The following is a 113,784-nucleotide window of genomic DNA, read 5'->3' as shown; positions in this document are numbered from 1 at the left end:
TCCGCGAGGCCTTCGGCGCCGGGGCGCACGGCGCCTTCGCGGGCGAAGCGGGCGAGGGCCTTGAGGCCGGGCAGCGGGGCGGTGAGCCGGTCGTGGAAGGTGCGTGGCCACACGCGGTGTTCGCCGAGGGGGCGGGGCTCGGCCAGCGGGGGGAAAGGGGGCGCCAGGGGGGTCGGGGTGCCGGCGGAGCGAGTCGGTGCGGTGGGTACGGTCGGGGCGGTCGTCGTGGCCGTCGTGGCCGATCCGGGCTCGTGCGTCTCGGGCTCATGCGTCTGCTGCGTCATCGAGGAGGCTCCCATCGCTGAGCGTCGTCGCGGAGATCGTCGAGGACCGACGTCAAGAAGATCAACGCGCGTTGCACATGTGGCAGTTCCAACGGCACGGGTGAGGTGAGGCATTCCGCGCGTTCCTCGTCGGTGCCGCCCAGCAGGGGGCCCGTGGCGAGTCGTACGCGCAGCGCCCCGAGGTCGTCGCCGAAACGGTGGCCGCCGGGCGCGGGCATGCCGAGCCGGGCGGTGAGGAGGTCCTCCAACTCCTGTGCGTCGCCGACGCCTCGTTCGGCGAGGGGTTCGCGCAGCGGGCCGAGGTCGGCGTACAGGTGACGGCCGGCCTGCGGGGGGCGGGCGAGCGCGCCGCCGGCGACGACCGCGGCGTGCGCGGCGGCGGCCACGCGCGCGTGCAGCCGTACGGCGGCCTCGCGGCGCTCGGTGACGGGCGCGGGTTCGTCGAGGGCGTAGCCGGCCGCGGCGGCGACCGGTGTGGCGATGCGGGCGCCGAGCCCGGTGAGGATGTCGAGCACGCGCGCGTGGAGCTCACGGCCGGATTCGGTGGCCGGGAAGCGGGCGACGGCGGCGGGCCAGCCGGCCGGCAGCAGGGATCCGGCGAGGTCGGTGACTACGGTGACCCGGTCGGGCTGCATCTCGGCGGGGCTGAGCAGCACGGTGTCGTGGGGGTGGTGCAGGGTGTCGCGCCAGGTCTCGTCGCTGACCAGGTGCAGTCCTTCGGCGGTGGCGGCCTCGACGGTCTCGTGCAGCAGTTCCGGCGGGGCGACGGTGGCGGTGGGGTCGTCGGCGACGGACAGCACGAGCAGCCGTGGGTCACCGCCCTCGGCGCGGACCCGGCGGACGGTCTCCAGCAGGGCGTAGGGGTCGGGGACGCCGCCGCTCTCGGCAGGAGTGGGCACGTGGTAGGCGGGCCTGCCGAGCACCCGGGCGTACGGCGCCCACCAGGCGGCGCAGGGGCGCGGGACGAGGACGTCGGCGCCGTCGCCGGCCAGTGCGGCGGTCAGGGCGAGCAGCAGCGCCGGGGCGCCGGGGCCGGCGGCGACCTGGTCGGGCAGGGTGGGCAGTCCGCGCCGGGTCCAGTAGCCGCAGGCCGCTTCGAGAAGGGCGGGGGCGCCGCCGACGGGCTGGGCGTCGGCACGGCTCGCCGCCGCGGCGAGCACGGCGGTGAGTTCGGGGAGCACGGGAAGGCCGTCGCCGGGCAGGGGCGGGCCGTAGCGGACGGGGCCGTGGCCCCCTGGGTCCGTCCGCCGCATGTCCACCTCCGCGCGGTCGTGGTGCCGTGTGCCGCCGGTCCGGGCCGTGGGCCGGACCGGGCGGACTGTGTCTTTCGTCGGGCTGCTGAGCCGGGGGGAGTGGGTGGGGGTGTGTGTCCGTGGCCTGTGGTGTCCGTTGGTGTGGGGCCGCCCGCCGGTGCCCTCGGGAGGGTGTGTACCCGCCGGGCGGCACTCCATGGGGGTGAGGGGCGTCGCCCCGATCACACGTCCGTGGACCGGCCTCCCGCCGCGCGCCGGGCGCCGTACAGCCGGTAGCCGGCTCCGCCGCAGGCCGCGGCGATGAGGGCGGCGCCGGTGGCGAGGGCCGGGACCGAGTCGGTGAAGCTGCCTCCCGTCCCGGCCTCGACTCCGTACTGCACGGTGGGCGGGTCACAGCCGTCGGTGCCGTGGGCCTGCCGGCCGCCGGGGTCGCCGCAGAGGCGACCGGCAAGGCAGGGCTCGTCATGGCCCTGCGCGCACCGGTGGCCGTCATCGGGGCACGCCTCCCCCGGCCTGCACCCCGAATCCGCACCACTCGGGCACGCCTCCCCCGGCCTGCACCCCGAACCCGGACCGCTTGGACACGCCTCCCCCGGCTTGCACCCCGAACCCGCACCACTCGGGCACGCCTCGCCCGGCTTGCACCCGGCACCGTCCTGGCAGGGCTCGCCGGGCCGGCAGGTGGCGGCGGGGCCGACGCGGGAGTCGCCGCACTGCTGTGGTGCGGCGCACGGGTCGGGGACGCTCATCGGAGCGGTGGCCAGGGGCGGGGACGGGGTGCCGGGGCCCACGTCGGCGGAGGCGGCGGGCCCGGCCAGGGCGAGCACGGCCCCGGCGGCGAAGGCGACGGACAGGGCACGGGCGGTGCGGCGCATGGGACGGGCTCCTCGGCGGACGCGGCGGATCGGTCGGCGGTGGCGATACACCGGACGCCGGTACGGCAGGCAGTGCGTCGAGCACCGGTACAGCGGTGCAGGATCGCTGCCCCTACGGCGTCACGGGTACGGGGCACGGGCGTGCCCCCGCTGCCATGACAGCCCGCGCGGCGCCGCGACGCGCGCGGCCGGACCCCATTCGCGGGACGGGCGCGCCCGGCCGGGTGACAAAACCGCCCGCCGGTTTCGGCACCGCCGGCCGCGGCGGCCACCCCGGCGGGTATGCGTCCGCACCACCAGGGAGGTTTTCCGTCCCCGGTGCAGGTGACTCGGCAGGTGCTGACCGGATCGTCCGCTTCGCACCCCACCGGGGAGGTCCCTCCATGAGCACCAAGGTCTCCGACCACATCCTCGAGCGCCTGCGCGCCTGGGGCGTGGAACAGGTCTTCGGTTATCCGGGCGACGGCATCAACGGGCTGCTCGCCGCATGGGGCCGGGCCGAGGACCGGCCGAGGTTCATCCAGTCCCGGCACGAGGAGATGTCCGCGTTCGAGGCGGTCGGATACGCGAAGTTCAGCGGCCGTATCGGGGTGTGCGCGGCGACGTCGGGACCGGGCGCCATCCATCTGCTCAACGGCCTGTACGACGCCAAGCTCGACCATGTGCCGGTACTGGCGGTCGTCGGCCAGACCGACCGCTCCGCGATGGGCGGCTCCTACCAGCAGGAAGTCGATCTGCACACGCTGTTCAAGGACGTCGCCTCGGACTTCCTGGAGACGGTGACGGTCCCCGAACAACTGCCGAACGTGCTGGACCGGGCCATGCGCACCGCCTACGCCCGGCGCTGCCCGACCGCTCTGATCATCCCTGGTGACGTGCAGGAACTGGACTACTCACCGCCGACGCACGAGTTCAAGATGGTGCCCTCCAGCATGGGCATGAGCGACTACACGGCGACCCCGACGGACGAGGCGCTGCGCCGGGCGGCGGACGTGCTGAACGCGGGCGACAAGGTGGCGATCCTGGTGGGCCAGGGCGCGGCCGGTGCGGTCGCGGAGGTGCAGGAGATCGCCGGGCTGCTCGGCGCGGGCGTGGCGAAGGCGCTGCTCGGCAAGGACGTCCTCAGCGACGAACTGCCGTACGTCACCGGGCCGATCGGGCTGCTGGGCAGCCGGCCGTCGTACGAGCTGATGCGGGACTGCGACACCCTGCTGACGATCGGGTCGTCGTTCCCGTACACGCAGTTCATGCCGGACTTCGGCAAGGCGCGGGGGGTGCAGATCGACATCGACCCGCACATGATCGGGATGCGCTTCCCCTACGAGGTGAATCTCGTCGGTGACGCTAGGGCGACGCTGCGCCGGCTGATCCCGCTGCTGAGCAGCGACCGGGGCGGGCGCGAGTGGTACGACACGGTGTGCGCGAACGTACAGCGCTGGCACGAGACGATGGAGCGGCGGGCCGGTCTGTCGGCCGATCCCATCAATCCCGAGTACGTGGCCCGGGCGCTGGATCCGCTGCTGCCGGAGAACGCGATCCTGACCTCCGACTCCGGCTCGGTGGCCAACTGGTACGCGCGGCACATCACGATGCGGCCGGGCATGCGCGGTTCGCTGTCCGGGACGCTGGCCACGATGGGACCGGGCGTGCCGTATGCGATCGGCGCGAAGTTCGCGCATCCGGACCGGCCGGTGTTCGCGCTGGTCGGCGATGGCGCGATGCAGATGAACGGCCTGACGGAGATGATCACGGCGGCGAAGTACCGGGACCGCTGGTCGGATCCGCGGCTGGTGGTGGGCGTGTGGAACAACCAGGACCTGAATCAGGTGACCTGGGAGATGCGCGCCATGGAGGGCGCCCCGTCGTTCCTGCCCTCGCAGGCGATCCCGGACGTGCAGTACGCGGCGTTCGCCCGCTCGCTGGGTCTGACCGGCGTCCGGGTGGAGAAGCCGGAGGACGTGGAGGCGGGCTGGCGGGCGGCTCTGCAGGCCGACGGGCCGTGCGTGATCGAGTTCCTCACCGATCCCGCCGTACCGCCGATCCCGCCGCACGCGACCTGGGAGCAGATGGAGGCGACAGCGGCGTCGATCCTGAAGGGGGACACCGACCGCAGGTCGGTGGTCAAGCAGGGCTTCAAGGCCAAGGTGCAGGAGTTCCTGCCCGGCAAGGACAAGGGCTAGGCCCGGCAAGGACAAGGGCTAGCCCCCTGTGGAGGTTGACATGCAGCGAGGCAGTGACCGGCTGAACGTCCACCGGGACGATGAGATGAAACACGAGCTGAAGGGTCTGCTGCGGTCCGGCCACCCGACACGGGTGGAGGAGTGGCACGACCCGGAGCCGGCCGCGGACGACGACCCTGAGGTGTGGAGCGGACCCGTGGGCGGCCTGGGCTCACCGGCGTCGCTGGAGCGGGTGCGGTCGGAGCTGGCCCGCACCCTGAGCCGTGGCTCGTTCCCGGCGACCGCCCGTGACCTGGCCCGGATGCTGCGCCGGCACAACGCACCGACCGCACTGGTCGACGCGGTGGCCGGGCTGCCCCACTCGGCACGCTACGAGAACGTGCAGCAGCTGGCCGAGGCGCTGGCGAGCGGCGCATGAGCCGGTGAGCCGGGGCCGGGCGACCGATGTCGCGAGGGATGCCGGCGAGAAGAACACGGAAGGAGAGTGAGGAGTCATGCGCATCGCGTTTCTCGCGGCGCCCCAGGGTGTGGAGCAGGTCGAGCTGACCGAGCCGTGGAAGGCGGCCTCCGACGCCGGGCACGAGCCGGTGCTGGTGTCCACGAAACCGGGGAAGATCCAGGCGTTCGACCATCTCGACAAGGGCGACACGTTCGACGTGGACGAGGTGGTGGGCGAGTCGTCGGCGGGGTCGTTCGGCGGTCTCGTGCTGCCCGGCGGGGTGGCCAATCCCGACTTTCTGCGGATGGACGACAAGGCCGTGGCGTTCGTGAAGGACTTCTTCGAGCAGGGCCGCCCGGTCGCCGCGATCTGCCACGCGCCGTGGACGCTGGTGGAGGCGGACGTCGTACGGGGCCGGGTGCTGACGTCCTGGCCGAGTCTGCGGACGGACATCCGCAACGCGGGCGGCACCTGGGTGGACGAGCAGGTGAAGATCTGCGACCACGGGTCCAACCAGTTGGTCACCAGCCGCAAGCCGGATGATCTGAAGGCGTTCTGCGACGCGTTCCTGCACGTGTTCGCCGGTGAGGCCGGCTGAGCTGCCGCTTCCCGTGAGGGGCCGGCCCGTGCGGGGCCGGTCCTTCCCTGTGCCCGCCCGGCCGCTCAGGTGCCGGAGGCCTCCGGAGTCGCCGCCTCGCCGCACCGCCGTTCCCGGGCGCCCTCACGGGTGCGGCCCGCGCTGATCAGACGGCGCGGGTTGCGGCGCAGATACTCGCCCTCCAGCTGCGCCATGCGCTCGTTGTGGGTCCGCAGCGCGTCGTTCGAGCCGTACAGGAGGGTGTCGTGGCGCGTGCGGTGGATCGTCTCCAGCTCCTTCATGAGCTGCTGGTCGTCCAGTCGGCTGGGGTCGACTCCGGTCATGTGGTGCCCCGCTCGTCGTGTCCGTGTCCTTGTGTCCCGGCCCGGGTACCCGCCCGGCAGGCACTGCCCCCGAGGAGTTTCCGGGAGGAATCCATGGAGCTCGCGTTCCTGAATCCACTGTACGAACATCCGGGGTCCTGGGCCTCCGCATACATCGACACCTCTTTGCACACGGAGGACCAGCAGCAACGGCGTCATCTGATCGCGGAAGCGGTCACCCGGGAACTGGCCCGGCTGGGGGCGGACGAGCCCACCTGCCGGGCGGTGCACGACGCCCTGGAGGCTCTGCGGCACGCGCCGGAGCCGTACGGCCGGGCCGTGTTCGCCCGGGACGGCGAGGTGGTCCTGGAGGTGCCGCTGACGCGGGGTCCCCAGGACGGCGAGGCCTACTGGGGTGCGCTGCCCCGGGTGACACCGCTGCTCGACCTCGCCGGTGAGGACCCGCTGTCGCTGGTGGCCTACATCGACCGGACCGGAGCCCGCATCGAACTGCGCAGCGCGCTGCTGCACGAGGAGGCCGGGCAGGTGACGGGCAGCCGGCAGTGGCCGATGCACCGGTCGAAGGCCTCCGACTGGTCCGAGCGGCACTTCCAGCTGAAGGTGGAGGACACCTGGGAACACAACGCGCGTGAAGTCGCCGAGGCGCTGGCCGCGTGCCAGGAGGAGACCGGCGCCGATCTGCTGATCCTGTGCGGGGACGACCGGGAGCGCAGGTCGGTGCACGAGCAGCTGCCGAAGGCACTGCAGGGCCGTGCGGTGGAGACGTCGCGCGGCAAGGACAGCGAGCTGCTGCCGCAGGAGGTGGAGGAGATACGCGCCGAGCACGTACGGCAGCGCATCCTGGCGGAGGTGGACCGGTTCCGTGCGGCGCGGGCGCCGGACGAGGAGCGGCGGTCGGCGGCCGTCGAGGGGGTGCCGCAGCTGATCGAGGCGGCGCGCGAGCACCGGCTCGCCGAGCTGCTGATCCGCCCGGACGCGCCCGACACCCAGCGCGAGGTGTGGATCGGCGAGGACCCGGACCAGCTGGCCGCCCGCCGCGACGAGCTGCGGACCGTCGGCCAGCAGCAGGCATGGCCGGCCCGGGCCGACGACGCGCTGGTGCGGGCGGCCGTGGTGACCGACGCACCAGTGGTGTCGCTGACCCCGGTACTCCAGGAGACCGGCGAGGAGGTCGCCCCGGGCGGCCTGGGCGCACTGCTGCGCTGGAAGTGACAAGACGACAGGGCCTAGCGGACGCGCTCCACGCGGCGCTCGTCCCACACCGGCGCCGGCGTCTCGCGGACGCGTCCGTCGGCGCCGAAGACCAGGTAGCGGTCGAAGGAGCGGGCGAACCAGCGGTCGTGGGTGACCGCGAGGACCGTGCCCTCGAAGGCCTCCAGGCCCTCCTGCAGGGCCTCGGCCGACTCCAGGTCGAGGTTGTCGGTCGGCTCGTCCAGCAGCAGCGCGGTCGCGCCCGCCAGCTCCAGCAGCAGGATCTGGAAGCGGGCCTGCTGGCCGCCGGAGAGCCGGTCGAAGGCCTGTTCGGCCTGCTGGGTCAGCTCGTAGCGGCGCAGCCGGGACATGGCGGCGCCACGGTCCTGGGAGTGCTCCTTCCACAGGATGTCGAGGAGGGTACGGCCGTCGAGCTCGGGGTGCGCATGGGTCTGTGCGAAGTGGCCGGGGACGACGCGTGCGCCGAGCTTCCACTCCCCGGTGTGCGCGACGTCCTCGCCGGCCAGCAGGCGCAGGAAGTGCGACTTGCCTGAGCCGTTGGAGCCGAGGACGGCGACCCGTTCGCCGTAGAACACCTCCAGGTCGAAGGGGCGCATGAGGCCGGTCAGTTCGAGTCCCTTGCAGGTGACGGCTCTCACCCCGGTACGACCGCCCTTCAGACGCATGGTGATGTCCTGCTCGCGCGGCGGCTCCGGGGGTGGGCCGGCCTCCTCGAACTTGCGCAGCCGGGTCTGGGCGGCTGCGTACCGGGAGGCCATCTCATGGCTGACGGCGGCTGCCTGGCGGAGGTTCAGGACCAGCTTCTTCAGCTGCGCGTGCTTCTCGTCCCAGCGGCGGCGCAGCTCCTCGAAGCGGGCGAAGCGTTCCCGGCGGGCCTCGTGGTAGGTGGCGAAGCCGCCGCCGTGCACCCAGGCGTCGGCGCCGGCCGGGCCCGGTTCCACGGAGACGATCTTCTCGGCGGCGCGGGCGAGGAGTTCACGGTCGTGGGAAACGAACAGGACCGTCTTGCGGGTCTCCTTGAGCTGCTCCTCCAGCCAGCGTTTGCCGGGCACGTCGAGGTAGTTGTCCGGCTCGTCCAGCAGCAGCACCTCGTCGGTGCCGCGCAGCAGCGCCTCCAGCACGAGGCGTTTCTGCTCGCCGCCGGAGAGGGTGCGCACCTGGCGCCACTGGGCGCGCTCGTAGGGCGTGCCGAGGGCCGCGGTGGTGCACATGTCCCAGAGGGTCTCGGCCTCATAGCCGCGCGCCTCGGCCCAGTCGGCGAGCGCCTGCGCGTAGGCCAGCTGGGCGGCCTCGTCGTCGACGGTCATGATGGCGTGCTCGGCCTCGTCGACCGCCCTGGCCGCCTCGCGGATGCGGGGCGGAGCGACGGACACGAGCAGGTCCCGTACGGTCGTCTCGTCCCGTACGGAGCCCACGAACTGGCGCATCACACCGAGGCCGCCGCTGACGGTGACGGTGCCGGCGTGCGGCTTCAGCTCGCCGGAGATCAGCCGGAGGAGCGTGGTCTTGCCGGCGCCGTTCGGGCCGACCAGGGCGACGGCGGCGCCTTCGCCGACGCGGAAGGACACGTCCCCGAGCAGGGTCCTCCCGTCGGGGAGGTGGTACTCGAGGTGCGCGGCTTCCAGATGTCCCATGGGGAGGCATTCTCCGGGCCGCCCTCGGCCACGGGCAACCGGTTATCGAACGGCGACGGCACTGCGCCGGTCCGGACCACCGGCCTCCTGACCTGCGGCCCCCTCCACATCGCGCTGGGGGCCCCCTTCGCATACGCCACTCGCCGGCGCTCGGCTCATCCCCGCACGGGGCGCTCCCCGGGATTCAGCCACCGGATCGGCCGCGCGCCGCCTACCCGGCCCCCTACCCCGCCGTATCCACCGGCTCCCCGGCCGGGCCCGCCTCTCCCGCCGGCTCCACCGTGGCGCCCTCCCAGGACAGGGCCTTCCAGCCGTCGGACGGGGAGCCCTCCAGGACGACCACGCCGGTGTTGCCCAGGGGGCGGGCGGCGGCGAAGGGGACGTCGACGTTGTCGGCGCGGGCGGAGGTCCACAGGCGGATCGCGGCGCCGTGGCTGACCATGGCGACCGTACCGGCACCGCTCGCGGCGGCCTCCGCCACCACGGCGTCGTACCGGGCCAGGGCCTCCTCGCCGCTCTCCCCGCCGGGGATGCGCGGCGCGGTGTCGCCGACCGCCCAGGCGAAGATCGTGCGCATGTACGCGCGGCCCTCGGCGGACTCGCCGGGCAGCAGCTCCAGGTCGCCCGCGGACACCTCGCGGATGCCGTCGCGGACGATCACCCGAAGGCCCCGGGCGGCGGCCAGCGGGGCCGCGGTGAGCCGGGTGCGCAGCAGTGTGGAGGCGTAGACGGCCTCGATGTCCTCGTCGGCGAGCGCCCGGGGCAGTGCGGCGGCCTGCGCCTCGCCGAGCGGGGTCAGTCCCGGTCCGGGCACGGCGGTGTCCAGCAGGTGGTCCACGTTGGACGGGGTCTCACCGTGACGGACGAGGAGCAGGCGCATACGGGAGAACTCCTTACGCGCCGGCCGATGCCCGGCGCGGACAGGCACAAGAAACGGGCACTTCAGGGTAACCGGACCCCATGAGCCCAGACCTGGACCTGACCGACCTGGACCCGACCGCCCGCTCGGCCGCCCGGCGCGCACTGTGCCGGCTGCTGGATCTGGACGGCCGGCTGTTCGAGGCGGCCGCCGCCTGGCACTGGCCCGGCGCCGAGCGGGTGCTGCCCCGCCTCAGCCACAGCGCGAACCACGGGGTGCTGTGGTTCACGACGGCCGCCGCGATGGCCGCGAGCCGCACCCCGAGGGCCCGCCGGGCGGCCGGGCGGGGCCTGGCCTCCCTCAGCGTGGCCTCACTGGCCATCAACACGATCGGCAAACGCTCGGTGCGCCGGACCCGCCCGGTACTGGACCCGGTGCCGCTGGTGCGGCAGCTCAAGCGGCAGCCGATCACCACGTCGTTCCCGTCCGGGCACTCCGCATCGGCGGCCGCGTTCGCGACCGGGGTCGCGCTGGAGTCCCCGGCGTGGGGCGTGGCGCTGGCGCCGGTGGCGTTCTCGGTGGCGGCCTCCCGGGTGTACACGGGCGTGCACTTCCCGAGCGATGTGCTGGCCGGGGCGGCCCTCGGCGCGGGCGCGGCCTTCCTGGTACGCCGGCTGGTGCCGACCCGCGCGCAGATGCGGCGGCGGTCCCGGCCGCGCGCGCAGGCGCCGGCGCTGCCGGAGGGCGACGGTCTGGTGGTGGTCGCCAACCGCGGCTCGGGGACGGCCGACCGGATCCGTGCGCTGCAGGGCGCGCTGCCGCAGGCGGAGATCGTCGAGTGCGCGCCGGAGGAGGTCGGCGACGAGCTGACGAAGGCTGCGGCCCGGGCCCGGGCGCTGGGGGTGTGCGGCGGTGACGGCACCGTGAACGCGGCCGCGAGGATCGCCCTCGAACACGGGCTGCCGCTCGCGGTGCTGCCGGGAGGCACCCTCAATCACTTCGCCCTCGACCTGGGCGTGGAGGACGAGCGCGATCTGGCCCGTGCGGTCCGGCACGGCGAGGCGGTGCGGGTGGACGCGGTCCGCTATGTCGCCGGCGAGCGCGAGGGCCTGTTCCTGAACACGCTGAGCCTGGGTGTCTACCCCGAGCTGGTGCGCGTGCGGGACCGCTGGGCGCCCCGGATCGGCGGGTGGCCGGCCGGGCTGCTGGGCGCGCTGCGGGTGTTGCGCGCGGACCGGCATCCGCTGGAGGTGGAGCTGGGCGGTGAACGGCGGCCGCTGTGGCTGCTGTTCGTCGGCAACGGCGTCTACCACCGCATGGGGCTCGCGCCGGGCCGCCGTACCGATCTCGCGGACGGGCTGCTGGACGTGCGGGTGGTGCACGGCAGCCGGCGGCCCGCCCTGCGGCTGCTGGCCGCTGCCGCCGCGGGCCCGCTCACCCGCTCTCCTGCCCATTCGGCGGTGCAGGTGAAGCGGCTCCGGCTGACCGGTGTCACGCCGGGCACTCCCATGGCGTACGACGGCGAGGTGAGAGCCGTGTCGGGCGAGGTGACCGTGGAGAAGCTGCCGGAGGCCCTGACGGTCTACTGCCCGCTGACCGCGGCTCCTTGACGGTCGGTCAGGCGAAGTACCTGAACGCCCTACGTCCAGTATATGAAACAACGGTCTCATTATTCGGCACGCGCGCGTACCGTGATGCGTACCAGCGGTGACGAGGGTGAAGGGGAACAGCCATGCCGAAAGCGCAGGAGACCGCCGTCTACACGCACGGGCACCACGAGTCGGTGCTGCGGTCGCACATCTGGCGGACCGCCGAGAACTCCGCGGCCTATCTGCTGGGTTCGCTGAAGCCCCACATGAAGATCCTGGACATCGGCTGCGGGCCGGGCACCATCACGGCCGACCTGGCGGAACGGGTCCCGGACGGCCAGGTCACCGGCGTCGACCACGCGCCGGGCATCCTGGAGCAGGCCAGGGCCACCGCCGCCGCGCGCGGCCTGGCCAACGTCGACTTCGCGGTCGCCGACGTGCACGCCCTGGACTACCCGGACGACACCTTCTGCGTGGTCCACGCCCACCAGGTGCTGCAGCACGTCGGCGACCCGGTACAGGCGCTGCGCGAGATGCGGCGGGTGACGAAGCCGGGCGGGTTCATCGCCGTACGCGACGCGGACTACGCGGCGATGACCTGGTACCCGGCGGTGCCCGGCCTGGAGGACTGGCTGGACCTGTACGAGCGGGTGGCCCGGGCCAACGGTGGCGAGCCCGACGCCGGGCGCCGGCTGACGGCGTGGGCGCTGGCCGCAGGGCTGACCGACATCACCGCCACGTCCAGCACCTGGACCTTCGCCACACCCGAGGAGCGGGCCTGGTGGAGCGGCTTGTGGGCGGACCGCACTCTGACCTCCGCCTACGCGGAACGGGCCACGCAGGGCGGTCACGCGACGCAGGACCAGCTGCGGGCCGTGTCCGAGGCGTGGCGGGAATGGGGACGGCGGGAGGACGGCTGGTTCGCGGTCCTGCACGGGGAGATTCTGTGCCGCAAAGAAGCCTGATCCGCGTATTTCGGGAAACCTGGAATGCAGGAGGTTCAATTATGGTCCCCATCCTGCTGGTACTGCTTCTGGCGCTCCTTCTTTTCGGCGTCGGATTCGCGGTGAAGATGCTCTGGTGGATTGCCCTGGCAGTGCTGGTCGTCTGGCTGCTGGGTTTCCTGGTGCGCAGCACGACCGCCGCCGGCGGCAGGGGCCGCTGGTACCGGTGGTGACGTGAGCCAGTCCCGGGGAGGCAGCGGTCCGAGCGGCCCGAGGTCCGGATTCAGGTCCTCGGGCCGCGGTCCGTAGCGCCCTCGCACCGTTGCACGACGGTCACGGTGCCGCCTCCCCGACGAACGAATAGCAGGCCCAGGGGCCGGTGAGTTCCACCCGGATTCCGGGTGCCTCGTCCTTCGTACGGTCCACCACTTCCACGAATTCCTCGCAATGTGTACGGGGCACCAGATAGGCCGCGTTGAGGAGGTTCCCGCCGGGCTCGGCGGAAAGCGCGGAATTCTGCGGGGCATGCAGCCGGGAATCCTCGGCGTACTCGGAAAGCCGCTCGTGCAGCGACCGGGCGAACGCCTCGGCCTGCTGCCATCGCTCCTCATGGGCATGGGTGCTCTCACGGCGCCGGCGCAGATAGTCCCGGCCGCTCGCGGGACCTTCGGCGGGGGCGGCTTCGGCGGGCGCGGGCGCCAGGTACAGCTTCACTCCCCACTCCACCCGGCCCTCCAGCCGGTCGAGGGTGCGCAGGAAGTCCTCCTCGCGGGCCTCGATCATGGTGCGGACCCCGCTGTCGTCCCGGAAGACGGTCGCGAGCCGGAGCGGCAGCGGGGTGGTGACCGTGGTGAGCGCGTCGATCACGCCCTGGTGCGCACGGGCGGTCGCGGCCAGCCAGTCCAGATCCTCCAGGTGCGCCTTCAGGGCCTCCTCGCAGAAGTCGGCCGCGGGGACCTGACTGACCACCGCGATCAGCTCGTGGTGGCGCAGCAGCGCCGGCGGGACACCCGCGACGCCCGTGAGCTGGGACTGCAGGGGTTTCTCGAAGGGGCGGCAGACGGCGTAGACGTAGCGCAGTCCGGTCATGGTGCCTCCTTCGGTGCGCCGGTGTGGCCGTACGGCCCGGGGAACCGGCCGGGCACCGTCGTCGACGGCTCCCGCGCCCGGCCGGAACAGACGGTTTTCTTCAGGTCCAGCCTGGCCCGCCGACCCCGGGCGCGCCACAGCTCGCCGGTCTGCTCCAGGGCATGGAAGGTCATGGCACCGTCCGTAGTCTCCCTGTCACCCGTCAGGAGCCGAGGTCCGCGAGCCGCTGCCGGGCCGGCCCCAGGGCGCGGCCCCGGCCCGGCAGTCCGGACCAGGGGTCGGTGCCGGCCTGGTCGACGGCGTCGGCGATCGTCCAGCGGCGGGCGTCGAGCCCGGGGTCGTCCAACTGCTCCCAGGCGAGGGGTACCGCGACGGGGGCGCCGGGGCGGGCGCGGACGGTGTAGGGGGCGACGGCGGTCTGCGCGTACGCGTTGCGCTGCACATCGAGGTAGAGACGGTCGCCGCGGTCCTCCTTGCGGGCGGCCGTGGTGAGCCGGTCCGGATGCCGGGAGGCCAGCAACTCGGCCACATCGCGGGCGAATTCACGGACCTCGTCGAAGTTCTGGCGGCCGTCGAGATGGACGACGAGATGGACTCCGCGCGAGCCGGTGGTCATCGGGGCGGTGGGCAGTTCCAGTTCGTCCAGCAGCTCCCGCAACCAGCCGGCCGCCTCGCGCACGGGGGCGAAGTCGTCGCCGGGTGGATCGAGGTCGAAGACGAGCTGGTCGGGGTGGTCGGGGCCGCCGGCCCGGTCGGTGCGGGAGAGCCAGCGGTGCAGGGTGAGGCAGGCCTGGTCGGCGAGGTAGAGGAGGGTGGCGGTGTCGTCGCAGACGGCATGCGTGACCGTGCCGCCCTCCTTGGGAACCTCGGCGCGGGTGATCCAGTCCGGGTAGTGCTCCGGGATGTTCTTCTGCATGAAGCGCTGCCCGTCCAGGCCGTCCGGATACCGCTCCAGCATCAGCGGACGCCCCCGCAGGTGCGGCAGCATGTACGGCGCGACGGACCGGTAGTAGTCGGCGAGATCGCCCTTGGTGTACTCCTCGGCGCCGGCGCCGCCCGGGAAGAGCACCTTCCCGGGCCGCTGGATCTCCACCGTGCGGCGGCCCGCCCGTACGGCCCGGGCGTCCGTGTCGTTCATCGCACGACCGCCTCCTCCACCAGCAGCTTGGCCGCCGCCGCGATGCCCACCGCGTCGATGCCGGCCGCGTTCAGCTGCTCGTCGGGCGCGGCCGAGCCGGGCATGGTGCGCACCGCCAGCCGGACCAGCCGGGGCACGGGCCGGCCGTCGGCGAACGCCTCCGCGACGGCGTCGCCGAGACCGCCCTCGGCGTGGTGGTCCTCCACGGTGAGCAGACAGCCGGTCTCCTCGGCGGCCCGGTGCAGCGTCTCGGCGTCGACGGGCTTGACGGAGTACAGGTCGATCACCCGTACCCGGATGCCGTCCGCGGCGAGCCGGTCGGCCGCGGCGAGCGCCTCGGGCACGGTGACCCCGGCCGCGACGACCGTCAGCCGGTCCTCCTCACTGGAGACGAGCGTCTTGCTGCCGCCCACCGGGAACTCCTCGTCGGGGCCGTAGATCACCGGTGTCTTGCCGCGCGAGGTGCGCAGATAGCGGATCCCGTCGAGGCCGGCCATGGCCGCGACCAGCCGGGCGGTCTGGTTGCCGTCGCACGGGTACAGCACGGTCGAGCCGTGCAGGGCGCGGAACATCGCCAGGTCCTCCAGGCCCATCTGGGAGGGCCCGTCCTGGCCGATCGCGACACCGGCGTGCGAGCCGACCAGGTTGATGCCGGAGCCGCTGATGGACGCCATCCGCACGAAATCGTGGGCGCGGGTGAGAAACGCGGCGAACGTCGAGGCGTACGGCAACCAGCCCCGCGCGGCCATGCCGACGGCCGCGGCGACCATCTGCTGCTCGGCGATGTAGCACTCGAAGAACCGGTCGGGGTGCGCCTTGGCGAACTCCTCGGTGCGGGTGGAGTCGCCGACCTCGCCGTCCAGGGCGACCACATCGCCCCGCGCGCTGCCGAGTGCGGCGAGGGCCGCACCGAAGGCGTCCCGGGTCGCGACCTCGTCGCCCTCGTCGTAGCGCGGCAGCTGGAGCGCCTCGGTCGTCAGGTCGCGCAGCGCGGCGGCGGCCGGCGGTTCGTGGACGCACACATGCAGCTCGCGCGGCCCGCCGAGTTCGGCGACGGCCTCCTCGGCGTCCGGCACCGGCTTTCCGTGATGGCCCTCCAGGTCCTCGACGGCGGCGACGCCCTTGCCCTTGAGGGTGCGGGCGAGGATCGCCACGGGCTGCCCGGCCGTGGACAGCGCCTCGCCGTAGGCCCGGTCGATCTTGTCGACGTCGTGGCCGTCGATCTCGACGGTGTGCCAGCCGAAGGCCTGGAAGCGGCGGGCGTAGGCGTCCAGGTCGTGGCCGTGCCGGGTCGGGCCGCGCTGGCCGAGCCGGTTGACGTCCACGATCGCGATCAGATTGTCCAGGTGCTCGTGCCCGGCGTGTTCGGCGGCCTCCCACACCGAGCCCTCCGCCAGCTCACTGTCGCCGCACAGCACCCACACCCGGTATCCGGTGCGCTCCAGCCGCTTGCCGGCGAGGGCGATGCCGACCCCGACCGGCAGTCCCTGGCCGAGGGATCCGGTGGCCGTCTCCACCCAGGGCAGCCGCCGGGGCGTCGGATGTCCTTCGAGCCGGCTGCCGAGCTTGCGGAAGGTGAGCAGCTCGCCGTCCTCGATGGCACCGGCCGCCTTGTACACGGCGTACAGCAGGGGCGAGGCGTGTCCCTTGGACAGCACGAAGCGGTCGTTGGCGGGGTGCTCGGGGCGTTCGAAGTCGTAGCGCAGATGGTTGGCGAGCAGCACGGCCATCAGATCGGCGGCGGACATCGAGGACGTGGGGTGCCCGGATCCCGCGGCGGCGGACGCCCGCACGCTGTCCACGCGCAACTGCTGTCCCAGTTCGGCGAGTTCGGCGGTGTTCATGAGTCTCCTTGCAGTGAGTCGAGGGGTACGGCCCGCGGGGGGTCACTCGCCGGCGGGGTCCGGGGGGTCGGCGCGCTTGACCGGGCCGGGAGCCGGGTGATCCGGGGCGTCGGCCCGCCTGACCGGGCCGGATGCCGGGTGATCCGGGGCGTCGGCCCGCCTGACCGGGCCGGGAGCCGGGTGATCCGGGGCATCGGCCCGCCTGACCGGGCCGGATGCCGGGTGATCCGGGGCATCGGCCCGCCTGACCGGGCCGGGAGCCGGGTGGTCCCCGCGCGCGGCGGCCGGCGATCCGCCGCCGGGTTCCCCTGCTCCGGCCCGTTCCGCTGCTCCGGCTCGCTCCGGTCCGTCCCCCTGTTCAGATCCGTCCGGCCGTTTCGGTTCACCCGCCCGCTCCGGCCCGCCCGGTACGCGGGCCAGCTCCGGAGAGGCCGTGTCCAGGGGGACCGACCAGGACCGCACGAGGCCCAACTGGACGCCCTGGCGTGGCAGGACGGCGTCCAGCAGCCAGTCGGCGGCCACCCGCACCCGGTTGCCGGGCAGCGCCGCCAGGTGGTACCCGCGGGTGACCACACCGGCCGCCGGGCCGGACAGCGGGATGCCGAACGGGTTGGCGGCGGCCCGGGTCCCGCCGAGGTCGACGGCGAAACCCAGGTCGCGGTGGCGGTAGGGCCGCCGGCGCCGGCCGAGGCCGAGCGAGGCGGCCACGTTCTCCCCGGCCACCCGGCCCTGCCGCCACGCGTGCTGGGCCGTCATCGGCGTGAACTTCCCCGGGTGCTCCAGGTCCGGTACGGCGGCCGCGTCCCCGCAGCCGAACACCTCCGGCCGGCCCGGCACCTGCAGATACGGGTCGACGATCAGCCGGCCCTTCTCCAGCGGCTGCCCGACCGCCTCCACCAGCGGATCGGGCCGTACCCCGACACACCACACCAGCGTCCGGGACGCGACGAACTCGCCGTCGGTGAGCAGCACCCCGTCATGGGTGGCCTCCTTCACCGACGTGCCCATGCGCACGTCGACACCGCGCGCCCGCAGCACCCGGTCGGCCGTGCGGGACAGCCGCTCGTCCATCTCCGGCAGCACGCGCGGCGCCACGTCCAGCAGGATCCAGCGCGGCCGGGATCCGGCGGGCAGCGGATGCCGGCGGACCAGCTGATCGGTGAGCAACTGCATCTGCGCGGCCACCTCGGTGCCGGTGTAGCCGGCGCCGACCACGACGAAGGTGCAGCGGGCCGCGCAGACCTTCGGGTCGTCCTCCGTGCCGGCCAGCTCCACCTGCCGGGTCACGTGGTCGCGCAGGTACAGCGCCTCGGGCAGCCCGCGGAAACCGTGCGCGTGCTCGGCGACCCCGGGGATGGGCAGCAGCTTGTTGACGCTGCCGACACACAGCACCAGCCGGTCGTAGGTGAGGGTGCCGATGCCGCCCTCGGCGTCGGAGTAGTGGACCGTACGGCCGTCGAGGTCGACATGGTCCGCCTCGCCGAGCACCATCCGCACCCCGTGCAGGGTGCCCGGCAGCGACACGGTGACCCTGCGGGCCTCCAGGATGCCGGCGGCGACCTGGGGCAGCAGCGGTAGATACAGGAAGTAGTCGGTCGGGTTCAGCAAGGTGACGTCGGCCCGGTTCCGGGTCAGCCGGGCCACTGTGCGGGCAGCCCGGTACCCGGCGAAACCGGCGCCGACGATCACGACATGAGGTCGGCTCACGGTGCGCCTCCGGCGGTGTGGCTCGTCCGAGGTTTTCCGCGTAACCGGCGCCGGGGCACCCAAACGCCGGGCGGGTCACCCGTACGCCGGTCGGAGCACCCGAACGCCGCGCCACGCCCACGGCGTTTCGCGCGCCAGGCGCCGGTTACCCGGCCCCGGACCGAATCACACTGCGTCAACGCCGCCCGCGCGGAGGTTTTCCCATGCCCGAGTACGGCTATTTCCTGGCCAGCGAGGAGCACAGCCCCGCCGACCTCGTCGAACAGGCCCGGATGGCCGAGCAGGCCGGCTTCCGGGCGCTGTGGATCTCCGACCACTTCCACCCGTGGAACGACGCGCAGGGGGAGAGTTCGTTCGTGTGGTCGGTGATCGGCGCACTGTCGGAGGCGGTGTCGCTGCCCATCGAGACGGCGGTGACCTGCCCGACCGTGCGGATGCACCCGGCGGTGACGGCCCAGGCCGCGGCGACCAGCGCGGTGCTGACCGAGGGCCGTTTCCGGCTGGGCCTCGGCACCGGTGAGGCGCTCAACGAGCACATCCTCGGCGACCGCTGGCCGCCGGTGCATGTCCGCCTGGAGATGCTGGAGGAGGCCGTCCAGGTGATGCGCCGGCTGTTCACCGGCGAGGAGGTCAACCACCAGGGCACGCACTACACCGTGGAGAACGCCCGCCTCTACACCGTCCCCGAGAAACCCGTCCCGATCGACATCTCCGGCTTCGGGCCGAAGGCGACGTCGCTCGCCGCCCGGGTGGGCGACGGGTACATCACGATGATGCCGGAGGAGGAGATGGTCACGCAGTTCCGCAAGGGCGGGGGCGGAACGAAGCCGGTGAGCGGCGGTACGAAGGTCTGCTACGGCGCCGATCGCGAGGAGTGCGTCCGTACGGTGCACCGGCTCTGGTACAACGAGCTGCTGCCCGGGGAGATGGGGCAGGTGCTGCCGTCGCCGCGGCACTTCGAGCAGCTGCGGGAGCTGGTCACCGAGGACATGGTGCGGGCGAAGGTCGTGTGCGGGGACGATGTCGACCAGCATGTGTCCACGCTGACGGCGTTCGCCGACGCCGGGTTCGACCGGGTGTACGTGAACCAGATCGGGGCCGATCAGAGGGGGTTCTTCGACTTCTACCGGACCAAGGTGCTGCCGCGGCTCGGCGGGTGAGGTCAGGGTCGGTCGGGTGCGGTGCCGGGTGGCGGCTCCTTCGGTATCGGGGGGTACGGCACGCCCAGGCCGCTCGGTGGGCCCGCCGGCGGGGTGCCGCCGACGACGTGGGACGGGGGCGCGGGGTGCCTCTGCCTCGGGTGGGCGGCGCTGCGCAGTGCGTAGGCCACCACGCCCATGATCGCCGCCGTGATCAGGGCGGCGCCCCAGCCGGGCAGGCCGGTGGCCAGAGCCAGGCCCACCGCGAGGGCCAGCGCGGCGCCCGCGTACAGGGCGGCGGCGCCGGATGCGGCGTAGAGCACGGCGGTGCGGCGCCGCTTGCGGGTCTGCTCGCGCAGCTCGTCGCGTACCGTCTCGCGTGCCACCTGTGCCAGCTCGTCCACCAGCTGTTTGTCCAGATGTTCCAGGTGATCCAACGGTTCCATGCACTCCGGGTACCCGTCCGACACGGCGGGTAACGCGGGCGCGCTGCACGCCCCGGTCCGCCCCAACTAGGCTCGGGCGCATGGAGATTCTGGGCGCCTCGCTGCGCATCTGCGTCGACGACCTCGAGACCGCGATCCCCTTCTACGAGCGGCTGGCCGGCGGCAGAGCCCTGCGCTTCGAGCGCGGCGGGGTCCAGGTCGCCGCGATCGGCTCCTTTCTGCTGATGAGCGGCCCGCAGGCGGAGCTGGAGATCCTGCGCAAAGTGGCGGCGACCATCGCCGTCGAGGACGTGGACGAGGCGCACCGGCTGCTGACCGACCTCGGCGCCCGGATCATCGCGGGTCCGGTGCCGACCCCGGTGGGCCGGAACCTGCTCGCGATGCATCCGGACGGGTCGGTGTTCGAGTACGTCGACCAGCGAGGCTGAGCCGGTCAGACCGCGTCGGGCCGCATCCGGAAGTCGTAGCGGGCGGGGAGGGGCTCGTCGGTGAGCCGGGCCCAGAGGCGGCCCAGCGCCTCCTCTCCCTCCCGCAGGTCGGCGACCTCGAACCCCGCGTCGAAGACGGCCCGCGCCTCGGCGGTCCGTCCCTCGGCGAGCAGCAGCTCGGCCTCCAGCAGCCGGAACCGGCCGCGCGCGCGGACGGCGGGCAGCAGCCGGTCCCAGACCGCCCGGGCGTCCGCCGTCCGCCGCACCGTCAGCAGTGCCCGCAGCGTCTCCCGGCCGAGCGCGGCCACGGCGGCGGTCCAGGTCTCGCCGTCGTCGCGCCGCTCGCGGCACAGGTCGTCGAAGGCGTCCGCGTACCGTTCGGCGGCCCGCTCGTGATGGCCGGACTCCTGGTCGGCGACGGCGAGGCAGCGCAGCAACGGCCAGAGCGACGGGGCGAGTTCGAGGCCGCGTTCCCAGCTGCGGACGGCCTGGGCGCGGTCGCCGGCGTGCCACTGGGCGACACCGAGGTGGTACTCGGTGTGCGGGGTGGCGGGCGCGGTCTCCAGCATGTCCCGCCAGTGCGGGGCGACGAGGGTCTCGCCGGGCGGCCGTACCCGGCGCGGCTCGGGCAGGGAGCCGGTGCGCAGCAGTTCCCGCCAGGGCGCCTGCTCCGCGCCGAGGGTGGACTCGGGGAACGGGGTGCCGGGCAGTTTCCAGTCGGCGCGCAGCACTTCGAGCGCGCCCCAGCCGGATCCGGTGGCCAGGGTCTCGCCGGGGTCGGTGTCGGCGCAGGGCCGCCAGGCCGCGTACGCCTCCTCGACGCGGGCGCGGGGCAGGGCGGACTCCAGCCGCTCCTCGGCGCCCTGCACGGCCCGGGTCCACTCCCCCTCGGGCGGTGCGTCGAGCGGGCCGTACGCCTCCAGCCAGGACACCTCGCTCTCGGCCTCCAGCCGGACGTGTTCCAGCTGGGTGCGGGCGAGTCCGGCCTGGATCTCGCAGTAGCCGCCGGTGCCGGGTTCGGTCAGCCACTCCTGCCAGCGCCGGCCACCGGGCAGGTGGCCCCACACGAAGAGCTTGCGGCCGCGCAGGGCGTCGGTGGAGGTCTGCACCAGGCCGTGCCCGTCGGCGTCCAGCGCGGCGATCCAGCGGCGGCGGCCGTCCGGCACCTCGTAGAAGTAGTCGGCGGCGTAGGGTCTGTTGAGGGGGTGGGTGCGGTCGATGCCGTCGTACGACGGGACGGGGACGCGGTGCAGGCGGCGCTCGTAGCCGAACTGCCAGGCCTCCTCGGCGGGGGCGAGGACCCGGCACTCCTCCGGCACCGCGATGTTGGACCACCAGTAGGTCGGTACGGGCCGCTCGTGCGGGTTGCGGACGCGGACGCCGACGTAGAGGAAGTCGGAGCCGTCGGGCAGCCACAGGTCGACCTGGAAGGGCAGGTCGCGCAGCCGTTCCCACTCCCACAGGCGCAGCATCTCGCCACCGTCCGGGGCGGGGACGCGGGCGGCGTGCAGGGGGGCGCAGGAGAGGGTGGTGTGGCCGGTGGCGCCGATGTTCCACTCGATGCCGCCGGAGTACCAGGCGCCGTTGAGGGCGAAGTTGGCCGGCTGGAACACCGGGTTGCGGTAGAGGAGTTCGCGTCCGGTGGGCAGGTGGAGCAGGGAGGCGATGCGGCCGCCGAGGCCGGGCAGGACGGTGGCGCGCAGCCGGTCGCTCTCGATCACCAGGGCGTCGAGGGCGCGGGGCTCGCGGGTTCTGTCGTAGCCGTCGCGGATGCGGACCGGGAGCAGGCTGCGCAGCGGCTCGTACCCGAGCTGGCGGGCCATGTCACGGGGCATGCCGTCCCGGTGGCGGTCGTCGATGCGGTGGACCTCGTCGAGCGGGCGCAGCGGGGGCAGGGGGTTGTCGGGGCCCAACTGCGCGGCGGGCAGCGTCAGTACCTCACGTCGGATCCTCGTCACGATCACCATGGAACCCGGCACGCATCGAGTCGGCCAGGGGATGTGCCGGTCAGGATTGCGCAAAGGGTGTGTTCAGGCGGTGGGGTCGCGCATCTCGGCGGTGAGGGCCCAGCGTTCGTGGTCGCGCCAGGCGCCGTCGATGTAGAGCATGGCCGGGGAGAACCCCTCCAGCCGGAAGCCGGCGCCGCGGGCCAGCGCGATGGACGCGGTGTTCTCGGGCTGCACGTTGATCTCCAGCCGGTGCAGCCCGAGCGGGCCGAAGGCGTACCCGATGACCAGGTCGAGGCCCTCGCGCATCAGGCCGCGCCCGGCGGCGTGCGCGAAGGCCCCGTAGCCGAGGGCACCGCACTGGAAGCCGCCGCGCACGATGTTGTTGATGTTGATGTACCCGGCGATGTCCCCGCTGTCCTTCTCGCACACCAGGAAGCCGGCCTTCGTCGGGTCCTCGATCAGCGGGCGCGCGTAGGCGGCGTAGGCCTCGTCGTTGTCCGGCGGGAACAGCCAGGGCCGGTGCAGGTCCTTGCTCTCCCGGGTCCGCGCGGTGAACTCGGGTCCGTCTTCGAGGGTGAAGTGACGGATGGCGACGCGTGGGCCCTCGGCGAGGTAGTGGGGTGCGGTGTGCGGCATCCGGCCAGGTTACGGCGTCCCCGCCCGCGCCGTCACCGGAAGTCCACCCGCGCCGGCTCCAGGGACGCACCGGCGCCACGTCCGGCAATTGGCCGGCGCCACCTTCAGCGATTCGCCGGCGCCGGCACATAGCATTCGCCGGTCCCACTCCTGGCATCCGCCCGGCCCGGCTCCAGCCGATCCGCCTGGGCCGCCTACTCGAGCCCGCCCGGACCGTCACCCGGAATCCGCCCTACCCGCCTCCCCCGAAACCACCCCCACCCACCCCCACAAACCACCCCGACCCGCCACCCCCGAAACCACCCCCACCCACCCCCACAAACCACCCCGACCCGCCACCCCCGAAACCACCCCGACGGGCACCCAGAAACCACCCAGCCCGCCACCTCCAAGCCGCTCCCACCGGCCCCCCGGGCCGGGCTCCCTCCTGGATCCGCCCAGCCGGGGTGAGTCCCCACGGTCGGCAGCCGCAGCACCCCGGTGTCCTCGGGGGCGCTGACCACGGTCAGCGGCTTGATCCCGCGGTTGCCGAAGAGATTCGGTTGGTGCGCTCAGCGCAGCGCGGGCTCGTCCAGGGTCAAGGTGCCCGCATCCGCGTCGAGTTCGGCCGCCACCCCGAACGGGACGGTCAGCGCGCCCGCGCAGTGCCCGAACCCGAACTCCTCCACCACCGGTACGCCGAGCGCGCCGAGCCGGTCGGCCAGCAGCGGCCGTACCTCGGCGTAGTCCGGGCAGCGCTCCCAGGAGCCGAGCAGCACCCCGTGCACCCCGTCCAGCCAGCCCGCGCGCAGGAGTTGGGTGAGGTACCGGTCCAGCCGGTAGGTCGCCTCGCCCACGTCCTCCAGGCACAGCAGCCCGCCGGCCGCCGAGGCACGCGCGTGCGGGGTGCCGAGCTCCGCGGCGAGCAGGCTCAGACAGCCGCCGAGGGTGACCCCGCGGGCCCGGCCGGGCGCCAGGGCCCGGCCGCCGGAGGCGATGGTGCGGACCGTCTCCGGGGCGAACAGCGTGGCCCGCAGATGCTCCTGTGCCCGGGCGTTCTTGATGAAGTCGATGCCGGCCGCCACCGGCCCGTGCAGCGTGGCGAGCCCGAGGCGGGTGGCGAAGGCCTCGTGCAGGACGGTGATGTCGCTGAAGCCGACGAGGACCTTCGGCCCGGCCGCCCGCATGGCGTCCCAGTCCAGCAGGTCGATCATGCGCTGGGCGCCGTACCCGCCGCGGGCGCACAGCACCGCGGCGACGGACGGGTCGCACCAGGCGTTCTGGAGATCGGCCGCGCGGTCGGCGTCCCGGCCGGCCAGATAGCCGAACTCCCCGTGCCGGTCGAGCACATGGGGTGCCACGACCGGATCCAGGTCCCAGCCGCGCAGCACGTCGAGCCCCGCCTGGAGCCGTTCCTCGGGCACCGGCCCGCTGGGGGCGACGACGGCCACCCGGGCGCCCGGGGCCAGCCGCTCCGGGCGCGTCAGTTCCTTCACGTGTGCAGCTCCAGTCTCGGCACATCGGGCACGTCCAGCTTGAACACCTGGGCGTACAGGGAGAGTTCGGCCTCCAGGGCGCGCACCATGGTCTCCGCCCGCCGGAATCCGTGCCCTTCTCCCGCGAAGGTGAGGTAGGCGTGCGGCACGTCCCGGCCGGCGATCCGGGCGAGGAAGCGTTCGCACTGGGCGGGCGGGCAGATCACGTCGTCCAGGCCCTGGAGGAGCAGGAACGGTGCGGTGAGCCGGTCGGCGTGGGTGCTCGGCGAGCGCTCGGCGTACCGGGCGGGCACCTCGGCGAGCGGGCCGATCAGCGACTCCAGGTAGCGGGACTCGAAGTCGTGGGTCTCCCCCGGTCCCCAGGTGGCCAGGTCCAGGACGGGGTAGAGGATGGTGCCGCAGGCGTAGACGTCGGTGGTGGTCAGGGAGGCGGCGGCGGTCCAGCCGCCCGCGCTGCCGCCCCGGATCGCGAGCCGGGCTGGATCGGCGGTGCCCTCGTCGGCGAGGGCGCGGGCGACGGCCGCGCAGTCCTCGACGTCGACCACGCCCCACTGCTCGCGCAGCCGCTCGCGGTAGGCCCGGCCGTAGCCGGTGGAGCCGCCGTAGTTCACCTCGGCGACGCCGATGCCGCGCGAGGTGAAGTAGGCGATCTCCAGGTCCAGCACGAGCGGCACCCGGCTGGTCGGGCCGCCGTGCGCCCAGATGACGTAGGGCGGCAACTCGCCGTCGGGAGCGGTGTGTCCGGGGTGGTGGGGCGGGTAGATGTGGGCGTGCACCTCGCGGCCGTCCGGGCCGGTGAAGACGCGGATCTGCGGCTCCGGGCAGTACGCGGGGTCGACGGCGTCGCGGTGCCGGGCGCCGATCGCGCGGGCCCGGCCGGTGCCGGTGTCCAGCTCGACCACCTCGAAGGCGGTGCGCGGGCTGGCGCCGACCGCGAGCACCCGCGGGCCGTGGGTGGCGAGATGGGCCGGGAACTCGGTCCACGGCCCGGCGGCGTCGACGATCTCACCGGATTCCGGATCCAGGATGCCGAGTACGGTCGGCCCCTTGCCGTGCACGACCGCGATCAGCCCGTTGTCGAGCGGCGCGAACCAGCGCAGGCCGAGCTGCCACAGGGGCCCGCCGAACTCCTCGTCGCGCGGGCACAGCGGGGTGCCGTCGCGGTAGAGGTTCCACCAGCCGCTGCGGTCACTGCTGTAGAGCAGCCTGCCGTCCGCCGCCCACTCCACCTGCGCGACGGCCTCGTCCGGTCCGCCGGCGACGGTACGCGCGTCCCGCAGCGTGCCGTCGTCGGCGACGTCGGCCACGAGCAGCTCGGTGCCGTCCCACGGCATGCGCGGATGGTCCCAGGCGAGCCAGGCGGCGCGGCGGCCGTCGGGGGCGAGGCACGCCCCGGTGACGAACCGGTGCCGGCCGTCGCCGAGTTCCCGGACGGCGCTCCGGTCCTCGGCGGCCGAGCCGTCCAGCGGTACGGCGGCGAGGACGCGCCGCACGTCACCGGGGCCGTCCCCGGTGAACTCCTCGAGCACGCACCACACTTCGCCGCGCTCCAGGTCCACGCGCGGTTCGGCCCACCGCAGCCCGCCGCCCACGGGCGACACCGGGGTCAGCGGGCGCGGCTCGCCGCCGGGTTCGTACCGGTAGAGCCGCTGGTCGGTGAAGTGCACGAAGACGGCGAGGGGTTGCCCGTCGTGCACCACCCCGGCCCAGGGCCGGCCGCCGTACTCGATGACCCGGCTGCGCACGTTCCACGGCGCGGGCAGCACCGACTCCTCGGTGCCGTCGGGGCGGCGTCGTACCAGGGCCCGGCGGCCGCCCTCGGTCGGGCGGGGTTCGGTCCACCAGGTCTCGTCCCCGACGAAGCCCGGCCACTCCGGGCGGCCGTCGTGCGCGGCGGCCAGGGCCGCGTCGACGGGCGACGGCCAGGATCCGTACGGCGTCTTCAGCATCTCGTCCCCCATCGCCTAGGCCGTCCGCAGGAAACGGTCGAGTACCCGGACGCCGAAGTGCAGCGCCTCGACCGGCACGCGCTCGTCCACGCCGTGGAACAGCGCCTGGTAGTCGAGGCCCTCGGGCAACTTCAACGGGGCGAAACCATATCCGGTGATGCCGAGCCGGGAGAACTGCTTGGCGTCCGTGCCGCCGGACATGCAGTACGGCACCACGTGCCCTTCGGGCGCGAACTCCTCGACGGCGGCCCGCATCCTCGCGAACGTCGACGAGTCCACCGGAGCCTGAAGGGCCACCTCCCGGTGCGCGAACTCCCAGCTCACGTCGGGTCCGGTCAGGTGGTCGAGGGTGGCGGCGAACTCCTCCTCGCCGCCCGGCAGATAGCGTCCGTCCACGTAGGCGACGGCCTCGCCGGGGATCACGTTGAGCTTGTAACCGGCGCTCAGCATGGTCGGGTTGGCGCTGTTGCGCAGGGTCGACTCGACCAGCTTGGCCGCCGGGCCGAGCTTCTCCAGCAGCAGGTCCACGTCCGTGAAGTCGGGCTCGACGCCGTACAGGGCGGCGAGTTCGGTGAGCGCGGCCCGTACGGTCGGGGTGAGTCTCAGGCGCCACTCGTGTTCGCCGATGCGGGTGACGGCGGCGGCCAGCCTTGTCACCGCGTTCTCCTTGTTCACCTTGGAGCCGTGCCCGGCCCGGCCGCGCGCGGTGAGCTTGAGCCAGCCGGTGCCCCGCTCCCCCGCCGCGATCGGGTAGAGCTGCCGGCCGGCGCCGTCGTGGAAGGTGAACGCGCCGGACTCGCTGATGCCCTCGGTGCAGCCCTCGAACAGCTCGGGATGCCGGTCGGCGAGGAACCCGGAGCCGTCCTCGGCGCTGGCCTCCTCGTCGGCGGTGAACGCGACGACGATGTCCCGGCGCGGCCGTACGCCCTGCCGGGGCCAGGAGCGGACGACCGCGAGGATCATCGCGTCCATGTTCTTCATGTCGACGGCGCCCCGCCCCCACACCACGCCGTCGCGGATCTCGCCGGAGAAGGGGTCGACGCTCCAGTCGGCGGGCTCCGCGGGTACGACGTCGAGGTGACCGTGGACCAGCAGGGCGTCGGCGGAGGGGTCGGTGCCCTCGATCCGGGCGACGACGTTGGTGCGGCCCGGCGTCCGCTCCAGCAGCAGGGGTTCGAGTCCGGCGCCGGCCAGCCGCTCCGCCGCGTACTCCGCGGCGGGCCGTTCCCGGCAGTCCCCGCCGCCCCGGTTGGTGGTGTCGATGCGGATCAGCTCCGAGGTGAACTCCACGACCTCGGCCAGGGCCGGTTCGTCGGCCCGCTGGTCAGCCATACTGCTCCTCCACGGCAGCGGAGACGATCGTCGTGACCGCCTTGAACGTCCGGATTGCCTCGTACATCGTGGCGCAGGTGTACGCCACCTTCCGCTCCCCGATCCGCGCGACCCCGGGGACGACGGTCGCGGCCATCGCCAGGTGCTCGGCGTCGAACTTGACGGCGACCGTGAACGGCCCCGCGTCGACGGGCTCGTACCGCACCGCGAGCCGGGCGGCCTCCCTGGCGGCGGCGCGGATGTCGGCGGCCGTACGCGCGGGCGTCCGGCACACCGCCGCATACCGGGACACATGGTCTTTCACCGCGACCTTCAGCGCCTCCGGCGCGTACCCGAGCGCGTCCTCGCAGGCCACGTCGTCCCCGGTGACCAGGACGACGGGGACGCCGTACTCGGCGACGACATGCGCGTTGAGCAGGCCCTCACTGGCGCGGACGTCGTTCAGCCACACACCGGTGATCTGGTTGGCGAGGTAGGTGTGGGCGAGGACGCCCTCCATGCCGGCGCCCGCGTGGTAGCCGACGAACGCGATGCCGTCCACGTCTCCGTGCTGCACCCCCTCCACCATCGACAGCGCCTTGTGCCGCCCGGTGAGCATCTCGACCCGCTCGTCGAGCCGCTCCAGCAGCAGGTTGCGCATGCTCCAGTGGGCCTCGTTGACGAGCACCTGGTCGGCACCACCGTCGAAGAAGCCCTCCACGGCGGCGTTCACGTCCGAGGTGAACATGGACCGGCACCGCTCCCACTGCGGCGTCCCCGGCAGCACGTCGGCCGGCCAGGTGACGCCCGTGGCCCCCTCCATGTCGGCACTGATGAGGATCTTCATGGTGCTTCACGTTACGCGCCGACGGGGGAACTTCCTATGAGGCGGAAAGAAGGTGGAGCCCACGCACGGCCGCACTGGGTGCCCTGGGTGGGTGGCAGCACATCGTAGGACCGGGCGCTGAACGCCCAGCACGGGCGGAGACTGGCAGATGCTCCCACCCGCCTGCCGAACACCCAGGTCAGGGAGGTATTCGACGGGGCATCAGGTGGCGCAACACTCCGGCAACAATGCTATTCCGATCGGATAGGTATGGTTTCGAGCCATGCCGCCCACCGACCGCATCCGAGATCACGCCGGCCAAGGCGCAGCGACCACGGTCGCCGCCCACCGCAGCCGGCGCAGGCTGCGCGCCGATCGAGCCAGGCAACTCGCCGACCTGCTTCGCCGCCAACTCCTCACCGGTGCCTTCCCCGACGGCGCGCTCCCCCACGAGTCGACCCTCGCCACCGACTACCGCGCCTCCCGCAACACCGTCCGTCAAGCCCTCGACCTGCTGCGCACCGAGGGCCTCGTCGAACGCCAGCCCGGTGTCGGCACCTTGGTCGTGGCCCGGAAGTACCCCCACGGCCTCGACCGGCTGATGGGCCTTGCGGAAACCCTCCGCGAACACGGCCGGGTCACCAACGAGGTCCGCACGATGGGCCCTGTCCCGGCGCCCGCCCCGGTCGCCGAACGACTCCACGTGCCCCCGGGCGCCGACGTCCTCTACATCGAGCGCCTGCGCCGTCTGAACGGCCTCCCCCTGTCCCTCGACCTCACCTACGTCCCGCTCGACATCGGCACCGCGCTCCTCGCCGCGGACCTGGAGAACACCGACGTCTTCCGCCTGCTGGAGGCGACCTGCGGCCTGCCTCTCGGCCACGCCGAGATCACCCTGGAGGCCGTCAACGCGGACGCCCACTCCGCCGCCGTGCTGCAGGCCCCGCAGGGCGCGGCCGTACTGATGCTGGAACGCCTCACGCATCTTGCCGACGGCCGGCCCGTCGACCTCGAGTTCATCCGCTTCCGTGGCGACCGCATCACGATGAGCGGGCTGCTGCACCGCTCCGTCTGACACCCCCGAAGAGCACCACCTTCCTGGAGACAGCCATGCCCTTGGCGCCCCAGCGGGCCGACGTGCCCGTGACCATCGACGAGTCGAAGTGCATCGACGGCTGCACGCTCTGCGTGGACATGTGCCCGCTGGACTCCCTCGCCATCGACGTCAACAGCGGCAAGGCGTACATGCACGTCGACGAGTGCTGGTACTGCGGCCCGTGCGCGGCCCGCTGTCCCACCGGAGCCGTCACGGTCAACATGCCCTATCTGCTCCGTTGAGAGGCCACAACCACCATGAAACGCACGGCAGTCGCAGTATCGGCAGTGGCCCTGCTGCTCCCGCTCAGCGCCTGCGGCGGTGACGCCGAGGCCGGCAGCCGCTCCACGGTCACCGTCACCGTCGGCTACCAGTCCAAGACCATCAACACGGTCACCGCCGGGACCCTGCTGCGCTCCCTCGGCTACTTCGAGCGGGCGCTCAACTCCCTCCACGACGGTCACACCTACAAGGTCGCCTGGCAGGACTACGCGACGGGTGCCCCCATCACCGCCCAGATGACCGCCGGGAAGATCGACATCGGCTCGATGGGCGATTTCCCGCTCCTGATCAACGCGGCCCGGGGCAAGCAGCTCGGCCGTCCCACCCACCTCGTCTCCGTCACCGGATACAACCTGCGCGGCGGCCTCAACACGATCGTCACCGCGCCGGATGCCAAGCTCGACTCCCTGCGGGACCTGGCGGGAAAGAAGGTCTCGACCAGCGTCGGTTCCGCCGCCGATGGCACGCTCGTGCGGGCCCTGCAGCGCGCCGGGATCGCCCCGGACAAGGGCATCGAGAAGCTCAACCAGCAGCCCGCGGTGGGTGCTTCGGCCCTGACGGCGGGCAGTGCGGACGCGCTGTCGCAGTTCGTGGCCTGGCCGGGCCTGCTCGCCTTCCAGGGCCGGGCGAAGGCGCTGTACGACGGCGCGCAGCTGAACCTGCCCACGTTCCACGGCGTCACCGCCCGCGAGGACTTCGCGAAGAGGCGCCCGGCCGTGCTGGAGGCGTTCCTGAAGGCCCAGGAGCAGGCCACCGACTACCTCGACGAACATCCCGTCACCGCCGCCGAGAAGGTCGCGCAGGCCACCGGCCTGCCCGCCGAGGTCGTCTACCTCTACAACGGCGCCCACGGCATCTCCACCTTCGACCCGGCTCTCAAGCCCCAGCTCGTCTCCGCCCTGAAGCAGGACGTGTCGATCCTGAGGTCCGCCAAGCTGACCGGCGACGTGGACGTGGACGGCTTCGTCGACGACCAGTACGCGAAGAAGGCACTCGGCGAGGCCGCGTACGCCAAGCGGCTCGCCGCGGCGCCGCCGCCCGCCGCGAGCGAGGTGTGGCCGAAGGGCGCCACACAGACCCGCACCTTCACCTCGCCCGCCGAACTGCTGGCTTACGTGGCGAAGCACGCCGACGGCATCCGCGCCGCCTACGTGCCCGACACCACCACCGGCACCCTGTGGTTCGCCGACAAGGCGGTGTGGGTGGCCGACGGGGAGAAGCTGCTGCCCTTCGTCGCACCGGCGACCGCCCATGCGTACGTCGACGGTCACGGCGGCGCAAGCGTCATCACCTATGCCGAGGCGCTGGGGCGGGCGTCGTGAGCCGGTACGCACTGCGCGGGCTGTCCCTGGCGATCGCCCTCGGCCTCTGGCAGCTGCTGACTACGCTGAACGTCGACCTCTGGCTGCGCTTCTCGCAGTTCCCGACGGTCACCGACGTGGTCCGCGCCTTCACCGACCGCTTGTCGGGACCCGACTACTGGACGGACCTCACCGACAGTGTCACCCGGATTCTCACCGGTTTCCTGCTCGCCGCCGTGCTGGGCGTGGCCGGGGGCGTGCTCGTGGCCCGCTCCCGGCTCGCCGAGGACCTGCTGAGCCCGCTGCTGGAGGTGGTCCGCCCGATCCCGGCGATCGCCCTGGTCCCTGTGGCGATCCTCCTCCTGCCCTCCAATGAACAGGGCATCGTCTTCATCACCTTCACCGCCGCCTTCTTCCCGGTGCTGGTCTCCACCCGGCACTCGGTGCGCGCACTGGCCCCCGTGTGGGAGGAGGCGGTGCGCACCATGGGCGGCGGCCGGTGGCGGATCCTCCGCTCGGTCGTCCTGCCCGGCGCGCTGCCCGGCATCTGCGGCGGCCTGTCGGTCGGCATCGGCGTGGCCTGGATCTGTGTGATCTCCGCCGAGATGATCTCCGGCCAGTACGGGGTCGGCTACCGCACCTGGCAGGACTACACGGTCCTCGACTACCCCGGCGTGTTCGTCGGCATGGTCACGATCGGCGTGCTCGGCTGGCTCACCTCCACGGCCGTCGAGCTGCTGGGCCGCCGCCTCACCCGCTGGCTGCCGCGCACCTCGTACGCCCCGGGCCCCCGGCTCCGGGTTCCCAGGACAACGGGTCCACGTCCGGCGTCCGCAGCCGTACGCACCGCATCCCCCGCATCCGAGGCCGAGGAGGCGCGCGATGAGCACCTCGCCTGACACGACGACCGCTCCTGTCGGTGCCGCCGGTGCGGCGAAGTCCGCGCCCGTGGGCGGCACCCGGCTCACCCTCCGCGCCGCCGATCTCGGCCGACCCGGCTCCCTCGCCCTGGCCGGCGTCGATCTGGACATCGCGCCCGGTGAGATCCTCACCGTCGTCGGCCCCTCCGGCTGTGGCAAGTCGACCCTCCTGCGCACCCTGGCCGGCCTCCTGCCCCCGCTCGCCGGACACCTCGTCGCGGACGAACACCCGCTGACCGGCCCGTCCGCCGAGCGAGCCCTGGTCTTCCAGGACGACGCCCTCCTGCCCTGGCGCACCCTGCGCGCCAACGTCGAACTCCCGCTGGCCATCCGCGGTCTGCCACGCGCCGAACGCCGCAGGCAGGCCGAGGCATGGCTGACCCGGGTCGGACTCGCCGAGCACGCCCACCAGTTGCCCCACCACGTCTCCGGCGGCCAGCGTCAGCGCGCGCAACTGGCCCGCGCCCTCGCCGGGCGCCCGCGCACCGTCCTGATGGACGAACCGTTCGGTGCTCTGGACGCCCAGACCCGGGCCGGAATGCAGGACCTGCTGGTGGAGGTGCTGCACGGCACGGGCGCGACCGTCGTCTTCGTCACCCACGACGTGGACGAGGCCCTGTTCCTCGGCGACCGCGTGGCCGTCCTCGGCGCGGGCCGCCTCATCGCCGTACGGGACGTACCGCGCCCGCGCGAGCGCGCCGCCCACGACGACACGGCGCGTATCGCCCTGCGGCGCGACATCCTCACGTCACTCGGTTCTTGAAAGGCATCCCGGTGAACACCCCCCTCAAGATCCCGGCCCTCACCGACGCCGCGGAGCTGACCTGCGACGTCCTCGTCATCGGCGGCGGCACGGCCGGCACCATGGCGGCGCTGACCGCCGCCGAGCACGGCGCGGACGTGCTGCTGCTGGAGAAGGCGCACGTCCGCCACTCCGGCGCGCTCGCCATGGGCATGGACGGCGTCAACAACGCGGTCATCCCGGGCCGTGCCGAGCCCGACGACTACGTCGCCGAGATCACCCGCGCCAACGACGGCATCGTCGACCAGACCACCGTCCGCCAGACCGCCACCCGAGGCTTCGCCATGGTCAAGCGGCTCGAGTCGTACGGGGTGAAGTTCGAGAAGGACGCCCACGGCGAGTACGCGGTCCGCCAGGTCCACCGCTCCGGCTCGTACGTGCTGCCGATGCCGGAGGGCAAGGACGTCAAGAAGGTCCTGTACCGGCAGCTGCGGCGACGCGAGATGCGGGAGCGGATCCGGATCGAGAACCGGGTGATGCCGGTGCGCGTGCTGACGGCTCCCGACGACGGGCGGGCCGTGGGAACAGTCGGCTTCCACACGCGCACGGGCGCGTTCGTCGTCGTCCGCGCCGGCGCGGTGATCCTGGCGACGGGTGCCTGCGGCCGCCTCGGTCTGCCCGCCTCCGGCTACCTGTACGGCACGTACGAGAACCCGACCAACGCGGGTGACGGCTACGCCATGGCGTACCACGCGGGTGCCGAACTGACCGGTATCGAGTGCTTCCAGATCAACCCGCTGATCAAGGACTACAACGGCCCTGCCTGCGCCTACGTCGCCAATCCCTTCGGCGGCTACCAGGTGAACCGGCATGGCGAACGCTTCGTCGACTCCGACTACTGGTCGGGCCGGATGATGGCGGAGTTCGCGGCGGAGGTGGCGTCGGACCGGGGCCCGGTGTACCTGAAGCTGAGCCACCTGCCGGAGGAGTCGATCGCGGCCCTGGAGTCGATCCTGCACTCCACCGAGCGCCCGACCCGCGGCACTTTCCACGCGGGCCGCGGCCACGACTACCGCACCCACGACGTCGAGATGCACATCTCCGAGATCGGCCTGTGCGGCGGCCACTCCGCCTCGGGGGTACGGGTCGACGACCACGCCCGCACGACCGTCCCCCGTCTGTACGCGGCCGGTGACCTGGCCTGTGTGCCGCACAACTACATGATCGGGGCGTTCGTCTTCGGCGAGCTGGCGGGCGCGGACGCCGCGCAGTACACGCCGTACGAAGGGGAACTTCCCTCCGGCCAACTGCGCGAGGCGCACGAGCTGATCTACCGCCCGCTGCGCCATCCGGACGGCCCGCCGCAGACCCAGGTCGAGTACAAGCTGCGCCGCTTCGTGAACGACTACGTGGCCCCACCGAAGTCCGGCGCCCGGCTGTCGCTGGCCCTGGAGGCGTTCGAGCGGATGCGCGGCGACATCGCCGCGATGGGCGCGCGCACCCCGCACGAGCTGATGCGCTGCGCGGAGGTCACGTTCATCCGCGACTGCGCGGAGATGGCCGCGCGGGCTTCCCTGGCCCGCACGGAATCCCGCTGGGGCCTCTACCACGACCGCCTCGACCACCCGCATCGTGACGACGCGTCCTGGTTCCACCACCTCGATCTGCGTAAGTCCCCCTCCGGCGCGATGGAGTTCACGGCCCGTCCCGTGGCGCCCTATCTGGTTCCGGTCGACGGTTTCGCCCCGGTCGGCGGCCCCTCCCGTCACCTCGGCGAGGTCCGCCCGGACAAGGTGGCGACGGCGGGGTCCCGGGAGGTGGCCCCGGTGACGATGCGGCAGGAGCCCGCCGTTGCCGGCACAACCCCCCGCGCCGGTACCGACGCGGGGACTCCCGCCACTCCCCGCCTGCTCGAACTCCTCGCCCTCGCGGAGAACGAACCCGAACTCTCGGCCCTCAGCCCCTACTTGACCGACCCGGAGCCCGCTGTCCGCACAACGGCCATCGCCGTCCTGACGGAGACCGTGCCGCCGGGAACCGGACCGGCACTGGCCGCGGCGCTCGCCGACACCGACGCCGGCGTCCGCGCCGCCGCAGCCGCCTCGCTGCGCGAACTGGTCGAGACCCTGGCGCCCGAACCGGTCCTTCGAGACGGCCTCGCCGCCGCCCTCTCCGAGGCTGACCCGGTCGTCCGTGCCGCCGCACTGGACATCCTGCGCGGCCTGCGCATCGGCGACTTCGACCTGTTCGCGGCCATGCTGTCGGACCCCGACATCGCCGTCCGCAACGCCGCCGTGCGAGCGCTCGTGTCGGTCGACGCCGCCGCGGAGGTGGCCCGCGCGGCGGCCACCGAACCGTCTCGGGAGGTCCGCGTCACGATTGCCAAGGCCCTGGCCGGCATGGCCCCGGGTCCCGACCCGGACATCGTCCACTCGACCCTCGCCGAACTGGTCGACGACCCCGACGCCCTGGTGCGCGGGGCCGCGTACGAGGCCCTGGGCACGGCGGGCTGCCCGACCCCGCTGGCCGCACACGCCGAGTCAGCCCTGTCCGACCCGGCCTGGCAGGTGCGGGCGGGCGCCGCCACGGCCTTGTCCGCAGCGGACCCCGACGTGGCCGTCCCCGCACTCGCCAAGGCCGTCGCCGACCCCAACGCCGACGTCCGCAAGGCCGCCGTACTGGCCCTGACCCGGCACCGTGCCACCGAGGACGCCCGAGCAGCCCTGGCCACCGCTACGGCGGACTCGGACGCGGACGTCAGGGCCTATGCGGCGCGGGCACTGTGAAGCGTCGGCCTGAAGGCGACCAGGACGTACTGCGGCCCCGTGTCCCTGCGACGGCTACTTGTTGGTCTTGGGCAGGCCGGGCGGATTGATCTCCGACTTCGGCACGGCCTCGTCGGACAGGCCCCAGCGCTTGAGCACCTTGGCATAAGTGCCGTTGTGAATGATCTCGTCGAGCGCGTCGGCGAGTGGCTTGACCAGGCCGCTGTCCTTCTTGGTGGTGGCGGCGATGAGGCCCTGGGCCGTCGTTGGTGGCGGCGATGCCAAGGAACTCCACTGGCATGGGAGATGGCCTTTCCTCAAGTACACGCCGGGGCGTGGGCCTCGGGCGAGGTGGGGCGGCGGCAGCGAGTCTCAGGTCCCGCAGGACCGTTCATACGCGGATTCAGCGCGCGTGAACACGTGTCAGCGCATGCGCACGACGATGCGACGAAGGCGGGGACTCGGCCCGCAACGGGGTCACCGAGGGAGGGAAGGGCCGGTCATAGGGCCCGCTGCCGCGTCAGGCGCAACACGCGGCGGACCAAACGCGCCCGAAGTCGAAGTGGTCACGGGTGACCAGGCGCTGCTCGGCATTCATGCGACCAATTGAGCGGTACATCTCGCTTCTCGTCAACTACGGCCCGGATGCCGGACGGACGCTGCCACCAACGCCTCTGCCGGTGAGCCCGCCTACGGTGTTGCCTTCCCTACATTTCCTATCGATTTACTAGGAAAGCATTGACGGTCCGGCCAACGGGTGCGCAGGATGATGCACATGTCCCACACGCAGCAACGACTGCGCGTGCCACTCCGCTCCTTCTCTCTCGTCCCAGGTGAACGGGAGGCGGCGTCATTTGCAGGAGCGCCCCACCACCGCGCCTTGCCACCGACCTTGAGGAGACCACCGCCATGGGCGTTGCCACTGCGCCGTCCGGACCCGCAGCGGAATCCGACTTGACCGGGCCCGGCCGTGCGCACTGGCTGCGCGTGGCCCGTGAGACGGCGGACGACCTGGCCACGGACGCGACGGCCAGGGAACAGGCAGGCAAGGCCCCGTTCGACGAGGTGTCGCGGCTGCGTGAGGCAGGACTGCTGACGCTCCTCGTACCGGCCGAGCTCGGGGGAGGTGGCTCGGACTGGCCCACGGCCTACGCCGTCGTCCGGGAGATCGCCACCGCCGACGGCGCGATCGGCCAACTGCTCGGCTGTCACTACTTCCTGTCGTGGAGCACCCGGTTCTTCACCGAGCCCGCTCGCGCCGCCCAGGTCGAGCACCGGTCGGCGGCGGAGGACTGGTGCTGGGGTGGTGGTTTCGCCCGTCAGGAACTGCCTCCGACGCTGGCCAGGAAGGCCAGTGGCTATGTGCTCGACGGCCGCCAGAGCTACGCCACGGGGGTCCTGGTCGCCGACCGCCTCGCCGTGCGGGCCGCACGGGCCGACAATGGCGAACCATTCGCCGTCGTCGTCGATCCCGCCCATCGCGGCGTGCGGATCGATGGCGACGCCGGTACCTTCGGCCAGCGGCTCGCGGCCGGCGGCACCGTGGAGTTCGACGCCGTGCCGGTCGCCGCCGACGACGTACTCGGTTCCCTGTCCGCGGACGAGGACGTCCTGTCACCCCTGGCTGCTCTCACATCGCCGGTCGGACGCCTCGTCTCCGTCCAGGTCCTTCTCGGCATGGCCGAGGGAGTGCTCGCCGAGGCCCGTGAGTACAGCAGGGCGGGCCACTCAGCCTGGCATCCCGCCTGGCCGGCCGGCTCTCACCAGGACCCACAGGTGCTGACCGCCTACGGAGAACTCACCGTCCTCACCCGCTCAGCCTCCGCACTCACCGAGCAAGCACTCAAAGCCGTGCACGGCGGGCTGGCACGGGGCGAAGACGTCACCTACGACGAGTACGCGGACATCTCGGTCCTCGTAACCATGGCGGAAGCCGCCGCTTCCAGGGCGGCGCAGGAGTCCACCGCCCGCGCCCTCGACATCATCGGCGCCCGCTCCGCGTCCTCGCGGCTGGGCTTCGACCGCTTCTGGCGCAATGCGCGGACCCACACCTTGTACGAGCCCGTCGCCCACCGACTCCGCGACGTCGGGGACTACTTCCTCAACGGTGCGCACCCTCCCTTCGTCCTCCCTGTCTGACCGAGAGGCCCTGGAGCGCCGGATCAGCGACGAAAGGCGCATGCGCCGGGCAGCGGACACCCGGCCGGAGCAGTACGGAATAATGCGCACATGCGGATCTCAGCCAGGGCGGACTACGCGGTACGTGCCGCGCTGCAGCTCGCCGCATCACGGGATGACGGGCCGCTGAAGGCCGAGACCATCGCCTCTGCCCAGGACATCCCGCACAAATTCCTCGAAAGCATCTTGAATGACATGCGCCGAGGCGGTCTCGTCCTCAGCCAGCGCGGCGGCAACGGCGGCTACCGGCTGGCCAGGCCCGCCCAGTCCATCAGCATCGCCGACGTCATACGCACCGTGGACGGACCACTGGTCTCGGTGCGCGGGGTCCGCCCCCCGGAGCTGTCCTACACCGGCCCCGCCGAGTCACTCCTCCCCTTGTGGATCGCCCTGCGGTCCAACGTGCGCGAGATCCTCGAGGGCGTGTCCCTCGCCGATGTCGCATCGGCCCAACTTCCTGCCGGGGTATCGGCGTTGACCAACTCCCCGGGCGCCTGGGTAAACCCCTGACATGCCGGGCACTGCACAGCCGATCCCATAAAGCGAGATGGCGTCGTCCATCATTCGAACACCCCCTTGGGATGAGCGCCGCCTTCTGCCACGATCCCTATCAGCCAGGTAGGAAAACTAGGGATCTATGGGGGGTGGCCATGAGAAGGCTCGGCCGCACGGGCGCGATGCTGCCCCTTCTGACCTTGCGTCGCCACATCGACCTCGGCCGTACGTCCAGTGCCATCTGTCGTCCCCTCTGACGCCACGGAACCTCGCGTCTCCGCATGAGCACTGCTTCTCGCATCGTCGTACCTCCCTGATCACCCAGCCCCTGAAAGGACACCTCCGTGTCTGCCGCAAGACCGCTCACCACCCTGCGCTCCATAGCCGTCATAGCCGCACTCCCCCTCCTCCTCACCGCGTGCGGCTACGGCTCCAAGTCCACCGACGACGGCAAGCAGACCGCGGTCGCGGCCGGCGCCAAGAAGCTCTCCGCCGACGCAGTGAAGATCGGCTACTTCCCCAACCTCACGCACGCCACCGCTCTGGTGGGCGTCCAGGAGGGCCTGTTCCAGAAGGAGCTCGGCGGCACCAGGGTCGAGACGTCCACCTTCAACGCCGGCCCCTCCGAGATCGAGGCGCTGAACGCCGGCTCCATCGACATCGGCTGGATCGGCCCCTCCCCGGCGATCAACGGCTACACCAAGTCCAACGGCAAGAACCTGCGCATCATCGGCGGTTCCGCCTCCGGCGGCGTGAAGCTGGTCGTCAACCCGAAGAAGATCAAGACGCTGGCGGACGTCAAGGGCAAGAAGATCGCCACGCCTCAGCTCGGCAACACGCAGGACGTGGCGTTCCTCAACTGGGCCGCCGACCAGGGCTGGAAGATCGACGCACAGAGCGGCAAGGGCGACGTCTCCGTCGTCCGTACCGACAACAAGATCACCCCGGACGCCTACAAGTCCGGTTCCGTCGACGGCGCCTGGGTACCGGAGCCGACCGCCTCCAAGCTGGTCGCCGAGGGCGGCAAGGTGCTGCTGGACGAGTCGACGCTGTGGCCGGACAAGAAGTTCGTGATCACCAACATCATCGTGCGGCAGGCCTTCCTGAAGGAACACCCGGACGTCGTCGAGGCCGTGCTGCGCGGCTCCGTGAAGACCAACGCGTGGATCAACGCCAACCCGGACAAGGCGAAGGCGTCCGCCAACAAGGCGCTGGAGAAGCTGTCGGGCAAGGCGCTGCCCGCCGATGTCATCGACCCGGCCTGGAAGTCCATCACCTTCCTCGACGACCCGCTGGCCTCCACCCTCAACACCGAGGCGGAGCACGCGGTCAAGGCCGGCCTGCTGGACAAGCCCGATCTGAAGGGCATCTACGACCTCGCACCGCTCAACAAGGTCCTCAAGGCCGAGGGCAAGAACGAGGTCGACGACGCCGGTCTCGGCGCCGAGTAGCCGAGTTGGCCGTCAACCGGACCCGATGAGACCCCAGGAGGTGACGACCATGGCCACCACGTTCACCGAGGCTGCCGCGGACGCCACGGCGGTGACGCACGCCGCACGTATCGAGCATGTCTCGAAGTCCTTCCCCGCGCCCGGCACGCCCGGCGGACACCAGCTCGTGCTGGACGACATCACGCTCGATGTCGCACCGGGCGAGTTCGTCACACTCCTGGGGGCCTCCGGCTGCGGCAAGTCCACCCTGCTCAACCTGGTCGCGGGACTGGACCGGCCGTCCGCCGGCTCGATCGACACGCACGGCCGGCCCGCCCTGATGTTCCAGGAGCACGCGCTGTTCCCGTGGCTGACCGCGGGCAAGAACATCGAGCTCGCGCTGAAGCTGCGCGGCATCGCCAAGCCGGAGCGCCGACGGGAGGCGGAACGGCTGCTCGAACTCGTACGGCTGCAGGGCGCACACGGCAAGCGGGTGCACGAACTGTCGGGCGGTATGCGCCAACGCGTCGCGCTGGCCCGTGCGCTGGCCCAGGACAGCCGACTGCTGCTGATGGACGAACCGTTCGCCGCGCTGGACGCGATCACCCGTGACGTACTGCACGAGGAGCTGACCCGCATCTGGCGCGAGACGGGACTGGCGGTGCTGTTCGTGACCCACAACGTGCGCGAGGCGGTGAAGCTGGCGCAGCGAGTGGTCCTGCTGTCCTCACGGCCGGGCCGGATCGCCAGGGAGTGGACGGTGGGCATTCCGCAGCCGCGTCGCATCGAGGACAGTGAGGTCGCCGAGCTGTCCGTCGAGATCACCGAAGAACTGCGTGGGGAGATCCGCCGCCATGGCCAGCACTGACACCGGCGCCGACATCGAGAAGGACGGTTCCCCGGCCGCCGAAGAGCCCCAGGACCCGCACGATCTGACCGGGCTGGAGGCCGGGCTCGACGCACTGGACTCGGCGCAAACCGGTCGTACGCCGCTGCGCGAGACCCTGATCCGCAAGGTGCTGCCACCCGTCACCGCCGTCGCACTGGTGCTGGTGGTCTGGCAGCTGCTGGTGTGGGCCGAGTTCGCCCCCGACTACAAGCTGCCCTCGCCGTCCGCCGTGTGGGGCGAGGTACGCGATGCCTGGCTCCAGGGCACGCTGCTCGGCTACATCTGGACCAGCGTCTCGCGCGGCCTGCTCGGCTTCCTGATGGCGCTCGCCATCGGTACGCCGCTCGGCCTGCTGGTCGCCCGGGTGAGGTTCGTGCGGGCGGCGATCGGCCCCATCCTGTCCGGCCTGCAGTCGCTGCCGTCGGTGGCCTGGGTACCGCCGGCCGTGATCTGGCTGGGCCTCAACGACTCGATGATGTACGCCGTGATCCTGCTCGGCGCGGTCCCGTCGATCGCGAACGGCCTGGTCGCGGGCATCGACCAGATCCCGCCGCTGTTCCTGCGGGCCGGCCGCACACTGGGCGCCACAGGGCTGCGCGGAGCCTGGCACATTGTGATGCCGGGGGCGCTGCCCGGTTATCTCGCCGGGCTGAAGCAGGGCTGGGCCTTCTCCTGGCGGTCGCTGATGGCCGCCGAGATCATCGCCTCCTCGCCCGATCTGGGCGTCGGACTCGGCCAGTTGCTGGAGAACGGGCGGAACAACTCCAGCATGTCGCAGGTGTTCCTGGCCATCTTCCTGATCCTGCTCGTCGGTATAGCCATCGACCTGCTGATCTTCAGCCCGCTGGAACGGCGGGTGCTGCGCAGCCGGGGCCTGCTGGTCACCCGCTGAACGACCCCGACGACGCCGGCGGCCCGTTATCCGCCGGTCTTCTGCCGGACCCAGATCTCGAAGTGCCCGGCGCCCGTGGACGTGCGGTACGGCAGCGAGCTGGTGAGGCGGTAGCGGCCGGTGATGCGCATCTCCTGGCGGACGGCTTCCTCGGCCGGGGCGAGGCCGCCGGAGTAGTCCAGCACCACGCCGTCGAAGTAGCCCTCGCGGACGGCCGCACGATAGCCGGGGACGCCCGTCAGATGGCGGCCGTCCTTGGTCCTGTAGTCGATGAAGAAGAAGGACAGCCAGTCCTGGTAGTGCGTCTTGCGCTCGCGGCTGAGGTAGTACACCGGGCCCTCCTTCGGATCGCCCAGCCAGTGCTGGCCGGGGCGCACCGTGTAGGAGAGCTGCGGGATCAGATAGCGGGTGTCGGGCCAGTCGCCGAAGGAGGACGCGGACTGGGACAGGCCCAGGGTGAGGGCGAACACGCCGATCGCGATGGCCCACTGGGGGAACTTGAAGTGGGCCCCCATCAGCCGGGTCACGCCGACGCCCGCCATCGGCGCGGCGAAGAACAGGCCGAAGCCGATGTGCTTCTGCAGGGAGGTCTCGGTCTGCAGATGGATCTGGTAGGCGGGCGCGAGCAGCGCGGTGCCGGTGAGCAGCACGCCCAGGCAGGTGCGCCAGCGGCGGCCCGGCACGGCCCGGCGCCAGCCGGGTATCTCGGCGAGCCGGGCGGTACGGGCGTAGGTGACCGTGCCGACCAGGGCGACGGCGACCAGCAGCCCCGCCCAGCGCGTGGAGTCCTGCAGGATCTGCCAGGCGGGGGTGTCGCCGTGGGCGCGGGCGGTGGTGGTGCTCTGGATCGCCGACAGGTAGCCGCCGGCCACCAGCCCACCGCCGAGCAGGGCGAGGGTGGCCGCGCTGAACAGCGCGCCGCGCAGCAGGGCCCGGCGCATGAAGTGGTGCCGGTAGGCGGCGAGCACGTACAGCAGCACCAGGGTGGGCAGGAACAGCGCGGAGGCGTACTTCACGCCGACGGCGAGCGCGGCAACCGGGGCGACGGCCGCGGCCCACGCCCAGTGCCGGGGCGCGATCACCACCAGCAGCCAGGCGGTCAGGGCCAGCAGGCAGACCGCCATCGCGTCGTAGGTGGCGAAGTGGCCGAGGAACAGCGTCGGCATGGAGACGGCGAACAGGGCGCTCGCGCACAGTCCGGCACGCTCGTTGAACAGCCGGCGGGTGAGCCCGTACAGGCAGGCGGTGGCCGTCAGCATGAACAGCAGGCTGAGCGCGCGCACCCCGGCGAGGCCGAGCACGGAGTCCACGGCGGCGGCGAGCACCGGGTACAGCACGGGCGCGCCGGAGAAGTAGCTGCCGAAGCCGCCGTAGTTCGGCGCTCCGTAGAAGAGGCTGCCGATCTCCGCGTGCCCGGCCCAGATGTACAGCGCCTCGTCCTCGAAGGCGGAGTTGGTGAGGCGCAGCGACAGGGCGGCCTGGACGACCAGGATGGCGGCGAGCATGGCGAGGGCGACCATGCGGCGGCGCCGGCCGGTGTCGGCGGCCCAGCCCATCAGGGCGGGCGGTGGCAGCGTCCAGCCCGGCAGCGGCTGTTCGACGAAGGAGAAGCCGGGGTCGGCCTCCGGCGGTGGCGGCGGCAGAACCCGCAGCTGCAGGGTCTCCTCGTGCACCGGGGGGTGCGTGTGGCTCATCGGCGTGTCTCGTCTACTTCAGGGCGGCGAGGTCGAGGTCGTAACGGGGGTTCCGGGCGGCCTGTCTGAACGCGGTGAGCGTCTCGGGGCTGCTGTCGACCCGCCAGTCCGTCTCCTTGTTCAGGTCGAACCAGATGAAGCCCACGACGTCCGTGCGGGCGGCGACGGTCTTCAGCAGCTCGGTGATCTGCGTGCTCTTGCGCGGATTGGGCTGGGCACCGGTCTCGGCGAGCAGGAAGGGGCGCCGGGTGAAGGTCCGGATCTGCCGGAAGGTGGGCCCGAACAGGGTGGCGAAGTCCTGGGCACCGGTGCGGGCGTAGTAGCCGACCACGCCGACCCAGTCGACGTATCCGTCGCCGGGCCAGTACGGCTTGAGGGCCACCTGGGGTACGGGGTTGATGATGTTCGGGCTCCAGACCCAGATGACCGTCGAGACGCCCTCGTCCTGGAAGACGTCGTGCACATGGCGCCAGGCCCTGACGAACTGGGCGGCAGTGGCCTTCTTGTAGCCCCATGGGTACCAGTTGCCGTTCATCTCGTGCGCGAGGCTGATCGCGACGGGCACGTTGAGGGCGCGCAGGGCGTGGGCGGTGCCCTTGATGTACGCGTCCTGGCTGCCGTCGGCGATCTGCCCGAGGGTGGCCTTGTGCGGCTCCCAGGCGATGTAGGGCAGCTGGCCGTTCTCCCACACGGCACGGGTCTGGTCGGTCTGCAGCTCGTCGCCCCAGCCGAGGTAGTACTCCAGCATGGTCGGGGTGCGGCCGACCTGGGAGGCGTACCGCCGCACGGGGCTCAGGTCCTTGGGGACGCCGTCGAAGGTGGCGCCGAAGTACTTGTTCCTCGGGTGCAGGAGCGGGGTGACGTCGTAGGGCTGCGCGGGGACGTACGCCGTACCGCCGCCGGGCGCGGACGCGGCGGGCTGGGCGCCGTTCCCGCCGGCGCCGATGGGGGCCGGGCCGGTGCTCGCGCAGCCGGCGAGGCAGAGGACGGCGGCGAGCAGGACCGTCCACATCCGGAGCGGGGCCGTCACGCGGTCACCTCCTTCGGCTGGAGCAGCACCCGGGCGACCGCGACCGCGTAGAACAGGCCGGAGGCCAGCATCAGGGCGAAGTTCTCCGGGTGGGCGCCGCTCATCCGCCACACGGCGAGGGCCGGCCACAGCACGGCCGTCGGCGCGCTCCACAGCCACATCCCGCCCCAGAACCGGCGGGTCTTGTTCTTCTTCGCGCCGCTGGATCCGGTGGGCTGCCAGCCCATGGGGCGGCGGCGTACGACGTCCCAGATGGCGAAGACGTGCGCCCATCCGTACATCACGCGGGTCGCCCAGGCCTCCAGCCGGTAGGGGTTGCGGTGCCACAGCGGGTAGACCACGGTCAGGTACAGCACGCTGGGCAGGACCATCCAGTAGTTGGTCGCCTGGAGCTGGTCGGGATAGTGGATCAGCAGGGTCAGCGCGATCAGCGGGGTGGTGAAGGTGAGCAGGGCCGTCTCGATGTAGTAGATGAAGCCGGAGACGTAGCACAGGCGGCTGGCGAAGCGCATCTTCACCTGCCAGAAGTCGCGCAGGCTGCCGAGCATGCTCATCGAGGCCATGCACCAGCGGTACTGCTGGTTGTAGTAGGCGCCGATGGTGTCGGGGCAGATGCCGGTGGACAGCGCCAGCGGGACATAGTGCAGGTCCCAGCCGCGGGCGCGCAGGTCGAAGCCGGTGTGCATGTCCTCGGAGTGCTCGATGAGGCTGGTGCCGCCGATCTCGTCCAGGGCCGCGCGCCGGTAGACCGCGCAGGAGCCGACGCAGATCGAGCCGTCGCTGCGCTGCCGGGAGACCTGCACCGAGCGGTAGAACAGCTCCTGCACGGCACCGGCGCCGCGCTCGATCCAGTTCTGCTGGTCCAGGACGCGGAAGTACTGCGGGGACTGGACGATGGCGCAGCGCGGGTCGGCGTCCAGGTACGGCAGCAGCTCGTGCAGCAGGTCGGAGCGCGGCACGAAGTCGGCGTCGAGGATGAGGATGGCCTCGCCGGAGGAGTTCTCGAACCCGTGCCGCAGATTGCCGGCCTTCTTCATCCAGCCCCGGTTGGGGCGGACCAGATGCCGGAAGCCGAAGTCGGCGGCCATGGCGGCGGCTTCCGCGCTGTCGCCGTCGTCCAGCACGAGGACCTCGACCTCGCCCGGGTAGGTGTCGGCGAGGACGCGCACATACCGCCAGGTGTTGTGAAGCACCTCGATGGGCTCGCCGCAGACGGGCAGGAAGACGTCGACGCTCGGGTAGTGGTCCGGCTGCCAGCCGCGCACGATACGGCGATGCGCCTTCAGGTCGAAACTGGGGGCGAACGCCTCCAGACGCATCGATATCAGGAAGCCGACCACGGCCAGCAGCAGGGTGGGCGCGAACACCCAGATCCAGGCGCTGTGCCGGGCGGTGTCGGCCTGGCTGAGCAGCACGCACACGAAACCGATGAAGGAGCTGGACGTCAGCACCCAGGTGTGGCGCTTGACGTAGCTGTACTTCTCGCGTTCGTCGGGCGGAGTGGGGAGCAGCCCTTCGGGAACCGCCTGCGGACTCCCCGAGCGCGGGGCACGCCGCCGCCCTCGGCTGCGTACTTCCGCCGTACGAACGGACACGGCTGAGGGCCCCCCTTGCACACCTACGGGTGATCGAGCGAGGGGAATGCTATAGGAAGGATGTTCACACGATGCACACAGCTTCACCAGACTCGGACCGTCCCGCTCCGGTGACGGAGACGGGGTGCGCGGGACGGCGGTCCCACGCACCCCGGAAAGCCCCAAAAGGGCCTTTACTGACCCCCGGCGAGGACGAACCAGCGGGCCGGCAGGTCGATGCGGGTGCCGTCGGCCAGGTACTCGGTCTGCGGCAGGGTGGTCTCGCCCTCGGCGAGGACCTTCAGACCGGCCTGGCCGAGCAGGCGCGGGATCTCCGTGTCGTCGGCGTCGGCCGGCTTGAGCCCGTGGTGGAAGACGCGCTGCAGCTTGGGCCCGGGGCCGCCGTCCTGGGTTGCGGCGCGCCTGAGCACGTCCCGGGAGCCGGAGGTGAGTTCGACGACGAACGCGCGGCCCTCGGCGCCGATGAGAGCGGCGACGGCGGCGGCGACCGCGGGCCGTGCCTCGGGCTCGCTCTGGTGGATGACGGCCCGCATGTAGACGTTGACGTCGCCGAGCCGCTCGTGCAGGGCGCGCACGGCGTCCGAGTCGGTGAGGTCGAGCTGCTGGAACTCCGCGGTCTCGTCCTGGGTGGCCCGGCGGGCGTGTTCGACGGCGGCGTGCGAGAGGTCGACGCCGACCGCGCGCGTGAACCGGGTGGCGAGGTAGCGGGTCTGGGTGCCGTTGCCGCAGCCGAGGTCGACGATGGTGCGCGCCGGGTCCGCGTGGGGCAGGAGGAGGGCGCTGTGCGGTTCGGCGGACAGGGCGGGATCGCAGTCCCAGATCGCGTCGCCCGACTCGTCGGAGGTCTCGCTCCAGTAACTCTCCCAGTTGTTGCGGTACTTGTCCGAGACGTTCATGCGTTCTCCCCACGGTTCGGTTCCGTGATCGGGATATCGCGAGGGCCTGGAGCGGGGCAAGGGGCTGAAGGCCGCCTTCACCGGATGTACGGCCCTCGGACAACCTGCGGGGGCGCCCGTCGGCGGAGCGCACGCCCCCTTGTCATCACCTTCCGGCGAGGGCCTGTTCGAACCAGACGGTCTTGCGGTGCCCGCTGCCGCTGGCGCCCCACTCCCGGGCCAGCCGGCTGACCACGCGCAGACCGCGGCCCGACTCGTCGTACGGCTCGGCGCCGAGCATCTCGGGCAGCCCGGGTTCGTCGTCGGTGACCTCGAACAGCAGGGCGTCGGTGCGGACCACGCGCAGCCCGACCGGCTCGCTCACGGCGTGCCGTACGGCATTGGTGACGACCTCGCTGACCAGCAGCTCGGCGGTCTCCACGGCCTGCGGCAGACCCCACGCGAGGAGCCGCTCGCGGACCAGGCGGCGGGCCCGGGCGACCTCCCGCGGGTCGGCGTCCAGCCGCCATTCGGCGACGTGGTCGTCGGGGATGCCGTTCAGCCGGGCCATGAGCAGGGCGACGTCGTCCTTGCGGCCGCCGCGCGTGTTCAGGGCGCGGATGATGGTGTCGCAGGCGTCGTCCATGGAGGCCGCGGGATGCGCGGCGGACTCGCAGAGCGCGGCGAGTCCCTCGCCGATGTCGGAGCCGCGCACCTCGACCAGTCCGTCGGTGCACAGCACCAGCCGGTCGCCGGGCGAGACCCTGACCCGGGTGGCCTCGAAGGCCACGCCGCCGACGCCTATGGGGGCACCGGTGGGCAGGTCGAGGAGTTCACTGGAGCCGTCCTCGGCGCGGACCAGCACGGGCGGGATGTGTCCGGCGTTGGCGAGGTGGAGTTCGCCGCGGATCGGGTCGTAGACGGCGTACAGACAGGTGGCGAGGTAGGTGTCGCCGAGCCGGCGGGCCAGGTCGTCGAGATTGCGCAACAGCTGGGCGGGCGGGGTCTCCATGGTGGCCATGGTCTGCACGGCGGTGCGCAACTGGCCCATCATGGCGGCCGAGTTGAGGCCGTGGCCCATGACGTCGCCGACCACGAGGGCGGTGCGCGAGCCGGGCAGTTTGATGGTGTCGAACCAGTCGCCGCCGATCCGCCCGAGCCGGGTGCCCGGCAGATAGCGGGTGGCGATGTCGCAGCCGGCCATCCGCGGGGTGACCTGCGGGAGCATGCTGTCCTGCAGGGTGTCGGCGACGTTCTCCTGGTAGGTGTACATACGGGCGTTGTCGAGCACGAGGCCCGCGCGGGCGGCGAGTTCGGCGCCGGTGGTGCGGTCCATGTCGTCGAAGGCCGGGCGGTCCGGGCGGCGCATCAGCACCATGAAGCCCAGGACGACATTGCGGGCCTTGAGCGGCACGATCAGCAGGGAGCGCCCGCCGATGAGCGGCCTGAGGTCCCGCTTCTCGAACTCGCCGGCGATGCGCTCGCTCAGCTGCTCGGTGACCCTGGGGACGAGGACCGGCTCGCCGGTGACCATGCACTTGTAGAACGGGGTGTGTTCGGGAAAGGCGAAGGCCTCGCCGACGGGCACGGTGTCGTCCCAGCGGCCCGGTTCGTCGTTGTGCTCGACCCACACCCGGAACATCACGGTCTGCGCGTCCGGCGGGCCGTCCGGGAAGCCCTCGCCCGCGAGGACGGCCGCGCGCAGATGGGTGCCGGCGAAGTCCGCGAACCGGGGTACGGCGGCGCTGGTGACCTCGCGGATGGTCTCGCCGAGGTCGAGGGAGGTGCCGATGGCGGAGCTGACCTCGTTGAGGAACTCCAGCCGCTCGCGCACGGCGGCGTACTCCAGGTCCTGCTCGGCGCCTTGCGGGACCACGACGGCCGGCGTGCTCCGCTGCTGGGGCACGGCGGCCTCGGTGCGCCCCCGTCCGGGACGGCGGGGCACGCCCCAGTACGGGGTGACGGGCACCCGGTCGAACTGGCTGAACTCCAGGACCGGATAGCCCAGTTCCAGCATCTGGGAGACGATACGGCCGCTCAGGCCCGGGCCCATGTTGGGCAGGATCTCGGGCAGCCGGCGTTCGAGTTCCTCGGAGGCGGGCAACTCGGTGTGGCGGGCGAAGCCGGGCGAGATGCGTTCGGCGGTCTCGTCGTCGTAGCCGCGTTCGTCCCGCAGCCGGGTGGCGTCGGCTGCGAGCACGAGCAGCCGGGACGGGCCCGGGCCGACCAGCGGATAGGCCCACCACAGCACGTCGAGCCGCTCGCCCTCGGAGGCCGGCTCGTGCGGGAAGAGCCGGGCGCGGCCGGCCGTGGCGTAGGCGGTGTGCCCGCCGAGGGACGTCTCCAGATCGGGGCCGAGCCCTTCGTACTCCTCGCGGGCGTCCGGCAGCGCGTCGCCGTGCAGGTCCTCGGGGAGGGCACCCGCGACGGGCAGCAGATCGGCGGCGGCACGCCCGACGGCGTCCTCCCTGCCGACGCCGAACAGGCGCCGTGCGCCGCTGCTCCAGTGGGACACCAGGCCGTCGCGGTCGACGACGACCACGGCCAGCGGAATCCGGCCCGCCCCCACGTCGCCGGCGCCGCGCCCGGGAGGTGTGTCCCGCTCGCTGCCACGGTCCATGGCCCAGAACCCTCTCTCCCCACGGCGTACGCAAACGATCTGTGCCCCCGCTACTACGGTACGGCGGCGGCCGGTCGCGATGTGTGGCAATCCTGGAATTGGTTTCACCGGATCGCACCGGCGCGCAGCTCAGCGCCCTGCGGGCGGCCCCTTCCGGCGCCCTCGCTCAGTCCTCGTGTCCCAGCTGCAGGTCCCGCTCGGTACGGCCGCCGCCCGCGACCTGCAGCACGGTGGCGACCGGAGGGTAACCGGCGGCGATGACGGTGTACTCGCCGGAGGAGAGGTCGACGAACCGGAACGTTCCGTCCGCCCCGGTCGTGAGGGTGTCGACGACGTTCCCTGCGGCGTCGAGGAGCGTCACGCGCGCGTCCTCCACGGGCCGGCCGCCGCTCGCCCGGACGGTGCCCTTCAGCACGGCGCCGCCCGCGAGTTCGACGTCCTGCCGGGTCTCCCGGGCGGCCTGCACGCTGACCGGGAGCGCGGCCGGGCGGAAGGCGGGGGCGCTGGCGGCCAGGGTGTACTCGCCGGCGACCAGCTCGGTGATGACATAGCCGCCCTCGCGGCCGCTGCGGGTGGCGGCGACGACCTCGCCGTGCACGTTGGTGAGGGTGACGGTGGCGTCGCGCACGGGGCTGCCGTCGGCGGTGAGCACGCTGCCCGCGAGGCGTCCGGCGCCGCCGAGGACGACATCGAGTTCGACGGGCCGTTCGCCGACGGTGACGGAGACGGCCTGCGGCTGGTGGCCGCCGGCGGCGGCGATCAGCACGTACGACCCGGAGCCCGGCGTGCTGAGCGCGTACCGTCCGTCCTCGCCGCTCGCGCCGCGCCCGATCTGCTGCCCGGCGACGTCGATGAGGGTGAGCGCCGCACGGGGCACCACGGTGCCGTCGGGGTGCTGGACCGTGCCGCAGACGGGGATTCCGGCGGGGTAGGACGAACGGGCATGCGGGATGGGGGTGTTCACGGTCTCGGGCTCGGTTTCGGCGGTGGGGTGGGACACCAGGGGTTTCTCCTTGAGGAAGAAGGCGATGAGCAGGCCGAGGGCGAGCACCGGGACGAGGTAGAGGAAGATCCGGGGCATCGCGTCGGCGTAGGCGCGGATATAGGCGTCGCGCAGCGCCGGGGGCAGCGCGTGGACGAGCTGCGGAGTGATGGACTCGGGGTCGGGCAGCGCCGCCCCCGCGCGCGGGGGCAGCTCCCTGTGCAGCGAGGAGGCGAGCCGGTTCGCGAAGAGGGTGCCGAAGACCGCGGCGCCGACGCTGCCGCCGATCTGCCGGAAGTAGTTGTTGGCACTGGTGGCGGTGCCGAGGTCGGCGGGCCGTACGGAGTTCTGCACGGCGAGGACGAGGACGGGCATCACCATGCCGATGCCGACGCCGAGGACGGCCATCCAGATGCTGTAGTGCAGCCGGGGCGTGTCCACTTCGAGGCGGGAGAGCAGCCACATCCCGACGGCGGAGACTGCGCCGCCGAGCACGGGGAAGACCTTGTAGCGGCCGGTGTGGCTGATGAGCTGCCCGCCGATGATGGAGGCGCCGACGATCCCGGCCATCATGGGCAGCATCAGCAGCCCGGACTCGGTGGCGCTGGCCCCGTCGACCATCTGCAGGAAGGTCGGCAGATAGCTGGCGGCGCCGAACAGGGCGACGCCGATCACGAGGCCCACCAGGCCGCTGACGTTGAAGACGGAGTCGCGGAACAGCCTGAGCGGGATGAGGGGTTCGGCGGCGAACCGCTCGGCGACGAGGAAGAGGACGACGGACGCGAACGCGCCGGCGCCGAGGCCGAGGATCTGCCGGGAGCCCCAGGCGTACTCGGTGCCGCCCCAGCTGGTCAGCAGGACCAGGCAGGTGGAGGCGGCGGCGAGCAGCAGCGCGCCGAGGATGTCGAGGCGGCCGCGGGTGTGCGGCTTGGGGAGTTTCAGGACGAGGGTGACGACGGCGAGGGTGACCAGCCCGAAGGGGACGTTGACGTAGAAGCACCAGCGCCAGGAGAGGTGGTCGGTGAAGTAGCCGCCGAGCAGCGGCCCGGCGACGGAGGCGAGGCCGAAGGCGGCGCCGATCAGGCCCATGTAACGGCCGCGCTGCCGGGGCGGCACGATGTCGGCGATGATCGCCTGCACACCGATCATGAGCCCGCCCGCGCCGACGCCCTGGACCGCGCGGAAGGCGATCAGCTGGTCCATCGACTGCGCCCGGCCGGCGAGCGCGGAGCCGAGGACGAAGACGGCGATGGCGAACTGGAAGACGCCCTTGCGGCCGAAGAGGTCGCCGAGCTTGCCGTACAGCGGCAGGCCGATGGTGGAGGTGAGCAGATAGGCGGTGATCGCCCAGGACATCCGGTCCAGGCCGTGCAGTTCGCCGACGATCTTGGGCAGCGCGGTCGCGACGATCATCTGGTCGAGCGCGGCGAGGAGCAGGGCGAGCATCAGCCCGAAGAACACCAACCGCACGCGGCGCGCGCCGATTTCGGCGACCGGTGCGGGGGCCTGCGGCGCGGTGGCGGTCTCTTTCCGGGCCGGTGTCACCACCGGCTGCTGCTCCACGAGTGTCGTGCCGCCCACGTACCGCTCCCCTCGCCACACCTGTCACAATTCCCGCGTTACGCGTCAACTGTGAACAACTGCGGTGAGTTACGGCATCGTTCCGGTCGAGGGTGAGATCCACTCGAACCGGTGAAGGGGCACAACACCCCTCCACCGGTGGAGCCTTGGGGCTACTTCTCGACCTCGGCGGCGAGCCTGGCGAGCACGGCGTCGTAGATCCGGCCGAGGCCCTTGGGCGCGAAGGTCTTCTCGAAGAAGCCGCCGATGCCGCCGGCCCCCTTCCAGATGGTGGTGACGACGACCCGGGACTTCCCCTCGCCGGCGGGGGTGACGCGCCAGGTGGTGACCATGGAGGAGTTGCGGTCCTTCTCGACCAGCTCGCCGTCGGTGGGCTCACTGACCTCCAGGAGGCAGTCGCGCACCCGCTTGCTGGTGGCCTGCAGCTTCCAGTGGACGAGGGTGCCCTCGCCGTCGCCGCCCTCGCGGACCTCGTACTCGCTGAAGTGCTCGGGCAGCAGCTTCTCCCGCGTGCCGCGGTAGTCGGCGAGAGCGTCGAACACCTTCTCCGCGTCCGCCGCGACGACCCGCTCCGTAGTGGCCTCGACCTGCGCCATTGCGTTCCTCCAGGACCTGGTTTCTCGGGGTTGGGGAAAGCCAACCACCCCGGTGCCCGGCCACCCAAATCGGGGGGTGCCGTCAAGCGTCCTCACCAGGGGTAGCACGATCATGGGAACACATGTTCTATTGTGTGCGCAGTGCTAGCGAGGAGGCGTCATGCGCTGGGAGAACCTCACGAGCGAGGGCGAACACGGCCGGGCCGAGACCGCGCTGTTCGGCGCCGACGCCGTCACCACCCGCACTTTCGACGTGCCCGAGTTCCGCGGGATCACCTTCCACGAGGTCCGGGCGCGCTCGGTGCTCAACCGGGTGCCGGGCGCCTCGCGCATGCCGTTCGAGTGGACCGTCAACCCGTACCGGGGCTGCACGCATGCGTGCGTCTACTGTTTCGCGAGGAAGACGCACAGCTATCTGGACCTCGACACCGGCATCGGCTTCGACACCCAGATCGTCGTCAAGGTGAACGCGCCCGAGGTGCTGCGCCGTCAGCTCGCCTCCCGCCGCTGGCAGGGCGATCACGTGGCGATGGGCACGAACGTCGACTGCTACCAGCGCGCCGAGGGCCGCTACCGCCTGATGCCGGGCATCATCTCCGCCCTGACCGAGCACGCCAACCCGTTCTCGATCCTCACCAAGGGCACCCTGATCCTGCGCGACCTGGACCTGCTGGTGCGCGCGGCCGAGGCGACGGACATCGGCATCTCGGTCTCCGTCGGCTTCCTCGACGCCGAGCTGTGGCGCACGGTGGAGCCGGGCACGCCCGCGCCGGAGCGCCGCCTGGACGTCGTGCGCACCCTGGGTGAGCACGGCATCGGCTGCGGGGTGCTGATGGCGCCGGTCATCCCGTTCCTGAGCGACCATCCGGACCGGCTGCGGGCCACGGTACGGGCGATCGCGGCGGCCGGGGCCACCTCCGTCACCCCGTTGGTGCTGCATCTGCGGCCCGGCGCGCGGGAGTGGTTCATGGCGTGGCTCGCACAGCACCATCCGTACCTGGTGCGGCGCTACGAGCGGCTGTACGCGGAGGGCGCCTACGCGCCCAAGTGGTACCAGCGCCGGATCACCCGTCAGGTGCACGAGCTGGCGCAGGAGTACGGCATCGGACCCACCCGCCCGGGTCTGGCCCGACGGATCCGCCGTGAGCAGCCGGCCGAGCCGCCGGCCGTGACCGAACCCACCCAGCTCACCCTCATGTGAGGGCTCATGCGAGTGGTCATGTGAGGGCTCATGCGAGGGCGTTGCCCGGCCTCGTGTGAGGGCGTTCGAGGGCTTCGATCGGCCCAATCGGGTCATCTCTGCCTATAACGCGTTCTTCAGAGCGCCGATTCCGGGACGATGCGGCGGAAGATGTGGGCCCCTACAGTCCGCCGACACCTCCGTCCCGGGAGGACGCATGAGAACACGCGCAGCCGTGCTGTGCGCAGCCGCCGCCATGCTGGCGGGCTCGGTCACCGCCGTTCCCGCGCACGCCGCCCCGTCGGCACACCTCAGCTGGACGAAGTGCGGCACCGGCGACTTTCCGACGCTCCAGTGCGCCTCCCTGAAGGTGCCGTTGGACCACGCGAACCCGTCCGGCCGGCAGATCACGCTCGCCCTCTCCCGCGTCCCGCACACCGCGCAGACCTCCCAGGGACCGCTGCTGGTCAACCCCGGCGGGCCCGGCGGCAGCGGACTGACCCTCGCCGCGTTCGTCGCCTCGGCACTGCCCCGGAACGTGGCCGCGCAGTACGACATCGTCGGCTTCGACCCGCGCGGGGTGGGCCGCAGCACCCCGGCCCTGAACTGCGCGCCGGGCCACTTCAGGACGGTGCGCCCGGACACCGTGCCCGCCACGGCCGCGCTGGAGCGGACCAACCTCGCACGCGCCCGGTCCTTCGCCGCCGCCTGCAGCCGCAAGTACGCCGATGTGCTGCCGTACATCGACACCGTCAGCGCCGTACGCGACATGGACTCCATCCGCCGGGCGCTCGGCGCACCGCGGATCAGCTACTTCGGCTACTCCTACGGCACCTACCTCGGCGCGGTCTACGCGAAGCTGTACCCGAAGCGGGTCCGCCGCCTGGTGCTGGACTCGGTCGTCGACCCGCTCGGCGTCTGGTACGAGAACAACCTCGGCCAGGACTACGCGTTCAACGACCGCCATCGCGCGCTGATGGCCTGGATCGCCCGGTACGACTCCAGGTACCACCTCGGCAAGGATCCCGAGAAGGTCGAGGCCAAGTGGTACGCGATGCGGGCGGCCCTGGCGAAGAAGCCGGCCGACGGCAGGGTGGGCGCCTCCGAGTTGGAGGACACCTTCATCCCCGGCGGCTACTACGACGGTTACTGGCCCTACCTCGCCGACGCGTTCGCGGCGTACGCGCGCGAGAAGAACACCAGGCCGCTGGTGGAGGCGTACCGGAGGTTCGGTGCCGTGGGCAGCTCGGGGGAGAACGGCTACAGCGTCTACGCGGCGGTGCAGTGCCGTGACAGCTCCTGGCCCGGCAGCTGGAACCGGTGGCGCGCGGACACCTGGGGCGTGTACGGCAAGGCGCCCTTCATGGCCTGGAGCAACACCTGGTACAACGCGCCGTGCGCGTTCTGGCCGACCGCGCGGCGCACCCGGGTGAACATCGCCAACGCCGGGCTGCCGCCGGTGCTGCTCTTCCAGGCGACGGACGACGCGGCCACGCCGTACCCCGGCGGTGTCACGGTCCACCGGCTGCTCGCCCGGTCCAGCCTGGTGGTCGAGGAGGGCGGCGGCAACCACGGCATCACGCTGAGCGGCAATGCCTGCCTGGACAAGTACCTGGCCGCGTATCTGACGAACGGCAGGGTGCCGCGCGGCGCGGGTGTCGCCGACGCGGTCTGCCCGAAGTCGCCCGACCCGAAACCACTGGTGGCGAAGGCGGCGTCGACGTCGTCGCGGGGCTCGGCCCTGCACGGCCTGCTGGGCTTCCGCCGATAGGTACGGGGTCCCCCGGCAGGACGGTTCCGCGACCGGTCGGGGGGATGTGGCGTGCTCCATCATGGAGCCATGCCTGAACCGACCCGCATCCCCGCCCCCGACGGCGTGGCCCCCGCGACCCAGTACAGCCACGTCGTCTCGGCGACCGGCCGCTTCGTCGCCGTCTCCGGCCAGCTCGCCCTGGACGAGAACGGCAAGCTGGTCGGCGAGGGCGACCCCGCGGCCCAGGCCCGCCAGGTCTTCGAGAACCTCAGGCGCTGTCTGGCCGCGGCGGGCGCCGGATTCGAACACGTGGTGAAGCTGACCTACTTCGTCACGGACACGGCCCACCTCCCGGCCATCCGCGCGGCCCGCGCCGCCCACATACCCGACGACCGCCTCCCGGCGTCCTCCGCGGTCCAGGTGGCCGCGCTGGTGGCACCGGAGTTCCTGATGGAGATCGAGGCGCTGGCGGTGGTGGGCGAGTGACCTCTTCCACTGTCCGCGAGATGACCCTCGCCGACTGCGACCGCGTCTCCGAGATCCGCATCCGCGGCTGGCAGCAGGCCTATCGGGGACTGATGCCGCAGTCGTACCTGGACGGGCTCAGCATCGAGGCGGACGCCGAGCGGCGGCGGGCCTGGTTCGCCCAGGGGGACGGCTCCGTGGTGAACCTGGTCGCCGAGCAGGAGGGAAAGGTCCTCGGTTGGGCGGCGTACGGGCCCTACCGGGACGGTGAAGTGCGCACCGGGGACGCCGAGTTGTACGCCGTCTACGTCGACCCCGCACACCTCGGCGCCGGTATCGGCCGGGCCCTGCTTGCGGATACGGTCGAGCGGTGCTCGTCGTACCCGCGCATGTATCTGTGGGTCGTGCGCGGCAACGCCCCGGCCCGCCGCTTCTACGAGCGCGCCGGTTTCCGGCCGGACGGCGCCGAGGAGCCGTTCGAGGCGGGCGGCGTGTCCGTGCCCGAGGTGCGGTACGTCAGGGAGCTGCCCGGCCGGCCGGACGTCACCTCGCCTCCTTCTGCTGCGGGATGAGGGCCAGTGCCCGCACCGCCGCCTCCGCGAGCGCCGGATGGGCCAGGGCCTCCTTCAGTACGCGGCGGGCGCGCGGGTCGCCCAGGGTGCCGAGGCCGTCCACGCAGGCGAGGGCGACGCGGTGGTAGGGGTCGTGCGGGTGCAGCCGGCGTTCCAGGGTGGTGATCAGGGCGGGCACGGACTCCGGGGCGCGCAGGTCGGTCAGGAGCCGTACCGGGTGCAGGGCATAGGCGACGCGGAGTTCGTTGGTGGCGAGGGCCGCCGCGGCGCGGGCGGTGCGGGGGTCGCCCAGGCGGGCGAGGGCATGGGCGGCGGAGGCACAGCGCGGGGGGTCACGGTGGTTGAGGAGGAGCACCAGGGACTCGAAGGCGCGCCGGTCGCCGGCCCGGCCGAGCCGGAACGCGGCCAGCTCCCTGGCCCACAGCGGCTGTCCGGGCGCGGTGAGCACCTCCGCGAGTTCGTCGTGGTCCTCGGTCGCCAGCAGCCGCTCGAACGCCGCCGAGCCGTGCGACTCCTGCCGTAAGCGCTCCGTGAGCGATCGCAACTCTTCGTCCACGAAGTCCAGCGTAGGCGGGTGGCGAGGCCTGAGGGAGCTACATCACAAAGTCCGGCCGGACTCAGGTCTGGCGCGCTCGTTACTGGCGGGTTAAGCTCAGACGAGCGAGTTACCCACTCGCACTTCCGCTGGCGACGGTTTGGTGACGCAGCCGTTGTGAGCGTTGTCGGTTCGGTACGACGTACCGCAGTACGACCCGGCTCCGGGACAGGGCCGGTCGGATTCGCCGCCGTTTGCCGTTCGCGGGCGTGTGCATCGCCCGCGGCACCCGGCAGCACCGGGCGTGTGCGCTCAGCAGCCCGGCAACACCCGCATCCCTTTCCGCTTCGTGGTGCGCCCCTCGGCGCACCCGGCGCGCTCCTCGTCGTCACCCTCATTCCTGGAGTCCCGCGATGGCCACTCCCCTTTCCGACTCAGCTCTGTCCCCGCTCAAGACGATCGCCGTCGTCGGCCTCGGCACCATGGGCACCGGCATCACCGAGGTCCTCGCCAAGGCGGGCCGCGAGGTGATCGGCATCGACATCAGCGAGGCCCAGGCGGCGAAGTGCGTCGCCGCCCTGGAGGCCCGCACCGCCGGCTGTGTGGAGCGCGGCCGGCTCACCGAGCAGGAGCGCGCCGACGCCCTGGCCCGGGTCCGCACCGCCACCGACCTCGCGGCGGCGGCCGACGCCGACCTCGTCATCGAGGTGGCCCCGGAGTCGTACGAGGTCAAGCACCAGATCTTCCGTGAGCTGGACGGCATCGTCCGCCCGGAGACGATCCTCGCGACCGGCACCAACGCCCTGTCCGTCACCCGCCTCGCCGCCGACTCGGCCCGCCCCGAGCGGGTGCTCGGCCTGCACTTCTTCAACCCGGCACCGGCCATGAAGCTGGTCGAGATCGTCTCCTCGGTGCTGACCGCGCCGGGCGCCGTCGCCGCCGTCACCGACCTCGCGATCGAGCTGGGCAAGGAGCCCGTCGCGGTCGGCGACCGCCCCGGTTTCGTCGCGGACGGCCTGCTCTTCGGCTACCTCAACCAGGCCGCCGCGATGTACGAGGCGCGCTACGCCTCCCGCGAGGACATCGACGCGGCGATGCGGCTCGGCTGCGGCCTGCCGATGGGGCCGCTGGCGCTGCTGGACCTGATCGGCATCGACACCGCGCGTACGGTCCTGGAGGCGATGTACGTCGAGTCCCGCGACCGGCTGCACGCCCCGGCCCCGATCCTGAAGCAGCTCAGCGAGGCGGGCCTGACCGGCCGCAAGTCCGGGCGCGGCTTCTACACCTACGAGGCGCCGGGCAGCGCCACGGTCGTGCCGGACGCGCTGACCCCGGCGGCGGACGCCGCGGCGGCCCAGGGGCGCGAGGTCCGCTCCGTCGGCGTCGCCGGCTCCGGCACCATGGCCTCCGGCATCGCCGAGGTGTTCGCCAAGGCGGGCTACGACGTCGTGCTGGCCGCCCGCAGCGAGGAGAAGGCCCAGGCCGCCAAGGCTCGGATCGGCAAGTCGCTTTCGCGCTCTGTCGACAAGGGCCGGCTGACCGCCGAGGCCGCCGCGCAGATCCTGGACCGGATCGCTCCGGCCGGGTCCTACGACTCCTTCGCCGAGGTCGACCTGGCCGTCGAGGCGATCGCCGAGGACCTGGAGATCAAGCGGCAACTGTTCGCCACGCTGGACAAGGTCTGCAAGCCCGGCGCGGTCCTCGCCACCACCACCTCCTCGCTGCCCGTCGTGGCCTGCGCGCGCGCCACCTCGCGTCCGCAGGACGTCATCGGCATGCACTTCTTCAACCCGGCGCCGGCGATGAAGCTGGTCGAGGTCGTGCGGACGGTGCTGACCGCGGACGACGTCCACGCCACCGTCCGCGAGGTCTGCACGAAGATCAGGAAGCACGCGGTGGACTGCGGCGACCGGGCCGGCTTCATCGTGAACGCGCTGCTGTTCCCGTACCTGAACAACGCGATCAAGATGGTCGAGGAGCACTACGCGTCCCTGGACGACATCGACGCGGCGATGAAGCTCGGCGGCGGCTACCCGATGGGCCCGTTCGAGCTGCTGGACGTGGTCGGCCTGGACGTCTCGCTGGCCATCGAGAAGGTCCTGCACCGCGAGTTCCGCGACCCCGGCCTCGCCCCGGCCCCGCTGCTGGAGCACCTGGTCGCCGCGGGCTGCCTCGGCCGCAAGACCGGCCGCGGCTTCCGCGAGTATGCCCGCCGCTGACGGCGCAGGCGACTGGTCACGCGCGGAGACGGACTGGGGCGGACTGCTCGGCCCGGTGGACGCTCCCCCGCCCTCCTGGGGCGGGGGCGGCTCCCGGAGCGGGGGAAACCCCTCACCCGCGCACCGAACTGCGCACATGCAGTACGTTCGGGTCATGTCCCAGCCCGCCAAGTCCTCACGTACACCAGCTACGCCCGACGCGCCGGAAAGTGCCGCAGGCAGTCGCGCCGCCGCCCAGCGGCTCAAGATGCGCCGAGAACTGGCGGCCGCAGCCATGGAGCTGTTCGCGACCAAGGGGTACGAGGCGACCACCGTCGACGAGATCGCGGCCGCCGCCGGGGTCGCCCGCCGTACCTTCTTCCGCCACTTCCGCTCCAAGGAAGAGGCGATCTTCCCGGACCACGACGACACCCTGATCCGCGCCGAGGCGGTGCTCAACGCCGCCCCCGCGCACGAGCACCCGCTCGACACCGTGTGCCGTGGCATCAAGGAAGTCATGCGGATGTACGCGGCCGCCCCGGAGATCTCGGTCGCCCGCTACAAGCTCACCCGCGAGGTGCCGACCCTCAGGGAGGCCGAGATCGCCTCGGTGGCCCGCTACGAGCGCCTGTTCACCCGCTATCTCCTGGGCCACTTCGACGAGCACGCGCACGCCGACGACGCCAACGACGACCCGCTGCTGGCCGAGGTGGCCGCCTCCGCCGTCGTCACCGCCCACAACCACGTCCTGCGGCGCTGGCTGCGGGCGGGCGGCCAGGGCGACGTCGAGGCGCAGCTCGACCACGCCTTCGCGATCGTCCGCAAGACCTTCGGCACCGGCATCGGCGCCGGACGCAGCTCGGCCCCCCAGCCGGCCACCACCGCCCCGGCGACGGCCTCCACGCACGGCGAGGTGCTCGTCACGGTCGCCCGTACCGATGCGCCGCTGGACGAGGTCATGCGGACCATCGAGGAGGCGCTGAAGGAGCGCTGAGCGAGGCTCGCGAGGAGCACCGAGCCGACTCCCCCGCTGTGACGACGGCCACCCGACCGGGTGGCCGTTTTGCCATGTCAGGGCCCGTTTTCGAGGAGATTTCAGGCCCCGTTCGATCGATCATCGCTCATTTGTTACGTAAAGATTTCACCTGAGCCCAATCTCTGGCACTCAGTGCCTTGCAGCCTGACACGCGGTGTCATACGTTGATGGTGTCCGGGCGGCCGGCGAGCAGAGACCGTTCGCTCGCCGGCTGTCCCCAAGGGCCCACGGCCCGCGCGCCCGGACGCCTGCGTCACAGGCAACCTCCTGCGCCACAAAGCGCTGCCGAAGCACCACCGAGCCGAACCGACGGCACCCTCCCAAAACCCTCAGCAGCACTCCCAGCAGCAGCACCGACGAACCCTCAGCGCCCCTCCCTCAGGGCGCTCACCGCCGGAGGCAACACCGTGACCGTGAAGGACATCCTGGACGCGATCCAGTCGAAGGACGCCACGTCCGCCGACTTCGCCGCCCTGCCGCTCCCCGAGTCGTACCGCGCGATCACCGTGCACAAGGACGAGACGGAGATGTTCGCGGGCCTTCAGACCCGCGACAAGGACCCGCGCAAGTCGATCCACCTGGACGACGTTCCCGTGCCCGAGCTGGGCCCGGGCGAGGCCCTGGTGGCCGTCATGGCCTCCTCGGTCAACTACAACTCGGTGTGGACCTCGATCTTCGAGCCCCTGCCGACGTTCGGCTTCCTGGAGCGCTACGGCAAGCTCAGCGAGCTGACCCGCCGCCACGACCTGCCGTACCACATCATCGGCTCCGACCTCGCGGGCGTGGTCCTGCGCACCGGCCCCGGCGTCAACGCCTGGAAGCCCGGTGACGAGGTCGTCGCCCACTGCCTGTCCGTCGAGCTGGAGTCCTCCGACGGCCACAACGACACCATGCTCGACCCCGAGCAGCGCATCTGGGGCTTCGAGACCAACTTCGGCGGCCTCGCCGAGATCGCACTGGTCAAGTCCAACCAGCTGATGCCGAAGCCCGCGCACCTGAGCTGGGAGGAGGCCGCGGCCCCGGGCCTGGTGAACTCCACCGCCTACCGCCAGCTGGTCTCCCGCAACGGCGCCCAGATGAAGCAGGGCGACAACGTCCTGATCTGGGGTGCGAGCGGCGGCCTCGGCAGTTACGCCACCCAGTTCGCGCTCGCCGGCGGCGCCACCCCGATCTGCGTGGTCTCCAGCGAGCAGAAGGCGGAGATCTGCCGGAAGATGGGCGCCGAGCTGATCATCGACCGCAGCGCCGAGGGCTACAGGTTCTGGAAGGACGAGCACACCCAGGACCCCAAGGAGTGGAAGCGCTTCGGCAAGCGCATCCGTGAGCTCACCGGCGGCGAGGACGTCGACATCGTCTTCGAGCACCCCGGCCGCGAGACCTTCGGCGCCTCCGTGTACGTCACCCGCAAGGGCGGCACGATCGTCACCTGCGCCTCGACCTCCGGGTACAACCACGAGTACGACAACCGCTACCTGTGGATGTCGCTGAAGCGGATCATCGGCTCCCACTTCGCCAACTACCGCGAGGCCTGGGAGGCCAACCGCCTCATCGCCAAGGGCAAGATCCACCCGACCCTGTCGAAGGTCTACTCCCTGGAGGACACCGGCCAGGCCGCGTACGACGTCCACCGCAACCTGCACCAGGGCAAGGTCGGCGTGCTCTGCCTCGCCCCCGAGGAAGGCCTCGGCGTGCGCGACGAGGAGATGCGCGCCCAGCACATCGACGCCATCAACCGCTTCCGGAACGTCTGAGGGCCACAGATGACAGAGCGTCAGAAGGACCGTCCGTGGCTCATGCGGACGTACGCCGGCCACTCCACGGCCGAGGCGTCCAACGAGCTGTACCGACGCAACCTCGCCAAGGGCCAGACCGGTCTGTCGGTGGCGTTCGACCTGCCGACGCAGACCGGCTACGACCCCGACCACATCCTCGCCCGCGGCGAGGTCGGCCGGGTGGGCGTGCCCGTCGCGCACCTCGGTGACATGCGCCGGCTGTTCCAGGACATCCCCCTGGAGCAGATGAACACCTCGATGACGATCAACGCCACCGCCATGTGGCTGCTGGCGCTCTACCAGGTCGTCGCCGAGGAGCAGGGCGCGGACATCACCAAGCTCCAGGGCACGACCCAGAACGACATCGTCAAGGAGTACCTGTCCCGCGGGACGCATGTCTTCCCGCCGGGGCCCTCGCTCCGCCTGACGACGGACATGATCGCGTACACGGTCTCCCACATCCCGAAGTGGAACCCGATCAACATCTGCAGCTACCACCTGCAGGAGGCCGGGGCCACGCCGGTGCAGGAGATCGCGTACGCGATGTCCACCGCGATCGCCGTCCTCGACGCCGTGCGCGACTCCGGCCAGGTGCCGCAGGAGCGCATGGGTGACGTGGTCGCCCGCATCTCCTTCTTCGTGAACGCGGGCGTCCGCTTCATCGAGGAGATGTGCAAGATGCGGGCGTTCGGCCGCATCTGGGACAAGGTCACCCGTGAGCGGTACGGCATCCAGGACCCCAAGCAGCGCCGGTTCCGCTACGGCGTCCAGGTCAACTCCCTCGGCCTGACCGAGGCCCAGCCGGAGAACAACGTCCAGCGGATCGTGCTGGAGATGCTCGCCGTGACCCTCTCCAAGGACGCACGCGCGCGTGCCGTGCAGCTGCCGGCCTGGAACGAGGCGCTGGGCCTGCCCCGCCCCTGGGACCAGCAGTGGTCGCTGCGCATCCAGCAGGTGCTGGCGTACGAGAGCGATCTGCTGGAGTACGAGGACATCTTCGAGGGCTCGAAGGTGATCGAGGCCAAGGTGGACCAGCTGGTCACCGACGCCCTCACCGAGATCGACCGCATCCAGGAGATGGGCGGCGCGATGGCCGCCGTGGAGTCCGGCTACCTGAAGTCCCAGCTGGTCTCCTCGCACGCCGAGCGCCGGGCCCGGATCGAGTCCGGCCAGGAGAAGATCGTCGGCGTCAACGCCTTCGAGGGCACCGAGCCCAACCCGCTCACGGCCGACCTGGACACCGCGATCATGACGGTCGACCCGGCGGTCGAGGCCCGGGTCATCGCCTCGCTCCAGAACTGGCGCGACACCCGCTACCAGCCGCCCTTCAACCACCCGCGCCCCTGCAAGGCGCTGGAGCGGCTGAAGGAGGCCGCCAAGGGCACCGACAACCTGATGGAGGCCACGCTGGAGTGCGCCCGCGCCGGGGTCACGACCGGCGAGTGGGCCGGCGCCCTGCGCGAGGTGTTCGGCGAGTACCGGGCGCCCACCGGGGTCTCCTCCGCTCCGGTGGCGGTCGCCGCCGAGCCGGGCTCCGCGCTCGCCGAGGTCCGCGCCAAGGTGGACGCCACCGCCCGCGAACTCGGCGTCGGCAAGCTGCGCTTCCTGGTCGGCAAGCCGGGCCTGGACGGGCACTCCAACGGCGCCGAGCAGATCGCCGTACGCGCGCGTGACGCCGGCTTCGAGGTGGTCTACCAGGGCATCCGGCTGACGCCCGAACAGATCGTGGACGCCGCCCTGGCCGAGGACGTGCACGCGGTGGGCCTGTCGATCCTGTCCGGCTCGCACGCCCAGCTGGTGCCGGACGTACTCCAGCGGCTGCGTGTGGCCGGTGCCACAGATATACCGGTGATCGCCGGTGGCATCATCCCGAATGGTGACGCCGAGCAGCTCAGGGCCGCCGGAGTGGCCGCCGTCTTCACCCCGAAGGACTTCGACATCACCGGGATCATCGGCCGAATCGTCGACGAGATCCGGAAAGCGAACAAGCTCGACCCCCTGGAGGTCCCCGCATGACCACCCCTGTCAACCGCCTTCGCCCGCGGCGCTCCTGCCTGGCCGTACCGGGCAGCAACCCGCGCTTCCTGGAGAAGGCGCAGGGCCTCCCGGCGGACCAGGTCTTCCTGGACCTGGAGGACGCCTGTGCGCCGCTCGCCAAGCCCGAGGCGCGGCACACCATCGTCAAGTTCCTCAACGAGGGCGACTGGACGGGCAAGACGCGCGTCGTACGCGTCAACGACTGGACGACCGAGTGGACGTACCGCGACGTCGTCACGGTCGTCGAGGGGGCCGGCCAGAACCTCGACTGCATCATGCTGCCGAAGGTCCAGAACGCCGAGCAGATCGTGGCCCTGGACCTCCTGCTGACCCAGATCGAGAAGACCATGGGCTTCGAGGTCGGCAAGATCGGCATCGAGGCGCAGATCGAGAACGCGCAGGGCCTGAACAACGTCAACGCGATCGCGCAGGCCTCCCCGCGCATCGAGACCATCATCTTCGGCCCGGCCGACTTCATGGCCTCCATCAACATGAAGTCCCTCGTCGTGGGCGAGCAGCCGCCCGGCTACCCGGCGGACGCCTACCACTACATCCTGATGAAGATCCTGATGGCCGCCCGCGCCAACAACCTCCAGGCGATCGACGGCCCCTACCTGCAGATCCGCAACGTGGAGGGCTACCGCGAGGTCGCCCAGCGCGCCGCCGCCCTCGGCTTCGACGGCAAGTGGGTGCTGCACCCGGGCCAGGTCGAGGCCTCCAACGAGATCTTCTCGCCCTCCCAGGAGGACTACGACCACGCCGAGCTGATCCTGGACGCGTACGACTACTACACGTCCGAGGCGGGCGGCAAGAAGGGCTCCGCGATGCTCGGCGACGAGATGATCGACGAGGCCAGCCGCAAGATGGCGCTGGTCATCTCCGGCAAGGGCCGGGCCGCCGGCATGCAGCGCACGTCGAAGTTCGAGATCCCGGAGGCCTGAGCGCGATGCAGTTCGGACGCACGTACGAGGAGTTCGAGGTCGGGGCGACGTACAAGCACTGGCCGGGCAAGACGGTCACGGAGTACGACGACCACCTGTTCTGTCTGCTCACCATGAACCACCACCCGCTCCACATGGACACGAACTATGCGGAGAAGACGACGGACTTCGGCAAGAACGTCGTCGTCGGGAACTACATCTACTCCCTGCTGCTCGGCATGTCCGTGCCGGACATCTCCGGCAAGGCGATCGCCAACCTGGAGATCGAGTCGCTCAAGCACGTGGCGCCGACCTTCCACGGCGACACGATCTACGGCGAGACGACCGTGCTGGACAAGTGGCCGTCGAAGTCGAAGAACGACCGCGGGATCGTCTACGTCGAGACCAAGGGCTACAAGCAGGACGGCACGCTCGTGTGCGTGTTCCGCCGCAAGGTGATGGTGCCGACCGAGACGTACATCAAGGAGCGCGGCGGCGAGCAGCCCGGCCGCCCGGAGCTGACCGCACCTGCGGAAAAGAACACGGAGAAGTAAGCCATGGCCCGTCTCGCCCAGACCGCCGGTCTGACCGACGTCCAGCAGGAGATCCTCTCCACCGTGCGGGACTTTGTCGACAAGGAGATCATTCCTGTCGCGACCGAGCTGGAGCACCGCGACGAGTACCCGCAGCAGATCGTGGACGGCCTGAAGGAACTCGGCCTGTTCGGTCTGATGATCCCCGAGGAGTACGGGGGCCTGGGCGAGTCGCTCCTGACCTACGCGCTGTGCGTGGAGGAGATCGCCCGCGGCTGGATGTCGGTGTCCGGCATCATCAACACCCACTTCATCGTCGCGTACATGCTCAAGCAGCACGGCACGCAGGAGCAGAAGGACCACTTCCTGCCGAGGATGGCGGCCGGCGACATCCGGGGCGCATTCTCGATGTCGGAGCCGGGCCTGGGCTCCGATGTGTCGGCGATCACGTCGAAGGCGGTCAAGGACGGCGACGAGTACGTCCTGAACGGCCAGAAGATGTGGCTGACGAACGGTGGCACGTCCTCCCTCGTCGCCGTCCTCGTCCGCAGTGACGAAGGACACCCCGAGGGCACCGCGCCCCACAAGTCCATGACGACCTTCCTGATCGAGAAGGAGCCGGGCTTCGGCGAGGTCCGACCGGGTCTGACCATCCCCGGCAAGATCGAGAAGATGGGCTACAAGGGCGTCGACACCACCGAACTCATCATGGACGGCCTGCGGGTACCGGCCGATCGGGTGCTCGGCGGCGTCACCGGCCGAGGTTTTTACCAAATGATGGACGGCGTCGAGGTCGGCCGGGTCAACGTCGCGGCCCGTGGCTGCGGCGTCGCTCAGCGTGCCTTCGAACTCGGTGTCCAGTACGCCCAGCAGCGGCACACCTTCGGCAAGCCGATCGCCCAGCACCAGGCCATCCAGTTCAAGCTGGCGGAGATGGCCACCAAGGTCGAGGCCGCCCATGCGATGATGGTCAACGCGGCCCGCAAGAAGGACTCCGGCCAGCGAAACGACCTCGAGGCCGGAATGGCGAAGTACCTGGCCTCGGAGTACTGCAAGGAGGTCGTGGAGGACGCCTTCCGCATCCACGGCGGCTACGGCTTCTCCAAGGAGTACGAGATCGAGCGCCTCTACCGGGAGGCTCCGATGCTGCTCATCGGTGAAGGTACCGCCGAGATCCAGAAAATGATCATCGGTCGCAGGCTGCTCGAAGAGTATCGATTCCAGGGCTGATTGTCCGTATACGGGGTGTTTTCTTCGAGAAGAAGATCACACCCCGTAGACGTAGTTCGGCCGTCGACTCGGCAGCCTGGCTTGCCCAGTTGCGGCCCGCGACCGGTACGATCCCGGGAAAGCCGCCGTCCCCCGTCTTGCGCGGCATCATCCGCTACGAAGGTCATCCATGCCCCACAGCCAAACCTCTGCACCTCGCGACAGCCGAGCCGGCGTACGCCTCGCGCGCGGAGCATCGCCGTGGCTTCTCCCGACCGTCGCCACCGCAGCACTCAGCCTGGCCCGCGCCCGCCGCTCCGGCGCGGCCAAGGCCGTGGCCGTGCCCGCCACCGCGCTCGCCGCGGGCATGCTGTGGTTCTTCCGCGACCCCGAGCGCGAGATCGGCTCCGGCCGGGTGATCTCGCCCGCCGACGGTGTGGTGCAGAGCATCATGCCGTGGAAGGACGGGCGCACCCGCGTCGCGATCTTCATGAGCCCGCTGAACGTCCACGTCAACCGTGCACCCCTCGCGGGCACGGTGACATCCGTCGAGCACATCCCCGGCGGCTTTGTTCCGGCTTTCAACAAGGAGAGCGAGAACAACGAGCGCGTAGTCTGGCATTTCGACACCGAACTCGGCGACATCGAGATGATCCAGATCGCCGGCGCGGTGGCCCGCCGCATCGTGCCCTACATCCCCACCGGCACGAAGGTCGAGCAGGGCGACCGTATCGGTCTGATCCGCTTCGGCTCGCGTGTCGACCTCTACCTGCCCAAGGGCGTGGAGGTCGCGGTCGAGGTCGGCCAGAAGACCGTGGCTGGGGTGACTCGCATTGACCGTGATTGATCCGGAGACCCAGGCCGGCTGGGTGCCCGAGGCCGACGAGGTGGACGACGAGGAGGAGATGCCCCTCTCTCTCCGCCTGTCGATAGCGGACACCCTCACCCTGGGCAACGCCACGTGCGGGTTCATGGCGGTGTACTTCACCACCACCGGCATCCTGATCCCGCACCTGACCGGGAACGACGAGTCCGCGGGCATGGCGCGGCACAGCGCCGCCACGGCCGTCATCCTGATGCTCTGCGCGGCCGTCTTCGACCTGTTCGACGGACTGGTGGCCCGGAAGCTGCGCTCGTCGCCGATGGGCGCGGAGCTGGACAACCTCTCCGACCTGATCAGCTTCGGGCTCGCGCCCGCGTACTTCGTCCTCGTCTACGGCATGGTCGCGGACGACGCGCACCAGAGAGTGGCGGCGCTGGGGGCAATCGTGGTGCTCCTGGCGGTCGTCCTCCGGCTGGCGCGCTTCTCCTGCGTGACCATGAAGGACGGCATGTTCCAGGGCATGCCCAGCCCCTTCGGGGCGCTGACGGTGGTCTCCATCGTGCTGCTGGAGCTGCCCTTCGTGGCGACGCTGCTGGCGATCCTCGGTACGGCGTGGCTGATGGTGAGCCGGGTGGAGTACCCGAAGCCCAGGGGCCGCCTGGCCGGGGCCATGCTCGCGTGGATCGTCCTGTCGATGGGCCTGCTGGCGGCCTGGGCCTTCGACGCGCCCAGCGGGCAGCTGCTGCTCCAGACGGGCTGCGCGCTCCAGCTGGTCATGGGCGCCGTGATTCCGTTGTTCGCCACGGCTCGGCGGGTGAACAACTTCCGCGACAACCGGCGCGAGGCGCGGGCGGCGCAGTTGCCGTAGCGGCGCTTTGGCAGGGGCCCCGGACCAGGGAACGGTTCGGGGCCCCTCGCTTGTGTGGCCCACCTGGGGGCTCCGCCCAGGGGCCTCAGCCCAGGTGGTCCTCGGCGATCCGCACGGCGACCCGCTCGAGAATCGGCCCCGCGTCCGCGATGCACCTGGCCACGTCCGGCTCGACGGAGGTCAACGGGTACGCCCTCTCGATCCCCGCCCGCAGCAACGCCTCCGGCGACAGAGCGAGCCGTCCGCACACAGCCACCACGGTCCTCCCCGCGGAGCGAGCCGCGGCAGCAACACCCGCCGGGGCCTTCCCGTGCAGCGTCTGCTCGTCCAGCGAGCCCTCACCGGTGATCACCAGCGAGGCCCGCTCCAGCGCGGGCGCGAAGCCCAGCACGTCCAGCATGACCTCGATACCGGGCCGGAAACGGGCGCCCAGCAGCAGCGCGCCGTACCCGATGCCGCCCGCCGCCCCCGCGCCCGGCGATGCCGCGTACTCCGCCGCCCGCGGCCCGACCTCGGCCTCCAGCACCTTGGCGAAGTGGGCGAGGGCCGCGTCCAAGGTTTCCACGTCGTCCGGCGAGGCGCCCTTCTGCGGGCCGTACACCGCCGGCGCGCCCTTGGGCCCGGTCAGCGGATTGTCGACGTCGCTCGCCAGCACCAGCTCCACCGAGGACAGCCGCGGGTCCAGTTCGGACAGGTCGGTGCGGGCGAGCTCCGTCAGCCCGCCGCCGCCCGGCGACACCGGCTCGCCGTCCTCGTTCAGGAAGCGCGCGCCCAGCGCGGACAGCATTCCCGCGCCGCCGTCCGTCGTGGCGCTGCCGCCGACACCGAACACGATCGTCCGGGCGCCCGCGTCGAGCGCGGCGCGCAGCAGCTCGCCGGAGCCGTACGTGGAGGCCGTCAGGGGCGCGAAGACCCCGGCCGGGAGCCGCTGGAGGCCGCTCGCCTCGGCCATCTCCACCACCGCGGTCCCCTCGCGCAGCGCGAACGCGGCGGTCACCTCCTGGCCCAGCGGCCCGGCGACCCGCACCTCGCGGCGCTCGAAACCGGCCGCGACCGCGGCGTCCACGGTTCCGTCGCCGCCGTCGGCCACGGGGAGCGCCTCGATGCGAAGATCCGGCACGACCCGGCGCAGCCCGGCCGTCACCCGCTCGGCTACCTGCACGGCCGTCAGCGAGCCCTTGAACTTGTCCGCGGCGATGAGCACCCGACGGGTCTCGTTCACTGCAGCGTCCGCCACCTTGCTTTCCCCTTGCTCTCCGGGCCCCGCGCACGTCGGGGCCAGTCGCGCCGCTGCGACCTTAACCGGAGGAGACCCCCCTCGTCATGCTGCGACCGAAGGCTGGGAACCGGCTGGGAACCGGCTGGGAGGAGCATGCGGAAAACGGGTAGATCCCAGCCATGACCAGCCGGCTCCCGCAGTCCGCCGCCCTCGCCGACCGCATCCATGGCGGCTGGCTCGGCCGGATCGCGGGCAACATGCTCGGCAAGCCGGTGGAGCAGGGCGAGGTGTGGACCCGCGAGCGCATCGATCGCTATCTGCGCACGGCCGAGGCGCTGCCGCTCACCGACTACCTGCCCGAGCCCGCCGACCCGGCCGAGGCCGCCGCACTGCGCCCGGAGTGGCGCGAGTGCGTGCGCGGCCGGATCCACGGCAGTGTGCGCGACGACGACGTCGACTACGCGGTCCTCGGTCTGCACCTGCTGGAGACGTACGGCTTCGGCTTCAGCACCGAGCAGGTCGGCGACCTGTGGCTGCTGCGGCTGCCGTATCTGCAGACCTTCACCGCGGAACGGGCCGCCTACCGCAATCTCGCCAACGGGCTGAAGCCCCCGCTGACGGCGACCTACGACAACCCGTACCAGGAGTGGATCGGCGCGCTGATCCGCGCCGACGTCCACGGCTGGACCCACCCCGGCGACCCCGCGGCCGCCGCCGGCCTCGCCCGCCGGGACGCGGTGCTCTCGCACACCGGGAACGGCGTGTACGGCGCCATGTGGGCGGCTGCGCTGATCGCCGCCGCCTTCACCGCCCCCACCGTGCGCGACGCACTCGACACGGCTCTCGGCGTGATCCCGGCGAGCAGCCGGCTCGCCCGTACCGTACGGCGGGCCATGACCCTGCACGAGACGCGGCTGCCATGGGAGGAGACCCTGGCCACCCTGGCCGCGGAGACGGCCGGGCTCGGCTGGATCCACACCGTCCCGAACGCCGCCGTCCTCACCGCCGGGCTGCTGTACGGCGACGGCGACTTCACCCGGACCATCGCCCTGACCGTGCGCGGCGGCCTGGACACCGACTCCAACGGGGCCACGGCGGGCTCGGTGGCCGGGGTGCTCACAGGTGCGGACGCGATCCCGGCCCAGTGGAAGGACCCGCTTCAGGACACGGTACGGAGCGCGGTGTTCGGCTTCGACTCCGTACGGATCAGTGCGCTGGCGGAACGCACCCTGCGCCTGGCGACGACGGGCCGGTAGCCGCCCCGCGCCTGGTTACCCTTCCCCAATGACCACGACTCCTGACTTCGCCACGTACATCGCGAGCCTGCCCCGTGTCCTCGCCGGTGCGGCCGTGCTCTTCCGGGACTCCGAGGGGCGTGTGCTGCTGGTCGAGCCCAACTACCGCGAGGGCTGGGCGCTTCCGGGCGGCACGATCGAGTCGGACGACGGGGAGACCCCGCGCCAGGGCGCGCGCCGGGAGACGCTGGAGGAGATCGGGCTCGACCGGGAGCCGGGCCGGCTGCTGGCCGTGGACTGGGTGCACGGAACGGGCCGGCCCCCGCTGGTGGCGTACCTGTACGACGGCGGAGTCCTCACGGAGGCCGAGCTGAAGGCGATCCGCCTCCAGGAGGAGGAGCTGCTGTCCTGGCGGCTGGTCCCGCGCGAGGAGATCACCGACCACCTCCCCGGCGCCCTCGGCCGCCGCGTCCTGACCGCCCTGGACGTCCTCGCGGACGGCTCGGGCACCGCGGAACTGGAGAACGGCCACCGGGTGGCGTGACCGGCCCTTCACCGGCTGTGGTCGCGGCGGGGCGCCGGGCGTGGCTCGGCTGAAGGTGCTCAGGCCGCCATCAAGGCGTTCTCGGTGCTTCCCACGGCCGGGTGCTCGGATCGCAGTTCGAACCAGATGGTCTTGCCCGTGGCCGTCTCCGTGCTGCCCCAGGCATCGGCGAGCAGATCGAGGAGTTCCGTGCCGCGGCCGCCTTCCGCGTCGGTGTCGACGACGCTGCGCAGGGGGCCGGCGGACTCGGTGTCCTCCACCTCGCACGCCAGTCGGGAGTCACGCACCCGCAGGTTGAGCCTGAGCGGCCCGCGGGTGTGCCGCAGGGCGTTGGTGACCACCTCGCTGACCAGGAGCTCCGCGGTGTCGGACAGGTCGGCCAAGGACCAGTCGCTCAGCTGAGCGGTCACCAGCCGCCGGGCCCGGCCCGCCGAGGTCAGTTCCCGGGGCAGGGGCCAGGAGGCGTCCCAGACGGTGGCGCGGCCACGGGGAGCGTCCAGCGGTCGTATCGGTGCGAGCGCACGGGACCACAGGGCCCACTGCCGGGTGGCCCAGGAGAGCGCGGCGTGTGTGGCCATGGGAATCAGTCCTTCGGGGAGAGACCGTACATGTAGCAGTCGCTACGCCTCAAATATAGATGTAGCGGATGCTACGGTAAAGACATCACCAAAGGTTTTCATAAGGGACATATAGCCCGAGCTTCCCTCATCGCATTCAGGAGCCCTCATGCCGCGTCCGCCCGACCCGGTCAAACGACGCGATCTGCTCGACCGGGTCCGCGCATACGTCCTCCGCAACGGGCTGACGGACCTCTCCCTGCGGCCCCTGGCCCGTGCGCTGGGCACCAGCGACCGCATGCTCCTGTACTACTTCGGCTCCAAGGAGCGGATGGTCGCCGAGGCCCTCGCCGGCTACGAACGCCGGCCTCTTCTACGCACCCGCGAGCTGCTGGAGGCCTTCGGCTCACCGAGGGACGCGGCGGGCCTCCGCCGCTTCATGGAGGAGGTGTGGCATCAGTTCAGCGACCCCGACGTACGCGCCTCGCTCCCCCTGTATCTCGAGATCATGAGCGCCAGCCTGCTCCACCCGGACCGGTACGGGCCGGTCCTGCACGACATCGTCACCGAGTGGACGGACCTGCTCACCAGCGTCTTCCGCGATCTCGGCATGGACCAGGACCGGGCCCGCACCCAGGCCGCCCTGCTGGCGGACGCCTCCTTCGGCCTCGTGATCGCCCCGCTGGCGAACGGCCACTGGGACCGGGCGGACAAGGCCTTTCACGCCCTCCTCGACATCCTGGAGCCCGGATGGCGGACCCAGGCATGACGCTCGATCAGAAGCCGCCGCCCTGGCCACCGGCGCCTCACCGCCCCACGGCCGGGGACCGGTGGCCCGGCCCCGATATCCGCTCGCCCCCATCGCACGGGCGTCCTACTCTCGGCCCATGGACAAGCCTCTCCTTGCCCTTCTCAGCGGCGCGGGTATCTCCACCGACTCCGGAATCCCGGACTACCGCGGGCCGAACGGGCTGTGGCGGCGGGATCCGGCGGCGGAGAAGCTCGTGACATACGAGTACTACATGGCGGACCCGGAGATCCGGCGCCGCTCGTGGCAGATGCGGCGCAAGAACCGCACCCTCAAGGCCGAGCCGAACGCCGCGCACCGGGCCGTCGCCGAGCTGGAGAAGTCCGGCATCCCGGTGCGGGTCATCACGCAGAACGTGGACGGACTGCACCAGCTCGCCGGCATGCCCGCCCGCAAGGTGCTCGAACTGCACGGCAGCGCACGCAGTGTCGTGTGCACCCGGTGCCACGCCCGCGGACCGATGGAGGACGCCCTCTCCCGCGTCGAGGCCGGCGAGGAGGACCCGGCCTGCCTGGAATGCGGCGGCATCCTCAAGTCCGCGACCGTGATGTTCGGCGAGCGACTGGACCCGGTCGTCCTCGGCGAGGCGATGTCCATCAGCAAGGCCTGCACCCTGTTCATCGCCGTCGGCAGCAGCCTGCAGGTACAGCCCGCCGCCGGCCTGGTCGGCATCGCCGCCGACCACGGCGCCCGTCTGATCATCGTCAACGCCGAGCCGACGCCGTACGACGAACTCGCCCACGAAGTCGTACGCGAACCGATCGGCACCGCCCTGCCCAGAATCCTCCACAGGATCAGCGCTGAGAGCGCCAGCTAGGCTTCCTTCGGCCTTGGCGGGCGAGTGCGCGGTGCGTACGCGGTCAGCGGCGGTAGCAGTACGAATCCGAGGATGCGTCGCCACCCTGCAGGCGTGTCTGGTGCACGCGGAAGCCGAGGAAGTCCGGGCCGTGCGGGAAGAAACGGCTGTCGACGGAGAGCCCGCCATGGGCGGTGTCGGCGTCGAGTTTGCCCATCCACGGGTCGATGCCCGCGGGATAGAGCTGCGCGTCCCAGGCGGAATACAAGGAGTTCGTCAGGTACACGCGCCGTCCGTCGCGGCTGAGCTCGACCATCTGCGCTCCGCCGGTCAGCGGAACGTCCGGCTCGGCGGGATGCGGCTGTGGGCCGACGACGCCGCCGAGACGCACGGACGCGGTCTGCCTCGGACGGAACGCGTCGCTCACGTCGTACTGGAGCAGGTCACCGGTCCCCCATGCGGATACGTACAGCCACTGGTCGTCCACCGACAGGTCGATATCGGTGATGAACGGCGGCACGGCGCCGAACGGCTGAAGCGCCGGGGGCAGGTCCTCCGTTCGCGCGGGCTCGGCCGGGATGGTGATCACCTTGCGGACCACGAAGTCCTCGCCCTCGCGATTCCACAACCACACGGACGCCGACAGATCCTCTACGCTGACCACGGTGTTTGCGAACCCCCACGTTGCCTCCGGGTCGTGCGCGGGACGCAGCTCCAGAACCATCTGGTTCTCGTCCCCCAGATCGACGCGCTGCAGGTGCCGGCCGGAGTCCAGCTCCCAGAAGTGCAGTGAGTGGCCGTAGCGGCGGTCCCGCAGCAGTTCGGGGACGAGGCCGTTCTCGAACATCGAGGGGGACCCCCACTCGCTGGTGATGGCGATGTTCTGGCGCAGATGCCACCAGAGGTCGTAGGCGAACCGCTGCGGTCCGCGGTCGGTCTCCCAGGCACGCAGCACGTCGAAGGTTTCGTGGTCCAGCAGCGCGACGCCGCCGGGTCCATCCGCACCGTCCGCGCCGCCCAGGCAGGACAGGAACACTCCATCAGGGCCACAGTGGAGTGTGTGGGGCCGCGAATACCGTGCCTTGGCGGCCAGCTCTTCCGGCTCGACCACCTTGACCAGGCGGGGACGGGCGGGATCAGGGCCGGTGTCGAAGACGTGCAGCCGGGACGAGCGCAGTCCCGGGACGATGAGGTAGCGCCGCGCGGGGTGATGATGACCGGCATGGCCCAGCGCGCTGGAGCAGGCGTTCCAGCCGAAGTGGTGCAGTTCGTTGCCCGGCTCGGGCACTTCGGCCCGGGAGATCACACGGCCGTAGACAGGGGATTCGGGGTCGGTGCCGACGGTGAACAACGCGTCCGCGCGCTGTGCGGTCGGGTCGAAACCGACGACATAGGCGAGCTTCTCCGCAGGTGCGGCGACGGCGTCCGTCGGCGTCCGGTACAGGGTGGGGTCACTGTGGTCGCCGTTGTGGTGGGCGTGGTCGTTCGTCGTCATGGCTGGTCCTTGTCCCGAACGGGAGGCTGGAACCGGGGACTCCCGCGAGGCAGCCGGCCTCAGCTGTTCGAGATCGATGTGCAGATACCGGATGTAAATGCCACAAAGCCAGCGTTTCACAGCCCCGAAGCACTGCCAACGCGGCATCGGGGCTCCGGCCGCCATACCGGTTGACGGCGGAGAAGCTCGTGACATACGAGTACTACATGGCGGACCCGGAGATCCGGCGCCGCTCGTGGCAGATGCGGCGCAAGAACCGCACCCTCAACGCCGAGCCGACCCCGTACGACGAACTCGCCCACGAAGTCGTACGAGAACCGATCGGCACCTCGCTGCCCGCGCTGCTGGCCCGCATCCGGGCCGAGAGCGGCACTAGAACAGCGCGGTGTCCCGTTCGAAGTCCAGCAGGCGGCGCTTGCGGTCGAGGCCGCCGCCGTAGCCGGTGAGGTCGCCGGACGCGCCGATGACGCGGTGGCAGGGGACGATGATGCCGATGGGGTTCTTGCCGTTGGCGAGGCCGACGGCGCGGGATGCGCCGGGGTTGCCGAGGGCGTCGGCGAGTTGGCCGTAGGTGCGGGTCTCGCCGTACGGGATGCGGGTGAGCTGTTCCCAGACGCTGCGCTGGAACGGGGTTCCCTTCAGGGCGAGTTCGAGGGTGAACTGCTTCAACTCGCCTGCGAAGTAGGCCGTCAGCTGCTCCCGCGCCGCGGTGAAGGAGGGCAGGCTGTCGTCCCGGTGGCCGAAGTTCTCCTCGGGCGGGCGATGTCGCTGGCCGGCCATGTAGAGGCCGCACAAGGTGCCGTCGGCGTCGGCGACCAGGGTGAGCGGGCCGTACGGGCTGTCGATCACGGTGTGGGACATCACGGAGGAACCTTCTTACACGGGCAGGAAGTTGATCGGGTGGCCGTCGGTCGCCCACAGGTACTGCACGGCGTACGCCCGCCAGGGCCGCCATGCCTCGGCGCGGGCGGTGAGCGCGGCCGGGGTGGAGGGCAGGCCCAAGTCCCCTGCCGCGCGCCGGATGCCGAGGTCGGTGGGGAGGAAGGCGTCGGGGTCGCCGAGGGCGCGCATGGCGATGACGTCGACCGTCCACGGTCCGAAGCCGGGCAGGGAGAGAAGCCGGGCGCGGGCTTCCGCCCAGTCAGAATCGACTCCCAAATGGAGTGTGCCGTCGGCGAGTTCGCGGACCAGGGTGGTGAAGGTGGTACGCCGGGTGCGGGGCATCGCCAGGGTCTCGGGGTCGACGGCGGCGAGGGCTTCCGGGGAAGGGAAGAGGTGCGTGAGGCCGCCCTCGGGGTCGTCGAGGGGCTTGCCGTGCGCGGTGACCAGGCGGGCCGCGTGGGTGCGGGCGGCTGCCGTGGAAACCTGCTGTCCGAGGACGGCGCGGACGGCGAACTCGGCCTCGTCGACCGTGCGCGGCACCCGCCGGCCGGGCGCCTTGTCGACCAGGGGCGCGAGCAGCGGGTCGGTGCGCAGCCGGTCGTCCACGGCGACGGGGTCGGCGTCCAGGTCGAGCATGCGGCGGCAGCGGCTGATCGCCACGGGCAGGTCGCGCAGATCGCTGAGGGTGAGGCGGCAGCCGATGTGGTCGGGGCGGGGCGTGAGGGAGACGATCCCGTGGCCGTACGGCAGGCGCAGCGTGCGCCGGTACGCGCCGGTGGGGGCGCCTCCCACGCCGTTCGGGCCGTGGGGGAGCCACTCCTCGACACCGGGTACGGCGGTGGCGGCGAGGTGGCCGAAGAGGTTGGACGGGTTGAGCGGGGCGCGGAACGGCAGCCGCAGGCGGATCCCGCCCGGGGTGCCGGCCCCGGACTTCGGCGCGCGGGCGCGCAGCTCGCTCGGGGACAGGGCGAAGACCTCGCGGACGGTGTCGTTGAAGGTACGGATGGAGGCGAAGCCGGCCGCGAAGGCGATCTCCGTCATGGGCAGCGAGGTGGTCTCGATGAGCAGCCGCGCGGTCTCGGCGCGCTGGGCACGGGCGAGCGCGAGGGGGCCCGCGCCCAGCTCGGCGAGCAGCTGCCGCTCCACCTGGCGGGTGCTGTAGCCGAGCCGGTCGGCGAGTCCGGGCACGCCCTCGCGGTCCACGACGCCGTCGGCGATGAGCCGCATGGCGCGGGCCACCAGGTCGGCGCGCTGGTTCCACTCCGGGGAGCCGGGGCTGGTGTCCGGGCGGCAGCGCTTGCAGGCCCGGAACCCGGCCTGCTGGCAGGCGGCCGCGCTCGGGTAGAACGTCATGTTCTCCGGCTTGGGCGGGACGACGGGACAGCTGGGGCGGCAGTAGATCCGGGTGGTCAGGACGGCCGTGAAGAACCACCCGTCGAACCGCGCGTCCTTGGACTGCACGGCACGTAGGCAGTGCTCCCGGTCGAGGTGCGTGGCTGTCTGCATGCCTCCAGCATCGGCCACCCCGGGCGGCGAACGCTGGCGGAAATCCGACAGCAGCGTTCGCGGGCCTGGTGAGGTGCCGATCCGGGCGGGCGTGGGCGGGGCGGCCTCACGGCGCGTGTGTCCTGTGGGCGGCGCTCTGCCGGAACCCGGCGATCCAGTCGGCGGTGTGGCGCAGACCGCCGAACGTGTAGAAGTGGACCTTCACCGCGCCGTGCCGCTCGGGGTCGTAGCGGTGGGCGAGCGCGTGCAGGAAGCGGTCCGGGCCGGTCGTGCCCATGAGATTGGTCAGCGAGAAGCCGTACTTGCGGGCGACGGAGGCGCTGGTGGCGACGCCGAACCGGGTGGCGTAGCCGAGCAGCCGGCGTACGCCCGCCGGTCCGGGCACGCCGATGCGGACGGGCAGGTGCACGCCCCGGGCGCGGGCGGCCTCCAGCCAGCCGAGGACGGGGTCGACGTCGAAGCCGAACTGGGTGATGACGTCGCCGCCGAACCGGTGCGCCCCGATGGCCGCCGCCTTGTCGGTGAGCGCGGACCACAGCGTGCCGTCGGCTATCGCGGGGTGGCCCTCCGGGTAGCCGCTGATGCCGACGTGCCGGACGCCGTGGCGCTGGAGCAGGCCGGTGCGCAGGACGGCGAGGGCGTCCGGGTAGGGGCCCTCGGGGCGGGCGGGGTCGCCGCCGACGACGAAGACGTTCTCGGCGGTGCCGGCCCCGGCCAGCCCGGACAGGAACTCCTCCAGGGCGGCTCGGGAGGGCAGGCGGCGTGCCGAGATGTGGGGTACGGGGACGAAGCCGAGCCGTTTGACCGCGCGGGCGGCCGCCAGCCGCATGCCGAGGTCCTCGCCGGCGAGGAAGGTGATGTTGATCCGGGTGCCCCGCGGGATGCTGCCCCGCGCCTCCTCCAGCCGGGGCACGTCCTTGCCGGTCATCTCCAGCGAGAAGTCGTCCAGCAGTGCGGCACCGACCGCCGGGGTGACGGTGAGAGCGGGGTTCATCGTGCTCCTCGTACGACGGCGTTCGGGACCCCGGCCGATGATGTCACGCGGGCTGCGCGAGCCGCGGCCCGGGGTCACACCGGTTATGGACCGCCCACCCGCGCCGGCTTTGGCTCTGGTGACCGGACCACGGCCCGGGGCAAGGTGGTGGCTCCCGAACCCGAGGAGATCCCTGACCATGCGATTCCGGCACGCGGACACCATCTGGGCCACGTTTCCCGAACTGGCCTCCGGCGCGCTGTACGCCGACGGCGTCGGCGCCGGTGCGGACACCGGGCCGCGCGCCGCCGAGTACACCGCCCGCGCCCTGACCCGGCTGGCCGGCGCCACCGAGGGTGAGTTCCCCGAGGTGCTGGCCTGGCGGCGGACGTTCAGCCGGACGGGGCTCAAGCCGACGCAGTACCGGTGCGCCTCGGAGTCGCTGCTGCGGCGGCTGCGGAAGGAGGGCACGCTGCCGCGCATCCATCCGCTGGTCGATCTGTGCAACGCGCTGTCCGTGGCGTACGCGGTCCCGGTGGCGGTCCTCGATGTCGACCGGATCACCGGGCCGCTGCTGGAGGTGCGGCCCGCCGGCGGCGACGAGACGTACACGGCGTTCGGCGGGGGCGTCGAGCATCCCGCGCCCGGCGAGGTGACCTTCGTCGACTCCGCCGGACGCGCGCACGCCCGGCGCTGGACCCACCGGCAGAGCGGCCACTCGGCGGTCGGCGACCACACCCGCCGGGTGCTGGTGGTGGCGGAGGCCATGCACGACGGCGGCGCGGAGATCGTGCCCGAGCTGCTGAAGACGGCCGAGGCGGAGGTGGCGGCCCACTGGGGGGTCGGCACGCAGACGGCCGTGCTCACCCGGGCCGCGCCGGACTTCGTCTTCGGCGGCTGAAGCAGGCGCATGACAGCATGAGAACGGTGGACGAGGAGCGAGGGGTGCCGGTCGGCGCGGGCGAACTCCCGGGCAGCGGCTCGGACTTCCTGCAGCTGGCGGCCGCTGATGTGCCCGCCGGCGGGAAGGCCGAGTGGCTGGCCGCACGGCTGCGGCAGGCGATAGCGGACGGCCGCCTGGCGGTGGGCAGCAGGCTCCCGCCCACCCGGGTGCTGGCCACGGAACTGCATGTGTCCCGAGGGGTGATCACCGAGGCCTACCGCCGGCTCGCCGAGGACGGCCACCTGGAGGGCCGCCGCCGCGGGGGCACGGTGGTGGTGGCGGCACCGTTCGCCGCGGCACGGGGCGTCCGCGGGGGCGGGGGTCCGGGACGCGAGGAGTCGCGGAAGGCCCCTGCGGATGCGGCACTCGGCAGCCCCCTCCCCAGGACATCGCCGCCGTCAGGCGCGTCCGGCACCCAGTCGCCCGGCCGGTCAGAAGCATGCGGCACCGTGCCATCCGCCCCGTTCAGGACCACGCCCCACCCCACACCGGGGACACCCCCCTCCCGCGCCCCCGGTAGGCCACCCTCCCCTCGCGCACCCCTCCCCCTGCGCCCTGCCGACGCCTCCACAGGCCCCACCACACCAGCGACCCCCTTCCTCCGGCCCCCGGGTGCCGACGTCTTCGACGCTCTGCGGGAGGCGCCGGCCGCCGTCGATCTCACTCCCGGGCGGCCGGACCTCGCCGCCTTTCCGCGTACCGCCTGGCTGCGCGCCGAGCGTGCCGTGCTCGCGGAGCTGTCCGCCGAGCACCTCGGCTACGGCGACCCCCGTGGCGCTCCCGCGCTGCGGCGGGCCGTGGCCGAGTGGCTCGCGCGGATGCGGGGCGTACGGGTGGAGCCGGACGAGGTGCTGATCGTGGCGGGCACCGCCCAGGCGCTCACGCTGCTGCACCAGGTGCTGCGGGCGGACGGCATCGACGCCGTGGCAGTGGAGGACCCCGGCTCGCTCGGCGGCCGCCAGCATCTGGTCAACGGGGGCCTCGACACCCCGCCGGTGCCGGTCGACGGGGACGGGGTGCGGGTGGACGCGTTGCGCGCGACCGGTGCCCGCGCGGTGCTGCTCACGCCGGCCCATCAGTTCCCGACCGGCGTGGTGACCAGCGGCGAGCGCCGGCGTGAGCTGCTGGGCTGGGCACGGGACGGCGGGCTGATCCTGGAGGACGACTACGACGCGGAGCACCGCTACGACCGGCCGCCGGTCCCCGCGCTGCGGGCGCTGCTGGCCGACCGGGTGTGCTACCTGGGCAGCGTGTCGAAGCTGCTCGCTCCGGCGTTGCGCATCGGCTGGCTGGTGGCCCCGCCCCGGTATCGCCGGGGCCTGGTCGACGCCAAGCGGTTCAACGACCTGGGCAACGCGGTGCTGCCGCAGCTCGTGCTCGCCCGGCTGATGGAGTCCGGTGGACTCGAGCGGCAACTGCGACTGTTGCGGCGGCGGCACCGCGACCGCCGCGACGCGATGATCGCCGCGCTCGCCGAGCATCTGCCCGGCGGGACCGTGCACGGCGCCGCGGCGGGCCTGCATCTGACGGTCACGTACACCGCGGACGTGCCCGACACCGAGCTCGCGGCCGCCGCGCTGGCCCGGGGCGTGAAGTGCCAACCCCTGTCCTGGCACCGGCAGTTGCCCGGCCCGCCCGGTCTCGTCCTCGGCTACGCGGCCACCGCGCCGGGAGTCATCGCCGAGGGCGTGGCGCTGCTCGGCAGGACCCTGCGCGAACTGTCCTGACGGCTGCTCCTGGCGGTGCGCCTGAGCAGCATCAACCGCTGCGCCGATCAGCCGACTTGGCGAGCGAACGCGTCGTACGCCCGCTCGTCGAACAGGACGAAGCGCACCTCTTCGACGGCTGTCGGTGTGTTCCGCACGGTCTCCACGGCGATCCGTGCCGCGTCCTCCATCGGCCACCGGTACACGCCCGTGGAGACGGCCGGGAACGCGACCGTGCGGGCGCCGAGTTCGTCGGCGGCCCTCAGGGACTCGCGGTAGCAGGAGGCGAGCAGCTCGGAGCGGTCCTCGCGCTCGCTGTACACCGGGCCCACCGTGTGGATGACCCAGCGGGCGTCGAGTTCACCCGCCGTCGTGGCAACCGCCTGGCCGGTGGGCAGGCCCTTGCCGTACCGGGAGGCGCGCAGGGCGCGGCACTCTTCCAGGATGGCGGGGCCGCCGCGCCGGTGGATCGCGCCGTCGACTCCTCCGCCGCCGAGGAGGGAGGAGTTGGCCGCGTTGACGATCGCGTCGGCGCTCTCCCGGGTGATGTCGCCCTGGACCAGGGTGATGGTGGTCATGTCTGCCTCAGTCTTCGCCATACAGCCTTGGCCGCGTTGTGCCCCGACATGCCGTGCACGCCGGGTCCCGGCGGGGTGGCCGAGGAGCAGATGAAGACGGCCGGATGGGGGGTGTGGTAGGGGAACAGGGACAGTCTGGGGCGCAGCAGCAGCTGGAGTCCGGACGCCGCGCCGCAGGCGATGTCGCCGCCGACGTAGTTGGCGTTGTGGGCGGCCAGTTCGGCGGGGCCGGCGACGGCGCGGGCGAGCACGCGGTCGCGGAAACCGGGGGCGAAGCGCTCCAGTTGGCGTTCCATGGCGTCGGTGAGGTCGCCGGACCAGCCGTTCGGGACATGGCCGTACGCCCAGAAGACCTGCTTGCCCCGGGGGGCGCGGGTCGGGTCGACGATGCTGGGCTGCACGGTGATCAGGAACGGCCGGCCGGGAGCGCGGCCCTCGCGGGAGGCGGAGCGCAGGGCGGTGGAGATCTCGCCCTTGCTGGCGCCGATCTGGACGGTCGTGGCGGTACGGGCCTCGGGCGCGGTCCAGGGCACGGGGCCGTCCAGCGCATAGTCGATCTTGAAGACGCCCGGGCCGTAGCGGTAGTGCGCGTAGTGGTCGCCGAAGCCGGCGATGCGGGCCAGCGCGGTGGGCGAGGTGTCGAAGATGTACGCCCGCGCGGGGGGCAGGTCGTCCAGGCGCTTGACCTCGTAGTCGGTGTGCACGGCGCCGCCGAGGTCCTTCAGGTAGGCGGCGAGGGCGTCGGAGATGGCCTGGGAGCCGCCGCGGGGCACCGGCCAGCCGCGGGCGTGCGCGGACAGGGCGAAGACCAGGCCGATGGCGCCGGTGGCCAGGCCGCTGAGCGGCGCGATCACATGGGCGACCAGGCCGGCGAAGAGGGCCTTGGCCCGCTCGTCCTTGAAGCGGCGCAGCAGCCAGGTGGACGGCGGCAGCCCGGCCAGGCCGAAGCGGGCCAGGGTGACGGGATCGCGCGGGAGCGCGGTCAGCGGCAGGGACATGAAGTCCCGTACGAGGGTGTCCCAGTGGGCGAGGAACGGCTCGACCAGTCTGCGGTACGCGCCCGCGTCCCGGGGTCCGAAGGAGGCGGCCGTCTCGGCCACCGAGCGGGACAGCACGGCCGCGGTGCCGTCGGGGAAGGGATGCGCCATCGGCAGCTCGGAGTGCAGCCACTGAAGGCCGTAGCGGTCGAGGGGCAGGGCGCGGAACGCCGGTGAGTTGATGCCCAGCGGGTGGGCGGCCGAGCACGGGTCGTGCCGGAAGCCGGGCAGGGTCAGTTCCTCGGTGCGGGCGCCGCCGCCCACGGTGGATTTCGCCTCGAACAGCGCGACGGAGAAGCCGCGGCGGGCCAGCTCCACGGCAGCGGTCAGTCCGTTCGGCCCCGCACCCACCACGACCGCATCGAGCATCGACGGCACCTTCGGACCCCTTCGTCAGCCGATGGCCACTCGGGGTCAGGATATGCCGGAGGACTGACATTCCCTCGGGCCGGGTGGCCGGGCGGACCGGCGGACGCGGCCCGGCGGGACGCCGCCGGTCGGATTCAGGCCACCGTGCGCAGCAGGTCGGCCACCCGGCGGGCGGTCGCGGTGTCCCGGGCCGCGGTGAAGGGCAGGGTGTTACCGCCGGTCACACGGAACGGTTCGCCGGCGCGGGTGAGATGCGTGCCGCCCGCCTCCTCGACGAGGAGCAGCCCGGCCGCGTGGTCCCAGGCCGCCTCCCAGGAGAACGCGACGGCGTCCAACTCGCCCCGGGCTACGGCGAGATACTCCAGTCCCGCCGAACCGCAGGGGCGGGGAGCGATGCCGTCGGTCCACAGGGCGCGCAGCGCGCGCTTCTGCTCGTCGGTGGTGTAGTCCGGGTGGGACGTGGCGACGACGAGGTCCCGGCCGGGCGCGGGCGGGCCCGCGAACAGCCGCTCGCCGTCGAGGAAGGCGCCCTGACCGCGCACCGCGGTGGCGAGCTGGTCACGCGCCGCGGCGTAGGTCCAGGAGGCGAGGACGGCGCCCCGGTGGGCGAGGGCGACCAGGGTGCAGAAGCCGTCGTCGCCGTGCACGAACTGGCGGGTGCCGTCGACCGGGTCGACGATCCAGACCGGTGCGTCGCCCTGGAGCGCCGCATAGGTCGCCGGGTCGGCGTGCACGGCCTCCTCGCCGACCACGACCGAGCCGGGAAGCAGGGCGCCGAGGTCCTGGGTGAGCCGCAGCTCGGCGAGCCGGTCGGCGTCCGTCACCAGGTCGTGCGGGCCGCTCTTCTGGTCCACCTCGTGCTCGGCGAGGCGGCGGAAGCGGGGCAGGATCTCGGCCGCGGCGGCCTTGCGGACCGCTTCCTCCACATCGGCCGAGCAGCGGGCGAGAAACTCTTCGATGGTTTCCGTCATTGCTTCGATCATGCCCCCCATGAGAGCACGTCCCTCTGACAATCCCCGCCCGCCCGGTGCACAGCGGGTGGAATCGGGATGAAGAACAGGTGCCGGTGATCAGTCAGCGGCCGACGGCGTATCCCTGCATCCCGCGGGCGTTCGCCGCCGCCGAGAGCACGCCGGTCTCCGGGTCCCGGGCCACCGCGCACAGGCGCCCCTCGGACCAGGCGGGGCCGACGGTGACGTCGTGGCCGCGCCGCCGCAACTCCTCGATCACGTCCGCGTCCATGCGGGACTCCACGGTCACACTGCCGGGGCGGCGGCCGCGCGGATAGAAGGAGCTGGGGAAGCTGTCGTTGTGCCAGTTCGGGGCGTCGACCGCGCCCTGGAGGTCGAGGCCGCCACGGACCGGGGCGCGCAGGGCGGCGGCGAGGAAGAAGTGCAGCTGCCACTGGTCCTGCTGGTCGCCGCCGGGCGTGCCGAACGCCAGGACCGGCACGCCGTCCCGCAGCGCGAGGGACGGGGTGAGCGTGGTGCGCGGGCGGCGGCCCGGGGTGAGGGAATTCGGCAGACCCTCCTCCAGCCAGGTCATCTGCAGACGCGTGCCGAGCGGGAAGCCCAGCTCGGGCACGACCGGGTTGGACTGCAGCCAGCCGCCGCTGGGCGTGGCGGCGATCATGTTGCCCCAGCGGTCGACGACGTCCAGGTGGCAGGTGTCGCCGCGGGTCGTGCCGTCCGCGGCCACCTGTGGGTCGCCGGGGAACTGCGCCACCGTCGGCTCACCGGCGCCCATCGGGTCGAAGCCGCAGTCCTCGCCGGTCTCCACGCGCGCGTAGGCCTGCGCCGGCAGCCGCGGGGTGCGCCCGCCGGGGCTGCCGGGCCGCAGCTCGAAGGAGGCCTGTGCGCCGACCAGGGCCCGCCGCCCGGCGTTGTAGCCGTCCGACAGCAGCTCGGCGACCGGCACCTCGGCCGCGTCCCCGTACCAGGCCTCGCGGTCGGCCATGGCGAGCTTGCAGCCCTCGATCAGCAGGTGGACGTACGCGGCGGAGCCGTAGGCGGGCAGCTCGGGCGGGAGCAGGGCGAGCTGCTGCAGGAGGGCGGGGCCCTGGCTCCAGGGGCCGGCCTTGCACACGGTCCAGCCGTTCCAGTCGTAGGTCACCGGGGTCTCGTAGGTGGCCGACCAGCCGGCGAGGTCGGCCTCGGTGAGCGTGCCGGTGTGCCGTGCGCCGCTGGTGTCCATGGTGGGTCGCCGGGACTGCCGCACCAGCGCCTCGGCGATGAACCCGGAGCGCCACACCTCGCGGGCCGCGTCGATCCGGGCCTCCCGGTCGCCGCTGCGCGCGGTCTCGGCCAGCAGCCGCTTCCAGGTGGCGGCGAGGGCGGGGTTGCGGAAGAGCGCACCGGGCCGGGGCGCCCGGCCGCCGGGCAGGTACACCTCGGCCGACGAGGTCCACTCGGTCGCGAACAGCTCCCGTACGGTCGCCACGGTCGCGCCGAGCTTCTCCACGGGCGCGTGCCCGTGCTCGGCGTATCCGATGGCGTACTTCAGCACGTCCTCCACGGACTTGGTGCCGTGGTCGCGCAGAAGCAGCAGCCAGGCGTCGAAGGCGCCGGGCACGGCGGCCGCGAGCGGTCCGGTGCCGGGTACGAGGTCCAGTCCGAGCCCGCGGTAGTGGGCGACGGTGGCACCGGCCGGGGCGACCCCCTGTCCGCACAGCACCTGCACCTCACCGCCCGCCGGGGCGAGCAGGATCGGTACCTCGCCCGCGGGCCCGTTGAGGTGCGGCTCCACCACGTGCAGCACGAACGCGCCCGCCACGGCGGCGTCGAAGGCGTTGCCGCCGTCCTCCAGGACCGCCATCGCCGACTGGGAGGCCAGCCAGTGGGTGGAGGACACCATGCCGAAGGTGCCCTGGAGGGTGGGCCGGGTGGTGAACACGACGGACGCCTCCTCGGTCCGGGTACCTCGTCCGGGTGATCGTACGGGCGTGATCACGGTCCGGGGAACACGGCGACGACCTGCGCCGTTGATCTCGTGCGAGGGCGGCGGGAACGGAGGCCCAGGCAGTGCACGGTGAGTACAAGGTGCCCGGCGGCAAGCTCGTCGTCGTGGACGTGGACGTCGAGGACGGCGTGCTGCGGCACGTGCGCGTGTCGGGCGACTTCTTCCTGGAGCCGGACGAGGCGCTGGACGCGGTGAACCGTGCGCTGGAGGGCGCCCCGGCGGACACCGACGCGGCGGGCCTGGCCGCGCGGATCGAGGCGGCGCTGCCCGCGGGGGCGGTGATGTACGGCCTCACGCCGGAGGGCGTGGGGATCGCGGTGCGGCGGGCCCTCGCACACGCCACGGACTGGACCGACTACGACTGGCAGCTGATCCACGAGGGCCCCCAGCCGCCCGCGCTGCACATGGCGCTGGACGAGGTGCTGACCGCCGAGGTCGCCGCGGGCCGGCGGCCGCCGACGCTGCGGGTGTGGGAGTGGGGCGCCCCGGCGGTGATCATCGGCAGCTTCCAGTCGCTGCGCAACGAGGTGGACCCGGAGGGCGCCGCGCTGCACGGCATCGAGGTGGTGCGACGGATCTCCGGCGGTGGCGCGATGTTCGTGGAGCCCGGCAACACGATCACCTACTCGCTCTCGGTGCCCGAGTCCCTCGTTCACGGCCTGTCCTTCCAGGACAGCTATGCGTATCTGGACGACTGGGTGCTGGGCGCCCTCGGTGAGATGGGCATCCGGGCCTGGTACCAGCCGCTGAACGACATCGCGACCGACCAGGGCAAGATCGCGGGCGCGGCGCAGAAGCGGATCGTCGGATCCGGCGGGGGCCCGGGCGCCGTACTGCACCACGTGACCATGTCGTACGACATAGACGCCGACAAAATGGTCCAGGTGCTGCGCATCGGGCGGGAGAAGCTCTCCGACAAGGGGACGAGGTCCGCGAAGAAGCGGGTCGATCCGCTGCGGCGGCAGACCGGCCTGCCGCGTGCGGCGGTCATCGACCGGATGATCGAGTCGTTCCGCGCGCGGTACGGCCTGGCGCCGGGCAAGATCACGGACGGGGAGCTGGCGCGCGCGGAGGAGCTGGCGCGGACCAAGTTCACGACGGCGGAGTGGACCGCCCGGGTCCCCTGACCACCCCGCCGGCCGGACGCCGTGGTTCAGCAACAGGTCAAGCGCTGTCATGCCGTCGGCCAAGCCGGTGTATGGGTTCCGTGTACGGCCGACGCCAGGTCACAACATGGCTGGATTTGCCCTCTTGCCCGCTGGCTAACGTGGTCGAGCCCGATCGGCCACGCACGCACGGGGAAGAGGTGACGGCGATGGGGGCGCCGATACGTTCACGACTGCTCGATTTCGCTGAGCCGGATCCGCCCGGGACGGACCTTCCGCAGCAGGTTCCGCCGTCGCTCCGCTCGGCGCTGCGGGACCTCGTGGAGGCCGCGCCGCCCCCGCGCACGGCCACGGACGACCGGCCCGGCCCGAAGCCCGGGCTGCCCGCGTACCACACTCCGGTGTGCGTGCCGGCACATCCGCGGTCCGTCACCGGCACCGGCTCGGACGGCCGCCCCGCGCGTGTGCCCTTCATCGTCCTCGAACTCTTCCAGCACCCCGCACACGGCACCGTGGCGTTCGCGTTCACCTCGCCGGCCAGGCTGGTGCAGGCCCTCGGCGCGTCCCAGCCGTGGGTCGCCGCCTCCCTCGGCCCGCTGGCCGAGGGCGTGCGCGAGCAGGGTGTCACTGTCCTGCTGGACCCCCGGGTCGCGCCCGGGGAAGCCAACTGGCGGCCTGCCGACCTGGCCGCCTACGCACGGGAGGTGCGGCGGTGAGCGACTTCAAGGCGGTCTACGACGACCTCGCCGCCATGGCGAAGACCTTCCACGAGCAGGCCGGCGACTACCGCAAGCTGCACCCCGACGTGGCACCGCCCGTCGTCAGCGGCGGCGACCCCGGCCTGGACTCGGCCATCAAGGAGGTCGCGGACCTCATCATCGCGCTGCACACCGGCATGGCCGACCGGCTCGACGACCACGGGGACAAGGTCGCGTACGCGCGGGACTCGTTCCACCGGCACGACGTGGACGTCCATGGCGTCTTCGAAGACCTGATCAAGTGAGAGCCGATGAGTGACAGCTGGGTCGGCGGCGACATCGGCGGTCTGCGCACGATGGCCGAGACGTACAAGAACGCCAAGGACAAACTCGACGACGTGGTCAAGCCGCTCAGCAGCGCCGTCGACAAACTGGTCGGCGACGCCGGCTGGAAGGGCGAGGCGGCCGAGAGCTTTCGCGGCAAGTGGAGCGAGGACGCGCTGGCCGCCGGCGGCTTCGCCGAACTGGTGCACGCGGCGGGCGAGATCCTCGAGACCCTCGCGAGCGCGCTGTCCACGTGCGAGTCATCCCTGCAGAACGCACAGCACGTCGCGGCCGGCAAGGGCGTGTCGACGGACGCCAAGGGCGCGCCGCTGCCGGTCATGACGGCGAATCCGCCGAGCGCGGACGATCAGAAGACCATCTCGGCGATGAACGAGTACGCCACGGCGCGCAACGAGATCCTGCACACCGCGCAGCATGCGCGGCTGGTGGCGGCGAAGGACCTGCAGGGGCTGTACGACAAGGTGACGTCGAAGGACGACCCGGTGTCACCGGGAGACAAGGTCACCCTCTACGACGCGCTGCGCGGTCTGTACGCGTACGACGCCGAGGACGCCCGCGCCGGGGGCATCGAGGCCCGCAAGCACCTCGACGCGGCCAAGGCCGAGGCACAGGCCGCCAAGAAGGAACTCCGCGCGGAGCGCAACGCGTTCCAGAAGGCGGGCAGGGCACTGCCCAAGGACCTGCCCGCCAAGAGCGCCTACCGCGACGCGGTCACCAAGGTGGACTCGCTGGAGCAGGACATCGCCCGCGCCGACCGCGGCAGCACCGCGTTGCCCTACGACCGTGCCCTGAACGTCAAGCTGGTGGACGCCGCGGACGCGCTGCGCATGGGCAAGGGGCTGGAAGCGCTGCCGGACGTCCTGAAGGAGATTCCGGTGCTGGACGTCGCCGCGGCGGCGACCTGCGGTCTGATCGAGGCGAAGGACGACCACGACAAGGGCTGGTCCTGGCAGCATTCCGTCACCGTCGACGTCGGGGCAGCCGTCGGCGGCCTGGCCGTCGGTGCGGCCGTCACGGCGGCGCTGCCCGTCGAGGGTGCGGTCGCGGTCGCCGCGGTCGGTGTCGGCTCGGTGATCGTCGCGACCTCGGTCATCGACCACGCCTTCCACGAGCACTGGAGCGAGGACATCCACGACCACGGGGTGGTCGGGGGCGTGCTGACCGGGGCCGGGCATGTCGCCACGGGGACGGTCGATGACGGAAAGCGACTGGCGAAGGATGTCTGGCATGGCGTCACGAGCATCTTCTGAGGCCCCGGCGCCCGGTTTCTCCGTGCCCATTCCGGCCCTGCCGAAGCTGGGCAGGACCTGGTACGAGCGCGGCGCACTCTACTGGCTGTCCCGGGCGCGTACGACCGTGTTCATCGTCCTCGTCATGGCCATGTTCTGTCTGTTCGCGGTGGGCCTGTACTCGGGGTTCCGCGAGGTCCTGCCGCCCGCCGCACGTGTCGTGTGGGACAGCTTGCAGGTGGCCGCCTCCGCCGTGGCGCTGGTGTGGGGATGGGTGAAACAGCGCCGAGGCCATCGGGAGGCGCTGCTGAATCCGCCCACTCCCGGAGAGACCCTCCAGGCCAAACGCGACCACAACAGGCGCGTCCCGGGCCGGATCGCCATGGGCCGCGGGCTGGTGCTGCTCGCCGCTCCGGTCATGCCGGCGTTCGCCGCGTACATCGTCGGCTGGTTCGCCGCCTGGCTGACCGTCCGGGAATACCCCAGCGAAGTCGGCGCCCGCCGCTGGTTGGAGGAGCACAGGTCCGGAGCATGACGACGACCCCAACGCGCGTTGACATCCCCTCCCTGCCGGGGCTCGGCACCACGTGGTACGAGCGCGGTCCGCGCTACTGGCTGCGCCGCGCCCTCGGGGCCACGCTGTGGCTCGCGGTGCTGGCCTTCTGCGTCCGCATCGCGCTCGTCCTCTACGGAAGCTTCCGCGGCGCCCTGCCGCCGGCGGTCCGCCCGGTGTGGGACTGGGCGCAGGCGGCGGCGTCCGTCGCGGCCCTGGTGTGGGGCTGGCTGGTGCAGCGCCGGGACCACCGCGGGAAGCTCCTGGATCCGCCTGCCCCCGACGCGTTCCGTGCCGCCAAGCGGGACGAGCGCCGCCGCTCCACCTCTCTGGCCGTGGCCGGTCGTGTCCTCTGGCTGATCGCCGCCCCTGTTCTGCCCGCGCTGGCCGCCTGGGCCGTCGGTTGGTCGGTCGCGGCTTTCACTGTCCGCGAGTACCCCAGCGAGGTCGGCGCGCGCCGTCGGCTTGAGGTGCAAAAAGGGCAGAGCGGTACGCCGTGAGCGCACCTCCGTGACCGCCCGGGCACACAGCGGAGTTCCTACTTCCGCCCCACAGGGAGTCGTGTGACACTGGCGTCCCATGTCCACCATGCGGACCCTTCCGTAGCCCCTCCCCCACACGAGAAGTGAGCCGTGCGTTCCCTTCCTCTGCCGCTCGCCCTCACCGCGCGGATCTCGCCGGTCGCGGTTCTCGCCTGTGCCGGCTGGGCACTGACGTCCGGCCCGGCCGCGCCGTCGGCGGCCGCCGAGCACCAGACGACCCAGCAGACGTCCACCGGGTCCTCCCCGTCCTCCGCCGACCCGTCGTCCACCGCGGCGGCGAAGGCGTACAGCGCCGCGCCCTCCCCCTGCACCAGCGTGCCCGCGGCGACCGTCAAGTCCCTGGTGCCGGGGGCGAAGACGACCGGCAAGGAGATCCCCTCGACCGACACCAAGCTGCGCCGCACCTGCTCCTGGAACGCACTGAAGGGGTACGACTACCGCTGGCTCGACGTGTCCTTCGAGATCAGCGGGTCGGACCAGGAGGCCACACAGGAGTACCAGCAGCGGGTGAAGGAGAAGAGCGGCGGCGGGGACGTGCCCGGGCTCGGGAACAGCGCCTACTCCGTCGTCAACCTCACCACGGAGGACAAGCAGCAGACGCGCGAGGGCGTGGTGATGGTCCGGGTGTCCAACGCCCTGGTGATCGTCACCTACAACGGCAGCAACTTCGACACGAAGAAGGCGCCCGGCACGGACGAGATCAACAAGGGGGCCATCCAGGCGGCGCGGGCCGCGGTGGGGGCGCTCGGGGGCGGGCAGTCGCAGACCGGCTGACCGCCCCCGGACTTCCTTACGCGATGGCCTTCTTGCGGCCGGTCAGCAGCGTGAGGGCCAGGTACAGGACCAGGGACGTGCCGAGGCCCACCGCCCAGCCGTAGTCGGCGAGGGAGGACAGGGCGGGGATGGGGCGGCCGTCGATCAGGGGCTTGAAGCTGGCGCCGCCGATCGCCAGGACACCACCCGCGAGGAAGGCGACGACGGCCCGCCAGTTCCAGCCGCCCGCGTACCAGTAACGGCCGCCGGTGCGGTACAGGTCGGCGAGGTCCAGGCGGGTACGGCGCAGCAGCCAGTAGTCTGCGACGAGGATGCCCGCGACGGTGCCGAGCAGACCGCCGACCAGGCCGAGCCAGGTGAAGATGTAGCCCTGCGGGTCGGAGTACAGCTTCCAGGGGAAGATCAGGACGGCGAGGACCGCGGTGATCAGGGCCCCGGTGCGGAAACTCACCTTCCGCGGCGCCACGTTGGAGAAGTCGAAGGCCGGGGAGACCAGGTTGGCCGCGATGTTCACGGACAGGGTGGCCACCAGGACCGTCACGAGCGCGTAGAGCAGTCCGACCACGTTGTCCGTCTTCGCCGCCAGCTGGACCGGGTCCCAGACCGGCCGGCCGTACACCGCCTGGGAGCCGGAGGTGACCAGGACGGACAGGAACGCGAAGAGCGTCATGGTCGTCGGCAGGCCGAGGGCCTGGCCCCAGGTCTGGGCCTTCTGGCTCCGTCCGTATCGGGTGAAGTCAGGAATGTTCAGGCTCAGAGTGGACCAGAAGCCGATCATGCCCATCAACGAGGGCCAGAAGATCTTCCAGAAGCCCCCGCCCCAGCCGAGCTTGGAGGGCTGGTCGAACAGCGGGCCGACACCGCCGGCCTTGCTGCTCATCCACCACAGCATCACGAACGCGCCGACGAGCACGAAGGGCGCGGCCCAGTTCTCGAAGCGGCGGATGGTGTCCATGCCGCGGTGGATGATCGCGACCTGGAGCACCCAGAAGATGGCGAACGACAGCCACATGGTCCAGGCGTAGCCGCCGATGTGCGCCGCGTTCGACCAGCTGTCGCCGATCAGCTTCCCGGCGAGGAAGTAGATCGCCTCGCCGCCGATCCAGGTCTGGATGCCGAACCAGCCGCAGGCCACCAACGCCCGTACGACAGCGGGCAGGTTGGCGCCGCGGACTCCGAAGGAGGCACGGGCGAAGACCGGGAAGGGAATGCCGTACTTGGGGCCGGCGTGTCCGGTCAGCAGCATCGGCACCAGCACGATCAGGTTGGCGAGGGCGATGGTGAACACCGCCTGCTTCCAGTCCATGCCGACGGCGATCAGCCCGGAGGCCAGCGTCCAGGAGGCCGTGTTGTGGGCCATGCCGACCCACAGCGCGGAGAAGTTGTACGTGGTCCAGGTGCGTCTCTCGACCGGGACCGGAAGCAGGTCCTCGTTGGCGTAGGGACCGCTGGGCGGCGGGGTACCAGGGGCGAGTTCCACGCGCCCGTCGGGGAGGGTGACTTGGCCGGACAAGGGTATGGCCGTGGGAGCGGTGTCGGTCATGGGCTGGCCAATCGGGGTGAGGTGGGTCGGCAGTGGCCGTGCGGGCACCAGCCCCCTCCCCGGGGAGGTGGGGAGGGGAGACCAAGTGGGGCGTGGGGGGTGAACTCGAAGGGGGACTCAGGCGTTGACGGCGGGGATCACCTGCGTGCCGTAGGCGTCGATGGTGGCCTCCTGCGCGTCGTGCATGTCGTACACCGCGAACTGGTCCACGCCCAGGGCGCGGAGCGCGGTCAGCTTCTCGATGTGCTTCTCGGCCGGTCCGATGACACAGAACCGGTCCACGATCTCGTCGGGCACGAACTGGGTGTCCGGGTTGCCGCTGCGCCCGTGGTGGGCGTAGTCGTAGCCCTGCCGTGCCTTGATGTAGTCGGTGAGTGCGTCGGGGACCTGGGCCGAGTGCTCGCCGTACTTGGCGACCAGGTCGGCGACGTGGTTGCCGACCATGCCGCCGAACCAGCGGCACTGCTCACGGGCGTGGGCGAGGGCCTCCGGCGAGTCGTCGGCGGTGACGTACGCGGGGGCCGCCACGCAGATGGTGACCTCGTCGGGGTCGCGTCCGGCGGCCGCCGCCGCGTCCTTCACGGCCTTCACCATGTGCTCGGTCAGGTACAGGTCGGACAGCTGGAGGATGAACCCGTCGGCCTCCTCGCCGGTCATCTTCAGCGCCTTGGGGCCGTACGCGGCCATCCAGACGGGGAGCTGGGCGCCCGGCCTGATCCACGGGAACTTCACGAGCGTGCCGCCGCCGAGGTCGGCGGCCTCGCCCCGGGCGAGGGCCCGGATGACCTTCATCGCCTCGCTGATGCGCGCGAGGGTGTTGGGTTTGCGGCCCGCGACCCGCATCGCGGAGTCGCCGCGGCCGATGCCGCAGACGGTGCGGTTGCCGAACATGTCGTTGAGGGTGGCGAAGGTGGAGGCGGTGACCTCCCAGGTGCGGGTGCCCGGGTTGGTGACCATCGGGCCGACCTTCAGCTTCGAGGTGTTGGCCAGGATCTGGCTGTAGATCACGAACGGCTCCTGCCAGAGCACGGCGGAGTCGAACGTCCAGCCGTATGTGAAACCGTTGCGCTCGGCCCGTTTCATCAGGCTGATGACGCGGGAGGCCGGCGGGTCGGTCTGCAGGACGAGTCCGAAGTCCATGGCGCCACTCCTAGTTGAGGTACTGACAGGTGGAGCGCGGGGTGAAGGCGCCGTGTCCGGCGTGCCCGGTGTATTCCCGCTCGCTGATGACGAGTTCGCCGCGCGAGAGCACGGTCTCGACCCGGCCGGTGGTGCGCTTGCCCTCGTAGGCCGAGTAATCGACGTTCATGTGGTGTGTCTCGGCCGACATGACCTGCTCGGCGTGCGGGTCGTAGATCACGATGTCGGCGTCGGCGCCCGGGGCGATGGTGCCCTTCTTCGGATACAGCCCGAACATCCGGGCCGGGGTGGCGCAGGCGATCTCGATCCAGCGGCGGCGGGAGATGTGCCCGTCGACGACGGCCTGGTGGAGCAGGTCCATGCGGTTCTCCACGCCCGGCAGGCCGTTGGGGATCTTGGAGAAGTCGCCGCGGCCCAGCTCCTTCTGGCCGGTGAAGCAGAACGGGCAGTGGTCGGTGGAGACCACCTGGAGGTCGTTGGTCCTGAGGCCCTGCCACAGCCTTGCCTGGTGCTCCTTCGGCCGCAGGGGCGTCGAGCACACGTACTTGGCGCCCTCGAAGTCGGGCTCGGCGAGGTTGTCCGTGGACAGGAACAGATACTGCGGGCAGGTCTCGCCGAACACGTTCAGTCCCTCGTCCCGGGCCCGCGCCAGCTCGGCCACCGCCTCCATGGCCGAGACATGGACGACGTACAGCGGGGCGCCCGCGACCTGGGCGAGCCGGATGGCGCGGTGGGTGGCCTCGGCCTCCAGCAGGGCCTTGCGGACCTCGCCGTGGTAGCGCGGGTCGGTCTCGCCCCGGGCGAGGGCCTGCTCGACGAGGACGTCGATGGCGATGCCGTTCTCGGCGTGCATCATGATCAGTCCGCCGTTCTCGGCGGAGCGCTGCATGGCACGCAGGATCTGGCCGTCGTCGCTGTAGAAGACGCCGGGATAGGCCATGAACTGCTTGAAGGAGGTCACGCCTTCCTCGATCAGGAGGTCCATCTCCTTGAGCGTCTCCTGGTTCACATCGGAGACGATCATGTGGAAGGCGTAGTCGATCGCGCAGTTGCCCTCGGCCTTGGCGTGCCAGGTGTCCAGGCCCTCGCGCAGGGTGTGGCCGACGCTCTGCACCGCGAAGTCGACGATCGTCGTCGTACCGCCCCAGGCGGCGGCCCGGGTACCGGTCTCGAAGGTGTCCGAGGCGAAGGTGCCGCCGAACGGCAGCTCCATGTGGGTGTGTGCGTCGACGCCGCCCGGGATGACGTACTTCCCGGTGGCGTCCATGACCCGGTCGGCGGTGAACGCCTCGGCGGCGGGTGTGCCGGAGGCGGCGAGGGCGGCGACGCGGCCGTCCTCGATCAGGACGTCGGCGTGGAGCTCGTCGGATGCGGTGATGACGAGACCACCGCGGATGACGGTACGGCTGCTCATGCTGCCTCCTCGGTCGAACGGCATACGGTCACGGCGCGGTCAGCGGCGTGTACGCCCCCGGCGCCCGGTCCCGGTAGAACTGCCAGCGGTCGCGGACCTCCCGGAGTTTCGCCAGGTCCAGGTCGCGGACGACCAGTTCGGTCTCCTTGTCGCTCGCGACCTCGCCCACGAACTGGGCCTCGGGGTCCACGAAGTAGGTCGTGCCGTAGAAGTCGTTGTCGCCCAGGTCCTCCACGCCGACCCGGTTGATCGCGCCGACGAAGTACTCGTTGGCGACGGCCGCCGCCGGCTGCTCCAGCTGCCAGAGGTAGCGGGACAGGCCGCGCGAGGTGGCCGAGGGGTTGAAGACGATCTCGGCGCCGGCGAGGCCCAGCGCCCGCCAGCCCTCGGGGAAGTGGCGGTCGTAGCAGATGTAGACGCCGATCCGTCCTGCGGCCGTGTCGAAGACGGGCCAGCCGCTGTTGCCCGGGCGGAAGTAGAACTTCTCCCAGAATCCCTGCACTTGGGGGATGTGGGTCTTGCGGTACTTGCCGAGGTAGGAGCCGTCCGCATCGATCACGGCGGCGGTGTTGTACAGGACGCCCGGCTGCTCCTCCTCGTACATCGGCAGCACGAGGACGATGCCCAGCTCGCGGGCGAGGGACTGGAAGCGGCGTACGGTCGGGCCCTCGGGGATCCGTTCGGCGTACTCGTAGAAGGCCTTGTCCTGGACCTGGCAGAAGTAGGGGCCGTAGAACAGCTCCTGGAAGCAGAGGACTTGGGCGCCCTGCGCGGCCGCGTCGCGGGCCGCCTGCTCGTGGACCTGGATCATGGATTCCTTGTCGCCTGTCCACGCGGTCTGGAACAGGGCGGCACGGATCACTCGGCTCATCGGGACCTCCGGTAGCTCGGTGTGCCGTGAGCGTAGAAAGCCCGCGCGGAGCGTTCGATGGGCAGCGTGTCACGTGTGCGGGCCGTGCGCGTGCCACCGTGTCACGTGTGCAGAAGCCCATGTTTCACCGCCGTTTTCCCAGGTCGTCGCATGTTTCACCCCTGTTGCGCGTCATGCGCGAGGAGCGCGATGTGCACGGAGGCCGCCTGTTCGAAGTCGTCCAGGTCGACGCCGAGGCGGGACTGTATGGCCTCAAGGCGGCGGTAGAGGGCGGGCCGGGAGACGTGGTGGAGCTGGGCGGTGCGGGACTTGTTGCGGCCGGTCGCGAGATAGGTCCGCAGGACGTTCAGCAGCTCGGGTTCGGACTCGCCCAGCAGCCCGTCCAGTTCCCGCTCGGCGAAGGACTGCACCTGCGGGTCGTCGCGCAGCAGCCGGATCAGTCCGCGCAGGTGTACGTCCTTCAGGCGGACCACGGCCGGCAGGTCGAGGGCGGCCGAGGAGTCGGCGACGGCGTCGGCGACATGCCGGGCCTCGCGCAGTCCCGCGGGCACGTCGTCCCAGCCGGTACGCGGGGCGCTGGCGGCGACCACGGCCCCCGGCCCGGCGCGCAGCCGGGCCGCGAAGTGGGCGGTGAGGGCCTCGGCGTCCTGGTCGCGGGCGAGGCTGAGCAGTACGGCGGCCCGGCCGTCGGCGAGTTCTGCGGCCAGCCCCGACATGCCCAACAGGCGCAGCACGCGGTCGAGTTCGTCCGGGGCGCGGCCGAGTACGACGAGCGGGACGAAGGTGCGCCGGTTGACCGGCAGCCCGGCCGCGCGCGCCCTGGGCAGCAGCCGGCACGCCGGTACGACTCCGGAGAGCAGGTCGGTGAGCAGGCTCTGCGCGGACTCCTCCTCCCAGGAGTGTGCGGATCCGCCCCCGAGCATGCGGTGCAGGACCAGTGCCTCGGCGGCCCGGTCGGCGAGCAGCCGCCCGGTGGCCGCATCGCCCCGGTAGCCGCACAGCAGCAGCCGGCCCCAGCGCTCCCCGCGGCCGCCGAGTTCGGCGCTGATCCAGCCGCCTTCGGCGCAGGCAGAGGCCTGCCGGGCGATTCGCTCCCAGTCGCGCAGCACGTCGTCCACCGCGGAGCGCTCCCCCGCCGTGGCGAGGACGCGGTGGGCGAGGTTGGTGACCACGACCGGGCAGCCGCTGTGCCGGGCGACCTCGTCGAGCAGGCGCTGCAGCGGGGCGCCGGCCGTGATCAGGGCGGTGAGTTCGGTCCGTACGGTCTCCGAGAGGCTGACGGCGGCGAACTTCCGCCGTACCAGCCGGGACTGGACCTCCTCGGTGAGCTCGGCGAACGGGAAGGGCCGGTGCAGGACGACCATCGGCAGTCCGCACCGCTCGGCGGCCCGGCGCATCACCTCGGGCGGCGCCGGGAAGGCACGCCCGAGGCCGAGCACGACGGCGGAGGCCTCCGCGCGGTGCAGCGACTGGATGTACTCGGCCTGCTTGGCCTCGTCGCCGGCCAGGAGCACGCCGGTGGTGAGTACCATCTCGCCGCCGCTGAGCATCACCCCGACATCGGCGGCCTCGGCGACATGCACCCAGCGCACCGGCCGGTCGAGCTGCCCGGCACCGGCGACCACCTCGGGTTCTCCGGCGAGCACCCGTTCCAGGGTGAGCACCTGGCGCACGGAGAGGGCGGGTTCCCCGCCGTACAGGGTCTCCGAGGTGGTGGTCATGGCCGTACCGCCGTTCTCTAGTACGTACTCCTGAGCGCCCGCTCCAGGATCGCCGCGCCCTCCTCGGCCTCCGCGACCGTGAGCGACAGCGGTGGGGCGATGCGCAGGGCGCTGGTGTTGTGGCCGCCGCCCTTGCCGATGAGCAGCCCGCCCTCGCGGGCCGTCTCCAGCACGGCGGCGGCCGCCTGCGGATCGGCCTCGTCCGTGCCGGGCTTGACCAGCTCGATGCCGATCATCAGCCCTCGTCCCCGCACTTCCCGGACTCCCGGCAGCTGCGCGGCGACGGCCCGCAGCCGCTCGATGAGCAGGCCGCCGACCCGGCGGGCGTTGCCCTGGAGGTCGTGTTCGAGGAGGTAGGTGAGGTTGGCGAGCCCGGCGGCCATGGTGAGCTGGGTGCCGCCGAACGTCGAAATGCTGTTGGCGTCCAGGCAGTTCATGATCTCGGCGCGGGCGATCACCCCGCCGATCGAGCTGCCGTTGCCGATGCCCTTGGCGAAGGTGACGATGTCCGGCGGGCCGCTTCGCGCATGTGCCTGCCAGCCCCAGAAGTGCTCGCCGGTGCGGCCCCAGCCGGTCTGCACCTCGTCGGCGATCCACAGGATGCCGTGCTCCTTGAGGACCTCGCGGAACGCGGCGTAGAGCCCGTCGGGTGGGGAGGTGAAGCCGCCGACGCCCTGGATCGGCTCGGCGATCAGCGCGGCGGGCGGACGGGTGTGCCCGAGGATGTCCCTCAGGTCGGCGACACAGGCGTCGATGAACGCGCGGTCGTCCAGCTCGGCGAACGGGCCCCGGGTGCGCACGCCGCCGTGGACGTACAGGGTCTGCAGGGGGGACAGCGAGGTCGGCGACCAGCTGCGGTTCCCGGTGATGCCGACGGTGCTGAAGGAGCGGCCGTGGTAGCTGTTGCGCATCGCCAGGATCGTGTTGCTGCGCCGGAAGGCGGTGGCGAGCAGCAGGGCGGTGTCGTTGGCCTCGGTGCCGGAGGTGGTGAAGAAGACCCGGGCGTCCGGGATGCCGCTCACCTGGGCGATGCGCTCGGCGAGTTCGACCATCGGCCGGTTGAGGTAGAGGGTCGAGGAGTGGATGATCCGCCCCGCCTGCTCGCTGACCGCCTTGGTCACCTCGGGCAGCGCGTGCGCGGTCATGGTCGTCAGGATGCCGCCGAAGAAGTCCAGGTACTTGTTGCCGGCCGAGTCCCAGACATGGCGGCCCTCGCCGTGGGTGATCTCGATCGGCTCGTCGTAGTAGAGGGCGAGCCAGTCGGGCATGACCTGGCGGTGGCGGGAGTAGAGATCGTTCACGGCTGCACCAGCCCTTCGTAGGCGTCGGGGCGGCGGTCGCGGTAGAAGGCCCACTGCTGCCGCACTTCCTCGATCAGGTCGAAGTCGAGGTCACGGACGAGGAGTTCCTCGGACTTGTCGCTCGCGACCTCGCCGACGAACTGCCCACGGGGATCGACGAAGTAACTGGTCCCGTAGAAGTCGTTGTCGCCGTACTCCTCCCGGCCGACCCGGTTGATGGCGGCGATGAAGTACTCGTTGGCGACGGCGGCGGCGGGCTGTTCCAGCTGCCAGAGATAGGCGGACAGTCCGCGGTGCGTGGCGGACGGGTTGTAGACCAACTGGGCTCCGTTGAGCCCGAGTTGCCGCCAGCCCTCCGGGAAGTGCCGGTCGTAGCAGATGTAGACGCCGACCTTGCCCACGGCGGTCTCGAAGACGGGCCACCCCAGATTGCCGGGCTTGAAGTAGTACTTCTCCCAGAAGCCCTTGACCTGCGGGATGTGGTGCTTGCGGTACTTGCCGAGGTAGGTCCCGTCGGCGTCGATCACGGCCGCGGTGTTGTAGTAGAAGCCGGACTGCTCGACCTCGAAGACGGGGACGACGATCACCATCCCGGTCTCGCGCGCGAGGTCCTGCATCCGCCGCACGGTCGGCCCGTCGGGCACCGGCTCGGCCCAGCGATAGTGCTCCGGCTCCTGGACCTGGCAGAAGTAGGGCGAGTTGAAGACTTCCTGGAACCCGATGACCCTGGCCCCCTGCCGGGCCGCCGCACGGGCGTGCTCCTCGTGTTTCGCCACCATGGAATCGGTGTCGCCGGTCCAGGTGGCCTGGACCAGGGCGGCTCGTACGACGTTGGCCATGAGCTGCTCCTTCGACGGGACCCTCAGAGCCTCTACGCCCGTAGAGGGGGCCGTAGAGGGTCGAAAGTAAGCCTCCGGGAGGCCCTTGCCAAGACCATCGTCGTCAACCCGCGGAGTCGATCACGTTTCACACTCCTGTGGGTGAGCGAGGGCATCGCTCGAAGGGAGTGAAACGGAGCATACCGGGACGAAGCGATGGATTGTCGGTCACGTCGCGTGCCCGGCCACCCGCAGCGCGTGCACGAGATCCCAGTGCCGCTCGTCGGAGACGGCCCGTGCGGCGCGGAGCAGCAGCGGCACGAGCCGGGGCGGATCGGGTACGACACTCCGGGCAGCCTCTTCCGCCGTACGGACCCGCACACAGGCATCGAGCAGTGCATCCGCCTCCCGTCGGCGCCCCTCCCCCTCCAGCCGCAGCACGGCCGCACCGATCTGCTCCGCCGGGCGGGCCACGCCCTGCCGCAGCATCTGCCGCGCGTCGGCCTCCCGTCCGGCGGCGGCGAGCGCGTCGGCGGCTGCGGCCAGTCGCTCCGCGGGCAGCGAGGCCGCCTCCCACAGCAGCGTCGCCCAGTCGGCACCGAGCCCGGCACGGTGCAGCGCGTCGGCGAGCGCCGGGAACCATCCGGCGGGCCACTGCACGACTTCGACGAGCAGTACGTGCGCCTCCCCGCTGCGCCCCTCGCCCCGCAACCGCGCGAGCCGCTCCACGACCTCGGCCACCGCCGCCCCCACCTCGGCGTCCACCACTTCGACGGGGGCCGCCACGGGCTCGGCCGCCGACGCGCCTCCGGCGAACCGCGCCCCACGCGGCGTACGCCGCCCGGGCGCCTCGGGCAGGACCGACAGGGACGCCGGCGGCAGCACACCCGCACCGGTCCCCTCCTCCTCCCCCACCATCCCGGCGAACCGGGCACTGCCACGGCGCCGTTTACGGGACTTGGCGGGCGGGGCGGACTCCGGGGCCGAGGAGGAGGGCGGGGTGGCGCCTTGCGGCTCGACCGGGACGGTACGGGGAGCGGGTGCGGCGGCCTGCGGGGGCTGGGCGGAGTAGGGGGACGGCGGGGTGGGAGACACGGACTGAGCGCTGCGGGGAGAGGGCGGGGTGGGTGACACGGCCTGAGCGGTGTGCGGAGAGAGCGGGGTGGCTCGTGCCGACCGGCCGGCGCCCGGGGAGGGGGAGACGGTTCGTGCGGGCTGACCGGCGCCGGGAAGGGGCGCGGCGGCAGCGGCGGGTGTTCCCCGGTCCACGCCTCCGCCCTGTGGCGGCCCGGGCTCTTCCCCCCTGCGCACCGCTCCCGCGCCCACGCCTCCCCGCCTCTCCAGCTCCGCCAGCCGCGCCCGGAGTTCGGCGCACCTCGCGGTGGCGCGCTCGTGGTCGTCCTGGGCCCAGGCGAGGTCGAGGCGGAGGGACTCGGCCTGCTCCGCGGATGCCGGTGTGGACAGCAGGCGGGTGAGTTCGGCCTGGCGTTCGGCGGCGTAGCGCTGTTCGCGGAGCATCACGTCGAGGCGGTCGAGCAGAGCGTCCCGCGCGCCGGGGCGGGCGTCGCACGCCGTGAGCGCGGCCCGGTACAGGGCGCGGGCCCGTTCCCGCTCGGCGGCAGCGGCGGCGGGGCCGTACGCCGCGGCGAGGTCCTCCAGCAGGGCCTCCACCACGTCCCACGGCAGCACCTCGCGCCCGTCCAGGCACGCCCGCATCCCGTCGGGGTCCCGCTGCCAGAAGACCCCGCTCCACCCTCCGCCCTGGTCCAGGCGCGCCAGCAGACCGTCCAGGTAGCTCGCGAACTCCCGCACTCCACCGGGGAGTCGATCCACCGCCATCGCTCAGCTCCCGCCCGACCGCCGGCCCTCTCGGTGGGTAGGCAACACGAGTCGTGTTACGGCACTGCTACACAGAGTTTTCCGGCAGAGCGCGGGCGCCTCACGCGGCCACCAGCGCACACCGTGCGACCAGCTCGTCCATCGACAGCCCGAGAACCCCGGCCAGCGCGGCCACGGTGAAGAACGCGGGTGTCGGCGCCCGGCCCGTCTCGATCTTGCGGAGCGTCTCGGCGGAGACGCCCGCCTGGGCGGCGACCTCGGTCATGCTCCGGCCGCCGCGCGCCTCGCGCAGCAACCGCCCGAGCCGCTCGCCGCGTTCGTGCTCTTCAGGGGTGAGAGGGGTGCGCACCATGCGCCCATTCTAATACCGGCCCACACGGTCGCCCCCATTAAAATACCGGTATAGTAATTGGCATGATGGAGCTGAAGACAGACGCGTCGATCGACGCGATGTACGCGGCGGGCCAGGTCGTCGGACGGATGCTGACGGCCGTACGACGGGCCGCGGACGTCGGCGTCTCACTGCTGGAGCTGGACGAGGTGGCACGGGAGGTGCTGCGCGAGGCCGGGGCCTCGTCGCCGTTCCTCGGCTACCGCCCCTCCTTCGCCCCGACCCCCTTTCCCGCCGTGATCTGCGCCTCCGTGAACGACGCGATCGTGCACGGCATCCCCACCGGCTACCGGCTCCGCGACGGCGACCTGGTCTCGATCGACTGCGGCGCCGCCCTGGACGGCTGGGTCGGCGACTCGGCGATCAGCTTCACGGTGGGCCGCCCCCGCCCGGCCGACCTCCGCCTGGTCGAGACGGCCGAGCGGGCGCTGGCGGCGGGCATCGAGGCGGCCGTCGTCGGCAACCGCATCGGCGACATCGCCCACGCCGTCGGCCGGGTCTGCCGTACGGCCGGCTACGGCATCCCGTACGGCTTCGGCGGCCACGGCGTGGGCCGGCGTATGCACGAGGACCCCGAGGTCCCCAACGAGGGCCGCCCGGGGCGAGGACTGCCGTTGCGCCCCGGCATGGTCCTCGCCATCGAGCCCATGCTCATCGCCGGCGGCAAGGACGCCTACTACGAGGCGGGCGACGGCTGGACCCTCCGCACGGCGGACGGCTCCCGCGCGGCCCACGTGGAGCACACGGTGGCCGTCACGGCTTCGGGTCCGAGGATCCTCACGGCGCGGGAAGCGGCCTGAAGGGGCGCGGGGCTGCTTCCCCGCAGGCGAACGTGCCCACCCCCACAGATCGTGACATCGTGGGCATGAGCAACCCGCCCCGGGTTACCCGGCCGCTCCGTACGTCGTCAGCGAAGGAGCCCATGCCATGACCGACGGCTACCCTCCTGACCCCTTCGGTGAGTTCCTGGCCCGCTTCTTCGGCGGATCCGCCGGAGCCCGCGGCGCGCCGCGCCATATCGACATCGGCCGCCTGCTCAGCCAGCCGGCCCGCGAGCTGGTCAGAGGGGCCGCCCTGTACGCCGCCGAGCACGGCAGCCGGGACCTGGACACCCAGCACCTGCTGCGCGCCGCCGTGGCGGCCGAGCCCACCCGGAGCCTGCTGAGCCGGGCGGGCGCGGACCCGGACTCGCTCGCGTCGGAGATCGACGACCGGGCCGGACCGGTCCAGCACCCGCCGGGCGAGGTGCCCCCGCCGACCTCGCTGTCGCTCACCCCGGCCGTCAAGCGCGCCCTGCTGGACGCGCACGACCTGGCGCGGGCGAGCGGCGCCGGGTACATCGGCCCGGAGCACGTACTGAGCGCGCTGGCGGCCAACCCGGACTCGGCGGCCGGGCACATCCTGAACGCGGCCCGGTTCTCGGCCCGCTCCCTGCCGCCCGAGGCCCCGGAGGGCACCCCGGTCCGGGTGGAGCGGCAGCGCGCCACCGGCACGCCCACGCTGGACAAGTACGGCCGTGACCTGACCGAGCTGGCCCGGCAGGGCCGGATCGACCCGGTCATCGGCCGGGACACCGAGATCGAGCAGACCATCGAGGTGCTGTCCCGGCGCGGCAAGAACAACCCCGTCCTCATCGGGGACGCGGGCGTCGGCAAGACGGCCATCGTCGAGGGCCTCGCCGAGCGCATCGCCGACTCGGACGTCCCGGACGTCCTGGCGGGCCGCCGGGTCGTGGCCCTGGACCTGACCGGGGTCGTCGCCGGCACCCGCTACCGGGGCGACTTCGAGGAGCGCCTGAACAACATCGTGGAGGAGATCCGCTCCCACTCGGACAAGCTGATCGTGTTCATCGACGAGCTGCACACCGTCGTGGGCGCGGGCTCCGGCGGCGAGGGCGGCTCGATGGACGCGGGCAACATCCTCAAGCCCGCCCTGGCGCGGGGCGAGCTGCACATCGTGGGCGCGACCACGCTGGAGGAGTTCCGGCGGATCGAGAAGGACGCGGCGCTGGCCCGCCGGTTCCAGCCGGTCCTGGTGCCCGAGCCCACGGCCGAGGACACCATCGAGATCCTGCGCGGGCTGCGCGACCGGTACGAGGCCCACCACCAGGTCCGCTACACGGACGAGGCGCTGGTCGCCGCCGTGGAGCTGTCCGACCGGTATCTCACCGACCGGCGGCTGCCGGACAAGGCGATCGACCTGATCGACCAGGCGGGAGCGCGAGTCCGGCTCGGTGCCCGGACCAAGGGTGCGGACGTGCGCGCCTTGGAGCGCGAGGTGGACCAGCTGGTCTGCGACAAGGACCAGGCGGTCGCCGGCGAGGACTACGACAAGGCCAAGGAGCTGCGCGACCGGATCGGCGAGCTGAAGCAGCGCATCGCCGAGGCGAGCGACGAGGACAAGGCCGACGAGGGGCTGGACCTGGAGGTGACGGCGGAGGCCATCGCCGAGGTGGTGTCCCGGCAGACCGGCATCCCGGTCAGCCGGCTCACCCAGGAGGAGAAGGAACGGCTGCTCGGTCTGCAGGAACACCTGCACCAGCGGGTCGTCGGCCAGGAGGACGCGGTCGCCGTGGTCTCGGAGGCCGTGCTGCGCTCCCGCGCGGGGCTCGCCAGCCCGAACCGGCCGATCGGCAGCTTCCTCTTCCTCGGCCCCACCGGCGTCGGCAAGACCGAGCTGGCCCGGGCGCTCGCCGAGGCGCTGTTCGGCAGCGAGGACCGCATGGTCCGGCTCGACATGAGCGAGTACCAGGAGCGGCACACCGTCTCCCGGCTGATCGGCGCCCCGCCCGGGTACGTCGGTCACGAGGAGGCCGGTCAGCTGACCGAGGTGGTGCGCCGGCACCCGTACTCGCTGCTCCTGCTGGACGAGGTGGAGAAGGCGCACCCGGACGTCTTCAACATCCTGTTGCAGGTGCTCGACGACGGCCGTCTCACGGACTCCCAGGGCCGGACCGTGGACTTCACCAACACGGTGATCGTGATGACCAGCAACCTCGGCTCGGAGGCGATCACCCGGCGCGGTGCCGGGATCGGGTTCGGGCCGGGCGGCGCGCAGGCGGACGAGGAGGCGCGGCGCGAGCAGATCCTGCGGCCGCTGCGCGAGCACTTCCGGCCGGAGTTCCTCAACCGCATCGACGAGATCGTGGTCTTCAAGCAGCTGACCGGCGAGCAACTGCGGCAGATCACCGACCTGTTGCTGGAGGGCACCCGGCGGCTGCTGGACGGGCAGGGCGTCTCGGTCGCGTTCACGGACGCGGCTGTCGACTGGATCGCCGAGCGCGGCTATCAGCCGGAGTACGGTGCCCGGCCGCTGCGCCGCACCATCCAGCGGGAGGTGGACAACCAGATGTCCCGGCTGCTGCTGAACGGCACGATCTCCGAGGGCAGCCGGGTGACGGTGGACGTCCGGGACGGACGGCTGGACTTCCGCACCCAGGAGACCCCGTCGCCCCCCACCGAGGAAACCCAGCCGCCCGCACCGGAGTTGTAAGGCCTGCCCCACGCTACGAACGAGTTGCAGGCCTGCGACACGCTACGGCGCCGGGTCCACGACCATCGCCGAGCCGCCGCCGCGGCGTACCTTCTCGGCGGCGGCCAGCCACTTGCCGCCCGGCAGCCGCTGCACACCGGTCGCCGCGCCGATCTCGGGGTTGAGCTTGAAGGAGTGACCGATGGCCTCCAGCTGCGTCCTCAGGGCGCTGTTGTAGAGGGCGGGTTCGAGTTCCGTCCGGGCCGCGTTGCGCTGGCTGGCGCGGGGTGCGGCGATGGCGTCGACCAGCGGCAGATGCCGGTCCAGGAACTCGGTGAGGGTCTGCAGCACGGTGGTGATGATGGTCGCGCCACCGGGCGAACCGAGGGCCACCACGGGCCGGTTGTTCTTGTCCAGCACGATCGTCGGGGAGATCGAGGAGCGGGGCCGCTTGCCCGGACCCGGCAGGTTCGGGTCGTGCACGGCCGGATTGGCCGGGGCGAAGGAGAAGTCGGTCAGCTCGTTGTTGAGCAGAAAGCCCCGGCCGGGCACGGTGATGCCGCTGCCGCCGGTCTGCTCGATGGTGAGCGTGTAGGAGACGACGTTGCCCCACTTGTCGGCCACGGTCAGATGCGTGGTGTTCTGGCCCTCGTACGTCGTCGGGGCCGCCGTACCGCCCTCGGCGCAGGCCGCCGGGTGGCGCGGGTCGCCGGGGGCGAGCGGGCTGGTGAGGACCGCGTCGTCCTTGATCAGGCAGGCGCGCGAGTCGGCGTACTCCTGCGACAGCAGCTCTTTCGTCGGTACGTCCTCGAAGGCGGGGTCGCCGACCCAGCGTCCGCGGTCGGCGAAGGCGATGCGGCCGGCCTCGATGAAGTGGTGCAGGTACTGCGTCTCGCTCGCCTTCGAAAGGTCGGTGTTCTCCAGGATGTTGAGGGCTTCGCCGACCGTGGTGCCGCCCGAGGAGGAGGGGGCGATGGAGTACACGTTCAGGCCGCGGTACGACGTCCTGGTGGGCGCCTGGAACTTGGCCCGGTAGACGGCGAGGTCCTTCTCCTCCAGCTTGCCGGGGCGGGCGTTCCAGCCGGAGGCGGGGTCCACGGGCGGGTGTTCGACCGTCTTGACGATGTCGTCGCCGATGTCCCCGCGGTAGACGGCGTCGACGCCCTCGCGGCCCAGCTCCTCGTAGGTGCGGGCCAGTTCGGGGTTCTTGAAGGTGGAACCGACGACCGGCAGCTGTCCGTTCGGCAGGAAGAGCTTCGCGGTGTCCGGGAAGTAGCGGAACCGGGTTTCGTTGGACGCGGTCTGCGAGCGGAAGGTGTCGTCCACCGTGAAGCCGTCGCGGGCGATCCGCTCGGCCGGCCTCAGGACCGTGCCGAGCCGCTTGCTGCCCCACTCGTCCAGCGCGGTCTGCCAGGTCGCGGGCGTGCCGGGGGTGCCGACGCTCAGGCCGCTGCTGACGGCGTCGGCGAAGGCGAGCGGCTTGCCGTTCTCCGTGAACAGGTCGGAGTCGGCGCTGAGCGGCGCCGTCTCGCGGCCGTCGATGGTGTGCACCGTGCGCGACTTGGCGTCGTAGTAGACGAAGTAGCCCCCTCCGCCGACGCCGGCCGAGTACGGCTCGGTGACGCCGAGCGCGGCGGCGGTGGCGACGGCCGCGTCGACCGCGTTGCCGCCGTGTCTGAGTACCTCGATGCCGGCGGCGGAGGCGTCGGCGTCGACACTGGCGACGGCGCCGCCGTAGCCCACCGCCACGGGAACCTTGGTGGGGGTGCCGCTCGTTGTCGCGGCGGGTGGCGCCGCCGCCCCCACCGACACCAGCGCGGCCGAGACCGCGACAACCGCCAGTTTCCGCGTGCCAGGACGACCCATCCGAACCTCCCGTCGGGACAGTCCGCGCAGCGTAGCCAGATTGCCGTAGTACCGACAGTACGCCTGGGCGCCCTGCCACACGAACGTCACGTATCGAACACCGGTACGTAGCCGTCGCCCGGGCCCGCTACCATGCCCGGCCATGAACGACGACGTGCGCAACATCGTCCTGGGCCTGGTGGCGACCGCGATATCGGCCTCGCTGGGCTGGCTCGCCCGCACCTATCTGTGGCGCCGCAAACTGCGGCGCAAGCAGGAGTTCTTCGGGCTGCCGGACCACTCCGAGTCACTGCTCGTCGTCCCTCGCGCCTCAGGTGGACCGGAGCTGTCGGTGAAGCGCTACGACATGTACGCCCTGCTGGAACTCTCCGCCCTGATCAAGGACTGTCATGCGCGCGCCCAGGTGGTGGGACATGACGGGACCCAGCAAGGGTTCGGCGAACGTACCGAGTTCTGTGTCGGCGGGCCCTACGCGAACCGCCGGATGGCGGCCCACCTCTCCTCGCTGCTACCGGGTGTGCAGGTCAACACGGAGCCCGAACCGGTGGCGGAGCGGGGGACGTTCCGCATCGGCGGGGAGCAGTACCGCATGGAGCGCGGCCGGAGCGAGTATGTGCTGCTCGCCCGGCTCACCGCGGACGGTCAGATGGACGGCCGCCCGGTATTCCTCTTCTGCGGTCAGCGGGCCGTCGACAACCAGGCCGCCACCCGCTATCTCGCCCGCCACCACGAGCGGCTGCACCGCAAGTACGGCACCGGGTCCTTCGTGCTGCTGCTGAAGGTGGTCAACTCGCAGGCGTACGGCCCGGATGTGGTCGAGCTGGTGGCGGACGTGACGCGGGCGGCGCGGACGCCGCTGCCCGAGACGGCCTCCGCCGACACGGCCGCTTAGCGGCTCAACAAACTTTACTGGCACGTAACTTACCGACGGGTTACTTACGGTAAGAGGTCACGGTTACCGTCGGGTCACTTTGCACTTGAACCAGTGAAGGAGTGACCCATGGGACATGGTCGCACCGCTCTGCGCACCGCCGCCGCAGGAGCCGTCTCCGCAGCGCTCATCGCCGGCAGCGTCGTCGGTCTGGCGCCCGCCGCTCAGGCCGGCACGCCGTCCGTCCGGTTCGTCGACATCACCGGCGACGGGGGCACCGTGCTGAAGGCGAACGTCGTCACGCCCGAGGGCGCCGACGGCTCGCACAGCTACCCGCTCATCGTGCTGCCCACGAGCTGGGGCCTGCCCCAGGTGGAGTACCTCGCCCAGGCGCAGAAGCTCGCCGACGCCGGCTATGTGGTGCTCACCTACAACGTGCGCGGTTTCTGGCAGTCCGGCGGACAGATAGAAGTGGCCGGTCCGCCGGACATAGCGGACGCCTCCAAGGTCATCGACTGGGCCCTCGCCAACACCCCGGCCGACCCGCGGCACGTGGGCATGGCCGGGGTGTCGTACGGCGCCGGGATCAGCCTGCTCGCCGCCGCGCACGACAAGCGCATCAAGGCCGTGGCCGCGCTCAGCGGCTGGTCGGACCTGATCGACTCGATCTACTCGGGCCGCACCCAGCACGTCCAGGCGGCCGCCGTGCTGGACGGCGCGGCCACTCTCACCGGCCGGGAGAGCCCCGAAGTGCGCGAGATCTTCGACCACTTCTACGCCTCCGACCTGTCCAGGGAACAGGAGATGATCGACTGGGGGCGGAAACGCTCCGCCGCGACCTATGTCGACCAGCTGAACAAGAACGGCGCGGCCCTCATGCTCGCCAACGCCTGGGGTGACACGGTCTTCCCGGCCAACCAGTACGCCGACTTCTACCAGAAGCTGACCGTGCCCAAGCGGCTCGAACTGCGCCCCGGCGACCACGCGACCGCCGAGCTGACCGGCCTGTTCGGGCTGCCCAACGACGTCTGGACGGACACCGAGCGCTGGCTCGACCACTATCTGAAGGGCACCGACAACGGCATCGACCGTGAGCAGCCGGTCCAGTTGAAGTCCCGTAGCGCGGGGGGATACGAGGGCTACCCGGACTGGAAGTCGGTCGAGGCGACACGGCGGAAGTTCGCGCTCACGGGCTCGACCACCATCCACGCGAACGTCGACTCGGGCGCGGACGGCGGGATCGTCTTCCTCTCCAGCATTCTCGACCAGGTCGCCCAGCTGCCGCCGATGGCCTGGATCCCGCTGCTGCCGCGCCGTTGGGCGGCCGTGTGGCAGTCGGAGCGGTACGGCAGCGCCCAGAAGGTGCGCGGCACGGCCACCCTGCACACCACGCTGACCCCGACCGCGGAGAGCGGCACCTTCGTCGCCTACCTGTACGACGTGGGTCCGCTCGGTATCGGCAAGCTCGTCACCAACGCGCCCTACACCTGGCACGGGCGGACGCCCGGCGAGCCGTTCGACGTCGACCTGGACCTGTTCTCCACGGCCTACGACATTCCCGCCGGGCACCGCCTCGCGCTGGTGGTCGACACGGTCGACCCGCTGTACATCGAGCACAACCCGTCCGGCGCGCAGCTGACCTTCTCCTCGCCCCCGGACGACCCGTCGTACGTGTCCGTCCCGCTCGGCGAGCAGTGATCTCCGGCTGCCGCCGGACGAGCCTGGCCCGTGTGAACTGCCGCCCCCTGGGGTCTCGCAGCATGCAGAACGACACATCTTAGTCGAGGCTGGCGGCACTGGGCTTGCCGGATGGGAGGAACTCCTCCGTGCGCCAAGGGGCATCCGCGTGGTGGACGTGAACTGGCCGGTGTCCAAGGGGAGATACCGGCTCAGTTCTCGGCGATCTCCGCGTACAGCTGGGACAGCTCGGGAACGCCGCTCGCGGCCCAGTCCTGCCCGGCGCCGACGACCTCGACCTCGCGTCCGGAGGCCAGCCGTACGACGGGCTCGCCGTCGGGGCGGATCAGCCAGGCGGCGCCGGGCACGGTGCGCACCACGACCGTGCCCAGATACAGTCCCGCGTCATTGCCCAGCCAGGGCAGGATCTCGGCGTCGTCGCGCCAGCGCGGGACGAGCTGGTCCAGGGCTTCCAGGGAGCCCGGGGTGTCGTCGAGGCGGACGCCCGCCCGGGCCGCCTGCGAGCGGAGCAGTTCGCACTCGGACAGCAGCGCGGCGATCCCCTCGGGGTCGGCGGGAATCCCCGCTGCACCGCTCTTCTTGTGCCGGTGGCCCAGGAACGGAAGGTTCATGGACCCAGCCTGGCATCAGACGTCGAGGTCGACCACCACCGGAGCGTGATCGGATGCGCCCTTGCCCTTGCGCTCCTCGCGATCGACGTAGGAGTCCTTGACGGCCTTGGCGAAGGGTTCGTTGCCGTACACCAGGTCGATGCGCATGCCGCGGTTCTTCGGGAAGCAGAGCTGGCGGTAGTCCCAGTAGGTGAACGGGTGGTCGTACTTCAGCGGGCGCGGCACCACGTCGTTCAGGCCGGCCTCGCGCAGGGAGGCGAGGGCGGCGCGCTCGGCCGGGGTGACATGGGTGGAGCCCTCGAAGGCGGCCACGTCGTAGACGTCGTCGTCCGTCGGTGCCACGTTGTAGTCGCCCATGACCGCGAAGGGGCGGCCGCCCTGCGCGTCGCCGTACACGGCCGCCTTCAGGGCCTCGAACCACTGGAGCTTGTAGGCGTAGTGCGGGTGCTCCACCTCACGGCCGTTCGGCACGTACACCGACCAGACGCGGACCGGGCCGCAGGTCGCCGAGATGGCCCGCGGCTCGGTCACGCCCTCGAAGCCCGGGTCGCCGGGCAGGCCCTTGACGACGTCCTCGATGCCGACGCGGGAGAGCACCGCCACGCCGTTCCACCGGCCGGTCGCGTGGACCGCCGACTCGTAGCCCAGCTCGCGCAGCTGGTCGCACGGGAACTGCTCCTCGGCGACCTTGGCCTCCTGCAGGCACAGCACGTCGGTGCCGCTGCTCTCCAGCCAGGCCAGCAGCCTCGGAAGGCGGGCGGTGATCGAGTTCACGTTCCAGGTGGCGATGCGCATGCCTGACAACCTACCCGGAGCCACTGACAACGCACTCAGACCTCCGCCGACGCCCCCGGCGTCAGCCGCTGGTGGTCCGTGCCGCCCAGCGCGCCGATCTGGCGGTCGTAGATCGGGCGGGCCAGGTCGGTCAGCAGGGCGTCGTGGACGTCGTAGGCGCGCTGCGGCCTGACCTCGCGGACGTAGTCGATGACCTCGGAGATCTTGTTCCACGGGGCCATCACCGGGAGCATCAGCGTCTCCACGGGATGGGCGGGGACGGTGAGCGCGTCGCCGGGGTGGAAGACCCTGCCGCCGTCGATGAGATAGCCGACGTTCGTGATCCGCGGGATGTCCGGGTGGATCACCGCGTGCAGTTCGCCGTGGACCTGCACGTCGAAGCCGGCCGCGGTGAAGGTGTCGCCGTGGCCGACGGTGTGCACCCGGCCCGGGAAGGCCGCCGTGATCCGCTCGGCGACGGACTTCAGCGTCCAGATCCGGGCCGCGGGGTTGTTCTCCATGGCCGCCCGGAGCCGGAACTCGTCGAAGTGGTCCGGGTGCTCGTGCGTGATCAGGATGGCATCGGCGCCGAGCGCGGCGTCCTCCTCGCTGAAGCCGCCGGGGTCGATGACGAGCGTCTGACCGTCCTTGTCGAGGCGGACACAGGCGTGGGACTTCTTCGTGAGCTTCATGTCACACCATCCTGCCGTGTACGGCGGCACGGGGCTCACCCGGCGTTCACCCGGCGGGCGTGGTCTCCTCCTGGATGACCTGCCGGGCGACCCGGAACGCGCTGTTCGCGGCCGGCACCCCGCAGTACACGGCGGCCTGGAGCAGCACCTCCTTGATCTCGTCCGGGGTGAGCCCGTTGCGCAGGGCGGCCCGGGTGTGGAAGGCCAGCTCCTCCAGATGGCCGCCCGCGACCAGCGCGGTCAGCGTGACGCAGCTGCGGGTGCGCCGGTCCAGGCCCGGCCGGTCCCAGATCTCGCCCCAGGCGTAGCGGGTGACGAACTCCTGGAACTCCCCGGAGAACCCGTCGGCCTCGGCCAGCGCCCGGTCCACGTGCGCGTCGCCCAGCACCTCCCGGCGGACCTTGAGCCCGGTCCGGTACCGGTCGGTCTGCGCGGCCGGCTGTGCCGGTACGGCGGCCGGGGCTATCTCGGCGACCGGCGTGACGTGCGGCGCCGCGGCGATGGCCGGGTTGACCGGGGCGGCCGGCAGAGCGGTCTGGCCGGTGTCGTAGGGCTGCTGCCAGGCGGTGGAGAAGTGGTGCACCAGCAGGTCGGTGACGGCCGCCGGCTGCTCGACCGGAACCAGGTGCGAGGCGCCCGGGACGACCGCGAGCCGGGCGTCCCGGATGCCGGCGACCAGGGTGCGGGCCTCGGCGGGCCCGGTGACCTGGTCGTCGGACCCGACGAGCACGAGCGTCGGCACGCCGACCCGGCCCAGCTCGCTCCGTACGTCGAACGAGGCGAGCGCCTCGCAGGCGGCGATGTAGCAGCCCGGGTCGGTGGTGCGGACCATCTGCACCGCCCACTCGGTGATGGCCGGCTGGGCCGCGGCGAACCCCCCGGTGAACCAGCGGTCCGGCGAGGTCCGGGCGATCGGGTCGAGCCCGTTGGTACGGACGATCACCCCGCGCTGGCGGAACTCGTCGGCGGTCCCGAACCGGGGCGAGGCCGCGACCAGCGCCAGCGAGGCGAGCCGCTCGGGGTGGCGCAGGGCCAGCTCGATACCGATGGCACCGCCGAGCGCACAGCCCGCGTAGCCGAACCGCTGCACGCCGATCGAGTCCAGCGTGGCCAGCAGCCGGGTGGCCAGCTCGGCGACGGACCCGGCCGGGTGGGCGGGGGCCCCGCCGTGACCGGGCAGGTCGAAGCGCAGGACCCGCCACTGCTTGGTCAGCTCCGGCACCTGGCGGTCCCACATGTGCCAGGTCGTGCCGAGTGAGGGACCCAGGATCAGGACTGGGGCGTCTTCTCTCCCGTCAAAGCGGTACTGCAGGGTGTTCGTCGGTGTCTCACTCACGTCCTGCACGCTCTCACATCTCACCATTTCGCACGTGCCCGGGTCACAGCCCGCCGCACGGCGTCCCAGGTTGTGAGGACTCCGCGAAGATCGTTCGCGCGCCTTCCGGCGCGGTGCCGCTACCGGGACTCCTCCTGGTGGGACAGCTCGAGGGGGCCCGCCAGAAGGGCTCTGCGTGTGATGCCACCCATAGGAGCCAGATCACATCCTAACCGGGACCGTAGTGCCTCCACCCAGCCGACCTGCACAGAAGTCACCATTTAATATCTAATTTCGGACATTGCTACGTAGTTGGGTAGTACGTCACATCATTGCGCCGCGCTCAACCGGCCCGTAAACATTGCTGTCGTCGCCGGGAGCCACCGGCCGGACCGAGCGGGACACCGCCGGATCCGCCCGCTCCCGACACACCCCGGGGCACCGCCCCACGCCACCGCGACCGACAGCGGCCGGCACCGACTACGTCCTTTCGTGGAGAGTTCCTTCCGTATGACCATGACCACCCGCACCCGCATCGCTCGCCTTCGCACCCTCGCCCTCACCGGCATCACCACCACCGGCGCGGCAGCCGTCGCCCTGACTC

General features: G+C 71.8%; 100 protein-coding genes and 3 pseudogenes (1 of these 103 only partly in view). 51 read left to right on the top strand and 52 right to left on the bottom strand.

From position 1 onward, the window contains the following. From ACZ418_RS35245 to ACZ418_RS35235, 3 genes are all read right to left on the bottom strand, one after another. Positions 1-284, bottom strand: partial view of an MBL fold metallo-hydrolase gene (locus ACZ418_RS35245; protein WP_468371200.1) — the beginning only. It extends 817 nt beyond the left edge of the window; the window shows 284 of its 1,101 coding nt (coding positions 1-284); it begins with the start codon at positions 282-284; its stop codon lies beyond the left edge, outside the window. Next, entirely contained in the window at positions 281-1,537 is a 1,257-nt protein-coding gene (locus ACZ418_RS35240) for an aminotransferase class I/II-fold pyridoxal phosphate-dependent enzyme (protein ID WP_468371198.1), read from the bottom strand. The genes ACZ418_RS35245 and ACZ418_RS35240 overlap by 4 nt, the downstream gene beginning before the upstream one ends. Before the next feature lie 221 nt (positions 1,538-1,758). Beyond that, on the bottom strand, positions 1,759-2,412 hold the full coding sequence (locus ACZ418_RS35235) for a hypothetical protein (protein ID WP_468371196.1): 654 nt from the start codon (positions 2,410-2,412) through the stop codon (positions 1,759-1,761). Between the two features lie 383 nt (positions 2,413-2,795). Here ACZ418_RS35235 and ACZ418_RS35230 point away from each other — a divergent pair, with 383 nt between their 5' ends. The 3 genes from ACZ418_RS35230 to ACZ418_RS35220 all read left to right on the top strand — a co-directional run bounded on the left by ACZ418_RS35230 (position 2,796) and on the right by ACZ418_RS35220 (position 5,629). Further along, positions 2,796-4,592, top strand: coding sequence for a thiamine pyrophosphate-requiring protein (locus ACZ418_RS35230; protein WP_468371195.1), 1,797 nt, complete (start codon positions 2,796-2,798; stop codon positions 4,590-4,592). 40 nt (positions 4,593-4,632) lie between these two features. Beyond that, positions 4,633-5,010 (top strand): DUF2795 domain-containing protein, encoded by a 378-nt coding sequence (locus tag ACZ418_RS35225; protein WP_388633819.1) that lies wholly within the window; start codon positions 4,633-4,635, stop codon positions 5,008-5,010. Positions 5,011-5,086: 76 nt separating this feature from the next. Then, positions 5,087-5,629, top strand: coding sequence for a type 1 glutamine amidotransferase domain-containing protein (locus ACZ418_RS35220; protein WP_451005744.1), 543 nt, complete (start codon positions 5,087-5,089; stop codon positions 5,627-5,629). Positions 5,630-5,694: 65 nt separating this feature from the next. Here the strand turns inward: ACZ418_RS35220 and ACZ418_RS35215 are convergent, their stop codons facing one another. Beyond that, positions 5,695-5,952: a DUF6158 family protein gene (locus tag ACZ418_RS35215; protein WP_468371193.1), complete on the bottom strand. Its 258-nt coding sequence runs from the start codon at positions 5,950-5,952 to the stop codon at positions 5,695-5,697. A 93-nt stretch (positions 5,953-6,045) separates the two neighbouring features. On the opposite strand from ACZ418_RS35215, the gene ACZ418_RS35210 reads away from it, so the two are divergent. Further along, the gene (locus ACZ418_RS35210) at positions 6,046-7,164 is read left to right on the top strand and encodes a baeRF2 domain-containing protein (protein WP_468371191.1); all 1,119 of its coding nucleotides are present in this window, start codon (positions 6,046-6,048) and stop codon (positions 7,162-7,164) included. A 14-nt stretch (positions 7,165-7,178) separates the two neighbouring features. On the opposite strand, the gene ACZ418_RS35205 is transcribed toward ACZ418_RS35210, so the two are convergent. Further along, positions 7,179-8,798 (bottom strand): ABC-F family ATP-binding cassette domain-containing protein, encoded by a 1,620-nt coding sequence (locus ACZ418_RS35205; protein ID WP_468371190.1) that lies wholly within the window; start codon positions 8,796-8,798, stop codon positions 7,179-7,181. Between the two features lie 223 nt (positions 8,799-9,021). Continuing rightward, on the bottom strand, positions 9,022-9,678 hold the full coding sequence (locus ACZ418_RS35200; protein ID WP_468371188.1) for a histidine phosphatase family protein: 657 nt from the start codon (positions 9,676-9,678) through the stop codon (positions 9,022-9,024). Between the two features lie 80 nt (positions 9,679-9,758). On the opposite strand from ACZ418_RS35200, the gene ACZ418_RS35195 reads away from it, so the two are divergent. From ACZ418_RS35195 to ACZ418_RS35185, 3 genes are all read left to right on the top strand, one after another. Next, positions 9,759-11,267, top strand: coding sequence for a phosphatase PAP2 family protein (locus ACZ418_RS35195; protein ID WP_468371186.1), 1,509 nt, complete (start codon positions 9,759-9,761; stop codon positions 11,265-11,267). 122 nt (positions 11,268-11,389) lie between these two features. Beyond that, on the top strand, positions 11,390-12,211 hold the full coding sequence (locus ACZ418_RS35190) for a class I SAM-dependent methyltransferase (RefSeq protein WP_468371185.1): 822 nt from the start codon (positions 11,390-11,392) through the stop codon (positions 12,209-12,211). Positions 12,212-12,252: 41 nt separating this feature from the next. Then, positions 12,253-12,423, top strand: a complete 171-nt coding sequence (locus ACZ418_RS35185) for a hydrophobic protein (RefSeq protein WP_468371184.1) — start codon at positions 12,253-12,255, stop codon at positions 12,421-12,423. Between the two features lie 9 nt (positions 12,424-12,432). Here ACZ418_RS35185 and ACZ418_RS35180 read toward each other — a convergent pair. From ACZ418_RS35180 to ACZ418_RS35155, 6 genes and pseudogenes are all read right to left on the bottom strand, one after another. Then, positions 12,433-12,507, bottom strand: a pseudogene (locus tag ACZ418_RS35180) (gas vesicle protein K); the annotation flags it as partial. A gap of 16 nt (positions 12,508-12,523) precedes the next feature. After that, entirely contained in the window at positions 12,524-13,279 is a 756-nt protein-coding gene (locus ACZ418_RS35175) for a GvpL/GvpF family gas vesicle protein (RefSeq protein ID WP_468371183.1), read from the bottom strand. Further along, entirely contained in the window at positions 13,276-13,452 is a 177-nt protein-coding gene (locus ACZ418_RS35170) for a hypothetical protein (RefSeq protein WP_468371181.1), read from the bottom strand. The genes ACZ418_RS35175 and ACZ418_RS35170 overlap by 4 nt, the downstream gene beginning before the upstream one ends. 29 nt (positions 13,453-13,481) lie before the next feature. Continuing rightward, complete coding sequence (gene ligD / locus ACZ418_RS35165; protein ID WP_468371179.1) at positions 13,482-14,417, bottom strand: non-homologous end-joining DNA ligase; 936 nt, start codon at positions 14,415-14,417, stop codon at positions 13,482-13,484. Further along, positions 14,414-16,261 carry a transketolase gene (locus ACZ418_RS35160; RefSeq protein WP_468371178.1) on the bottom strand — a complete coding sequence of 616 codons (1,848 nt, stop codon included), beginning with the start codon at positions 16,259-16,261 and terminating at the stop codon, positions 14,414-14,416. The genes ligD and ACZ418_RS35160 overlap by 4 nt, the downstream gene beginning before the upstream one ends. A 42-nt stretch (positions 16,262-16,303) precedes the next feature. Then, complete coding sequence (locus ACZ418_RS35155) at positions 16,304-17,968, bottom strand: NAD(P)/FAD-dependent oxidoreductase (protein ID WP_468371177.1); 1,665 nt, start codon at positions 17,966-17,968, stop codon at positions 16,304-16,306. Between the two features lie 203 nt (positions 17,969-18,171). Here ACZ418_RS35155 and ACZ418_RS35150 point away from each other — a divergent pair, with 203 nt between their 5' ends. After that, positions 18,172-19,128, top strand: a complete 957-nt coding sequence (locus ACZ418_RS35150; RefSeq protein ID WP_468371175.1) for an LLM class F420-dependent oxidoreductase — start codon at positions 18,172-18,174, stop codon at positions 19,126-19,128. A gap of 2 nt (positions 19,129-19,130) precedes the next feature. On the opposite strand, the gene ACZ418_RS35145 is transcribed toward ACZ418_RS35150, so the two are convergent. Next, positions 19,131-19,553 carry a phage holin family protein gene (locus ACZ418_RS35145; RefSeq protein ID WP_468371173.1) on the bottom strand — a complete coding sequence of 141 codons (423 nt, stop codon included), beginning with the start codon at positions 19,551-19,553 and terminating at the stop codon, positions 19,131-19,133. 80 nt (positions 19,554-19,633) lie between these two features. On the opposite strand from ACZ418_RS35145, the gene ACZ418_RS35140 reads away from it, so the two are divergent. After that, a complete protein-coding gene (locus ACZ418_RS35140) occupies positions 19,634-19,981 on the top strand; it encodes a VOC family protein (RefSeq protein WP_468371172.1) in 348 nt (115 codons plus the stop codon). Between the two features lie 5 nt (positions 19,982-19,986). Here the strand turns inward: ACZ418_RS35140 and ACZ418_RS35135 are convergent, their stop codons facing one another. The 6 genes from ACZ418_RS35135 to ACZ418_RS35110 all read right to left on the bottom strand — a co-directional run bounded on the left by ACZ418_RS35135 (position 19,987) and on the right by ACZ418_RS35110 (position 28,148). After that, positions 19,987-21,948, bottom strand: a complete 1,962-nt coding sequence (locus ACZ418_RS35135) for a DUF5107 domain-containing protein (RefSeq protein ID WP_468371292.1) — start codon at positions 21,946-21,948, stop codon at positions 19,987-19,989. 63 nt (positions 21,949-22,011) lie between these two features. After that, positions 22,012-22,566, bottom strand: a complete 555-nt coding sequence (locus ACZ418_RS35130) for a GNAT family N-acetyltransferase (RefSeq protein WP_468371171.1) — start codon at positions 22,564-22,566, stop codon at positions 22,012-22,014. A 551-nt stretch (positions 22,567-23,117) separates the two neighbouring features. Then, positions 23,118-24,041: a S66 peptidase family protein gene (locus ACZ418_RS35125; protein WP_468371170.1), complete on the bottom strand. Its 924-nt coding sequence runs from the start codon at positions 24,039-24,041 to the stop codon at positions 23,118-23,120. Continuing rightward, the gene (locus ACZ418_RS35120) at positions 24,038-26,002 is read right to left on the bottom strand and encodes a prolyl oligopeptidase family serine peptidase (RefSeq protein WP_468371169.1); all 1,965 of its coding nucleotides are present in this window, start codon (positions 26,000-26,002) and stop codon (positions 24,038-24,040) included. Before ACZ418_RS35120 ends, ACZ418_RS35125 begins: the two co-directional genes overlap by 4 nt. A 3-nt stretch (positions 26,003-26,005) precedes the next feature. Beyond that, entirely contained in the window at positions 26,006-27,322 is a 1,317-nt protein-coding gene (locus ACZ418_RS35115) for a M20/M25/M40 family metallo-hydrolase (RefSeq protein ID WP_468371168.1), read from the bottom strand. Further along, on the bottom strand, positions 27,315-28,148 hold the full coding sequence (locus ACZ418_RS35110; RefSeq protein WP_468371166.1) for a M55 family metallopeptidase: 834 nt from the start codon (positions 28,146-28,148) through the stop codon (positions 27,315-27,317). Before ACZ418_RS35110 ends, ACZ418_RS35115 begins: the two co-directional genes overlap by 8 nt. Positions 28,149-28,410: 262 nt before the next feature. Between ACZ418_RS35110 and ACZ418_RS35105 the strand changes: the two genes are divergently transcribed. The 6 genes from ACZ418_RS35105 to ACZ418_RS35080 are packed head-to-tail and all read left to right on the top strand — an operon-like array spanning position 28,411 to position 35,254. Beyond that, a complete protein-coding gene (locus ACZ418_RS35105) occupies positions 28,411-29,202 on the top strand; it encodes a GntR family transcriptional regulator (RefSeq protein WP_468371164.1) in 792 nt (263 codons plus the stop codon). Between the two features lie 35 nt (positions 29,203-29,237). Next, a complete protein-coding gene (locus ACZ418_RS35100) occupies positions 29,238-29,465 on the top strand; it encodes a 4Fe-4S dicluster domain-containing protein (protein WP_468371163.1) in 228 nt (75 codons plus the stop codon). A gap of 15 nt (positions 29,466-29,480) precedes the next feature. Next, a complete protein-coding gene (locus ACZ418_RS35095; RefSeq protein ID WP_468371161.1) occupies positions 29,481-30,827 on the top strand; it encodes an ABC transporter substrate-binding protein in 1,347 nt (448 codons plus the stop codon). Then, positions 30,824-31,705, top strand: coding sequence for an ABC transporter permease (locus ACZ418_RS35090; RefSeq protein ID WP_468371160.1), 882 nt, complete (start codon positions 30,824-30,826; stop codon positions 31,703-31,705). Before ACZ418_RS35095 ends, ACZ418_RS35090 begins: the two co-directional genes overlap by 4 nt. Then, entirely contained in the window at positions 31,689-32,489 is an 801-nt protein-coding gene (locus tag ACZ418_RS35085) for an ABC transporter ATP-binding protein (RefSeq protein WP_468371158.1), read from the top strand. The genes ACZ418_RS35090 and ACZ418_RS35085 overlap by 17 nt, the downstream gene beginning before the upstream one ends. 11 nt (positions 32,490-32,500) lie before the next feature. After that, entirely contained in the window at positions 32,501-35,254 is a 2,754-nt protein-coding gene (locus ACZ418_RS35080) for a fumarate reductase/succinate dehydrogenase flavoprotein subunit (protein ID WP_468371157.1), read from the top strand. Between the two features lie 54 nt (positions 35,255-35,308). On the opposite strand, the pseudogene ACZ418_RS35075 reads toward ACZ418_RS35080, so the two are convergent. After that, a pseudogene (locus ACZ418_RS35075) lies at positions 35,309-35,491 on the bottom strand (ABC transporter substrate-binding protein); the annotation flags it as partial. 651 nt (positions 35,492-36,142) lie between these two features. Between ACZ418_RS35075 and ACZ418_RS35070 the strand changes: the two are divergent. The 5 genes from ACZ418_RS35070 (at position 36,143) to ACZ418_RS35050 (ending at position 41,117) form a co-directional block, all read left to right on the top strand. Further along, the gene (locus ACZ418_RS35070) at positions 36,143-37,372 is read left to right on the top strand and encodes an acyl-CoA dehydrogenase family protein (protein WP_468371156.1); all 1,230 of its coding nucleotides are present in this window, start codon (positions 36,143-36,145) and stop codon (positions 37,370-37,372) included. A gap of 90 nt (positions 37,373-37,462) precedes the next feature. Next, positions 37,463-37,921 carry an RrF2 family transcriptional regulator gene (locus ACZ418_RS35065; protein WP_468371154.1) on the top strand — a complete coding sequence of 153 codons (459 nt, stop codon included), beginning with the start codon at positions 37,463-37,465 and terminating at the stop codon, positions 37,919-37,921. Between the two features lie 329 nt (positions 37,922-38,250). After that, entirely contained in the window at positions 38,251-39,357 is a 1,107-nt protein-coding gene (locus tag ACZ418_RS35060) for an aliphatic sulfonate ABC transporter substrate-binding protein (protein ID WP_468371153.1), read from the top strand. 49 nt (positions 39,358-39,406) lie between these two features. After that, the gene (locus tag ACZ418_RS35055) at positions 39,407-40,204 is read left to right on the top strand and encodes an ABC transporter ATP-binding protein (RefSeq protein ID WP_468371152.1); all 798 of its coding nucleotides are present in this window, start codon (positions 39,407-39,409) and stop codon (positions 40,202-40,204) included. After that, positions 40,191-41,117, top strand: coding sequence for an ABC transporter permease (locus ACZ418_RS35050; protein WP_468371150.1), 927 nt, complete (start codon positions 40,191-40,193; stop codon positions 41,115-41,117). Before ACZ418_RS35055 ends, ACZ418_RS35050 begins: the two co-directional genes overlap by 14 nt. 26 nt (positions 41,118-41,143) lie before the next feature. Here ACZ418_RS35050 and ACZ418_RS35045 read toward each other — a convergent pair whose 3' ends face one another. The 7 genes from ACZ418_RS35045 to ACZ418_RS35015 form a co-directional block, all read right to left on the bottom strand. Further along, the gene (locus ACZ418_RS35045) at positions 41,144-42,811 is read right to left on the bottom strand and encodes an ArnT family glycosyltransferase (RefSeq protein WP_468371149.1); all 1,668 of its coding nucleotides are present in this window, start codon (positions 42,809-42,811) and stop codon (positions 41,144-41,146) included. A 13-nt stretch (positions 42,812-42,824) separates the two neighbouring features. After that, complete coding sequence (locus ACZ418_RS35040) at positions 42,825-43,841, bottom strand: glycoside hydrolase family 26 protein (RefSeq protein ID WP_468371147.1); 1,017 nt, start codon at positions 43,839-43,841, stop codon at positions 42,825-42,827. Next, entirely contained in the window at positions 43,838-45,436 is a 1,599-nt protein-coding gene (locus ACZ418_RS35035) for a glycosyltransferase family 2 protein (RefSeq protein WP_468371146.1), read from the bottom strand. The genes ACZ418_RS35040 and ACZ418_RS35035 overlap by 4 nt, the downstream gene beginning before the upstream one ends. 173 nt (positions 45,437-45,609) lie before the next feature. Further along, the gene (locus ACZ418_RS35030; RefSeq protein WP_468371145.1) at positions 45,610-46,332 is read right to left on the bottom strand and encodes a methyltransferase domain-containing protein; all 723 of its coding nucleotides are present in this window, start codon (positions 46,330-46,332) and stop codon (positions 45,610-45,612) included. A 145-nt stretch (positions 46,333-46,477) separates the two neighbouring features. Continuing rightward, complete coding sequence (locus ACZ418_RS35025) at positions 46,478-48,931, bottom strand: ATP-binding SpoIIE family protein phosphatase (RefSeq protein ID WP_468371143.1); 2,454 nt, start codon at positions 48,929-48,931, stop codon at positions 46,478-46,480. Between the two features lie 166 nt (positions 48,932-49,097). Continuing rightward, a complete protein-coding gene (locus tag ACZ418_RS35020; RefSeq protein WP_468371141.1) occupies positions 49,098-51,494 on the bottom strand; it encodes an MFS transporter in 2,397 nt (798 codons plus the stop codon). 152 nt (positions 51,495-51,646) lie between these two features. Then, entirely contained in the window at positions 51,647-52,090 is a 444-nt protein-coding gene (locus ACZ418_RS35015; RefSeq protein ID WP_468371139.1) for an SRPBCC family protein, read from the bottom strand. Between the two features lie 160 nt (positions 52,091-52,250). On the opposite strand from ACZ418_RS35015, the gene ACZ418_RS35010 reads away from it, so the two are divergent. The 4 genes from ACZ418_RS35010 to ACZ418_RS34995 all read left to right on the top strand — a co-directional run bounded on the left by ACZ418_RS35010 (position 52,251) and on the right by ACZ418_RS34995 (position 56,060). Then, positions 52,251-53,291: an Rv2578c family radical SAM protein gene (locus tag ACZ418_RS35010; RefSeq protein WP_468371138.1), complete on the top strand. Its 1,041-nt coding sequence runs from the start codon at positions 52,251-52,253 to the stop codon at positions 53,289-53,291. Between the two features lie 196 nt (positions 53,292-53,487). After that, positions 53,488-55,041 (top strand): alpha/beta hydrolase, encoded by a 1,554-nt coding sequence (locus tag ACZ418_RS35005; protein WP_468371136.1) that lies wholly within the window; start codon positions 53,488-53,490, stop codon positions 55,039-55,041. Positions 55,042-55,110: 69 nt separating this feature from the next. After that, on the top strand, positions 55,111-55,509 hold the full coding sequence (locus ACZ418_RS35000) for a RidA family protein (RefSeq protein WP_468371135.1): 399 nt from the start codon (positions 55,111-55,113) through the stop codon (positions 55,507-55,509). 20 nt (positions 55,510-55,529) lie between these two features. Continuing rightward, positions 55,530-56,060 carry a GNAT family N-acetyltransferase gene (locus ACZ418_RS34995; RefSeq protein ID WP_468371290.1) on the top strand — a complete coding sequence of 177 codons (531 nt, stop codon included), beginning with the start codon at positions 55,530-55,532 and terminating at the stop codon, positions 56,058-56,060. Here ACZ418_RS34995 and ACZ418_RS34990 read toward each other — a convergent pair. Beyond that, on the bottom strand, positions 56,032-56,616 hold the full coding sequence (locus tag ACZ418_RS34990) for an adenylosuccinate lyase (protein WP_468371134.1): 585 nt from the start codon (positions 56,614-56,616) through the stop codon (positions 56,032-56,034). The genes ACZ418_RS34995 and ACZ418_RS34990 overlap by 29 nt on opposite strands. 392 nt (positions 56,617-57,008) lie before the next feature. Here ACZ418_RS34990 and ACZ418_RS34985 point away from each other — a divergent pair, with 392 nt between their 5' ends. The 9 genes from ACZ418_RS34985 to pssA all read left to right on the top strand — a co-directional run bounded on the left by ACZ418_RS34985 (position 57,009) and on the right by pssA (position 67,991). Beyond that, positions 57,009-58,814 carry a 3-hydroxyacyl-CoA dehydrogenase family protein gene (locus ACZ418_RS34985; protein WP_468371133.1) on the top strand — a complete coding sequence of 602 codons (1,806 nt, stop codon included), beginning with the start codon at positions 57,009-57,011 and terminating at the stop codon, positions 58,812-58,814. A 154-nt stretch (positions 58,815-58,968) separates the two neighbouring features. Beyond that, positions 58,969-59,787 (top strand): TetR family transcriptional regulator, encoded by an 819-nt coding sequence (locus ACZ418_RS34980; RefSeq protein ID WP_468371131.1) that lies wholly within the window; start codon positions 58,969-58,971, stop codon positions 59,785-59,787. Positions 59,788-60,242: 455 nt separating this feature from the next. Then, positions 60,243-61,580, top strand: coding sequence for a crotonyl-CoA carboxylase/reductase (gene ccrA, locus ACZ418_RS34975; RefSeq protein ID WP_468371288.1), 1,338 nt, complete (start codon positions 60,243-60,245; stop codon positions 61,578-61,580). A 9-nt stretch (positions 61,581-61,589) separates the two neighbouring features. After that, positions 61,590-63,617, top strand: a complete 2,028-nt coding sequence (locus ACZ418_RS34970; RefSeq protein WP_468371130.1) for a protein meaA — start codon at positions 61,590-61,592, stop codon at positions 63,615-63,617. Further along, positions 63,614-64,579 (top strand): HpcH/HpaI aldolase/citrate lyase family protein, encoded by a 966-nt coding sequence (locus ACZ418_RS34965; protein ID WP_468371128.1) that lies wholly within the window; start codon positions 63,614-63,616, stop codon positions 64,577-64,579. The genes ACZ418_RS34970 and ACZ418_RS34965 overlap by 4 nt, the downstream gene beginning before the upstream one ends. A gap of 5 nt (positions 64,580-64,584) precedes the next feature. After that, positions 64,585-65,112 (top strand): MaoC family dehydratase, encoded by a 528-nt coding sequence (locus tag ACZ418_RS34960; RefSeq protein ID WP_067303517.1) that lies wholly within the window; start codon positions 64,585-64,587, stop codon positions 65,110-65,112. Positions 65,113-65,115: 3 nt separating this feature from the next. Beyond that, positions 65,116-66,321: an acyl-CoA dehydrogenase family protein gene (locus ACZ418_RS34955; RefSeq protein ID WP_365722813.1), complete on the top strand. Its 1,206-nt coding sequence runs from the start codon at positions 65,116-65,118 to the stop codon at positions 66,319-66,321. A 169-nt stretch (positions 66,322-66,490) separates the two neighbouring features. Continuing rightward, positions 66,491-67,147: a phosphatidylserine decarboxylase gene (locus ACZ418_RS34950; protein WP_468371126.1), complete on the top strand. Its 657-nt coding sequence runs from the start codon at positions 66,491-66,493 to the stop codon at positions 67,145-67,147. A gap of 22 nt (positions 67,148-67,169) precedes the next feature. Then, entirely contained in the window at positions 67,170-67,991 is an 822-nt protein-coding gene (pssA, locus tag ACZ418_RS34945; protein ID WP_468371286.1) for a CDP-diacylglycerol--serine O-phosphatidyltransferase, read from the top strand. Positions 67,992-68,076: 85 nt separating this feature from the next. Here pssA and ACZ418_RS34940 read toward each other — a convergent pair whose 3' ends face one another. After that, complete coding sequence (locus tag ACZ418_RS34940; protein ID WP_468371124.1) at positions 68,077-69,213, bottom strand: glycerate kinase; 1,137 nt, start codon at positions 69,211-69,213, stop codon at positions 68,077-68,079. A gap of 176 nt (positions 69,214-69,389) precedes the next feature. Between ACZ418_RS34940 and ACZ418_RS34935 the strand changes: the two genes are divergently transcribed. Both ACZ418_RS34935 and ACZ418_RS34930 read left to right on the top strand, forming a co-directional pair. Beyond that, positions 69,390-70,466, top strand: a complete 1,077-nt coding sequence (locus ACZ418_RS34935; RefSeq protein ID WP_468371123.1) for an ADP-ribosylglycohydrolase family protein — start codon at positions 69,390-69,392, stop codon at positions 70,464-70,466. A gap of 28 nt (positions 70,467-70,494) precedes the next feature. Next, on the top strand, positions 70,495-70,989 hold the full coding sequence (locus ACZ418_RS34930; RefSeq protein WP_468371121.1) for an NUDIX domain-containing protein: 495 nt from the start codon (positions 70,495-70,497) through the stop codon (positions 70,987-70,989). 59 nt (positions 70,990-71,048) lie between these two features. On the opposite strand, the gene ACZ418_RS34925 is transcribed toward ACZ418_RS34930, so the two are convergent. Next, the gene (locus tag ACZ418_RS34925) at positions 71,049-71,567 is read right to left on the bottom strand and encodes an ATP-binding protein (RefSeq protein WP_468371119.1); all 519 of its coding nucleotides are present in this window, start codon (positions 71,565-71,567) and stop codon (positions 71,049-71,051) included. Between the two features lie 148 nt (positions 71,568-71,715). Here ACZ418_RS34925 and ACZ418_RS34920 point away from each other — a divergent pair, with 148 nt between their 5' ends. Beyond that, positions 71,716-72,315, top strand: a complete 600-nt coding sequence (locus tag ACZ418_RS34920; RefSeq protein WP_468371118.1) for a TetR/AcrR family transcriptional regulator — start codon at positions 71,716-71,718, stop codon at positions 72,313-72,315. A 118-nt stretch (positions 72,316-72,433) separates the two neighbouring features. Continuing rightward, positions 72,434-73,171 (top strand): SIR2 family NAD-dependent protein deacylase, encoded by a 738-nt coding sequence (locus ACZ418_RS34915; RefSeq protein WP_468371117.1) that lies wholly within the window; start codon positions 72,434-72,436, stop codon positions 73,169-73,171. 43 nt (positions 73,172-73,214) lie between these two features. Here the strand turns inward: ACZ418_RS34915 and ACZ418_RS34910 are convergent, their stop codons facing one another. Then, positions 73,215-74,645: a selenium-binding protein SBP56-related protein gene (locus ACZ418_RS34910; protein WP_468371116.1), complete on the bottom strand. Its 1,431-nt coding sequence runs from the start codon at positions 74,643-74,645 to the stop codon at positions 73,215-73,217. 176 nt (positions 74,646-74,821) lie between these two features. On the opposite strand from ACZ418_RS34910, the pseudogene ACZ418_RS34905 reads away from it, so the two are divergent. Then, a pseudogene (locus ACZ418_RS34905) lies at positions 74,822-74,923 on the top strand (NAD-dependent deacetylase); the annotation flags it as partial. Between the two features lie 94 nt (positions 74,924-75,017). Here the strand turns inward: ACZ418_RS34905 and ACZ418_RS34900 are convergent. The 3 genes from ACZ418_RS34900 to ACZ418_RS34890 form a co-directional block, all read right to left on the bottom strand. After that, a complete protein-coding gene (locus ACZ418_RS34900; RefSeq protein WP_468371115.1) occupies positions 75,018-75,509 on the bottom strand; it encodes a methylated-DNA--[protein]-cysteine S-methyltransferase in 492 nt (163 codons plus the stop codon). Between the two features lie 12 nt (positions 75,510-75,521). Continuing rightward, complete coding sequence (locus ACZ418_RS34895; protein WP_468371114.1) at positions 75,522-77,033, bottom strand: AlkA N-terminal domain-containing protein; 1,512 nt, start codon at positions 77,031-77,033, stop codon at positions 75,522-75,524. Between the two features lie 106 nt (positions 77,034-77,139). Further along, complete coding sequence (locus tag ACZ418_RS34890; RefSeq protein WP_468371113.1) at positions 77,140-78,027, bottom strand: methylenetetrahydrofolate reductase; 888 nt, start codon at positions 78,025-78,027, stop codon at positions 77,140-77,142. Between the two features lie 178 nt (positions 78,028-78,205). Here ACZ418_RS34890 and ACZ418_RS34885 point away from each other — a divergent pair, with 178 nt between their 5' ends. Together ACZ418_RS34885 and ACZ418_RS34880 are read left to right on the top strand one after the other, a co-directional pair. Further along, the gene (locus tag ACZ418_RS34885; RefSeq protein WP_468371112.1) at positions 78,206-78,907 is read left to right on the top strand and encodes a B3/B4 domain-containing protein; all 702 of its coding nucleotides are present in this window, start codon (positions 78,206-78,208) and stop codon (positions 78,905-78,907) included. Between the two features lie 26 nt (positions 78,908-78,933). Continuing rightward, the gene (locus ACZ418_RS34880) at positions 78,934-80,676 is read left to right on the top strand and encodes an aminotransferase-like domain-containing protein (protein WP_468371111.1); all 1,743 of its coding nucleotides are present in this window, start codon (positions 78,934-78,936) and stop codon (positions 80,674-80,676) included. Between the two features lie 47 nt (positions 80,677-80,723). On the opposite strand, the gene ACZ418_RS34875 is transcribed toward ACZ418_RS34880, so the two are convergent. The 4 genes from ACZ418_RS34875 to ACZ418_RS34860 form a co-directional block, all read right to left on the bottom strand. Further along, positions 80,724-81,233: an O-acetyl-ADP-ribose deacetylase gene (locus ACZ418_RS34875; RefSeq protein ID WP_468371110.1), complete on the bottom strand. Its 510-nt coding sequence runs from the start codon at positions 81,231-81,233 to the stop codon at positions 80,724-80,726. Then, positions 81,230-82,648, bottom strand: a complete 1,419-nt coding sequence (locus ACZ418_RS34870) for a phytoene desaturase family protein (RefSeq protein WP_468371109.1) — start codon at positions 82,646-82,648, stop codon at positions 81,230-81,232. The genes ACZ418_RS34875 and ACZ418_RS34870 overlap by 4 nt, the downstream gene beginning before the upstream one ends. Positions 82,649-82,773: 125 nt before the next feature. After that, positions 82,774-83,622, bottom strand: coding sequence for an inositol monophosphatase family protein (locus ACZ418_RS34865; RefSeq protein WP_468371108.1), 849 nt, complete (start codon positions 83,620-83,622; stop codon positions 82,774-82,776). Positions 83,623-83,713: 91 nt separating this feature from the next. After that, positions 83,714-85,531: a gamma-glutamyltransferase family protein gene (locus ACZ418_RS34860; RefSeq protein ID WP_468371106.1), complete on the bottom strand. Its 1,818-nt coding sequence runs from the start codon at positions 85,529-85,531 to the stop codon at positions 83,714-83,716. A 128-nt stretch (positions 85,532-85,659) separates the two neighbouring features. Between ACZ418_RS34860 and ACZ418_RS34855 the strand changes: the two genes are divergently transcribed. The 7 genes from ACZ418_RS34855 (at position 85,660) to ACZ418_RS34825 (ending at position 90,844) form a co-directional block, all read left to right on the top strand. Beyond that, positions 85,660-86,724 (top strand): lipoate--protein ligase family protein, encoded by a 1,065-nt coding sequence (locus tag ACZ418_RS34855; protein ID WP_468371104.1) that lies wholly within the window; start codon positions 85,660-85,662, stop codon positions 86,722-86,724. Between the two features lie 188 nt (positions 86,725-86,912). Then, positions 86,913-87,419, top strand: a complete 507-nt coding sequence (locus ACZ418_RS34850; RefSeq protein WP_468371103.1) for an SAV_915 family protein — start codon at positions 86,913-86,915, stop codon at positions 87,417-87,419. Then, complete coding sequence (locus tag ACZ418_RS34845) at positions 87,416-87,706, top strand: DUF6317 family protein (protein WP_468371101.1); 291 nt, start codon at positions 87,416-87,418, stop codon at positions 87,704-87,706. Before ACZ418_RS34850 ends, ACZ418_RS34845 begins: the two co-directional genes overlap by 4 nt. A gap of 6 nt (positions 87,707-87,712) precedes the next feature. Next, on the top strand, positions 87,713-88,996 hold the full coding sequence (locus ACZ418_RS34840; RefSeq protein ID WP_468371099.1) for a WXG100 family type VII secretion target: 1,284 nt from the start codon (positions 87,713-87,715) through the stop codon (positions 88,994-88,996). After that, positions 88,974-89,510 (top strand): hypothetical protein, encoded by a 537-nt coding sequence (locus ACZ418_RS34835; RefSeq protein ID WP_468371098.1) that lies wholly within the window; start codon positions 88,974-88,976, stop codon positions 89,508-89,510. Before ACZ418_RS34840 ends, ACZ418_RS34835 begins: the two co-directional genes overlap by 23 nt. Next, on the top strand, positions 89,507-90,028 hold the full coding sequence (locus ACZ418_RS34830) for a hypothetical protein (RefSeq protein ID WP_468371096.1): 522 nt from the start codon (positions 89,507-89,509) through the stop codon (positions 90,026-90,028). Before ACZ418_RS34835 ends, ACZ418_RS34830 begins: the two co-directional genes overlap by 4 nt. A 132-nt stretch (positions 90,029-90,160) precedes the next feature. Continuing rightward, positions 90,161-90,844 carry a hypothetical protein gene (locus ACZ418_RS34825; protein WP_468371095.1) on the top strand — a complete coding sequence of 228 codons (684 nt, stop codon included), beginning with the start codon at positions 90,161-90,163 and terminating at the stop codon, positions 90,842-90,844. Between the two features lie 16 nt (positions 90,845-90,860). Here the strand turns inward: ACZ418_RS34825 and ACZ418_RS34820 are convergent, their stop codons facing one another. From ACZ418_RS34820 to ACZ418_RS34780, 9 genes are all read right to left on the bottom strand, one after another. Further along, positions 90,861-92,387, bottom strand: coding sequence for an NCS1 family nucleobase:cation symporter-1 (locus ACZ418_RS34820; protein WP_468371094.1), 1,527 nt, complete (start codon positions 92,385-92,387; stop codon positions 90,861-90,863). A gap of 117 nt (positions 92,388-92,504) precedes the next feature. Beyond that, positions 92,505-93,527, bottom strand: coding sequence for a TIGR03842 family LLM class F420-dependent oxidoreductase (locus tag ACZ418_RS34815; protein WP_468371092.1), 1,023 nt, complete (start codon positions 93,525-93,527; stop codon positions 92,505-92,507). A gap of 10 nt (positions 93,528-93,537) precedes the next feature. Continuing rightward, entirely contained in the window at positions 93,538-94,941 is a 1,404-nt protein-coding gene (hydA, locus tag ACZ418_RS34810) for a dihydropyrimidinase (RefSeq protein WP_468371090.1), read from the bottom strand. Between the two features lie 28 nt (positions 94,942-94,969). Then, the gene (locus ACZ418_RS34805; RefSeq protein ID WP_365722758.1) at positions 94,970-95,812 is read right to left on the bottom strand and encodes a nitrilase-related carbon-nitrogen hydrolase; all 843 of its coding nucleotides are present in this window, start codon (positions 95,810-95,812) and stop codon (positions 94,970-94,972) included. Between the two features lie 155 nt (positions 95,813-95,967). Next, the gene (locus tag ACZ418_RS34800; RefSeq protein WP_468371088.1) at positions 95,968-97,533 is read right to left on the bottom strand and encodes a PucR family transcriptional regulator; all 1,566 of its coding nucleotides are present in this window, start codon (positions 97,531-97,533) and stop codon (positions 95,968-95,970) included. A 17-nt stretch (positions 97,534-97,550) separates the two neighbouring features. Beyond that, on the bottom strand, positions 97,551-98,834 hold the full coding sequence (locus ACZ418_RS34795; protein ID WP_468371086.1) for an aspartate aminotransferase family protein: 1,284 nt from the start codon (positions 98,832-98,834) through the stop codon (positions 97,551-97,553). Further along, positions 98,831-99,673: a nitrilase-related carbon-nitrogen hydrolase gene (locus ACZ418_RS34790; RefSeq protein WP_468371085.1), complete on the bottom strand. Its 843-nt coding sequence runs from the start codon at positions 99,671-99,673 to the stop codon at positions 98,831-98,833. Before ACZ418_RS34790 ends, ACZ418_RS34795 begins: the two co-directional genes overlap by 4 nt. Before the next feature lie 207 nt (positions 99,674-99,880). Beyond that, the gene (locus ACZ418_RS34785) at positions 99,881-101,491 is read right to left on the bottom strand and encodes a hypothetical protein (protein ID WP_468371084.1); all 1,611 of its coding nucleotides are present in this window, start codon (positions 101,489-101,491) and stop codon (positions 99,881-99,883) included. A gap of 100 nt (positions 101,492-101,591) precedes the next feature. Further along, positions 101,592-101,843 carry a helix-turn-helix domain-containing protein gene (locus ACZ418_RS34780; protein WP_468371082.1) on the bottom strand — a complete coding sequence of 84 codons (252 nt, stop codon included), beginning with the start codon at positions 101,841-101,843 and terminating at the stop codon, positions 101,592-101,594. A gap of 62 nt (positions 101,844-101,905) precedes the next feature. On the opposite strand from ACZ418_RS34780, the gene map reads away from it, so the two are divergent. Next, on the top strand, positions 101,906-102,682 hold the full coding sequence (gene map, locus ACZ418_RS34775) for a type I methionyl aminopeptidase (protein WP_468371080.1): 777 nt from the start codon (positions 101,906-101,908) through the stop codon (positions 102,680-102,682). A 127-nt stretch (positions 102,683-102,809) separates the two neighbouring features. After that, positions 102,810-105,374, top strand: coding sequence for an ATP-dependent Clp protease ATP-binding subunit (locus ACZ418_RS34770; protein ID WP_468371079.1), 2,565 nt, complete (start codon positions 102,810-102,812; stop codon positions 105,372-105,374). 42 nt (positions 105,375-105,416) lie between these two features. Here the strand turns inward: ACZ418_RS34770 and ggt are convergent, their stop codons facing one another. Further along, complete coding sequence (gene ggt, locus ACZ418_RS34765) at positions 105,417-107,219, bottom strand: gamma-glutamyltransferase (protein WP_468371078.1); 1,803 nt, start codon at positions 107,217-107,219, stop codon at positions 105,417-105,419. A gap of 142 nt (positions 107,220-107,361) precedes the next feature. Here ggt and ACZ418_RS34760 point away from each other — a divergent pair, with 142 nt between their 5' ends. Together ACZ418_RS34760 and ACZ418_RS34755 are read left to right on the top strand one after the other, a co-directional pair. Continuing rightward, on the top strand, positions 107,362-108,111 hold the full coding sequence (locus ACZ418_RS34760) for a hypothetical protein (RefSeq protein WP_468371076.1): 750 nt from the start codon (positions 107,362-107,364) through the stop codon (positions 108,109-108,111). A gap of 108 nt (positions 108,112-108,219) precedes the next feature. Next, positions 108,220-109,788 (top strand): CocE/NonD family hydrolase, encoded by a 1,569-nt coding sequence (locus tag ACZ418_RS34755; protein ID WP_468371075.1) that lies wholly within the window; start codon positions 108,220-108,222, stop codon positions 109,786-109,788. A 191-nt stretch (positions 109,789-109,979) separates the two neighbouring features. Here ACZ418_RS34755 and ACZ418_RS34750 read toward each other — a convergent pair whose 3' ends face one another. Genes ACZ418_RS34750 through pcaDC form a run of 4 tightly spaced genes read right to left on the bottom strand, consistent with a single transcriptional unit; the run spans position 109,980 to position 113,201 of the window. Next, positions 109,980-110,399: a DUF6278 family protein gene (locus tag ACZ418_RS34750; RefSeq protein ID WP_356313964.1), complete on the bottom strand. Its 420-nt coding sequence runs from the start codon at positions 110,397-110,399 to the stop codon at positions 109,980-109,982. 15 nt (positions 110,400-110,414) lie between these two features. Then, positions 110,415-111,194 (bottom strand): exodeoxyribonuclease III, encoded by a 780-nt coding sequence (locus ACZ418_RS34745; protein ID WP_468371073.1) that lies wholly within the window; start codon positions 111,192-111,194, stop codon positions 110,415-110,417. A 35-nt stretch (positions 111,195-111,229) separates the two neighbouring features. Next, positions 111,230-111,865, bottom strand: coding sequence for an MBL fold metallo-hydrolase (locus ACZ418_RS34740; protein WP_468371072.1), 636 nt, complete (start codon positions 111,863-111,865; stop codon positions 111,230-111,232). A gap of 46 nt (positions 111,866-111,911) precedes the next feature. Then, positions 111,912-113,201 carry a bifunctional 3-oxoadipate enol-lactonase/4-carboxymuconolactone decarboxylase PcaDC gene (pcaDC, locus tag ACZ418_RS34735; protein WP_468371071.1) on the bottom strand — a complete coding sequence of 430 codons (1,290 nt, stop codon included), beginning with the start codon at positions 113,199-113,201 and terminating at the stop codon, positions 111,912-111,914. Positions 113,202-113,784 lie beyond the last annotated feature (583 nt).

The sequence above is a fragment of the Streptomyces sp. NPDC030820 genome, from assembly GCF_055572075.1.
Note: the sequence above shows the minus strand (reverse complement) of the source record. Positions and strands in the feature narration are given on the sequence as shown.

Coding starts and splice junctions, on each gene's coding strand:
- ACZ418_RS35240 (WP_468371198.1), bottom strand. CDS start 1,537: ATGCGGCGGACGGACCCAGGGGGCCACGGCCCCGTCCGCTACGGCCCG.
- ACZ418_RS35235 (WP_468371196.1), bottom strand. CDS start 2,412: ATGCGCCGCACCGCCCGTGCCCTGTCCGTCGCCTTCGCCGCCGGGGCC.
- ACZ418_RS35230 (WP_468371195.1), top strand. CDS start 2,796: ATGAGCACCAAGGTCTCCGACCACATCCTCGAGCGCCTGCGCGCCTGG.
- ACZ418_RS35225 (WP_388633819.1), top strand. CDS start 4,633: ATGCAGCGAGGCAGTGACCGGCTGAACGTCCACCGGGACGATGAGATG.
- ACZ418_RS35220 (WP_451005744.1), top strand. CDS start 5,087: ATGCGCATCGCGTTTCTCGCGGCGCCCCAGGGTGTGGAGCAGGTCGAG.
- ACZ418_RS35215 (WP_468371193.1), bottom strand. CDS start 5,952: ATGACCGGAGTCGACCCCAGCCGACTGGACGACCAGCAGCTCATGAAG.
- ACZ418_RS35210 (WP_468371191.1), top strand. CDS start 6,046: ATGGAGCTCGCGTTCCTGAATCCACTGTACGAACATCCGGGGTCCTGG.
- ACZ418_RS35205 (WP_468371190.1), bottom strand. CDS start 8,798: ATGGGACATCTGGAAGCCGCGCACCTCGAGTACCACCTCCCCGACGGG.
- ACZ418_RS35200 (WP_468371188.1), bottom strand. CDS start 9,678: ATGCGCCTGCTCCTCGTCCGTCACGGTGAGACCCCGTCCAACGTGGAC.
- ACZ418_RS35195 (WP_468371186.1), top strand. CDS start 9,759: ATGAGCCCAGACCTGGACCTGACCGACCTGGACCCGACCGCCCGCTCG.
- ACZ418_RS35190 (WP_468371185.1), top strand. CDS start 11,390: ATGCCGAAAGCGCAGGAGACCGCCGTCTACACGCACGGGCACCACGAG.
- ACZ418_RS35185 (WP_468371184.1), top strand. CDS start 12,253: ATGGTCCCCATCCTGCTGGTACTGCTTCTGGCGCTCCTTCTTTTCGGC.
- ACZ418_RS35175 (WP_468371183.1), bottom strand. CDS start 13,279: ATGACCGGACTGCGCTACGTCTACGCCGTCTGCCGCCCCTTCGAGAAA.
- ACZ418_RS35170 (WP_468371181.1), bottom strand. CDS start 13,452: ATGACCTTCCATGCCCTGGAGCAGACCGGCGAGCTGTGGCGCGCCCGG.
- ligD (WP_468371179.1), bottom strand. CDS start 14,417: ATGAACGACACGGACGCCCGGGCCGTACGGGCGGGCCGCCGCACGGTG.
- ACZ418_RS35160 (WP_468371178.1), bottom strand. CDS start 16,261: ATGAACACCGCCGAACTCGCCGAACTGGGACAGCAGTTGCGCGTGGAC.
- ACZ418_RS35150 (WP_468371175.1), top strand. CDS start 18,172: ATGCCCGAGTACGGCTATTTCCTGGCCAGCGAGGAGCACAGCCCCGCC.
- ACZ418_RS35145 (WP_468371173.1), bottom strand. CDS start 19,553: ATGGAACCGTTGGATCACCTGGAACATCTGGACAAACAGCTGGTGGAC.
- ACZ418_RS35140 (WP_468371172.1), top strand. CDS start 19,634: ATGGAGATTCTGGGCGCCTCGCTGCGCATCTGCGTCGACGACCTCGAG.
- ACZ418_RS35135 (WP_468371292.1), bottom strand. CDS start 21,948: ATGGTGATCGTGACGAGGATCCGACGTGAGGTACTGACGCTGCCCGCC.
- ACZ418_RS35130 (WP_468371171.1), bottom strand. CDS start 22,566: ATGCCGCACACCGCACCCCACTACCTCGCCGAGGGCCCACGCGTCGCC.
- ACZ418_RS35120 (WP_468371169.1), bottom strand. CDS start 26,002: ATGGGGGACGAGATGCTGAAGACGCCGTACGGATCCTGGCCGTCGCCC.
- ACZ418_RS35115 (WP_468371168.1), bottom strand. CDS start 27,322: ATGGCTGACCAGCGGGCCGACGAACCGGCCCTGGCCGAGGTCGTGGAG.
- ACZ418_RS35110 (WP_468371166.1), bottom strand. CDS start 28,148: ATGAAGATCCTCATCAGTGCCGACATGGAGGGGGCCACGGGCGTCACC.
- ACZ418_RS35105 (WP_468371164.1), top strand. CDS start 28,411: ATGCCGCCCACCGACCGCATCCGAGATCACGCCGGCCAAGGCGCAGCG.
- ACZ418_RS35100 (WP_468371163.1), top strand. CDS start 29,238: ATGCCCTTGGCGCCCCAGCGGGCCGACGTGCCCGTGACCATCGACGAG.
- ACZ418_RS35095 (WP_468371161.1), top strand. CDS start 29,481: ATGAAACGCACGGCAGTCGCAGTATCGGCAGTGGCCCTGCTGCTCCCG.
- ACZ418_RS35085 (WP_468371158.1), top strand. CDS start 31,689: ATGAGCACCTCGCCTGACACGACGACCGCTCCTGTCGGTGCCGCCGGT.
- ACZ418_RS35070 (WP_468371156.1), top strand. CDS start 36,143: ATGGGCGTTGCCACTGCGCCGTCCGGACCCGCAGCGGAATCCGACTTG.
- ACZ418_RS35065 (WP_468371154.1), top strand. CDS start 37,463: ATGCGGATCTCAGCCAGGGCGGACTACGCGGTACGTGCCGCGCTGCAG.
- ACZ418_RS35055 (WP_468371152.1), top strand. CDS start 39,407: ATGGCCACCACGTTCACCGAGGCTGCCGCGGACGCCACGGCGGTGACG.
- ACZ418_RS35050 (WP_468371150.1), top strand. CDS start 40,191: ATGGCCAGCACTGACACCGGCGCCGACATCGAGAAGGACGGTTCCCCG.
- ACZ418_RS35045 (WP_468371149.1), bottom strand. CDS start 42,811: ATGAGCCACACGCACCCCCCGGTGCACGAGGAGACCCTGCAGCTGCGG.
- ACZ418_RS35030 (WP_468371145.1), bottom strand. CDS start 46,332: ATGAACGTCTCGGACAAGTACCGCAACAACTGGGAGAGTTACTGGAGC.
- ACZ418_RS35025 (WP_468371143.1), bottom strand. CDS start 48,931: ATGGACCGTGGCAGCGAGCGGGACACACCTCCCGGGCGCGGCGCCGGC.
- ACZ418_RS35015 (WP_468371139.1), bottom strand. CDS start 52,090: ATGGCGCAGGTCGAGGCCACTACGGAGCGGGTCGTCGCGGCGGACGCG.
- ACZ418_RS35010 (WP_468371138.1), top strand. CDS start 52,251: ATGCGCTGGGAGAACCTCACGAGCGAGGGCGAACACGGCCGGGCCGAG.
- ACZ418_RS35005 (WP_468371136.1), top strand. CDS start 53,488: ATGAGAACACGCGCAGCCGTGCTGTGCGCAGCCGCCGCCATGCTGGCG.
- ACZ418_RS35000 (WP_468371135.1), top strand. CDS start 55,111: ATGCCTGAACCGACCCGCATCCCCGCCCCCGACGGCGTGGCCCCCGCG.
- ACZ418_RS34995 (WP_468371290.1), top strand. CDS start 55,530: ATGACCCTCGCCGACTGCGACCGCGTCTCCGAGATCCGCATCCGCGGC.
- ACZ418_RS34985 (WP_468371133.1), top strand. CDS start 57,009: ATGGCCACTCCCCTTTCCGACTCAGCTCTGTCCCCGCTCAAGACGATC.
- ACZ418_RS34980 (WP_468371131.1), top strand. CDS start 58,969: ATGTCCCAGCCCGCCAAGTCCTCACGTACACCAGCTACGCCCGACGCG.
- ACZ418_RS34970 (WP_468371130.1), top strand. CDS start 61,590: ATGACAGAGCGTCAGAAGGACCGTCCGTGGCTCATGCGGACGTACGCC.
- ACZ418_RS34965 (WP_468371128.1), top strand. CDS start 63,614: ATGACCACCCCTGTCAACCGCCTTCGCCCGCGGCGCTCCTGCCTGGCC.
- ACZ418_RS34960 (WP_067303517.1), top strand. CDS start 64,585: ATGCAGTTCGGACGCACGTACGAGGAGTTCGAGGTCGGGGCGACGTAC.
- ACZ418_RS34955 (WP_365722813.1), top strand. CDS start 65,116: ATGGCCCGTCTCGCCCAGACCGCCGGTCTGACCGACGTCCAGCAGGAG.
- ACZ418_RS34950 (WP_468371126.1), top strand. CDS start 66,491: ATGCCCCACAGCCAAACCTCTGCACCTCGCGACAGCCGAGCCGGCGTA.
- ACZ418_RS34935 (WP_468371123.1), top strand. CDS start 69,390: ATGACCAGCCGGCTCCCGCAGTCCGCCGCCCTCGCCGACCGCATCCAT.
- ACZ418_RS34930 (WP_468371121.1), top strand. CDS start 70,495: ATGACCACGACTCCTGACTTCGCCACGTACATCGCGAGCCTGCCCCGT.
- ACZ418_RS34925 (WP_468371119.1), bottom strand. CDS start 71,567: ATGGCCACACACGCCGCGCTCTCCTGGGCCACCCGGCAGTGGGCCCTG.
- ACZ418_RS34920 (WP_468371118.1), top strand. CDS start 71,716: ATGCCGCGTCCGCCCGACCCGGTCAAACGACGCGATCTGCTCGACCGG.
- ACZ418_RS34915 (WP_468371117.1), top strand. CDS start 72,434: ATGGACAAGCCTCTCCTTGCCCTTCTCAGCGGCGCGGGTATCTCCACC.
- ACZ418_RS34910 (WP_468371116.1), bottom strand. CDS start 74,645: ATGACGACGAACGACCACGCCCACCACAACGGCGACCACAGTGACCCC.
- ACZ418_RS34895 (WP_468371114.1), bottom strand. CDS start 77,033: ATGCAGACAGCCACGCACCTCGACCGGGAGCACTGCCTACGTGCCGTG.
- ACZ418_RS34890 (WP_468371113.1), bottom strand. CDS start 78,027: ATGAACCCCGCTCTCACCGTCACCCCGGCGGTCGGTGCCGCACTGCTG.
- ACZ418_RS34885 (WP_468371112.1), top strand. CDS start 78,206: ATGCGATTCCGGCACGCGGACACCATCTGGGCCACGTTTCCCGAACTG.
- ACZ418_RS34875 (WP_468371110.1), bottom strand. CDS start 81,233: ATGACCACCATCACCCTGGTCCAGGGCGACATCACCCGGGAGAGCGCC.
- ACZ418_RS34865 (WP_468371108.1), bottom strand. CDS start 83,622: ATGATCGAAGCAATGACGGAAACCATCGAAGAGTTTCTCGCCCGCTGC.
- ACZ418_RS34850 (WP_468371103.1), top strand. CDS start 86,913: ATGGGGGCGCCGATACGTTCACGACTGCTCGATTTCGCTGAGCCGGAT.
- ACZ418_RS34840 (WP_468371099.1), top strand. CDS start 87,713: ATGAGTGACAGCTGGGTCGGCGGCGACATCGGCGGTCTGCGCACGATG.
- ACZ418_RS34835 (WP_468371098.1), top strand. CDS start 88,974: ATGGCGTCACGAGCATCTTCTGAGGCCCCGGCGCCCGGTTTCTCCGTG.
- ACZ418_RS34830 (WP_468371096.1), top strand. CDS start 89,507: ATGACGACGACCCCAACGCGCGTTGACATCCCCTCCCTGCCGGGGCTC.
- ACZ418_RS34820 (WP_468371094.1), bottom strand. CDS start 92,387: ATGACCGACACCGCTCCCACGGCCATACCCTTGTCCGGCCAAGTCACC.
- ACZ418_RS34815 (WP_468371092.1), bottom strand. CDS start 93,527: ATGGACTTCGGACTCGTCCTGCAGACCGACCCGCCGGCCTCCCGCGTC.
- hydA (WP_468371090.1), bottom strand. CDS start 94,941: ATGAGCAGCCGTACCGTCATCCGCGGTGGTCTCGTCATCACCGCATCC.
- ACZ418_RS34805 (WP_365722758.1), bottom strand. CDS start 95,812: ATGAGCCGAGTGATCCGTGCCGCCCTGTTCCAGACCGCGTGGACAGGC.
- ACZ418_RS34800 (WP_468371088.1), bottom strand. CDS start 97,533: ATGACCACCACCTCGGAGACCCTGTACGGCGGGGAACCCGCCCTCTCC.
- ACZ418_RS34790 (WP_468371085.1), bottom strand. CDS start 99,673: ATGGCCAACGTCGTACGAGCCGCCCTGGTCCAGGCCACCTGGACCGGC.
- ACZ418_RS34785 (WP_468371084.1), bottom strand. CDS start 101,491: ATGGCGGTGGATCGACTCCCCGGTGGAGTGCGGGAGTTCGCGAGCTAC.
- ACZ418_RS34780 (WP_468371082.1), bottom strand. CDS start 101,843: ATGGTGCGCACCCCTCTCACCCCTGAAGAGCACGAACGCGGCGAGCGG.
- map (WP_468371080.1), top strand. CDS start 101,906: ATGATGGAGCTGAAGACAGACGCGTCGATCGACGCGATGTACGCGGCG.
- ACZ418_RS34770 (WP_468371079.1), top strand. CDS start 102,810: ATGACCGACGGCTACCCTCCTGACCCCTTCGGTGAGTTCCTGGCCCGC.
- ggt (WP_468371078.1), bottom strand. CDS start 107,219: ATGGGTCGTCCTGGCACGCGGAAACTGGCGGTTGTCGCGGTCTCGGCC.
- ACZ418_RS34760 (WP_468371076.1), top strand. CDS start 107,362: ATGAACGACGACGTGCGCAACATCGTCCTGGGCCTGGTGGCGACCGCG.
- ACZ418_RS34755 (WP_468371075.1), top strand. CDS start 108,220: ATGGGACATGGTCGCACCGCTCTGCGCACCGCCGCCGCAGGAGCCGTC.
- ACZ418_RS34750 (WP_356313964.1), bottom strand. CDS start 110,399: ATGAACCTTCCGTTCCTGGGCCACCGGCACAAGAAGAGCGGTGCAGCG.
- ACZ418_RS34745 (WP_468371073.1), bottom strand. CDS start 111,194: ATGCGCATCGCCACCTGGAACGTGAACTCGATCACCGCCCGCCTTCCG.
- ACZ418_RS34740 (WP_468371072.1), bottom strand. CDS start 111,865: ATGAAGCTCACGAAGAAGTCCCACGCCTGTGTCCGCCTCGACAAGGAC.